111 protein-coding genes and 1 pseudogene (1 of these 112 cut by a window edge) are annotated in these 110,776 nt (G+C 72.4%); 36 read left to right on the top strand and 76 right to left on the bottom strand.

Going from position 1 to position 110,776, the window contains the following annotated elements; translation table 11 throughout:
• Positions 1 to 145: the 3' portion of a hypothetical protein gene (locus tag AB0469_RS05715; protein ID WP_366450061.1), read on the top strand. Its footprint begins 8 nt before the window's first position; the window shows 145 of its 153 coding nt (coding positions 9-153); the start codon falls outside the window, past its left edge; its stop codon occupies positions 143 to 145.
• A gap of 182 nt (positions 146 to 327) precedes the next feature.
• Here AB0469_RS05715 and AB0469_RS05710 read toward each other — a convergent pair whose 3' ends face one another.
• Positions 328 to 1,158, bottom strand: coding sequence for a sugar nucleotide-binding protein (locus AB0469_RS05710; RefSeq protein WP_366450060.1), 831 nt, complete (start codon positions 1,156 to 1,158; stop codon positions 328 to 330).
• A 9-nt stretch (positions 1,159 to 1,167) separates the two neighbouring features.
• Complete coding sequence (locus AB0469_RS05705; RefSeq protein WP_366450059.1) at positions 1,168 to 1,992, bottom strand: class I SAM-dependent methyltransferase; 825 nt, start codon at positions 1,990 to 1,992, stop codon at positions 1,168 to 1,170.
• A 407-nt stretch (positions 1,993 to 2,399) separates the two neighbouring features.
• Here AB0469_RS05705 and AB0469_RS05700 point away from each other — a divergent pair, with 407 nt between their 5' ends.
• The 3 genes from AB0469_RS05700 (at position 2,400) to AB0469_RS05690 (ending at position 4,006) form a co-directional block, all read left to right on the top strand.
• Positions 2,400 to 2,759 (top strand): DUF317 domain-containing protein, encoded by a 360-nt coding sequence (locus AB0469_RS05700; protein WP_366450058.1) that lies wholly within the window; start codon positions 2,400 to 2,402, stop codon positions 2,757 to 2,759.
• Positions 2,760 to 2,914: 155 nt separating this feature from the next.
• On the top strand, positions 2,915 to 3,211 hold the full coding sequence (locus tag AB0469_RS05695) for a hypothetical protein (protein WP_366450236.1): 297 nt from the start codon (positions 2,915 to 2,917) through the stop codon (positions 3,209 to 3,211).
• Positions 3,212 to 3,226: 15 nt separating this feature from the next.
• A complete protein-coding gene (locus AB0469_RS05690; RefSeq protein ID WP_366450235.1) occupies positions 3,227 to 4,006 on the top strand; it encodes a DUF317 domain-containing protein in 780 nt (259 codons plus the stop codon).
• A gap of 168 nt (positions 4,007 to 4,174) precedes the next feature.
• Here the strand turns inward: AB0469_RS05690 and AB0469_RS05685 are convergent, their stop codons facing one another.
• From AB0469_RS05685 to AB0469_RS05645, 9 genes are all read right to left on the bottom strand, one after another.
• Positions 4,175 to 4,849: a hypothetical protein gene (locus AB0469_RS05685; protein WP_366450057.1), complete on the bottom strand. Its 675-nt coding sequence runs from the start codon at positions 4,847 to 4,849 to the stop codon at positions 4,175 to 4,177.
• Between the two features lie 100 nt (positions 4,850 to 4,949).
• Positions 4,950 to 5,381, bottom strand: a complete 432-nt coding sequence (locus AB0469_RS05680; protein WP_366450056.1) for a hypothetical protein — start codon at positions 5,379 to 5,381, stop codon at positions 4,950 to 4,952.
• Positions 5,382 to 5,485: 104 nt separating this feature from the next.
• Positions 5,486 to 7,198, bottom strand: a complete 1,713-nt coding sequence (locus AB0469_RS05675; RefSeq protein ID WP_366450055.1) for a mobilization protein — start codon at positions 7,196 to 7,198, stop codon at positions 5,486 to 5,488.
• Positions 7,199 to 7,212: 14 nt separating this feature from the next.
• Positions 7,213 to 7,542: a plasmid mobilization relaxosome protein MobC gene (gene mobC / locus AB0469_RS05670; protein ID WP_366450054.1), complete on the bottom strand. Its 330-nt coding sequence runs from the start codon at positions 7,540 to 7,542 to the stop codon at positions 7,213 to 7,215.
• Positions 7,543 to 7,980: 438 nt separating this feature from the next.
• Positions 7,981 to 8,172 carry a hypothetical protein gene (locus AB0469_RS05665; protein WP_366450053.1) on the bottom strand — a complete coding sequence of 64 codons (192 nt, stop codon included), beginning with the start codon at positions 8,170 to 8,172 and terminating at the stop codon, positions 7,981 to 7,983.
• Positions 8,169 to 9,161, bottom strand: a complete 993-nt coding sequence (locus AB0469_RS05660) for a DUF2637 domain-containing protein (protein ID WP_366450052.1) — start codon at positions 9,159 to 9,161, stop codon at positions 8,169 to 8,171. The genes AB0469_RS05665 and AB0469_RS05660 overlap by 4 nt, the downstream gene beginning before the upstream one ends.
• An 82-nt stretch (positions 9,162 to 9,243) precedes the next feature.
• A complete protein-coding gene (locus AB0469_RS05655; protein WP_366450051.1) occupies positions 9,244 to 9,891 on the bottom strand; it encodes a WhiB family transcriptional regulator in 648 nt (215 codons plus the stop codon).
• Between the two features lie 115 nt (positions 9,892 to 10,006).
• Positions 10,007 to 10,762, bottom strand: coding sequence for an ATP-binding protein (locus tag AB0469_RS05650; protein ID WP_366450050.1), 756 nt, complete (start codon positions 10,760 to 10,762; stop codon positions 10,007 to 10,009).
• Entirely contained in the window at positions 10,759 to 11,892 is a 1,134-nt protein-coding gene (locus AB0469_RS05645) for a hypothetical protein (protein WP_366450049.1), read from the bottom strand. The genes AB0469_RS05650 and AB0469_RS05645 overlap by 4 nt, the downstream gene beginning before the upstream one ends.
• Before the next feature lie 1,037 nt (positions 11,893 to 12,929).
• Between AB0469_RS05645 and AB0469_RS05640 the strand changes: the two genes are divergently transcribed.
• Positions 12,930 to 14,276, top strand: coding sequence for a helix-turn-helix transcriptional regulator (locus tag AB0469_RS05640; RefSeq protein WP_366450048.1), 1,347 nt, complete (start codon positions 12,930 to 12,932; stop codon positions 14,274 to 14,276).
• A gap of 229 nt (positions 14,277 to 14,505) precedes the next feature.
• Complete coding sequence (locus AB0469_RS05635) at positions 14,506 to 14,931, top strand: thioesterase family protein (protein ID WP_366450047.1); 426 nt, start codon at positions 14,506 to 14,508, stop codon at positions 14,929 to 14,931.
• A 271-nt stretch (positions 14,932 to 15,202) separates the two neighbouring features.
• Here AB0469_RS05635 and AB0469_RS05630 read toward each other — a convergent pair.
• The 35 genes and pseudogenes from AB0469_RS05630 to queC all read right to left on the bottom strand — a co-directional run.
• Positions 15,203 to 15,328: pseudogene (locus tag AB0469_RS05630) on the bottom strand (IS5/IS1182 family transposase); the annotation flags it as partial.
• Positions 15,329 to 15,547: a DUF397 domain-containing protein gene (locus tag AB0469_RS05625; protein WP_366450046.1), complete on the bottom strand. Its 219-nt coding sequence runs from the start codon at positions 15,545 to 15,547 to the stop codon at positions 15,329 to 15,331.
• A gap of 172 nt (positions 15,548 to 15,719) precedes the next feature.
• Positions 15,720 to 16,271, bottom strand: coding sequence for an AAA family ATPase (locus tag AB0469_RS05620; RefSeq protein WP_366450045.1), 552 nt, complete (start codon positions 16,269 to 16,271; stop codon positions 15,720 to 15,722).
• 204 nt (positions 16,272 to 16,475) lie between these two features.
• On the bottom strand, positions 16,476 to 16,604 hold the full coding sequence (locus AB0469_RS05615) for a hypothetical protein (RefSeq protein WP_366450044.1): 129 nt from the start codon (positions 16,602 to 16,604) through the stop codon (positions 16,476 to 16,478).
• Between the two features lie 69 nt (positions 16,605 to 16,673).
• Entirely contained in the window at positions 16,674 to 17,435 is a 762-nt protein-coding gene (locus AB0469_RS05610) for a PIG-L family deacetylase (RefSeq protein WP_366450043.1), read from the bottom strand.
• 93 nt (positions 17,436 to 17,528) lie between these two features.
• On the bottom strand, positions 17,529 to 18,398 hold the full coding sequence (locus tag AB0469_RS05605) for a hypothetical protein (RefSeq protein WP_366450042.1): 870 nt from the start codon (positions 18,396 to 18,398) through the stop codon (positions 17,529 to 17,531).
• A gap of 26 nt (positions 18,399 to 18,424) precedes the next feature.
• Positions 18,425 to 19,384, bottom strand: coding sequence for a hydroxymethylbilane synthase (gene hemC, locus AB0469_RS05600; protein WP_366450041.1), 960 nt, complete (start codon positions 19,382 to 19,384; stop codon positions 18,425 to 18,427).
• Entirely contained in the window at positions 19,384 to 19,962 is a 579-nt protein-coding gene (locus AB0469_RS05595) for an AAA family ATPase (protein ID WP_366450040.1), read from the bottom strand. The genes hemC and AB0469_RS05595 overlap by 1 nt, the downstream gene beginning before the upstream one ends.
• Complete coding sequence (gene fxlM, locus AB0469_RS05590) at positions 19,959 to 22,334, bottom strand: methyltransferase, FxLD system (protein WP_366450038.1); 2,376 nt, start codon at positions 22,332 to 22,334, stop codon at positions 19,959 to 19,961. Before fxlM ends, AB0469_RS05595 begins: the two co-directional genes overlap by 4 nt.
• A 30-nt stretch (positions 22,335 to 22,364) precedes the next feature.
• Positions 22,365 to 23,030: a M15 family metallopeptidase gene (locus AB0469_RS05585; protein WP_366450037.1), complete on the bottom strand. Its 666-nt coding sequence runs from the start codon at positions 23,028 to 23,030 to the stop codon at positions 22,365 to 22,367.
• Complete coding sequence (locus tag AB0469_RS05580; protein WP_366450036.1) at positions 23,031 to 23,534, bottom strand: NUDIX hydrolase; 504 nt, start codon at positions 23,532 to 23,534, stop codon at positions 23,031 to 23,033.
• A complete protein-coding gene (locus AB0469_RS05575) occupies positions 23,531 to 24,010 on the bottom strand; it encodes a GNAT family N-acetyltransferase (protein WP_366450035.1) in 480 nt (159 codons plus the stop codon). Before AB0469_RS05575 ends, AB0469_RS05580 begins: the two co-directional genes overlap by 4 nt.
• Before the next feature lie 29 nt (positions 24,011 to 24,039).
• Positions 24,040 to 25,422, bottom strand: a complete 1,383-nt coding sequence (locus AB0469_RS05570) for an NUDIX domain-containing protein (RefSeq protein WP_366450034.1) — start codon at positions 25,420 to 25,422, stop codon at positions 24,040 to 24,042.
• On the bottom strand, positions 25,419 to 26,228 hold the full coding sequence (locus AB0469_RS05565) for a methyltransferase (RefSeq protein ID WP_366450033.1): 810 nt from the start codon (positions 26,226 to 26,228) through the stop codon (positions 25,419 to 25,421). Before AB0469_RS05565 ends, AB0469_RS05570 begins: the two co-directional genes overlap by 4 nt.
• Positions 26,229 to 26,259: 31 nt before the next feature.
• Positions 26,260 to 26,667, bottom strand: a complete 408-nt coding sequence (locus tag AB0469_RS05560) for a GFA family protein (RefSeq protein ID WP_366450032.1) — start codon at positions 26,665 to 26,667, stop codon at positions 26,260 to 26,262.
• The gene (locus tag AB0469_RS05555) at positions 26,664 to 27,959 is read right to left on the bottom strand and encodes a methyltransferase domain-containing protein (RefSeq protein ID WP_366450031.1); all 1,296 of its coding nucleotides are present in this window, start codon (positions 27,957 to 27,959) and stop codon (positions 26,664 to 26,666) included. Before AB0469_RS05555 ends, AB0469_RS05560 begins: the two co-directional genes overlap by 4 nt.
• 50 nt (positions 27,960 to 28,009) lie before the next feature.
• Entirely contained in the window at positions 28,010 to 29,344 is a 1,335-nt protein-coding gene (locus AB0469_RS05550) for an NUDIX domain-containing protein (protein WP_366450030.1), read from the bottom strand.
• A gap of 494 nt (positions 29,345 to 29,838) precedes the next feature.
• A complete protein-coding gene (locus AB0469_RS05545) occupies positions 29,839 to 30,102 on the bottom strand; it encodes a hypothetical protein (RefSeq protein ID WP_366450029.1) in 264 nt (87 codons plus the stop codon).
• A gap of 242 nt (positions 30,103 to 30,344) precedes the next feature.
• Entirely contained in the window at positions 30,345 to 32,216 is a 1,872-nt protein-coding gene (locus AB0469_RS05540; protein WP_366450234.1) for an ABC transporter ATP-binding protein, read from the bottom strand.
• 568 nt (positions 32,217 to 32,784) lie between these two features.
• Positions 32,785 to 33,735 carry an LD-carboxypeptidase gene (locus tag AB0469_RS05535; protein WP_366450028.1) on the bottom strand — a complete coding sequence of 317 codons (951 nt, stop codon included), beginning with the start codon at positions 33,733 to 33,735 and terminating at the stop codon, positions 32,785 to 32,787.
• A 271-nt stretch (positions 33,736 to 34,006) separates the two neighbouring features.
• Positions 34,007 to 34,639, bottom strand: a complete 633-nt coding sequence (locus AB0469_RS05530; RefSeq protein ID WP_366450027.1) for an HAD family phosphatase — start codon at positions 34,637 to 34,639, stop codon at positions 34,007 to 34,009.
• Entirely contained in the window at positions 34,636 to 35,721 is a 1,086-nt protein-coding gene (locus AB0469_RS05525) for a Gfo/Idh/MocA family oxidoreductase (RefSeq protein ID WP_366450026.1), read from the bottom strand. Before AB0469_RS05525 ends, AB0469_RS05530 begins: the two co-directional genes overlap by 4 nt.
• Positions 35,718 to 36,830, bottom strand: coding sequence for a DegT/DnrJ/EryC1/StrS family aminotransferase (locus tag AB0469_RS05520; RefSeq protein ID WP_366450025.1), 1,113 nt, complete (start codon positions 36,828 to 36,830; stop codon positions 35,718 to 35,720). Before AB0469_RS05520 ends, AB0469_RS05525 begins: the two co-directional genes overlap by 4 nt.
• A gap of 62 nt (positions 36,831 to 36,892) precedes the next feature.
• Positions 36,893 to 37,474 carry a PIG-L family deacetylase gene (locus AB0469_RS05515; RefSeq protein ID WP_366450024.1) on the bottom strand — a complete coding sequence of 194 codons (582 nt, stop codon included), beginning with the start codon at positions 37,472 to 37,474 and terminating at the stop codon, positions 36,893 to 36,895.
• Between the two features lie 26 nt (positions 37,475 to 37,500).
• Entirely contained in the window at positions 37,501 to 38,370 is an 870-nt protein-coding gene (locus tag AB0469_RS05510) for a 5'-3' exonuclease H3TH domain-containing protein (protein WP_366450023.1), read from the bottom strand.
• The gene (locus tag AB0469_RS05505; RefSeq protein WP_366450022.1) at positions 38,370 to 39,509 is read right to left on the bottom strand and encodes a glycosyltransferase family 4 protein; all 1,140 of its coding nucleotides are present in this window, start codon (positions 39,507 to 39,509) and stop codon (positions 38,370 to 38,372) included. The genes AB0469_RS05510 and AB0469_RS05505 overlap by 1 nt, the downstream gene beginning before the upstream one ends.
• A complete protein-coding gene (locus tag AB0469_RS05500; protein ID WP_366450021.1) occupies positions 39,506 to 40,042 on the bottom strand; it encodes a phosphoribosyltransferase family protein in 537 nt (178 codons plus the stop codon). Before AB0469_RS05500 ends, AB0469_RS05505 begins: the two co-directional genes overlap by 4 nt.
• Positions 40,039 to 40,986, bottom strand: coding sequence for a radical SAM protein (locus tag AB0469_RS05495; protein WP_366450020.1), 948 nt, complete (start codon positions 40,984 to 40,986; stop codon positions 40,039 to 40,041). Before AB0469_RS05495 ends, AB0469_RS05500 begins: the two co-directional genes overlap by 4 nt.
• Positions 40,983 to 42,017, bottom strand: a complete 1,035-nt coding sequence (locus tag AB0469_RS05490) for a glycosyltransferase (protein WP_366450019.1) — start codon at positions 42,015 to 42,017, stop codon at positions 40,983 to 40,985. The genes AB0469_RS05495 and AB0469_RS05490 overlap by 4 nt, the downstream gene beginning before the upstream one ends.
• The gene (locus tag AB0469_RS05485; RefSeq protein WP_366450018.1) at positions 42,014 to 42,475 is read right to left on the bottom strand and encodes a hypothetical protein; all 462 of its coding nucleotides are present in this window, start codon (positions 42,473 to 42,475) and stop codon (positions 42,014 to 42,016) included. Before AB0469_RS05485 ends, AB0469_RS05490 begins: the two co-directional genes overlap by 4 nt.
• Positions 42,472 to 43,053 carry an SUMF1/EgtB/PvdO family nonheme iron enzyme gene (locus tag AB0469_RS05480; RefSeq protein ID WP_366450017.1) on the bottom strand — a complete coding sequence of 194 codons (582 nt, stop codon included), beginning with the start codon at positions 43,051 to 43,053 and terminating at the stop codon, positions 42,472 to 42,474. Before AB0469_RS05480 ends, AB0469_RS05485 begins: the two co-directional genes overlap by 4 nt.
• A gap of 5 nt (positions 43,054 to 43,058) precedes the next feature.
• Positions 43,059 to 43,730, bottom strand: coding sequence for a reverse transcriptase domain-containing protein (locus AB0469_RS05475; RefSeq protein WP_366450016.1), 672 nt, complete (start codon positions 43,728 to 43,730; stop codon positions 43,059 to 43,061).
• Between the two features lie 268 nt (positions 43,731 to 43,998).
• A complete protein-coding gene (locus tag AB0469_RS05470; protein WP_366450014.1) occupies positions 43,999 to 44,754 on the bottom strand; it encodes a 7-carboxy-7-deazaguanine synthase QueE in 756 nt (251 codons plus the stop codon).
• A complete protein-coding gene (locus tag AB0469_RS05465) occupies positions 44,751 to 45,146 on the bottom strand; it encodes a 6-carboxytetrahydropterin synthase (RefSeq protein WP_366450013.1) in 396 nt (131 codons plus the stop codon). Before AB0469_RS05465 ends, AB0469_RS05470 begins: the two co-directional genes overlap by 4 nt.
• On the bottom strand, positions 45,143 to 45,853 hold the full coding sequence (gene queC / locus AB0469_RS05460) for a 7-cyano-7-deazaguanine synthase QueC (RefSeq protein ID WP_366450012.1): 711 nt from the start codon (positions 45,851 to 45,853) through the stop codon (positions 45,143 to 45,145). The genes AB0469_RS05465 and queC overlap by 4 nt, the downstream gene beginning before the upstream one ends.
• Positions 45,854 to 46,100: 247 nt before the next feature.
• Between queC and AB0469_RS05455 the strand changes: the two genes are divergently transcribed.
• Entirely contained in the window at positions 46,101 to 47,570 is a 1,470-nt protein-coding gene (locus AB0469_RS05455) for a peptide deformylase (protein WP_366450011.1), read from the top strand.
• A 149-nt stretch (positions 47,571 to 47,719) separates the two neighbouring features.
• Here the strand turns inward: AB0469_RS05455 and AB0469_RS05450 are convergent, their stop codons facing one another.
• The 12 genes from AB0469_RS05450 to AB0469_RS05395 form a co-directional block, all read right to left on the bottom strand.
• Positions 47,720 to 48,466, bottom strand: a complete 747-nt coding sequence (locus AB0469_RS05450; protein ID WP_366450010.1) for a hypothetical protein — start codon at positions 48,464 to 48,466, stop codon at positions 47,720 to 47,722.
• A gap of 185 nt (positions 48,467 to 48,651) precedes the next feature.
• The gene (locus AB0469_RS05445; protein WP_366450009.1) at positions 48,652 to 50,427 is read right to left on the bottom strand and encodes a Scr1 family TA system antitoxin-like transcriptional regulator; all 1,776 of its coding nucleotides are present in this window, start codon (positions 50,425 to 50,427) and stop codon (positions 48,652 to 48,654) included.
• Positions 50,424 to 50,927 carry a hypothetical protein gene (locus AB0469_RS05440; RefSeq protein WP_366450008.1) on the bottom strand — a complete coding sequence of 168 codons (504 nt, stop codon included), beginning with the start codon at positions 50,925 to 50,927 and terminating at the stop codon, positions 50,424 to 50,426. The genes AB0469_RS05445 and AB0469_RS05440 overlap by 4 nt, the downstream gene beginning before the upstream one ends.
• Positions 50,924 to 51,322: a GntR family transcriptional regulator gene (locus AB0469_RS05435; RefSeq protein WP_366450007.1), complete on the bottom strand. Its 399-nt coding sequence runs from the start codon at positions 51,320 to 51,322 to the stop codon at positions 50,924 to 50,926. The genes AB0469_RS05440 and AB0469_RS05435 overlap by 4 nt, the downstream gene beginning before the upstream one ends.
• Before the next feature lie 152 nt (positions 51,323 to 51,474).
• Positions 51,475 to 52,269, bottom strand: a complete 795-nt coding sequence (locus AB0469_RS05430; protein ID WP_366450005.1) for a hypothetical protein — start codon at positions 52,267 to 52,269, stop codon at positions 51,475 to 51,477.
• A gap of 17 nt (positions 52,270 to 52,286) precedes the next feature.
• Positions 52,287 to 52,799 carry a hypothetical protein gene (locus AB0469_RS05425; protein WP_366450004.1) on the bottom strand — a complete coding sequence of 171 codons (513 nt, stop codon included), beginning with the start codon at positions 52,797 to 52,799 and terminating at the stop codon, positions 52,287 to 52,289.
• Between the two features lie 124 nt (positions 52,800 to 52,923).
• Positions 52,924 to 53,823: a hypothetical protein gene (locus AB0469_RS05420; RefSeq protein WP_366450003.1), complete on the bottom strand. Its 900-nt coding sequence runs from the start codon at positions 53,821 to 53,823 to the stop codon at positions 52,924 to 52,926.
• A 161-nt stretch (positions 53,824 to 53,984) separates the two neighbouring features.
• Positions 53,985 to 54,602, bottom strand: coding sequence for a DUF6624 domain-containing protein (locus AB0469_RS05415; RefSeq protein ID WP_366450002.1), 618 nt, complete (start codon positions 54,600 to 54,602; stop codon positions 53,985 to 53,987).
• A gap of 173 nt (positions 54,603 to 54,775) precedes the next feature.
• A complete protein-coding gene (locus AB0469_RS05410; RefSeq protein ID WP_366450001.1) occupies positions 54,776 to 55,558 on the bottom strand; it encodes a hypothetical protein in 783 nt (260 codons plus the stop codon).
• The gene (locus AB0469_RS05405; protein ID WP_366450000.1) at positions 55,555 to 55,755 is read right to left on the bottom strand and encodes a DUF5999 family protein; all 201 of its coding nucleotides are present in this window, start codon (positions 55,753 to 55,755) and stop codon (positions 55,555 to 55,557) included. The genes AB0469_RS05410 and AB0469_RS05405 overlap by 4 nt, the downstream gene beginning before the upstream one ends.
• 127 nt (positions 55,756 to 55,882) lie before the next feature.
• Entirely contained in the window at positions 55,883 to 56,395 is a 513-nt protein-coding gene (locus tag AB0469_RS05400) for a hypothetical protein (protein ID WP_366449999.1), read from the bottom strand.
• Positions 56,392 to 57,174: a TauD/TfdA family dioxygenase gene (locus tag AB0469_RS05395; protein ID WP_366449998.1), complete on the bottom strand. Its 783-nt coding sequence runs from the start codon at positions 57,172 to 57,174 to the stop codon at positions 56,392 to 56,394. The genes AB0469_RS05400 and AB0469_RS05395 overlap by 4 nt, the downstream gene beginning before the upstream one ends.
• Positions 57,175 to 57,342: 168 nt before the next feature.
• Between AB0469_RS05395 and AB0469_RS05390 the strand changes: the two genes are divergently transcribed.
• From AB0469_RS05390 to AB0469_RS05365, 6 genes are all read left to right on the top strand, one after another.
• Complete coding sequence (locus AB0469_RS05390; RefSeq protein WP_366449997.1) at positions 57,343 to 57,798, top strand: NUDIX hydrolase; 456 nt, start codon at positions 57,343 to 57,345, stop codon at positions 57,796 to 57,798.
• 3 nt (positions 57,799 to 57,801) lie between these two features.
• Positions 57,802 to 58,965 (top strand): helix-turn-helix domain-containing protein, encoded by a 1,164-nt coding sequence (locus AB0469_RS05385; RefSeq protein WP_366449996.1) that lies wholly within the window; start codon positions 57,802 to 57,804, stop codon positions 58,963 to 58,965.
• Between the two features lie 252 nt (positions 58,966 to 59,217).
• Positions 59,218 to 60,717 carry a helix-turn-helix transcriptional regulator gene (locus tag AB0469_RS05380; protein WP_366449995.1) on the top strand — a complete coding sequence of 500 codons (1,500 nt, stop codon included), beginning with the start codon at positions 59,218 to 59,220 and terminating at the stop codon, positions 60,715 to 60,717.
• Positions 60,714 to 61,421, top strand: a complete 708-nt coding sequence (locus AB0469_RS05375) for a haloacid dehalogenase-like hydrolase (RefSeq protein ID WP_366449994.1) — start codon at positions 60,714 to 60,716, stop codon at positions 61,419 to 61,421. Before AB0469_RS05380 ends, AB0469_RS05375 begins: the two co-directional genes overlap by 4 nt.
• 836 nt (positions 61,422 to 62,257) lie before the next feature.
• The gene (locus AB0469_RS05370; protein WP_366449993.1) at positions 62,258 to 62,455 is read left to right on the top strand and encodes a helix-turn-helix domain-containing protein; all 198 of its coding nucleotides are present in this window, start codon (positions 62,258 to 62,260) and stop codon (positions 62,453 to 62,455) included.
• On the top strand, positions 62,446 to 63,840 hold the full coding sequence (locus tag AB0469_RS05365; RefSeq protein WP_366449991.1) for an integrase: 1,395 nt from the start codon (positions 62,446 to 62,448) through the stop codon (positions 63,838 to 63,840). Before AB0469_RS05370 ends, AB0469_RS05365 begins: the two co-directional genes overlap by 10 nt.
• 160 nt (positions 63,841 to 64,000) lie before the next feature.
• On the opposite strand, the gene AB0469_RS05360 is transcribed toward AB0469_RS05365, so the two are convergent.
• Positions 64,001 to 65,524 (bottom strand): aldehyde dehydrogenase family protein, encoded by a 1,524-nt coding sequence (locus AB0469_RS05360; RefSeq protein WP_366449989.1) that lies wholly within the window; start codon positions 65,522 to 65,524, stop codon positions 64,001 to 64,003.
• Positions 65,525 to 65,580: 56 nt separating this feature from the next.
• On the bottom strand, positions 65,581 to 66,870 hold the full coding sequence (locus tag AB0469_RS05355; protein WP_366449988.1) for a GAF domain-containing protein: 1,290 nt from the start codon (positions 66,868 to 66,870) through the stop codon (positions 65,581 to 65,583).
• Between the two features lie 319 nt (positions 66,871 to 67,189).
• Between AB0469_RS05355 and AB0469_RS05350 the strand changes: the two genes are divergently transcribed.
• On the top strand, positions 67,190 to 67,372 hold the full coding sequence (locus AB0469_RS05350; RefSeq protein WP_366449986.1) for a hypothetical protein: 183 nt from the start codon (positions 67,190 to 67,192) through the stop codon (positions 67,370 to 67,372).
• 25 nt (positions 67,373 to 67,397) lie between these two features.
• A complete protein-coding gene (locus AB0469_RS05345; protein WP_366449985.1) occupies positions 67,398 to 67,946 on the top strand; it encodes an MOSC domain-containing protein in 549 nt (182 codons plus the stop codon).
• 77 nt (positions 67,947 to 68,023) lie between these two features.
• On the opposite strand, the gene AB0469_RS05340 is transcribed toward AB0469_RS05345, so the two are convergent.
• On the bottom strand, positions 68,024 to 68,494 hold the full coding sequence (locus AB0469_RS05340) for an SAM-dependent methyltransferase (protein ID WP_366449984.1): 471 nt from the start codon (positions 68,492 to 68,494) through the stop codon (positions 68,024 to 68,026).
• Positions 68,495 to 68,548: 54 nt separating this feature from the next.
• Positions 68,549 to 69,337, bottom strand: a complete 789-nt coding sequence (locus tag AB0469_RS05335; RefSeq protein WP_366449983.1) for a hypothetical protein — start codon at positions 69,335 to 69,337, stop codon at positions 68,549 to 68,551.
• A gap of 135 nt (positions 69,338 to 69,472) precedes the next feature.
• Between AB0469_RS05335 and AB0469_RS05330 the strand changes: the two genes are divergently transcribed.
• Positions 69,473 to 70,387, top strand: a complete 915-nt coding sequence (locus tag AB0469_RS05330) for an oxygenase MpaB family protein (RefSeq protein ID WP_366449982.1) — start codon at positions 69,473 to 69,475, stop codon at positions 70,385 to 70,387.
• 61 nt (positions 70,388 to 70,448) lie between these two features.
• Here the strand turns inward: AB0469_RS05330 and AB0469_RS05325 are convergent, their stop codons facing one another.
• Complete coding sequence (locus AB0469_RS05325) at positions 70,449 to 71,066, bottom strand: methyltransferase domain-containing protein (protein WP_366449981.1); 618 nt, start codon at positions 71,064 to 71,066, stop codon at positions 70,449 to 70,451.
• 212 nt (positions 71,067 to 71,278) lie between these two features.
• On the opposite strand from AB0469_RS05325, the gene AB0469_RS05320 reads away from it, so the two are divergent.
• The 7 genes from AB0469_RS05320 to AB0469_RS05290 all read left to right on the top strand — a co-directional run bounded on the left by AB0469_RS05320 (position 71,279) and on the right by AB0469_RS05290 (position 78,154).
• Positions 71,279 to 72,148, top strand: a complete 870-nt coding sequence (locus AB0469_RS05320) for an MHYT domain-containing protein (protein WP_366449980.1) — start codon at positions 71,279 to 71,281, stop codon at positions 72,146 to 72,148.
• Between the two features lie 47 nt (positions 72,149 to 72,195).
• Entirely contained in the window at positions 72,196 to 74,943 is a 2,748-nt protein-coding gene (locus AB0469_RS05315; RefSeq protein WP_366449979.1) for a nitrate- and nitrite sensing domain-containing protein, read from the top strand.
• Positions 74,943 to 75,389: a roadblock/LC7 domain-containing protein gene (locus AB0469_RS05310; RefSeq protein ID WP_366449978.1), complete on the top strand. Its 447-nt coding sequence runs from the start codon at positions 74,943 to 74,945 to the stop codon at positions 75,387 to 75,389. Before AB0469_RS05315 ends, AB0469_RS05310 begins: the two co-directional genes overlap by 1 nt.
• Before the next feature lie 17 nt (positions 75,390 to 75,406).
• Complete coding sequence (locus AB0469_RS05305; protein ID WP_366449977.1) at positions 75,407 to 75,787, top strand: DUF742 domain-containing protein; 381 nt, start codon at positions 75,407 to 75,409, stop codon at positions 75,785 to 75,787.
• On the top strand, positions 75,787 to 76,431 hold the full coding sequence (locus AB0469_RS05300) for an ATP/GTP-binding protein (protein ID WP_366449976.1): 645 nt from the start codon (positions 75,787 to 75,789) through the stop codon (positions 76,429 to 76,431). The genes AB0469_RS05305 and AB0469_RS05300 overlap by 1 nt, the downstream gene beginning before the upstream one ends.
• Before the next feature lie 291 nt (positions 76,432 to 76,722).
• A complete protein-coding gene (locus AB0469_RS05295; RefSeq protein ID WP_042809302.1) occupies positions 76,723 to 77,121 on the top strand; it encodes a roadblock/LC7 domain-containing protein in 399 nt (132 codons plus the stop codon).
• A gap of 172 nt (positions 77,122 to 77,293) precedes the next feature.
• Positions 77,294 to 78,154, top strand: coding sequence for a DUF6397 family protein (locus AB0469_RS05290; protein WP_366449975.1), 861 nt, complete (start codon positions 77,294 to 77,296; stop codon positions 78,152 to 78,154).
• Here AB0469_RS05290 and AB0469_RS05285 read toward each other — a convergent pair.
• From AB0469_RS05285 to AB0469_RS05275, 3 genes are all read right to left on the bottom strand, one after another.
• The gene (locus tag AB0469_RS05285; protein ID WP_366449974.1) at positions 78,118 to 78,519 is read right to left on the bottom strand and encodes a YchJ family metal-binding protein; all 402 of its coding nucleotides are present in this window, start codon (positions 78,517 to 78,519) and stop codon (positions 78,118 to 78,120) included. The genes AB0469_RS05290 and AB0469_RS05285 overlap by 37 nt on opposite strands.
• Before the next feature lie 113 nt (positions 78,520 to 78,632).
• Complete coding sequence (locus AB0469_RS05280) at positions 78,633 to 79,535, bottom strand: acyl-CoA thioesterase II (RefSeq protein ID WP_042809159.1); 903 nt, start codon at positions 79,533 to 79,535, stop codon at positions 78,633 to 78,635.
• Between the two features lie 115 nt (positions 79,536 to 79,650).
• On the bottom strand, positions 79,651 to 82,233 hold the full coding sequence (locus tag AB0469_RS05275) for a DUF3516 domain-containing protein (RefSeq protein ID WP_366449973.1): 2,583 nt from the start codon (positions 82,231 to 82,233) through the stop codon (positions 79,651 to 79,653).
• 84 nt (positions 82,234 to 82,317) lie between these two features.
• On the opposite strand from AB0469_RS05275, the gene AB0469_RS05270 reads away from it, so the two are divergent.
• Complete coding sequence (locus AB0469_RS05270; protein WP_366449972.1) at positions 82,318 to 83,109, top strand: metal-dependent hydrolase; 792 nt, start codon at positions 82,318 to 82,320, stop codon at positions 83,107 to 83,109.
• Positions 83,110 to 83,191: 82 nt separating this feature from the next.
• Here the strand turns inward: AB0469_RS05270 and AB0469_RS05265 are convergent, their stop codons facing one another.
• The 4 genes from AB0469_RS05265 to AB0469_RS05250 form a co-directional block, all read right to left on the bottom strand.
• The gene (locus tag AB0469_RS05265; protein ID WP_366449971.1) at positions 83,192 to 84,973 is read right to left on the bottom strand and encodes an ABC transporter ATP-binding protein; all 1,782 of its coding nucleotides are present in this window, start codon (positions 84,971 to 84,973) and stop codon (positions 83,192 to 83,194) included.
• The gene (locus AB0469_RS05260) at positions 84,970 to 86,808 is read right to left on the bottom strand and encodes an ABC transporter ATP-binding protein (RefSeq protein WP_366449970.1); all 1,839 of its coding nucleotides are present in this window, start codon (positions 86,806 to 86,808) and stop codon (positions 84,970 to 84,972) included. Before AB0469_RS05260 ends, AB0469_RS05265 begins: the two co-directional genes overlap by 4 nt.
• A 180-nt stretch (positions 86,809 to 86,988) precedes the next feature.
• Positions 86,989 to 89,907: an FAD-binding and (Fe-S)-binding domain-containing protein gene (locus tag AB0469_RS05255; protein WP_366449969.1), complete on the bottom strand. Its 2,919-nt coding sequence runs from the start codon at positions 89,905 to 89,907 to the stop codon at positions 86,989 to 86,991.
• A gap of 64 nt (positions 89,908 to 89,971) precedes the next feature.
• On the bottom strand, positions 89,972 to 90,442 hold the full coding sequence (locus tag AB0469_RS05250; RefSeq protein ID WP_366449968.1) for a MarR family transcriptional regulator: 471 nt from the start codon (positions 90,440 to 90,442) through the stop codon (positions 89,972 to 89,974).
• An 87-nt stretch (positions 90,443 to 90,529) separates the two neighbouring features.
• On the opposite strand from AB0469_RS05250, the gene AB0469_RS05245 reads away from it, so the two are divergent.
• The 3 genes from AB0469_RS05245 (at position 90,530) to AB0469_RS05235 (ending at position 94,302) form a co-directional block, all read left to right on the top strand.
• Entirely contained in the window at positions 90,530 to 92,416 is a 1,887-nt protein-coding gene (locus AB0469_RS05245; protein WP_366449967.1) for an ABC transporter ATP-binding protein, read from the top strand.
• 62 nt (positions 92,417 to 92,478) lie between these two features.
• On the top strand, positions 92,479 to 93,405 hold the full coding sequence (mltG, locus tag AB0469_RS05240; protein ID WP_366449966.1) for an endolytic transglycosylase MltG: 927 nt from the start codon (positions 92,479 to 92,481) through the stop codon (positions 93,403 to 93,405).
• Positions 93,406 to 93,474: 69 nt separating this feature from the next.
• Positions 93,475 to 94,302, top strand: coding sequence for a hypothetical protein (locus AB0469_RS05235; RefSeq protein ID WP_366449965.1), 828 nt, complete (start codon positions 93,475 to 93,477; stop codon positions 94,300 to 94,302).
• Here the strand turns inward: AB0469_RS05235 and AB0469_RS05230 are convergent.
• Entirely contained in the window at positions 94,288 to 95,364 is a 1,077-nt protein-coding gene (locus AB0469_RS05230; protein ID WP_366450233.1) for an FAD-dependent oxidoreductase, read from the bottom strand. The two genes, AB0469_RS05235 and AB0469_RS05230, sit on opposite strands and share 15 nt — an antisense overlap.
• 77 nt (positions 95,365 to 95,441) lie before the next feature.
• Positions 95,442 to 96,296 carry a helix-turn-helix domain-containing protein gene (locus AB0469_RS05225; RefSeq protein ID WP_366449964.1) on the bottom strand — a complete coding sequence of 285 codons (855 nt, stop codon included), beginning with the start codon at positions 96,294 to 96,296 and terminating at the stop codon, positions 95,442 to 95,444.
• A gap of 188 nt (positions 96,297 to 96,484) precedes the next feature.
• Here AB0469_RS05225 and AB0469_RS05220 point away from each other — a divergent pair, with 188 nt between their 5' ends.
• Positions 96,485 to 97,858: an MFS transporter gene (locus tag AB0469_RS05220; RefSeq protein WP_366450232.1), complete on the top strand. Its 1,374-nt coding sequence runs from the start codon at positions 96,485 to 96,487 to the stop codon at positions 97,856 to 97,858.
• A gap of 200 nt (positions 97,859 to 98,058) precedes the next feature.
• Here the strand turns inward: AB0469_RS05220 and AB0469_RS05215 are convergent, their stop codons facing one another.
• The gene (locus AB0469_RS05215; RefSeq protein WP_366449963.1) at positions 98,059 to 98,538 is read right to left on the bottom strand and encodes an Lrp/AsnC family transcriptional regulator; all 480 of its coding nucleotides are present in this window, start codon (positions 98,536 to 98,538) and stop codon (positions 98,059 to 98,061) included.
• A gap of 68 nt (positions 98,539 to 98,606) precedes the next feature.
• Between AB0469_RS05215 and AB0469_RS05210 the strand changes: the two genes are divergently transcribed.
• Complete coding sequence (locus tag AB0469_RS05210; RefSeq protein ID WP_366449961.1) at positions 98,607 to 99,992, top strand: deoxyribodipyrimidine photo-lyase; 1,386 nt, start codon at positions 98,607 to 98,609, stop codon at positions 99,990 to 99,992.
• A 9-nt stretch (positions 99,993 to 100,001) separates the two neighbouring features.
• On the opposite strand, the gene AB0469_RS05205 is transcribed toward AB0469_RS05210, so the two are convergent.
• Positions 100,002 to 100,712, bottom strand: a complete 711-nt coding sequence (locus AB0469_RS05205; protein WP_366449960.1) for a YoaK family protein — start codon at positions 100,710 to 100,712, stop codon at positions 100,002 to 100,004.
• Positions 100,713 to 100,793: 81 nt separating this feature from the next.
• Here AB0469_RS05205 and AB0469_RS05200 point away from each other — a divergent pair, with 81 nt between their 5' ends.
• The 3 genes from AB0469_RS05200 (at position 100,794) to AB0469_RS05190 (ending at position 103,768) form a co-directional block, all read left to right on the top strand.
• Complete coding sequence (locus AB0469_RS05200; protein WP_366449959.1) at positions 100,794 to 101,387, top strand: histidine phosphatase family protein; 594 nt, start codon at positions 100,794 to 100,796, stop codon at positions 101,385 to 101,387.
• Between the two features lie 418 nt (positions 101,388 to 101,805).
• Positions 101,806 to 103,326, top strand: a complete 1,521-nt coding sequence (locus tag AB0469_RS05195) for an APC family permease (RefSeq protein ID WP_366449958.1) — start codon at positions 101,806 to 101,808, stop codon at positions 103,324 to 103,326.
• A 10-nt stretch (positions 103,327 to 103,336) separates the two neighbouring features.
• Positions 103,337 to 103,768: a universal stress protein gene (locus AB0469_RS05190; protein WP_366449957.1), complete on the top strand. Its 432-nt coding sequence runs from the start codon at positions 103,337 to 103,339 to the stop codon at positions 103,766 to 103,768.
• Here the strand turns inward: AB0469_RS05190 and AB0469_RS05185 are convergent.
• The gene (locus tag AB0469_RS05185; RefSeq protein ID WP_366449956.1) at positions 103,765 to 105,396 is read right to left on the bottom strand and encodes an FAD-dependent monooxygenase; all 1,632 of its coding nucleotides are present in this window, start codon (positions 105,394 to 105,396) and stop codon (positions 103,765 to 103,767) included. The genes AB0469_RS05190 and AB0469_RS05185 overlap by 4 nt on opposite strands.
• 336 nt (positions 105,397 to 105,732) lie before the next feature.
• On the opposite strand from AB0469_RS05185, the gene AB0469_RS05180 reads away from it, so the two are divergent.
• The 4 genes from AB0469_RS05180 (at position 105,733) to AB0469_RS05165 (ending at position 110,347) form a co-directional block, all read left to right on the top strand.
• Positions 105,733 to 107,238 carry an FUSC family protein gene (locus AB0469_RS05180; RefSeq protein WP_366449955.1) on the top strand — a complete coding sequence of 502 codons (1,506 nt, stop codon included), beginning with the start codon at positions 105,733 to 105,735 and terminating at the stop codon, positions 107,236 to 107,238.
• 46 nt (positions 107,239 to 107,284) lie between these two features.
• Positions 107,285 to 107,860 carry a GNAT family N-acetyltransferase gene (locus tag AB0469_RS05175; RefSeq protein WP_366449954.1) on the top strand — a complete coding sequence of 192 codons (576 nt, stop codon included), beginning with the start codon at positions 107,285 to 107,287 and terminating at the stop codon, positions 107,858 to 107,860.
• Between the two features lie 225 nt (positions 107,861 to 108,085).
• Positions 108,086 to 109,225, top strand: coding sequence for a nitric oxide synthase oxygenase (locus AB0469_RS05170; protein WP_366449953.1), 1,140 nt, complete (start codon positions 108,086 to 108,088; stop codon positions 109,223 to 109,225).
• A 54-nt stretch (positions 109,226 to 109,279) separates the two neighbouring features.
• Positions 109,280 to 110,347, top strand: a complete 1,068-nt coding sequence (locus AB0469_RS05165) for a lactonase family protein (RefSeq protein WP_366449952.1) — start codon at positions 109,280 to 109,282, stop codon at positions 110,345 to 110,347.
• Positions 110,348 to 110,466: 119 nt separating this feature from the next.
• Here the strand turns inward: AB0469_RS05165 and AB0469_RS05160 are convergent.
• Positions 110,467 to 110,776: IS30 family transposase (locus tag AB0469_RS05160; RefSeq protein ID WP_366449951.1), on the bottom strand; the 310-nt coding region annotated here is incomplete at its 5' end.

Below are 110,776 nucleotides of genomic sequence, written 5' to 3'. Positions count from 1 at the left end.
GAATCAGGTAGCGGCGGTGACCGGATTGATCGTTCGTGCCCTCGCGAAGCGGTGGGCCGACGCGAACGGCCTCAGCAGGGAGCAGGGCCTCCTGCTCGCGTGGGCGGCGGGTGCCCTCGCCTCGGTGGCGATCATGCGCGTCTGACTCCGGAGCGGAGCCCGTTGGGCAACGGCCTCCGTAGATACGCCGAAGGCCCCGGGAACCAGACAGGAGTGTCCAGCCAGGTTCCCGGGGCCGGCTGCGTTGTGTCCGAGACACGTAGCCACCCGGGCCTGCCCCCCCCGTGAGCGTTGCTGGCTCGCCCTGGTCGGACGGGGCTGCGGTGTTCAGTCTGTTGGGGCGAGGAACTGGTGGGCGCCGCGCAACGGGGTGCGGAGTTTGGCTTGTGTCGAGCGGCTGTCGAGGCGGACATCGAGGGGCCCGGGAAGGGGGCTGTCGGCCCGCAGACCGGTGGGCAGTCGCGATGCGTCGAGTCCGTCGCGTCGGGCGATGAGGACGCCGAGCTCGTGCCGGCTAACGGCTTGGTTCCCGCCGAGGTGGTGGACTCCGGTCGTGTCCCCTGACGCGAGTTCCAGCAGGGCTGCGGCCAGATCGCGCACGTGGACCGGGCACCGGAAGTCGTCCGTGAAGAGGACGCCTTCGCGGGTACCGGCCGCGAGTTCGTGGACAGTCCGCTCGTGTTCGGACTGTCCGCCGCCGATGATCAGGGAGGTGCGTGCGACAACAGTGTCCGGATTCACGAGGAGTACCCCGGTCTCCGCTGCGGCCTTCGCCGCCCCGTACGGGGTGGTGGGGTCGGGCCGGCACTGTTCGTCGTAGCGCGCACGGCACTTGCCGGAGAAGACGGCGTCGCTGGAGACCTGGATCATCCTGCTTGCGGCCCTAGCCCCAGCGATCGCGAGGCGGACAGGACCCTCGGCTGTAACCGCCCAGTCCGCCCCGCCACTGGCCGTGTTGATGATGACGCGCGGGCTGAGTTCGAGTACCGCCTCTTCGACGCTCCCAGGGTTCCGCAGGTCGAGGTGGTGCCAGGCGACTTCCGGAGTGCTGCCGGGTCTGGTCGAGTAGGTCGCAGCCGTCGGGCGCCCAGCCGATACGGCTTGCCGGACCAGCTCGGTACCCAGGAATCCGGACCCACCCACGATCAGCAGCGTCATGAGCCGACCCTAGACCGGTCGGGGCTGGGTGACGGCGAGAATGTGGGCAGAGGCGTCAATGAGGGCGGCGTGCGGTTCCGCGATGCGCGCCGCGGCGAGGGCCGCTTCGTACATGTCCGTGTCCATGAGGTTGGCGCCGGTGTACTTCTCGATGGCCTTGACTGCCACCCAGCCGGGTCCTTCGATTCCGTAGAGGGTGGGGTCGGTGAGACCGGCGTCCGTGATCTCCGCACGCAGTTCGGTGGAGGTCTGGAAGTAGGCGACGGTGAAGCCGCGCTGTCCGGCGTAGCGGCCCTGGGCCAAGGTGTCGCGGACGCCGTCCTGGATCGCGGACTCGGTGATGCCGGTGGTCGCGATGTAGTCAAGGAGGGGTGAATAGCGGGAGATCGCGGCTGCGGCGATGACTCCACCGGGCCGGGCCACACGGGCAGCTTCGGTCAGCGCGGAGATCCGGTCGTGCTGGTCGTGGAGGTGGTAGAGCGGTCCGAGGAGCAGCACGACGTCATACGTGTCAGCGGTGGCGGCGAGATGGCGGGCGTCGCCCAACTCTGCCGTGACGCCGTCGACGGCGGCTGCCTGGGTGACGTGCTTGGAGACGGGGTCCACGACGTGGACCGTGTAACCGTCCTCGGCGAGCCACCGGGCGTGGGCTCCAGGACCGCCGCCGACATCGAGCACGCGGGCCGGTGCGGGAGGGAGGTGGCGGCGGAGTAACTCGCGGGTGCGCGCGAACTCCAGGGCACCGGTGGCGGTGGCCAGGAGCCGGGCGGCTTCGTTGGACCGGGTGTAGAAGTCGATGATCTCCGGACGCACGGCGGGGACGCTGCTCGTCATCGGAAAGTCCTCCTCGTGATGGGCTGTTGGTGTCCGGCAGGGTAGGGGAGACGGAGAGGTGATCACCTTGAATTTCGGAGCCCTGCGACGGTCCGGCCTCGTCCGTTGTCACCATGGCACCCGGCTCCAAGAGTCAGGCTGCTGCGGTAGCGGGAGCAGCCGGGAGGCTAGGGTGCCGCGCGACTGTCCAAGTGGGCTGTGCCGCTCCGCCTTCACCCCGAGGGATGAAGGGGGACGGCGAAAACATCCGGTCGCGCCATCCGAGATCCCACAGCAGGCTGCGATGGTAGTTCGCCGGTGGCAGACAGGAAAGTTCCTGCAAGGGGTGGTGCGGTGGCGCAGCGCATGTCAACCTAGACGACCTTCCCGAGAATTCGGGATTTCCCCAGGTCAGAGAGGTGATGCTGGTGACCGTGGAGCTGTCGAACGCAGGGTTCCGCACCACGATTGAAAAATTGCGACTGCATAGCTGGCTCTTGGGGCCCGGCCAGCCGACCGAGGTCATCGACTGCTTCCCCGAGGCGAACGGCGACTTCACCCTCATCGTCGACGACCGCGCCGACACCCACATCTCCTCCGCCGACGGCAGGCTCTATCTCGGCTGGTTCCCCGACGGGCGCCCCGGCGCCGAGGGCGAGGGCTGGGTCCTGGCCGTCACCGGCACCGACAAGGTGCCCGGCTACCGTGTTGTCTTCGATCCGCAAACCCCGGCACGTCTCGTGGCCGCTGCCGTTTCCGAGGTGCTCGCCACAGCTCGACGGCTGTAGTGACTACGTCGCCGCCTGGGACAGCGCCTCCCGTCCTTCGGCGGCTACCCATCGCGGCCCGTTCCCGGAGGCCGCGCGGTGCACATCCGCATCCACCGCAGCGCTTTCCACCCGTGAGGAGAACCGTGGCACCCCAACCCACGCCCGGCGCCGAGATGACCGTCGCCGACCTGATCAAACACCTGTCCGCGGTTGACCCCTCTGCCCGGGTCCGGCTCGCGATCAACCCGTTCTTCCCGATGGCCCACAAGATGGGCGCCGTGACCGTAGACCCGGACGAGGACGGGCGACCGATCGTCTATCTCGCCGAGGACGCGGAGGCGGTGCAGTACGGATACCTCCCCAGGCCGGTCGCCGAGGCCCTTACCTGGATGCCTCCGGTCGAGCCGCCCGCCCGTGGACGGCGGCTGCGGGCCGTCTCCGACAATGATGCGAGCAGCGAAACCCCCTGACGACAAGGAGCACTTCTGCCCCCGTCCCCTGATACCTCTCCCTTTCCCGCCTACTGGGTCGCCCCGCGCCATCTCGCCGGTGACGACGGTCTCCTTGCCGATCAGGTCGGCTCCCACCTCGCTGCTGGGGGCTGGACCAGCCTCACCCTCGTCCGGGGCCGGCGTGAGCCTGACGAGTCCGACGATGCACGGCAGGTTCTTCGCAGCACCGTCCTGTACGTCGCTCCGGACGCACTGAGCTGGGCACAGTGGGTGCTGGCCGACGAGCCCATCCTCCTGGGCGACCAGCCGGTGGCATGGACGGTCTCTGCCCGCGCCACCCCCGACAGCCTTCCCCAGTGGAACGCGTATTTCTCCGCCGGCACCCCGCACGAGGCCGTCACCGACTTCCTGCTCGCCCTGGAGGACCGTCCGGATCCCGCCCACGGCTATGCCGGACCTCAGGCGGTGCTCGATGCGCTGGCGGGCGGTGGTTGGGTCCGCGACATCGATACCCCCACCGCCATGTCCGACCCGCGGCTGGCCGCCAGCATGGCCTTCACGACTTTGCCGGACGAGGGCATTCAGGACGGCGATCCGCTCGCCCTCGATGCCGAGGCGGAAGCGGCGGGATGGCAGGCATGGTGCGAACCGAGGATGGGCGCCGGGCTTCTGTGGGCCGCCATGTTCTCCGCTAGCACGCCGCATGATCTCGTTGCGGCCTTCGCCGGTTCCCTGGCCTCGCCCGCACCGGTGCTGCGCCACACCTTGCCGGAGAGCAGCGAGGGCCAGCTCACTGTGCAACCGACTGTCTGATACGCCGACGGCCGGACCCTTTGGGTCCGGCCGTCGGCCTTTTGTATCTCGCTACGGTCATTGATCGATGTGCGACTCCAGCGGACCGTCGCAGTGCCTACCGACGCCCGACGCCCCGCCCGGCCTCAGCACTTGTGCGTGAGTCGGGCGGGGAGACAGACCAAGCGCTCAGCGGGCCGTCGCCTTGGCCAGGGCGGTCTGCCCGTGGACTGTGACTTCCGCCGGACTGCCGGAGACGACCAGGAGCACGGCCCCGTCGCGAATCACGGTCTGCTGGATGACGGTGCGCCGCCCGCCAGCGGCGACGGTGAGGACCAGCCCCCACCGCTCGTCACCGAGACGGGGCACCGGCACCACCTGGGTGCGGATCTCCGCCACGCTGGTGGAGGTGACCAGCTGGTACGACGGGCAGGCGCCCATCGCGGCCATGATCCGCCCGACCCCAGCGGAAAGGTCCTTGGGCGGTGCTGAGTACAGCTCCTCGGTCAGCTGGGTACCGCCGGGGCCGGCGAACACGCGCTTCCCTTGGTTCGGGAACATCGCGTACGGGTTGTCCACGGCGCTGCCCAGCTGATCCAGTTGGGGGCAGCCCTCGACGGACGCCTCGGACGAAGCCGTGGTTGCGGCGGGGCGGGCGGCGTAGCCGGGGCCGAGGTCGTCGGCGGTGAGCAGCCGCTCCGCCAGTTGCTCCGACGGCAGCACTTCGTGGTCAACGCCGACAGGTATGGGCGTCTCCGCTTGCGTCCCGGCGGGCGCGTTGTCGGAGGGCGGGGCGGAACAGCTGGTCAGGGCCCAGAGGGCGAGGCAGGTGGTGGTGAGGATGGCGGAGTGGTGCAGGCGCATACGGGTTCCCTGGGTCGGATGCGAGTGGGCTGACCGTGGCCGCCTCCTCCGAGCGGCAGGGCAGGAATACAGGGGGTCCAGGGGGACGCAGTGCACCGGATCAGTGCTCGAGGGAGCGCAGGCCCTCCTCGAGCGTGCCGAACTTGCCGTTGCTCGGACCGCTGTTGCGGTTGTACCAGGCCACGTCCAGGCGCGGCTCCACGGTCTCGTGGCCGGCGGGGCAGCGCAGCCAGATCCGGCCCTGGGTGCACAGGATGACCCAGTTTCGGTACGCCTGGCACTGCGGGCAGGCGCGGACCTCACCCTCGACGACCAGGGGGCGCCGCCAGGGCATGAACCGGCCGGCCAGCTCGTCGTCGGTGTCCATCCGGAAGTCCGGCGGCAGGAAATCGTCCACGACCGGGGCGGCCGGAGCGGGTTCGGGCGCCGACTGGGCGGGCTCGGGCCACTGCGGCTCCGGGTACGCCAGCCACGGGACGCCCGCCGGCCCCATCTCTCCACGCTCCTGCTTCGCCTTCCTGCGACCGAACACTTGGGCTCCCCTCCCAGAGTTGGCTCCCCGCACACGGCGGCGGGGCATGAAGCGTGCCCCACCGCCCCCATCTGCGGCAACTCACGAATTCCTGAATGCCCCGGTCACCTCCGGCGGCGCTGCGGGCCCTTCGTGGCCGGGTTCCCGGCCTTCTGCGGTGCAGGGTCCGACGGGACAGGTCCGCCGCCGGGCAGAGGCGTCGCCTGGGCGTCGGCCGGCAGGTCCGCCGCGCGGCGCAGCCGCCACACCAGCACATCGGACACAGACTCGGCGCTCGCCAGCTCCCGGCGGGCAGCAGCATCGGCCAGCAGGACGGTGGCGTCGTACCCGGCCGCCTCGGCATCGGCCAGGGTCGCTGCCAGCGCCGCCCACCCGGCTTCCGCCAGGACATGCTCGGCCAACGCCGACGGAAGTGCTTCTCGGACCCGTAGGACTTGGCGGCGCAGCACCGGAAGAGCCAGCGACCGGCCCCGTACGGCGAGCACGCCCATCGGCTGCACGGCGGCGGCCCGGTAGGCCGTGCGCAGGTGCTCGGCGGCCAGCTGGGCGGCGGCGGCCTGCTGGGCGTGTGCCTTCTTCCCGTGCCAGTGCGCGGCCACCGTCACCAGGAAGAACACGGCGTCGATCACCATCGCGGTGGTCGCCCCGTCCTCTCCCCGCCCGAGCGCAGGACCGCTGTAGACGAGGTCACGGGCAGCCTGACGAAGGGCCCGGTCGTGCCCGCGTTCGGCCCGCACGTGGGAGCGGGAGGCCCGCTCGAAGGCGAAGGCGGCCTCTCGCAGTTCGCGCCGGGTGTGTGCGGCCGACGTCTTCGCGAGTGCGTCCAGGACCTCACCGGCAGCCGCGATGTACGCCGCGGCCACCGCGTCGTCCGCCCCGTCCATGACCAGCACCGCCTGCCACAGCGCCGTGCTCGCCCGGCGCCGCGCCGATGCGGGACCCGACGGCACCGCCTGCTCGGCGGCCCGGCTGCCGCTCTGGTGGCCGGACCAGCGCTCCCGGATCCGCGGCAGGGACAGGTCCGGGCCCAACTTCGAGCCGGGGTAGAAGACCGGTTCCCCTTGGGCGTTGACGTCTCCGGGCAGCGCGACCGTGTAACCCAGGAGGTCACCGGACGGTGCGACGCGGGTGCGCACCAGAACGCCCGCGGCGCCCAGGCGGTCGAAGAACTCCTTCTCGCTCTCGGCGCCGGCCACGGCCCGACGGACGGTCTCGCGCAGTTCCTCTCGGGCGGTGCGCTCGCGGCCCTGGCGGGCGGCCTTGTGGCGTTCGGCGCTGGTGGGCCGCTTGGCGGCGGTGCCGTCTCCGGGGTTGAGGCGGCGCAGCCCCAGCTCTTCTTCCAGGCGGCGGGCCTCGGCCTGGACGCGGACAGCGTCGAAGTCGAGGTCCGGGCGGTTGCCGTCCTCACGCACCAGGGTGGCCAGAATGTGGATGTGGTCGTCCGCGTGCCGTACGGCGACCCAGCGGCAGCCGGAGCCCTGGGCAAGGTCGTCGATGCCGGCGGCGGCGACCATGCGACGGGCGACGTCGCCCCATTCTTCGTCGGACAGGGTCCGGTCGGTGGGGCCGTTGCGCACCGACAGGTGCCACACGTGCTTCTTCGGCCGCTCGTCTTCGGTGAGCAGGGCCAGGGGCTGGTCGAGGAGCTGCTGCAGCTGCTTGTACGTGGCCTTGGCGTCGCGGCCGGGGTCGGGGGCGCTGTGATCCCAGGACGCCACCAGGTGCGGGTCGACGTGCTCCTCGGCCTTGCCGGGCCCGTACAGGTAGTACAGAAGGCCGATGGTGCGCTGCCCGCGCTTGTGGATCCTGGGGACCATGGTGGTGTGGAGTCCTAGGTGTGTTCGAGGAGCTGGTCGGTGGCGCCCTGGACGCGGGCGGAGGCGCGGTGGACCGCGTCGAGTACGGAGTCAAGTTGGGCGTCGGGCGGCTGGGCACCGGAGTTGATGGCGCGGGTCAGCTGGTTCAGGTTGTTGCCGATCTGTCCGAGGTGCCGGCGAGCGGCGAACAGCTCGGCGACCACCTCGCGGCGCCCCGCGATCGCGGCGGCGCTGGTCTGCGGGTCGCGCGAGGCACTGAGAGCGGCACGGGCGAAGAAGCCGGCGAGGGTGACGCCGGCGGTCTTGGCGGCGGTCGCGACGAGCGCGAGTTCGTCGTCGCTCATACGGACGCTGCACACGTTGGGGCGCTGACGCCGTTTGTACGTACGACGGCGAGTACGGGCGGCGGAGGCTGACGCGGAGTCGAGCGCGGGCTGTTGGTCTCCTCCTTGCTGCGATCCGCCCTCGGTCGCAGCCTCCTCGTCAGGCGTCCCCCGGCGCCGGACGAGGCCCCGCCCCCCAGGGGCGGGGACCCCTTTGGACACTCCGCCGATGGTGGAGTGTCCAAAGGGATAACTTGCTCCTCCTGGGAGCGAGTTGGTGTCGAAGGAACGGCCGTCATGGCCGGGCGCTTCGGCCGGTTCGTCGGGCTGGTCCCGCTCCCCTTCCGGCGGGTTCTTGGCTGTGGGCATGTGGAATTTGGCCCCTTTCGGGAGGTTAGGTGCGGGAACGGGGCGGCAGCCCGGGCGTTGCTCCGGGCCGCCGTACGGGCAGGGGGCAACTCACGTGCACAGGGGGCAGCGCGAGTAATGGCGGGCGAGCGCCCTGGCCATGTTCTGCTTCACCGCCAGGGCGTGACGTGTGCTCGACTTCGAGGCGTTGCTGCCCGCGTGAAGCGCGGCGTGGTTACGCAGGAAGGTGATGTCGCGTTCGTATCCGGCCTTCAGGTCGGTGAACCGATTGCACGTCTTCATCGGCGGGTGGCTCCTTCGGAGGATGTGGTGGAGGTGGTGGCGGCACGCAGCGAGGTCAGGACGGGACCGATGTGCTCGTTGCCGAGGGGGATTCCGCGGGCACGCATGATGCTCCGCAGCTGTGCCCTGGTGATCTGCTCGTTCCCCTCGGCCGCCAGGACCGCAGGGACGTCCGGGAGGACCAGCTCGACAACCTCGGCCTCGGACAGGCGACGCGGCCCGGTCCGGCGGTCCGACCGTCCGGTGTGCACCCTGGCCCGGACGCTTCCGGGGCGGAGCGGTCCGGTCCTGGTCCGATTCGGTCCGGGTTTCGGGCCGGGGTGGGGCGGTCCGGTGGGGGTGTCGGTCCGGTCCGGGTTGGGTCCGGTCCGGGTTTCCGTACGGTCCGGGTGTTCGGCGGTCCGGCTTGGGTCCGGGGTCGGTCCGGGTTTCGGGCCGGGGTGGGGCGGTCCGGTGGGGGTGTCGGTCCGGTCCGGGTTGGGTCCGGTCCGGGTTTCCGTACGGTCCGGGTGTTCGGCGGTCCCGCTCGGTCCCGACCCGGTCCGGGTATCGGTCCGACTGTTCTGGACCGGCCTGGCGACGCGCTGCTGGATCTGCCGCATCAGGACACCGAAGGCCAGCATTGCGCCGGTCGGTGGGACCGCCGCGACCAGGTAGTCCAGGAGCGGGACCGGACCGGTCGTGGTGCCGTTCACGCCGGCCACGTTCAGGGCGATCGAGCCGAGTGATCCGACAGCGGTCAGTCCGACCGCCCACCAGTCCGTCACTCGGCGAAGTCCGGCCCGCAGCATGAGGAGTTCGCCGGCCACGATGAACATGTCCAGCGTGGCGGGCCAGGCCCACTGTCGGATGGGCGAGCTGTTCAGTCCGTGTCGCCCTGCGACTTCGGCGAGGTGGGCGTAGGAGAGCCAGAATCCGGCGCCGGTCAGGACGATGATCACTGACCCGGCAGCGATCAGGGCGTATCGGTCGGCGGTCTCCTCGGTCAAAGGCTCCCTTTCTCCGGACTCGCTGGAGGATGTGGTGTGTGTCCGCCGGTGGTGGACCGGGCGGGAGATAGCGTCGGGCAGTTCAGGCCGCCTTCTTCAGGGCATTGATCAGTTCGTGCGTCTGGGCCTGGCGGGGCACCTGGCAGAACGTTTCCTCGGGGTCGGTCTCGCTGCTGGCCTCCTTGCCCTGGTCCGGGGCGCCGACTTCTTCGCTGTCCGCGGCCGGGACCTTCCAGTACCGGTCGCGGTCGGCCACCGCGTGGCGGGCCTCGCGCAGGAGGTCGCGGGCGTGGTCGAGGTCGACCGCAAGGGCGTAGGCCAGCCGCGACGCGCTCCATCCACGTACGTGTGCGGCTCGGGTGACGGCATCGCGTTCAGCAGCGGAGAGATGGACATCCCGGCCCATGAGGGCGGCGCGGACCCGCTGGTAGTCGAGTCGCTTGGCGACCTTGGCACGCCAGGGCTTCCGTTCCGCCTCGGTCAGCCCGCCCCACAGGCCCCACCGGATGTCGTTGTCCAGGGCGTGGCTGAAGCAAGCCTGCCGGACGGGGCAAGCGCCGCACAGGGTCTTGGCCTCGGCGATGGCGGTGTGGGCCCGCGGAGCGGGGAAGAACAGCCGGTCGGCTTCGGCAGGGTCGAGGTCGCGGCAGTTCCTTTGGTCGTGCCACGAGATGTCGGCGATGCCGCGCAGGTCGGGGACGGGCTGGGTGTTGGTGGTGATGTGGCGCATGGGATTGGATCTCCAGGACATGCCAGGCAGCACGGCGAGAGGGTGTGGCAGGCGGCGGCGGGTGCCGGCGGACCGGCTCGCGGGCCGGGCGGTGGAAGATGGTGGGCGCGGCGGGTCAGGCGGCGCGGAAGCGGCGGTCGGGTCCGTCGAGGTGGACCGGGGTGCACATGCCGGACAGGCGGCTCAGCACGCGGTCGCCGACCTTGTCCCGCAGCACCGGCTGGCCGGAGGCCATCCCGGGCATGTGGACCGGCGGCAGGTTCGAGGTGATGATCGTCGGCAGGTGGTTCTGCGCACGCCAGTTCAGCAAGCGGAAGGTGATCTCCTCGGTCCACTCGCTGGTCTTGGCAGCGCCGAGGTCGTCCAGGAGCAGCAGCGGGATCCGCACGATCCGGCGCAGCAGGTACTCCGGATCGAGGCCCCCGCGGGACCGCATCTCCCCGTACAGGTCGGCGGCGGTCGTGGCCTGCCACTGCACCCCGCACCCGGCGGCGGTCAGAGCGCGGATGGCGGCGTACGCCTGGTGCGTCTTTCCGGCGCCGGTCGAGCCCCACAGCAGCAGGCTGCGGCCGTGGGTGATCTCCCGCTGGCCAGGTTTACCCCAGTGCGGAAGCAGCGGGCTTGCCGCAGCACCGACGGCGCTGGCGGCGATGGCGCGGACCCACTCTGCTACTGCGGGGTGCTCAACCTGGGCCTCGCGGTAGTCGCGAGGGATGCGCAGCTGAGCGGCCTCCAGAGCGGGGATCGCTCTCGGGGTGTCCGCGACGGGGGCGGTGGGGTCGATGCCGCGCTCGGCAAGCTTGCGCCGCATCCAGGCCATCGCAGCGTTGTCCGCGGGAGCCTGAGGGTCGGCGAGGCTGGTGCGGTTCACAGGGCGACTCCGAAGGTGCCGGTCGGCTCGGTGGGGTTGAAGTACGGCGTGTAGGCGGGGGAGGCGCTGGCCCAGAGCCCCGCGCCGGAGGCGGAGGACGGGCTCGAGCTCGACGACGGCCCGGCGTTGAGGAGTTCGTTGACCAGGCTCGGTAGGACGCTGGGGTTCAGCCCCTTGGTGCGCAGCCGCTCCAGCGCCGGCCTCAGGACGTCGGGGCCGTAGCCCTCGTCCAGCAGCGAGCGGATCTCTTTGCCCAGGTGCCCGAGGAATTTCTTCGGCGGACGCCCTCCGGGGCAGCCGCGTAGGTACTCGGCCATCAAGACCTTCGCCGACCACTCGCGTGCCTCGGCCGCATCCAGCGCTGTCTCCGAGGAGGAGCCGTGCGTGGGCGCCTCGCGCCCCCTACGGGAAGATCCAGGATCCAAGATCCTAGATCCAGACCGTGAACCCTCAGTGAATGTGGCGCCCGTCACGCCGTCCGCTTGGGTTGCGGCGCCCTGACCTGCGGATTCCCTTGCAGGGCTCGCGAGGGGCGGGTGCTGGGGCATTGTGGCCGCGGTCTCACCCTCCTGGATGGGAGTGGCGCGCGTCACAGCGGGCGTGGATTCGGGCGAACCGGACAGAACGATTCGCGTGAGTGCTCCGTGAGGGGCTGCGGAGTCGCCTCCAGCGGCGGCGTTGACGGGCGCCTTGGGGGCCTCAGGGGCCGATTGCTGGGGGCTGGCCGCCGTATGGGGGTGGGTGTGGCACTGGGGGCGGTCGCACTCGCCGCACGCCTTCGCCGCCTCGTGGGCCGGGCAGCGGGGCAGCCGGGACTCCGAAGCGCGGTTGATCTTCTGGTGTCGGTCCCAGGTCACGATGTGCAGCCAGGACTTGCCGTCGCAGCCGGTGTACCGGCACACCAGGCCGGCTGCGGCCAGCTGCTCTAGGTCCTGGGCGACGTGGGCGGGGGTGTGCTCCGGGCGCAGCGCCCACAGACGCCCGGCGATGATGGCCGGGTGGTCGCGGAACCGGCCGGAGTCGTCCGCCTGGGTCAGCAGCCCGAAGAACGTGAGCACCGCGGTGACATCGACGGCGGCAAGGTCCTCGGATTCGAAAGCCTCCGGCTTGATGGTGCGAATGCGGGCCATCAGACCTCACCCCCGCGCCAGAGGCCCGAAACGGGCGGGTGAGCGGCGTTCGCTGCACAGTCCGCGGCAGCGGCCCGAGGGTCCGGCCTTTCGCGCAGGGGCGTGCCCATGCAAAACTCTCCCTGAGTGATGCCGCAGCCGGTGTGCCCCGTAGGAAGGGCCGGCGCGGTGATGACGGGTCTCTCCGGCCGTTGCCTCGGCTGGAGATAGGACTCTTCGCGTCCGGCGCCCGGGAGTTGCCTCTCCCGGGCGCCGATTGCTTTTACGGACTAGCCGCTCGGTGCGTCCTGCATGCGTTCCTTTCGCCGGTCACCGGGTTGCCTCCCGGTGGGGGACGACGAACATACGCAGACGCCCGCGCAAGATCCAGACCTGGCTCTACAGACCGTGAAAGGTTGTATGTGCCACACATTTCACCGAAGGGTCCGGGCGTGCAGGTGTGAGCCGTCGTGCGGCGATGCCGTCTAGGCGTACCCCCGGTACGCCGAAAAGGATCTTCAAAAGGGCCCCCGCGTTCATGAACCGGCAGGCTGTCGCTCTGTACCGGCTGGTCAGGTCTGGATTTAAGCCCGCAGGCAAAGCCTTCGTCAACGGCATCTCAAAGGCGATTCCACGCGCGTAGATGGATGTGCGGGATGTGCGGAGGCTGGGCGGGGGTGCGCGTAACACCCTATGCCTGTAAGGGGTATTGGGGGGCCGGGTGCAACTTGCCGGGGTTGGCCGCCGGTGGCGTGAATGACCATTCGCCCCCTTGCAAGGAAAACCGGCAAGGATTTGCCGCTTTCTCGATCATGGGAAACTGCAAGTGAGGGAATGTCTAGATTCGTCACGGAAGGCGGCCGGGGGTCGACGGTCATGGTTGCACGTTTAACTAAGCGACCTGTGGTCGAGGCCACAAATTGTGGAAAGTGTTCGACGTCGTCGTATCGTCTTTGTGGGAGACGTCTGGCCGGGGGGCCTGCATTCGTGCAGCCCCTCTTTTTCATGCCCTCGACCGGACGCTGCCCTGGAGACTGCGGAGACAAAGGAAGAGCCTCATGGTTGCTCAGGGGATAGTCCCCTTCGGCGATGACCACGCCGAGAACAAGGGCGCACACGGCGGAGAGATCGCCGGCCAGTTCATGGGGTTCGGCGGCTGGCTGAAGCGATGGCGCCAGGCGGCGGGGATCACCCAAGCCCCGGTGGCCAAGGCCCTCGGCATGGGGGTCCGGACCTACCGCAACGTGGAGAAGGGGGCTGTTCCGCCCCGGTTCACCAAGCCTCAGTGCGAGGCGCTCGCGGATCTGCTTGGACTCGACAAGAGCGAGCGCCACGCCCTGCTCCTCTACAACATCGGCACCACGCTCGACGGCGACCCGCAGATCGACGCCAGTCCGGAGCTGCGCCGGGCACTTCGCCTGCTGATCGACAGGCAGATGCCCTCGCCCACGTACCTCACCGACCGCAACTGGAACATCCTCGCCTACAACGCGGCGATGGCCGAGTGGTGGCCCTGGGTCATGGAGCCGCGAGCCAATCTCATGCGCTGGGCCCTGACGAACCCCGAGGCGCGCACCCAGTACCACGAATGGGAGATGCACGCCGCGGCCTACGTCCGTCTGCTGAAGTTCGCCCAGGCCACTCACAAGGACAACGCCGAGCTCGTAGACCTGATTGCAGAGGTGCGCCAGAACCCGGACGTCGAGCGGATCTGGCGGACCGAGGCCGACCTGGAGGCCGACCGGGACGGTCACGTTTTCCGGATGATCATCCCTGCCCTGGGCTGGGAGACCATCGAAGTCGTCTCCCACGTCCTGTACCCGGCGTCCATGCCCCACTGCCGATTCGTAGTGATCACCTGGGTCGAGACCGAGTCCTCGGACGACGAGACCGACGCCCTGGGAGGCAAGCGCAACGCATGGGCCCATGCCGAGCCCAGCACGCCCACCCCGCAGCCCTCCGCCCAGGCCGAAGCCGATGCCGCCCGCCGCCGCGCGGCCCGTGCGCTCACCGCTCGCCTGGTCGTCGACAGCGCGAACGAGGCCGCAGCACTCGCCGGCCCCGACGGCATCTCGCTTCCCGCGCTGAGCGCGCTGGCCGGCCCGGAGTGCCAGCTCACCCTGTCGCCCAAGAACCACTTCGTGGTCTGGGCCATCCAGGAAGTGCCTGGAGAGTGGGGCATCACGCAGCTGGGGGCCGGAGCCGTAATCGACCGCATCCACCAGCCGATCGTCGACCCCCAGGCACGAGCGGAGCTGAAGCTGCTCCTGCGCGCCTCGCTGCCGAACTCCGTCCAAGCGGCGTCCAGCCGACTCAGTGAGCAGCTGCCCCAGGCGGACCTCCGTGCCACCCTCCTTCGCGAGATCTTCAACGACCTCCAGGCGGGCGAGGACCTGGCCCGCTAGCTGGTGTGGCTAGCCAGTTGACCGAAGCAAGTCACTTAATGTCACGACCGGTGCTGTTTCCGTCTGGGGGCTGGGAGGTCGAGGCGTGGTCGTCCGGATGACACGGAGCGTCCGGACGACCGATCCCAGCAGCCCCCGGGCCTTCGTCGACGGGGGATGCGCCAGTCCCTCCGTGGATCGGCCGGGCGCCTCGATGGTGCCGCAGATCCCACAACCCTCAGGAGCCGCTGTGTCTCGACACATCTACCACTGCCCCGTTCGCTGGTCGGACCTCGACGCGAACGGACACCTCAACTCCAGCCGCTACGGGGTCCTGCTGGAAGAGACCCGCATGCGCATGTTCAGCATGCTGGTACCCAAAGACCCCGCCGAGCGCCTGGCCCGCAACTTCCTCCTGCGCGAGCAGACCATTCGCTACAAGCACCCGCTCGAGACCTGGGAGACCCCGGTCCGCATCGAAGCCTGGGTGACCGACGTCAAGCGGGTCTCCCTGACCTTCCACTTTGAGGTTAAGGACGACGAGCGCGTCTACGCCACCGCGACCTCCGTCGTGGCCGGCTACGACTCCATCCGGGGCGGCATCCGCCGCTTTGAGCAGGACGAACTCGACGTGTTCAACAGCTATGCCGACAGCGCCCAAAGCGCCGACAGCTGAAACATCAGCGAGGCAGCGGGCTTCATCGATCCTTTGCTTCGGGCGCTGTTGCCCGCATCTCCTTTGGGTGTGGTGCCACTTGTAGGGATGGTCGATCATTCTTGACGGCGAGCAGTCCCAGGGTGGTGCGTCCGGCGAAGCCGTGCCACAGCAGCGGATGTTGGTCGCCGCCCGGTCGATTTCGTGCTGAGCAAGCGGCCAGCACGGGCCAGTGCGACCAGCCGTCGGGTGCCCAGTGGATGAAGGGCGTGCTGATGGCCCATTCGGCGGTGTTCCGCTTCCTGTATCGCTCCTCGTCGAAGCCCGGTGGCCGCCCTCCGCGTGAGCCTATGCGCAGACGGGCGGCCCGACTGTCCGTCTTCTCCGGGCTCGCGTGCTGGATGCCCCGCCTGCGTAACTACAGGCGCAGATTGGTGGTGAACACACACCAAGCTGCCGAGCCGAAGCGGATCACGGGATGGGCCGGCTCCGCCTTGCGCTTCGAGTCGCGGATGAGAACGTCGCGGCCCTCCTCCGGCTGTGCGCAGGCCTCGAGGCAGGTTCCACCGCCTTCACCGCTGTACGAGGATTTCGTCCATACGTCCGTGGGGAGACCGGTGCCCCTGGTGGCGCTCATGGTGATCAGGCCTCTCGTGGGAGTTTCCGATGAACTTCGGGGCTTCGTCGGCAGGTAGCGTGCCCTGGGGCAGGAATTCGAAGCGGCGCTCCTGCCGGTGGAGCATTTCACGGGGTTCTACGCCGAACGTGGGGTACGCATGGGCTGACCGGCAGCTGCGTGAGGCCCGAAGTCATCGAGCTCGGATGAAGGCGATGATCTCTGGGGTCCCCGGTTGGTAGCCGTTAGACGTGTCGACCAGCAGCGTGGGCGCGTCGAGGGAGATGTCTGTGAACTGTTCCGGCACATAGGTGCCGGCGGCGATGTCGGCGAGAAGCTGCCGGTCGCTGTGCGCTGCCCGATGCCGGTCAGAGTCCGCGCGTTCGGTCATCCGCTCGACGATGGCTGGAGTGGGGGCGGTGCAGCGGATGATGCGAAGGTTGGCGATCTTGGCGAGCGGTACGAGTCCGGGTCGCCAGAGTCGGTCCTGGTAGGCGGCCTCGGCGACGACGGTGACGCCGGCCTGGACGAGCATGCTGAGTGTGTCGAAGAAGGCTTGCATGACGGGGATGTTGAGGTCGTCGCCGCCAAGCTGGCCGATTCCCGTGCTCATGAGCATGCCCTGCTTGATCTCGTCACGGACGATCGCCGGGCAGCCGAGCTCGTCGGCGAGGCCGTGCGCGAGGGTGGTCTTGCCGGTGCCGGGTGGACCGCTGATCACCACGAGGGTCGGTTGGGCTGGCATTCGCTGATCTCCCGAAGGTGTGAGCCGGTACTTTCGCCCGATTAGGCGAGGGATCGTGCCGGGGCCTGGACGAGCTGGAGGGCTATCGGGCCGCAGGCCCGGTTTCTCGTACGTGCAGGGCCTGTCTCCCTGGCGCAGACACCGGCTTGGGGGAAAACAGCCTCGATGGTGGTGCCCTGATGACCTGGAACCGTCGGCCAGCGGTCACAGCCAGTTCGGGCCGATGATCTCCTCGCCCTCGCCTCGAGGCACCTCGAACCGGGCGAAGAAGTCGTCCAGTGCCGATGCGGTCACCCGAAGGGCGTTCGGGTCCTCGCGCTGGTTGCGTTCCACGAGCCGCCGGAGTAGCTCCTCCCGGCGGACCGGGAAGTACAGCAGGCGCCACCGCGCGCCAGCCTCCTCTCAGGCTGTCAGTTCTGGCAGGTCTCTGTGTGTGGAAACGAGGTCGCGGCGGATGAAGTGCTCGGTACCGAGAACTGCCTCCCGCTCCGATGCCGATAGCCCGTTCAAGAGGGCCGGGAGTGAGCGGCTTCGTGCCGTCTCCGATCGGTGTGCGCGGATGGCGGCCCACTTGCGGTCCATCCATGGGCGGACGTCCACGGCCGCAGTGACCAGATCGTCCGGGACCGTGTGGAGGCGCTTGCCGACACCTGCGACTAGACCGGCCAGGCCGGAGCTGGCGGACTCCGGGTGCGTGGAGAGGTACAGGGCTCTGGGCTGCCAGGGAGGCCCGGCCTGAGGGAAGACGCCCGGGATGCCGGCCGCGTGGGCGGCGAGCAGAGCGACGCGGTGGGTGTGGATGTGGTCGGGGTGCCCGGAGGAGCCGTGTGCGTCGTGGGTGACGATCAGGTCGGGCCGAAACTCTCGTACATGGGCCACCAGACGCTCCACGGTCTCGTCCAGCGGGGAGTCGACGAACGAGGGCTGTCCGGGGGCGGAGTCGGGGACGCGGAGGTCGGCGTACCCGAGCATGCGGGGCTTTCCCGCGCAGAGGTGCGTCAGGGCGTCGGCGAGTTCGGCGGCGCGGTGGCTGTCCGCGGCCCAGGTGGCCGTGACGACGGCGGTCCGGGCGCCGGCCGCCGCGTGCTTGGCGAGGACGCCCCCGGCAACGAGGGACTCGTCGTCGGGGTGGGCGTAGACCGCGAGGATGCTGGGAGCGGACACGGGGGCTCCGTTCTGTGAGCAAGGGGACTGGGCCCGCGGTGCGGCGGCCGGGTCGGTGGGTCGCGGGGCTGTGCGGGGGTGTCGGCGGGGCGCTTACTTTCCGCTGTTCGTGTCGTCAGGCCGGGGTGAGTGGTGCGGGACGGTTCTGCCGGTGAGGTGTTCGACGTGCCGGACGAGGCAGGGCGCGAGGTCGGGGTGTCCGCCGCGGGCGGTGACCTGGAGGAGTTGGGCGAGGGCGACCAGCTCCCCGACCCTGCCGACCGGGGTGTCGAGGAGGTGGCGGAACGTGCGGCGGATCCTGGTGGCCGTGGCGGGCGCGCGCAGTGAGTAGGCGTGGAGCAGGCCCGCGTCGAACCCCGTGGGGACCAGGCCCCAGCCCTCCCAGTCGAGGATCACCAGGGGCGCTGCCGTGAGGTTGCCCCAGTGCAGGTCGCCGTGGCCGGTGGTCCACACGACGGTCTCGGGGCAGGGGATGCCGAGGAAACGGGTGAAGTTGCGGTCGATCCACTGCTGCCGCACGGCCTGCCTGCCGGTCGGTACGGCGGCGGTGGTCGTCAGCGCGGACAGCAGGTCGCTCCACCACGTGCCCGGCAACTGCGCCTCGGTCCGCAGGACGGGTCCGCCTGCCTGGAGGGCGGGCAGGGGCACGTACTCGGACAGTTCGGCCCGGTACGCGGTGTCGTCGGCCGTCCACTCGGTGACGCCGTGGAGGCGCGGCCGGGGAACGGACCGTGGCAGGGCGGCGTCCGCGGTGGCGGTGCCGTCCCAGAGGTGGCCACCGCGTTTGTCAACCGGTGTGCTGACCAGGCGCAGCCACCACCGGTCGGCGCGGCGGCCCAGGGTGCGGCCCTGCCAACCCCACGCTTCGGGTCCTGCCGGGGTCACGGAGAATGTTTGGGCGGCGGAGTCGTGCGCCCGGCGCATGCGTTCCTGGTCGGCCCGGGCCTGTGGCGGGGCGAACACAGGTCCTTCGGGTGCGGCCGATCCGGTCATGAGGGTGTTCCAAGGAGGCGTGCGGCTCCGGCGGCGAGGAGCCGCTGCCCAGCGGCCTGCCCGACAGCTGCGGCCTCGGCTGCGGGTCCGGTGGTGGCGGCGCGCAGCGGGGTGCCGCCGGCTGGATCCAGGACGACGGCGTGCACGGTGACCATGCCGGCTGAGGTGTCGAGGCTGGCGTGGGCGGAGGCGGCGGTGAGGCAGCCGCCGTGCAGGGTGGCGAGTGCGGCCCGTTCGGCGTCGAGCAGGATGCGGGTGGGGGCATGGGTGAGCGGGGCGAGCAGTGCCCCAGTGGTGGGGTCGTCGGCCCGGTGCTCGATGATCACGATGCCCGCGCCCGCTGCGGGTAGCCAGAGGGCGGGGTCAAGGATCTCGGAGGCCCGGTGCTCCAGGCCGAGGCGGCGCAGGCCGGCCAGGGCGGCGATCATGACGTCCGCGCCGAGCGTTCCCTCGTCGAGGGCGCGGAGCCGGCTGTCGGCGTTGCCGCGGATCGGTACCGGAATGAGCGTCGGGTGGAGGGCTTTGAGGAGGGCTGACCGGCGGGGTGCGCTGGTTCCCACCCTGGTGCCGGGCGGCAGCTGCGCGAGAGCGGCCGCGGGGCGGCCGGTGGGGAGGACGAGGGCGTCGCGGGTGTCCTCGCGGGGCAGGACTGCTCCGACGGTGATGCCAGGGGAGCGGTCGTGTGGGCCGGGTACGTCCTTGGCGCACGCGATGGTGGCCTGGACGCGTCCGTCGAGGAGGTGTCGGTCGGCGTTGCGGGTGAAGGCCCCTTTGCCGCCGATCGCCGAGAGCGGGCCGCGGTGCCGGTCGCCCTCGGAGACGATCTCGATGATGTCGAGGCCCGCCTGCGGGTACCGGGCCCGGAAGGCGCCGGCGAAGCGGCCGGTCTGTTCCATGGCCATGGGGCTGGGCCGGGTTCCCAGGCGGAGGTTGGTGAGGGTGGTGGCGCTGGTCATCAGGGTCGGGCTCCATCGGCGGTGGTGAGGCGGGCGGGCGAGAGATGGGTGAGGGCGGTCTGGAGGACCGCGTCCGCCGACAGGGTGCTGGTGTCGATGACGCGGCCGTCGGCATGCATCCACGCGGCAGCGGCAGCGGCGTAGTCGGGTGCCCGGCGCCGCCGGTACGCGCGGACGGCCTCGTTGCCGGCCTTGTCACCGGGGAACTCCTCGCTCGAGTCGATCCGGGCGCCCAGCTCGTTCGGACCGGCGTGGAGGACGAGATGGACGAGGCCGGGCGACGAGCGCAGGGGTGCGAACATCTCGGCGGCGTATGCGGGATTGAGCACGGTCATGGGCACGATGACGTGGCCGCCCGTGTGGGCGGCGATCTCGCCGATGTAGGCCGTGGCCAGGCGCCGCCAGGCCGGGTAGTCCTGATAGTCGCGGAGCCTGCCGGGGTGCCCGCTGAGGGTGCGGCGCAGCAGGTCGCCGATGTCCTCCGGGTCGGCGACCACCGAGCCGGGCAGTGCCTGGTGCAGGCCAGCGGCCAGGGTGCTTTTCCCGCTGCCGAAGGCCCCGTTGGTCCAGATGATCACTGCTCGTCCGACCTCTCTGGCGCGGTGGTCTGTCCAACGCTGCAGTCATCGGCCCCGTCACGGCCGGGCCAGGTGACCACGATGCGGCAGTCGGTCTTCTCGACGACGTGCCCGGCGGGGAGGGCCGAGTCGGGGGTGCCTGCGGGCATCACCGTCAGCCGGGGCGTGGCCCGGCCCCGCAGCTCCTGGTCCCAGGCGAGAACCGCAGCAGCCAGGGTGTCTGCGGCGGCCTTGCCGTCCGGCCCGAAGCCCTGGACCCCGAACTCCCAAGTGGATGTGCCGTTGGGCTCGTCGTGCTCACGCCGCTCCGTCATCAGGCAGGCCAGCGAGCGCCCCAGGATGATGGCCTCGGCCCCCGACCGCTTCGGCAGCCGCACGGGGCCCGGCCGGTCCGGATCCCCCTCCATCCGGCAGAACCCGCTCAGGGACGTGGCCAGCCACAGCTGGAGGTCTTCGAACGACTCGTCGCCGTGCACGGTCGCTCCGGTCCACAGCTCCGGTCCGCCCTCGGCCAGGGCGCGGTCCAGGCCGTCGAGTGGGGCGGGCGGGGTGTCCTCCCAGCGGATGCCGTAGCCGGTGTCCCCGATCGGGGCCGGGGTCTCGTCCCACCGGCCGGCTCCCTGCATGGGGACGAACCCGCATGGGCTGATCGCCGTGGACACCAGCACCGGGCCTTGCTTGCGGAGCCCGACGGCCCGGGTGAACCCGCCGATCCGCAGGGGCACCACCAGGTGCCCGCCTTCCGCGAGCTGGTGTGTCCACCGCCACGGCACGTCGTTCGAGGCGACGGTGACGAGGATGGCGTCGAAGCCGTTCTCCGGGATGAGGTGTCCGGGGCCGCCATGGGTGCCGTCGCCCAGGATGGCCCGGACCCGGTCCGCGTACCCGGTCTCGGCCAGGAACCGTTCCGTACGGGCGTGTACGTAGGGGTCGATCTCCACGCACACCACAGAACCGGCCGGGCCGACGAGTTCGGCAATCAGGGACGCGTTGTATCCGCCGCCCCCGATCTCCAGGACGTTGTCGCCCGGCCGGAGGCCCGCGCGGCGCAGCATGACTGCCTGCATCTCCGGCTGGGACACGGAACTCATCGACCGCCCGGTGTCCTCGTCGAACACGGTGGCCACAGCCTCATTGACGTACGCGCGGGCGAGAGGCTGCTCGGGCAGGAAGGCGTGCCGGGGCACGACCGTGAACGCCCTCTGCAGTTCCGGGGTGTCGGTCCACCCGGCTTCCGTGAGGTCGAGGACCAGCTGCTCACGCATGCGGACCGCGGCAGCCGGTTCGGCGAACTTCAGCGCCACGTCCCCGGCGGGCCGGGGCGTGTGATGCGCCGGCGGGACGCCGGGCAGGAGCCCGGGCCACACGTTGTTCAGTGCCTGGGCGGACGCCGTGAACAGCGGCTGGGGCAGGTGCCGGACGGCGGAAGGAGTGTGCCACTCCCACCGGGTGATCAGCTCGGGTTCGCGGACGGTCGGCTCGCCGGTGTAGTCGGTGATGCGGGCGATCCCGGTGATCCGGGTGAAGCCGTGCGTGGAGTCGCAGAGCGTGCCCAGCAGGAGCACCGATTCCGGCCGGGCCTGCAGGCCTGCCTCCTCGGCGAGTTCGCGTACAGCGGTGGCCTCGAATGCCTCGCCCGGCTCCACCTTTCCGGCGGGGAGTTCCCACACGGCGCGGGAGGGATTCCAGCCGAGGAGTACCTGCCCGTGCTCGTTGGTGACGACGACGGCGACACCGGCCATGGCGGCTGGCTTCGGGGTCCGCTTCTCGCTGTAGGTGACGGGGTCGGTCTTGGGCCCGCGCAGCAGCAGGACGGTGGAGCCGTCGGCGTCGAAGCGGCCGGTGTGCTGCCAGCCGTCGGCGAGGAGGTCGATCTCGGCGTTGTCCAGGCAGATCCCGCGGAGCTCTTCCGGGTGCCGGTCGGCGTGCGGGGTGATCACGCACAGTGTGCCGTCTTCGTCGAGGAGGGTGGCGAGTTCGGCGACCGTGCGGGTGCGGTCGGGCAGGTGGGCCAGGGCCCGGCGCATGGTGATCAGCCGGTAGCGTCCGGTCCCGTCCGCGGCGAGGGAGGAGAGATCCCCGCCTGTGAGGTCGAGCCGGTGGCAGACGACCCCGTCGGTCGAGGCCGCGGCGGCCCGTTCGACGGCGGCCTGGGCCCAGTCCACGGCGTCGACCTGGTACCCGGCCGCGGCTAGGAACCGGGCTAGCTCGCCGGTCCCGCAGGCCACTTCCAGGGCCCTGGACCCCTGGGTGCCTTCGGGTAGGGCCAGGTGCTCGGTGAGGATGGTCTTCTCGGTGTCGGTCAGGGGGCTGAAGTCGCGGCCGGCCTCGTAGTGGGCGTGCCAGTCCTGTGCGGTATGGGTGGTGCTCATGCGGTGCGTGCTCCCTCTGGGGCGGGTGGCTCAGCGGCGGTTGATGGGGTGCTGGGAGGCGGGTCCGTAGAGGGCTGCAGGTTGGCTGGTCATCAGGGCCCAATAGCGGTCGCCAAAGGACCAGTGCCACCACTCCGTGCCGTAGTTGACGAGTCCGGCGGCCGTGAGCGCACGGCTGAGGGCGGAGCGGTGCAGCCGGGCCTGGTGGGAGAGCCCGTCGGCCAGGGTGTAGCAGGCGCCCGCGCTCTCTTCCGGGCTGGCGTTGACGCGGGTGCCCATGTCCAGTTCGGTGCCGTCCGCGGTGACGAGGGTCAGGTCGACGGCCGCGCCGGCGCTGTGCGGGGCGATCTCCGGCGGTGACACGTACCGGCTCGCCTTCGCCCTCAGCTCCTCCGCCGGCCAGTCGGCGTGGGCCGCGCGGAGCTCAGCCGCGTACTCCTCGAAGTACCGCTGCTGGAGGGCCGGGGGCCGGAAGCCTTCGACGACGAGGAAGCGCAGGCCGTCGGGCAGCAGCGACTGGGCGTGCAGCAACCGGTCGAGGACACCGGAGCGGAGGTGCGCGAACGCGTACGCGGGATCGGCACGGCGGTCATCGAGAAGGAGTTGGCCGTCGGCGCGGACATCGACGAGGGGCTCGCCGTTCTCCACGACCGGGATCGCGGCAACCCGCGGGTCGGACATCAGGACGACGCTCATTCAGACCTCCCAGTCCCAGGTATCGAAGTACGCCGGGACCCCGGATTGGCGGGCGGCCATCACGGCCTGGAGCCGGGCGTGGTCCCGTCCTGGCATCAGCTCCTGCCACTCGGGCACCGTCAGGGCCCGGACCTGGTCGTGCTCGTCCGGGTCGAGCACGATCCCGGCCAGCTTCCCGGGAGGCAGCCGTCCGCCGTCGAAGACGAACCCGACCGTGGCCAGCGGCCAGTCCTTTCCCGGCAGCCCGAACACCGTCGCCAGGAGCTTCGGCGGTCCCGCCAGGTGGATCCCGGTCTCCTCCCCGCATTCACGCACTGCGGTCTCCCACGGACGCTCGCCGGCCTCCGCGATGCCGCCCGGCCACTGCCACGGGTGGGTGCTGGAGTACGTGGCGCGCAGCTGGACGGGCCGGTCATCCTCGTCGGTGAAGAACACGGCCCCGAAGACCGTGGCGTGCGGAAGGGTCGCGGCGAACTCCTCCGGAGGGAGCCACTTCCTGCTCACGATCCGCTCCCGTCAGCCGGGGAGGGGAAGCGGGTCATGCGCATCAGCGCCGGGTCGGCGGCGAAGCCGAGCTGCTCGTAAAGCGGGCCGGACCCTTCGCTGGCGTACAGCTCGTAGAGGGTGACACCGTCACTTTCCAGGTGGTCGAGGAGCGCGGCGAGGGCCGCCTTGGCATAGCCATTGCGCCGGTGGTCCGGGTCGGTGGCGACCGCGTGGATCCGTACGGCCAGGCCCTTGGGGTACTTCGGGGCGGGCAGGACGGCGTGGACCAGGCCCAGGGCGCACGTGGCGAGCCCGCCGGCGAGGGAGTCGACGACGTACGCCCGGGCGTCGCCTCCGTCCTGGAGGCGTAAGGCGAGCTGGTCGGCGCACGTGGCGAGCCAGCTGTCGTCGAGCGGTTCGCTGAGGATGTTGTCCGAGCGCAGGCGTGCGATCTCTGCGGCGTCGGCCGAGGTGGCCAGGCGGGGTTCGGGCACGGGGATTCCTTCCTGTTGAGGGGCCGGGGTCAGGGGTGGTGGATGGTGTGGAGACGGCGCAGGGTGCGAAGGCCGCGTTCGGTGACTTCGGGGTCGCCGTGGCTGGTGCCGTAGGCGATGCCTGAGACGGCGTCGAAGGCGGCTTCGCAGTCCAGGCGGAGCTCCTCGGCGGGGGTCAGGCGCCTGCCGTAGCCGTCGAGGAACGCGGCACGGAGATCCGGTCGGCCGGTCCAGGTATCGCTCAGCCGCACCATGTCCCTGGTCGCGGTGTTGTACTCGGAACGCTCGAAGTCGAACAGCAGCGGTTCGCCGTCGGTGCCGAGCAGGACATTGCGGTACTGCAGGTCCCCGTGCGTAGGCACGAGCGACGGAAGCGGCAGCCCGGCGTACGTGCCGGCCAGGGCAAGGACCAAGTCTTCGTCCCCGTTCACCAGGTATGGCCGAGCGCCCTCCAGGTGACGCTTGATCTTGTCGGCGGCCGTCACAGAGGCGGCGGGCCGCTCGGGTGCGCTGCGGTGCAGGGCGCTGGTGAGACGACCCAGGCCGTGCTGGATGCGCGCCTCGTCGGCCGGGTCAAGGACCATGCCGTGCAGCGGGCGCCCGGACAGTGCGGTGACGACGACGGCCTGCGCCTCGGCATCGGCCGAGACCAGACGGGGAGCCCGTGGCCCCAGCGCCGGCACCCACGACCGGTACGCGGCCACCTCCCGGCCGTGGAACTTCGGCCCGCGGTGCCGTTTCAGGTACCAGGTGCCGCCGCCGGGCCCGGTGAGCTTCCACACCCGGCTGCCGGTCCGGACCCAGGACACCTCCGATGCGTGCGCGATCCGGCCGATGGCCCGCTCGGCGAACACCCGCAGCCGGTACGGCAGCTCCACCTCGCCGACGGGCGGTCCGGACAGGAGCCGGGTGCGGTCGGCACCGTCAGGGCCGTACTCGATGGCGTCGCCCGGCTGCTGGAAGTGCACGGCGGCCGGCAGGCCCGCGCGGTAGGCGTCCAGACCGGCCCGGCAGTACGCCACCATCGGATCGGGCAGGGCGTCCAGCGGGTACCAGTCCATGCCGTCACACCGGTCCGGCTCCATGATCCGAGGCCGCCCCGACCACCGTCGCACCTCGAAGAAGACACCGAGACGGGAGCGGGAGCCCACGGGCGGGCGGTGGTGGACGGTGACCGCCGCGGTCACGTCCTGCGCCTCGATGAGTACGCCCGTCTCCTCGCGGGCCTCGCGGATCACGGCGTCGACCATGTCCTCGTCGGGGTCGAGGTGTCCGGACGGGAGGTGCCACAGGCCCGACGCGTACACCGGTCCTGCGCGGCGGGACAACAGCACCGCCGGGCCACTTTCACGGTTGCAGCGCAGGATCAGGTGGACGTCGACCGGAACGGTGTGCCGGGCCCCGCCGCTCACCGAGATACCCCCGGGCGGCGGGCGAGCAGCACGGTGAACACGCCGTCCTCGCGCAGGACTCCGTTCTGCTTCGCGTGCCGGAGGAGGAGGTCCTCTGCCTGTTCCTCGAATCCGCTGTGGTCGGTGAAGAGGTCGGGCCGGGCGAAGCTGGTGGACCGCAGGTAGCCCAGGACGCTGCGGGGTGTCCAGGCACGGGTGAAGGGGATGCGGTGCTCGGTGATGTCGCTGAATGGGGAGTCGGCGAGGTCGTCTTCGTAGCGGCGGCCGGGCTCGCGATAGGTGCCGGTGGTGCCTGCACGGCGATCTTCTCCCAGATGGGACTGAATCAGGGCCTTGAGGGCGACGGTCCACTCCGCCTCGTGTGTCCACAGGCTGCCGTCGCCCATGATCGCGACGACGGCGTGCGGGGCGGCCACCCGGTCGGCCATGGCCAGCACCGCGGGGCGGTCCATCCAGTGGAACGCCCGGCAGCAGGTGACCAGATCCGCCTGGTAGCCGGGTTGGGCCGGGGTGAACTTCTCGGCCGGGACGGCGTGCACCGTGGCGGTGCGCTCGCCCAGGTGCGGTCGGAGCTCGTCGAGTGCGGTGCGGAGCATGCCCTCGTCCTGGTCCACGAGGTCCAGGTGGGCCGCGGGAGGCAGGGCAGGGAACATGGACAGGGCGACCTGTCCGGTGCCGGCGCCGAGGTCCAGCAGTCTGGGCGCTTGCGCCCCGGCCAGTTCCTGGGCCAGGAGCTCGACGACCTGGTCGGGTAGTCGGGGGCGGTAGCGGGCGTAGTGGTGTTCCACCGAGTCGAACAGGGACACGGGTCTCCGATCTCGTGGTGCGGGCGCGGGGTCAGGTGCGGGCGCGGGTGTCGGGGACCTGGGGCAGCCAGGGCACGGCGTGCTCGCGGAAGCTCTGGTTGACCGGGACCAGGTCGGGCGGGTTGCCGAGCGCGGAGAGGGTGACCGCGATGCTGGAGGCGTCGTCGTCGAGGGCGCAGACCTGGCTGCCGCAGGACGGGCAGAAGCCGCGCCTGGAGTCCGGCCACGTGTAATGCCACGACGGCTCTCCGCTGCTCCATGCCAGGCCGTCGAGGGGGAAGGACACCCACGACATCATCGGTGCTCCCGACAGCCTCTGGCAGTCGCGGCAACTGCAGGTGTGGGGGTAGTCGGGCTCCCCGGACACCGTGAACTGGATCGTGCCGCACTGGCAGGAGCCGGACCGAGGCGCGGTGGCGGCAGGGGTGGGCGAGTTCATCGGCTCGTCTCCTTCGGTGACAGTCCGGGTTCGGTGGCCTGAGGCGGGACGGCCGTCGCCGGGTTCGACGCGCCGGGCAGCGGCCAGGACAGCTCGGTCGATCCGGTGCCAGCGCTGACCCACTGGGTTCCGCCCGGTTCGAGGTGCAGCCGGTACGAGGACGGGCATCCGGCGGCCTGCCAGCGAGTGGCGGTGTCCTGGATTTCAGACCAGATGTCGCGTGGCCCGCAGACCGTGACAGCCCAGGTGGCGGCGGTGTCCGGGCGGGCGGTGACCCAGGAGCCGCAGTCGGGCGCCCCGATGACCAGGTGGTCGGCGGCCCAGTTCCGTACGAGGCCGGGATGCAGGTGGTCCAAGGCCAGCCACATCCCGCGCGCCTCGTCCGACGGCGGACCCGTGCGCGTGGTCACGGTGCTGCCGCCATCCGTGGCATCGATCCGTTCCCGCAAGCGGGAGTTGAGGAAGATCTGCCTCCAGCCGTGACCGGCCCGGTGCCCGAGCGCCACTGCCTCCAAGCGGGCCTGAGCTCGCCCGGCCGTGGTCTTCGTGACGATGGCCAGGCCCGGCCAGGACGGTGAGGACGTTGACAGGGTCGCCAGTGCGAGCCCGCTGGCGGCCAGCTGTTGCGGCCAGGCCTCCGGCACCCGGGTCACGGCGTAGGACACGAAGATCCGGTCGTAGCCGGCCCCTGGGGACCATCCGTCCTGGCCTTCACCCGTCACGACCGTCGGCCGGTGACCGAGCTCAGCGAGCCGTTCGCGGGCCGCGGCGGTGACGTGCTCGTCCCTGTCCATGGTGACCACCCCGGCTTCCCCCGCGATCCGGCACGCCACTGCCGCGGTCACCCCCGCCCCGGTCCCGATGTCCAGGACCCGCTGGCCCGGGCGCAGGTCGAGGTGCTGGAGGCGGGCGACGGTCATGCCGACCGTGCTGGACATCGCCGTCATCGACCCGCCCGACCGCGGGCCCGGCACCCGGCCCAGGATCGGCTCGCCGTCATGCTGGATCAGCACGCTCTCCCCGCCGTACAGCAGCCCGAGCAGCTCCTCCCGGTCCGCGGGCACGCACCAGTCGAGCAGGTCCCAGCGCGGGGTCTCGTCCGGCTTGCTGCGCCGCACGTAGGCCTGCGGCATCAGAACCTCCCGCCGCACCGCGAGGAAGGCGTCCCGGACCGGGCCCGGACGGAGGTGGCCGGCGGCTTCCAGCCCGGCGACCATCTCCGCCCGCGCCGCCTTCGTTTCCTCGTCGGGGGAGGCGTCGGTCCGGGCGGGCGGCACGAGGGGATCGAGCACGTACGACTCCTGGGGTCGGGGTGAAGGACGGCGGGCGAGGTGCAGGGCGGTCATGTCCAGCCGAGTTCGGTGTAGGGACGGCCGGCGCGAATGCCTTCGATCGCGGCCCGGGTGTAGGCGACGATCGGCTCGGGGAGGGCGTCGGCCGGCCACCAGTCCCAGGAGACGCAACGGTCCGGCTCCAAGACCTCCGGCGTCCCCGTCCAGTGCCGCGCACGGAAGACGAACCCGATCCGGGGCTGCGCGCCGGGCTCATCCACCATGTGCACCACGTGCGCCAACTCGACGTCCTGCGGATCGATGAGCAGGCCGGCCTCCTCCTCCGCCTCCCGCACCAGGCAGGCCACAGCAGACTCCTGCTCGCAGTGACCGGCCAGGAAGTGATGGTTACCGCCGGCGTACGCGGAGTCGGGGTGCCGCAGGCCGAGCAGGACCCGGCCGTCGCGCTCCAGGTAGAGGTGGACGCCGACGATATGCGGGACGCTGGTGCTGCCCGCCTTCGGGCGGTCCGGCCCGAGGGCCTCGCGCTGGGCCGCCTTGGTATGTCCGGAGTGCTCGGCGTGCCGCCGTACGAGGTCCAGGGTGGAGGGGCTCAGCCTCAGGCGCTCCATGGCGTCGGAGTGGAACCAGGCCAGCATCACGCCCTCGGTGAGCGGCAGGCCGGCGGGGTCGCCGCTCCACTGGGCGGTGAACACCTGCACCGGCACGGTCAGGCCGTCGGTGCCGGTGGCGAGCTCGACGGCGAACGGCTCCACGACGCCCGGCTCGAGGCCGGCTTCCTCCCGCAGTTCACGGCGGACGGTGTCTTCGAGCGAGGTGTCGCCCGGCTCGCGGCCTCCGCCGAGCAGCGCCCAGGCCCCGGGCTCCCAGATACCGGGGAGGTCATCGCGCAGGTGCAGCAGGTAGCTGCCGTGCCCGTCGTGGATCAACGCCGAGGCGTTGACCGGCTCGATGCGGCCGTCGAGTCCGGAGGCACAGAGCTTCTCCCGCAGCTGCGGGGCCGTGACCTCGTCGAAGGCGCGCCACTCGGCGGCCGAGACCTCCTCCGGCTGCACGGTGACCTTGACGTCCCTGTCCACCAGCTGGAAGACGAAGCGAAAGTCCCAGTGCTGGTGCGCGCCTTCGCCCTTGACCGGGTTGACGTCGATGTCGAACACGTCGATGTCGAAGGGCAGGGCACCGTAGGCGGCGGTGGCACACAGGGCGCCGGGCGGGATGCCGGCCTCCTCGTGGACCTCGCGCAGCGCCGTCTCCAGCAGCGAGCGATCCCCTGGCTCGACGTGCCCGCCCGGTGCCAGCAGCAGCCCGAAGACGTTGTGGTGGACGAGCAGGACACGTCGGGCGGGGTCGACGACGACCGCGCTGCATGTGATGTGCCCCGGCATGGTCGACCGGCTCGTGGGCTCGGCGTAATCGTCCAGCAGCCGCAACAGAGCTTCCAGTAGCGGCGCTTCAGCCGGGTGCCGTTCTAGATACGCGGTGACGACGTCCTGAATGTGGGCTCGGGTGGGCGGCAAGGCGACCTCGCAGTTCGGTGACGCGGACGAATACGGGATGTATGAACGGGCGGTACCGGGCCTCGGCCTCGGTGAACTCTCCTCACCGGCGCCCGGATGTGAGCCGACGTCCGGATGCCCCCCTTGTGAGAGTGGTTGCCCATAGCCGTCCGCGGTGCTGTGGCGGCAGGGAGCTCGGAATCTGCGGACGGCATGGTGGTGCGAGGTTCGGGCACCGCGAGAGCGGTGGAGTCCTTTGGGTCATCCGGCTCGGGCGGCGGGTTGGGCATGTGCTGCAGCGCACGCAAGGGCGAGAGCGCCAGGATCACGAGCGGTACGACCAGCAGGCAGGCGCCGACGGCCAGAGCAGGCCGTACTCCGGCTCAGGTGCCGAGGCCTCCGGCCATCAGCGCCCCCAGTGGCCGGGCGCCGGAAGTCAGGCAGGTGCTGACGGCCTGTATGCGGGCCTGCATGCGGTGCCCGGTGATGATCTGCCGTATGGATCGCTGGGTGGTGCCGGCGGCTGCGGCGCAGGTCAGCTGCAGGAAGCGGGCGGAGCCGATGGTGATCTCCCAGCCGAGACTGGGGGAGGCCAGCGGCAGCGGGAGCTGGGTGAGCGGGGTGAGGGCGAGCGCCCCGAGCATCATCGGCCCGGGTCCGCATTGTCGTGTGAGGGCCGGGGCGGCGAAGGCGCCTGCTGCCGCCCCCAGGGCGCCGATTAGCGTTTCGTACGGTCACGGCCCGTCCGATGCGCTGCTCCGCCCACCTCTTCAACTCGGCGGGAAGGATATTCGGTTCGCTCACGCCCCGCCTCCCGCAGCCCGGCGCCGGGCGGCCATGGCCACCGTTTGGCGGCTGTGGTGCTTGGCCGTGGTCTGGGTTGCGGCCGTCATGCCGTGTCCCCGGCGGGCAGAGAGTCGTGAGTCCCGTCGGGCTGGGTCGGGATCGTGGCGTCGAATGCGGCAGCCTGCACCAGGTAAGCCTCGCGGAAGTCACCGGTCCCGGTTGTCGGGTCCATCAGTTCCGCGAAGCTGCCTGACTCCGCGACGCGGCCGTTCTTGAGGACGTGGATGAGGTCGGCGTGGCGTACGGAGTGCAGGCGGTGGGTGATGAGCACGATGGTCTGCCCTGTGGTCGCGGCGAGCGTCCTGATCTGGTCGAAGACTCGCTGCTCGGCAACCGCGTCCAGGGCGCTGGTGGGTTCGTCCACGATCAGGATCTCTGCCTTGCGGTACTTGGCGCGGGCGATGCCGATGCGCTGCCACTGGCCGCCGGAGATCTGGTGGCCGCCGCGGTAGCCGCGGGCCAGGAGGGTGCCGAGCCCGCGGGGCAGGTCGTCGAGGACCTGGTCGGCTCCGGAGAAGCCGGCGGCCTCCTCGACCGCCCGGTCGTCGATGGCCTGGCCGGGCTGACCGATGCCGACGTTCACGCGGAACGTGAAGGGCCAGTGGTAGAAGTCCTGCGACATCAGGGCGACCCGCCCGAAGACCTGGTCGCGGTCGGCGGTACGCGCGTCGACGCCGTTCCACCGGATGGTGCCGCTGCCCTCGTCCGGCAGGTACAGGCCTGCCAGCAGCTTGACCAGGGTGGACTTCCCGGAACCGTTCTCACCCACCAGAGCGATGATCTTCCCCGCGGGGAAGGAGAGGCTGACGTCGCGCAGGGTGGGTTCAGGCTCGCTCCCGCCGCTGCCGGGGTAGGTGAAGGTGACCTTCTCGAAGCGGACCTCCCGCAGCCGCTCGGGCAGCGGGTCCCCGCCCACGGGGATGGCCCGGGCCCGCGCTTCCCGGCACAGGTGCTCGAAGTCGGCGACGAACAGGCTCTCTTGGTGCAGTTCCGTGACCTGGAGCACCAGCGTGTCCAGGCTGGCGGCGCCGGTGCGGATGGCAAGGACGGCTGTGCCGGCGACCCCAAGTTCCATAGCCCCGCTCCACAGCAGAGCGCCCAGCGCGCCGTAGGTGAGTAGCGCGGCAATCCCGCCGGCGCCGTCGGCGGCGAGTCCGATCCGTGCGGCCCGGCGAGCCAGCCGGGTCTGCTCGCGTTCGCTGGTCTCTGCCATAGTCCGGAAGTGCCCCAGCAGGAAGGGCCCGACCCCGTGGACGCGGACCTCCGCGGCCGCTTCCTTCTGGGTCAGCAGCTGGCCGAGGAGGTGCCCGGCGCGGGCGTGTTGGACGAAGGCGTGGAAGGAGATGTACCGCTGGCGGGAGATCATCAGCGAGCTCCACGCGCTCGGCAGCGTCATCAGGACCAGGAGCGGCAGCAGCACCGGGTGCAGGACGGTAAGCACACCGGCCGCGGCGACCAGGGATACTGCGGCGTTGAGGGTGTTGGTGCAGTAACGGATCATCCGCCGGGCCGAGTCCGCGCCGTACCGGGCGGCGTCCAGGAGCCGGTGGAACTCGTCGTCCTCGATCGCCGATAGCTCCGTACGGTGCACCAGGCCGAGGTACTGCTCGGTCGCCACCCGCTGCACCTTCGGCTCTAGCGCCCCCGTCGCCGCCGTCGAGGCCGAGCGCAACAGCGAGCCGAGGAACGCCGTGACCGCCACTAAGGTCAGCGCAGGCACTGCCTGGGTGAGACGTTGGTTGGTGCTGCCGGCCGCTAGGACGTGCCCGAGTACGCTGTTGACGGCGACCAGGCCGACCGCCTGCGTGATGCCGCGCCCTGCCTCGGAGGCCAGGACCACGCGCAGGGCCCGGGCATCGGCCAGATGCGCCAGCCGCAGGCCGGTTCCCGCCAGCCGGGGGAGCTGGCGCGCCATCGTCCACAGCCCGAGCTTGAGCCAGGCTCCCTCGTGCTGGTCCCAGCCGACGTCGTAGGCGAGTTCACCACCGAAGAGGAGCCGCTCGGAGTCCGACACCCCCGCGGCGCCGGATCCGCTTGTCGATTCCTTGCTCACGCGGCCCTCCCGGTATCCGGTCGTGTGTCGCGGCCGAGGGAAGAGGTGGCGTCAACGCGAGGCCTGCGGGGCAGGCGCGAGCACGCGGCAGGCCGGGGATGTTCGATTGTCGCGGCGATGTCGAGTCGGTTCGGCACGGTATTCACAGGTTCCTCCGGATGGGCGCACGGCTGGTACTGGTGCTCTAAGAACGGCTCCCGATCGGGTGCGTCACGGCCGAATCGGGGGCGGATGGTGAACGGATGTTCTGATCCGGCCCGGCAGGCTTGGCAGGCCTGTGGTGGCGGTGTTGAAACTCGCTCGAACAGGTTCGTGTCACTCCGACGGGGGATTGCGAGGCCTTGGCGCGGTCGCCGGCCTGGCCCTCTGCAGGCATGACGGGATGGGCAGCGGCGGTGTGTGCAGCTGCCCTGTGGGGTGGGATGAAGGCTCAGGCGGTGGCTTCCTCTGTCCATGCCGTCGTGACGGTAAGTGGGTACTGCTCGGGCCGCGGGTCCAGGCGGATGGTGGCGCCGACCGGGAGGGTGTACTTGAGGGGGGTGTGGCCGTAGGGCAGGCCATGGGCGAGCGGCCAGTCGTAGCCGTCGGCGAGGTCCTGGACCATCTCGGTGAAGGTGACGCCGGCGCTGGGCTCGCAGGCGACCGGCTCGCCTGTCACCAGGCCGGCGATCTCGTCGAAGACACCGCAGTCCCTGAAGTGGGTGAGTGCCTGGTCGAGGGCTTCGGTGGTCTTGAAGGCGTCCTCGACGGCGAGGATCGCGCCGTCCCACCTTGGCTCCCAGGGCGTGCCGAGCAGGCAGCGCAGGGAGGACAGGCACCCGGCGATCAGAGTGCCCTCGGCGGTGCCGGTGCGGCTCCAGGTCAGGGGCGCGTCGATACGTGCGGCGGACGGACGGCCCGAGAGCATCGCGGTGAAGTGCTCGACGGTCGCGGCCGGGGCGTCCTCGGCGGCAAAGTCCCACATCACCGAGGGGCCGTGGAAGGTGACCAGCCCGGTGCGGGTGGTGATCGCGTTCAGCAGCAGGCTCGGGTCGCTGACCCCGATGATCGCCTTCGGATGGCGGTAGATCAGCTTGAGGTCCAGGCCGGACAGCAGCCGGTTGGAGCTCTTGCCGCCGCCGGCGAACACCATGGCGCTGATGCTGTCGTCGGTGATCAGGGAGTGGAAGTCCTCCGCCAGGCTCGTGGTGTCGCCGGCGCGGTACCCGGCCCGGTTGGTCGCGTGCGGGGCGACGACGGGCTCGAACCCGAGGCTGGTGAGAGCCTCGATGCCGCGGTCGAAGATGGCGGGGTTCGCGGCGGGCTCGGCCGCGGAGACGGTGACGATGCCGATCCGGTCGCCCTTGACCACGGGGCCGGGCAGCAGCGGTGCGGTGCGCAAGACGGGCAGCTCCTTTAGTGAGGTGCGGCGCCGGGGAAGGAAGGGGGGCACTTCCCCGGCGCACGGCCTGACGGTAGAGGGGGTTTCTGGGCGGTCGCCTGGCTCGTTCACAGGGTCGGCGAGGTGTAGTAGTCGAACCACCAGGCAAGGCTGAGCCTGGAGATTGCGGCCCCGGCGGCGAGTTCCGCTAGGTCTTGTTGAGGGATGTCGTCCAGGCCATGAAGGCCGAAATGCCTATACCGGCTCAGCGCCGAACCGGACACGGAGCCGGTCAACCGGCGGCGGGCAGTTTCAGCAGGCGCCGGAGCTCGCCGACGGTGTGTTCGGGGTTGGTGGCGTGGATGGTGGTCATGCCCAGGTCCTGGGCAGGGGCCAGGTTGGCGGCGCTGTCATCGACGAAGATGCATCGGGCGGCCGGCAGTCCGAGCTGGTCGAGGGTGAGTTGGTAGATCTCGGGTTCCGGCTTGCGCATGCGGTGATGCTCCGAGAGGACGACGACATCATGGTTCGCGTCGAGGTCCCAGGGGGCGTACGGGTTGAACGGGGCCAGGCCCATGCTGTTCGACAGAATGGCCGTCTTCAGTCCGGCTTCGCGTATCTGCCGGGCGGCGTCGACGACGCGCTTCTCAGGGGACAGCGTTGCCAGGGCTCGGCCCATGAGGTTGGCCCCGTCGATGCCGAGCAGCGCGGCGATTCCCTCATTCCATTCGCTCTGGGTGATGTCTCCGCGTTCGAGCTGGGCGTAGAGGGCGCGGCCGGCCGGGTTGAAGGCGACGGTGTCTCGGTAGGCGTACTTGGGCAGTCCGATCTCAGCGGCGAAGGCGATGGCGGTGTCGTCCATCGGGCAGGTCAGGACGCCGCCGAAGTCGAAGATGACGGCCTGGAAGGCAGATTGGGGGTTCATTGTGACGGCTCCTGTGCCTTGCGGAGGGGCTGCTGCGGCTGCCGGGGAAGGGTCCGCGGCGTGGCGGCCTCGAGGATGGCGTGGGCGAGGTGAGCGGTGCGTGCGGCCCGATCGGCGGGGCACAGCGGGGGTTTGGCGTTGCGGAGGGCGTGGGCGAGGTTGATCACCCCGGCGCCGCGCGAAGGCGGTGTGTCCGCTGCGGCTTGGGGAAGGGTGCGCCAGGCGCGTTCCCCGTACGGGGTGAACTGGACTTCACCGTCGTGGAAGTTGGGATCGGGCAGCAGCAGAGTGCCTGCTGTGCCCTGGATCTCGATGTGCGGGGCCCGGGTGGCGGCCGCGTCTAAGCTTGCGGTGAGCGTGATGGGGATGCCGCTGGTTTCGGCTTCCAGCAGGGCCACGAGGTGAGTGGGAGCCTGGGCCGTGAAGTGCTTGCCTGTGGCCGGCCCGGAGCGGATGGTGCGAACAGGCCGGGTCCGGGCGATGGCGGAGTGGACGCGCAGGCGCCCGAAGAGCAGGTCGAGGGCGGCGAGGTAGTAGGGGCCCATGTCGCCGAGCGGGCCGGCGCCGTGGGCGTAGAAGGGCTCGGGCGCGGGGTGCCAGCGCTCCGGGCCGGTACTGAGCAGGGTCGCGGTGGCGGACAGCGGGGATCCGACGATGCCCTCGGCCAGGGCGTGCGCGGCGGTTCGCAGAGCCGGGCCCAGCACCGTGTCGGGGGCGACGGCGAGCAGGGTGCCGGCGGTGGCTGCCTCGTGGACGACGCGGTCGGCATCGGCCGGATCCAGGGCGAGGGGTTTCTCGCACCAGATGGCCGGGATGCGCGCGGCGATGGCGTCGGAGACGACCGTGGCGTGCGTGTGGGGTGGGGTGAGGATGACCGCCAGGTCGGTGAAGGCCGGGTCGAGCAGCTGAGCGGCGGGGAGCGCGGTCAGATGGTGGCGGTCGGCGAAGGCGGCGGCGCGCTCGGAGTCGAGGTCGGCGCAGGCGACGACCTCGATGCCGGGGGCTGAGGCAAGGGTGGTGGCGTACTCCTCGGCAACCATGCCGCAGCCGAGGAGCACGGCGCGCACAGGTATCGCGGTCATGCCCGTGCCCCCAGAGCCTGCTGGACGTGGCCGACGAGGTTGTGCGCCCACGGTTTGCGGGCATCGGCGGGCAGGTGCGGGACCTGGACGTCGAGGTAGGTGCGGTGATCGCTCACGGTGTGGTCGGGCTGAACCGGCCAGGCCTGGGCGGTGTGGAGGTCGCCGGGGCCCGGCCACCAGGCCCGGTAGCCGCCGTGGAAGAGCTGGTCGGAGAGGCGGGAGGCGGTGGTCTCATCGGGCAGGCGCAGCCCGATGATCGATCCGTTGCCGACGGGGCCGGTGGAATCGGGCACCAGGCGGATACCGGGCAGCGTCGCCAGCTCGGCGTGGCACTGCTGCTGCAGGTCGCGTAGGTCGGCGCTCAGGGTGGGCAGGTGGTCGAGCTGCGGGAGGGCGAGGCCGGCGGCCAGTTCGGTCATGCGGGCCTTGGACCGCCAGACCGTGCGCGGGGTCCGTTGGCGGGTGTCTCCCGCTATGGCCCGCATCAGGGCCATCGTCTCGTCGTCGTCGCCGACGACGAGGCCGCCTTCGCCGCTGGCGATGAGCTTCATCGAGTGGGTGGAGAACGTCGCGAGCGTCCCCCACGCTCCGGCGGGACGGCCCTCGACGTCGACGCCCCAGGCCTGCGCGCAGTCCTCGATCAGGGGGATGCCGCGCTCGCGGAGTCGTGCGGCGATCTCCGGGGTGCCGGGGGCGGGCCGGCCGCGCAGGTGAACGAGGACGACGGCGGCGGTGGCCGGGCCGAGAAGCGGTTCGATCACCTGCCAGCTGGGAGTGAGGGTGTCGGTGGCGGGAGCGACGCGGACCGTGGCACCGAGCATGTCGGCCGCCGCGCCGACGGAGACCCAGCCGAGCTCAGGAATGATCACTTCCTGTCCGGGGCGGATTTCGAGACCGCGCATGGCCATGCGAAGCGCGGAGGACCCGGAGTCGACGGCGAGGGCGTGGCGCCGGCGGGTGAGGCCGGCGACCCGCTCTTCGAGCCGGGGGATGAGGGCGCCGCCGAACGTGGCGATCTCGCCGGTCAGTATTCCGTCGCCGACGAGATGGTTCTGGGCGTCGGCGGTCAGCAGGCTGTACTGGTACACGGGTTGGGCGGTTGCGGGCACGAGGAGCATCCCTTCCTGAGGATGGGTGATGTCGCGCGGAACGAGCCGAGTGGGTGGCGGGGTCAGAGGCGGGCGGCGGCCGGGAGCCGGCCGAGTATCGGCAGCGGCTGGAAGGCTTCTGCCCGGGCGGTGCCGATGCGGCCGCCCCACAGCGCGCCGAGGTTCTCCGCCATGGGGCCGAAGTGGTCGGTGATGGGCTGGGAGGCGTGCTGGGCCAGGGCCCGCATCTTCTGGTCGAACGTGTCGCTGGTGTCGACGATCGCCGATGCCGTGACGGGACCGTTGAGGGTGAGCGAGTTGTAGGTGTCGCAGGTGTAGAGGCGCCGGGGGTGTCCGGTGGCGATGACCGCCTCGGGCAGCCCTTCGAGGACGGCGGCGGCTGCGGCCCGATGGTCGGGGTGGACGTCGTCGACGGGGTGGGTGATGAGGATCTCGGGGCGGTGGCGTGTGATGAGCTCGCCCACCGCGGCAGCGTCCAGGGACGGCAGGAGGATGACCTGCGTGCCGAGCACTTTCGCTGCCGCGTGCGCCTCGGCGTCACGGATCGGATCGTGGGCCTTGACGGCGACGACCACCTTGGAGGTGCGTGCGTGCAGGGCGAGAGTGCCGCCGGCCCACAGTTCCGCGTCGTCGGGGTGGGCCATCACGGCTAAGACGGACCCGGCCCCCATCACCACAGCCCCAGCTTCTCGACGACATCCGCGGGCTTGGGCAGGGTGGGGCTGGGCAGACCGGTGGGCTGCCATCCGGTGGCGACGTCGTGCCGCATCCGGCTCAGCTGCCGCCACCGCAGAACGTCCGCCCACTGACGGACGATGGCCTCGCCCTTCGCGCCGGAGAGCCGACCGGAGTCCCGCAGGGAGTCGAGAGTGATCCCGCCGGCCAGCAGGGCGGCAGCCGTCTTCGCACCCACACCCTTTACACCGGGGATGTTGTCCGAGACGTCACCGGTCAGGGCACGGTAGTCGGGCCACTGCGCCGGAGTAACCCCGTAGCGGTCGACGACCTCGACGTCCGTGATGATCCGCTTTGACGCCTTGCGGGAGCGGTTGATGATCCGTACCCGCTCCCCGTCCAGGAGCTGGTAGTAGTCCTGGTCGGCGGACATGATCCGCACCGGACGGTCAATGTGTGCGCGGGTGAGGGTGGCGATGACGTCGTCAGCCTCGGCGTCGTCGATCTCGACCCACGCGATGCCGTAGCCGTCCAGGGCCTCCCTCATGGGGGCGAGGAACTGCAACGGTTCCAGCGCCGCAGGCGTCTCCTCACGGTTGGCCTTGTATCCGGCGTCGGCGTCCTTGCGGCCGGCGCTTCCCCGCTCGCCGTCCAGGACCACACAGACTTCCACCGGCCCGACGTCGAGGTCGTCGCGGATGCTGGCGCGCAGCAGCGCGAAGAAGGCGAACAGGCCGGTGAGGTTCCGGGACTTGTCGAGGGAGAAGACCGGCGAGGGAAACCCGAAGTGGCCGCGCCACAGAAGGTTGAAGCCGTCGACGAGCAGGAGAGGAGCCGGGGGCACAAGACGGGCAGCAGTACCCATCACGACACCGCCTTCACAAGGAGTTGGGCGACTCGGACAGGCCTGTAGTCCTGCGACAGGTGGTACATGGCCTCTGACGTTCGCCCGTACGTTACCGGATCGGCGAGGACGCCTTGGACCAGACGCAGCAGCGCCTCGGGGCCGTGTCGCGGGTCGGCTAGCAGCGGCGGGAGCGTCGGGTCGGGGCCGTGGTCCAGGAGGGCGGGCAGGTTGCCGACCTGGTGGGCGACGACGGGGGTTCCGACGCTCATGGCTTCCAGTGCGACCAGGCCGAACGTCTCTTTCAGGGAGGGCACGATCACCACGGACGCGCCAGCCAGCCAACCGGGTACCTCCTGCCAGGGCAGGCCCGTGGTCGTCAGGTTGACGCGCGGCGCCGCGTCGGCGGCGCGGCGGCACCGTTCGAGGAGCGACCGCTGGGCGCCGGGAGTCTCCTCGAATCCGGCGGACGCGAGCACCACCTCCAGGCCCTGGACGGGAGCATGGTCGGCGGCGGCCTCCAGGAGGGGCAGCACTCCCTTTTCCGGGCCGAGCCGGGCCAGCACCCGCACCGGGTTTCCCGCACACGCACGCCGGACTGCTGCCGGTTGCGGATCGGGGTTCTGGAGCAGGGCGTTGGGGACGACCTTCCAGGATGCGGAGGGCCAGCCCGCGGCCGCGGCCTCGTCGCGGACGTAGGCGGAGGGAACGATGACAGCATCGGCCCGCTGGAGGGCCGGCCGCATGTCGACGCGGTGGGGCAGGACGTGGGCCGCCAGGACGCACCGGTAGCGGACCGGCAGGGCGGGGGCGATGCGGCCGAGTCCCCACAGGGCGTCGGTGAACACGATCGTGTCGGCCTGGTGGCGTTCGGCGATGTCGCACAGCCGGCGGATGGTCTTGTCCTGGCGTGCGGTGACGGCCGCGCGCAGGGTGTCGTCGTCACAGGGGAAGACCACGCCGAGGTCAAGGTCTTCGACGGCGACGCCCGCAAGGGCGGGGGCGGCCGGCTGGGGGGCGGCGGTGGCGATGACGGCGCGGTGCCCGGCCTCGGCCAGACCGGCCGCCAAGGCGGCTGTGGCCCGTTCGATGCCGGCCGGGGCATCGGGCCGCCAGGATGCCAGGACCAGGACGAAGCCCCGCGGGGCGCGAGTGCTCATGTGCTGGTGACCTCCGGAGCGGGAAGGGGGACAAGGCTGATGCCGGCGGGCGGCTGCTCCCAGGGGAAGACGACCCAGTCGTCGACGGCGTGAGCCGACCAGTTGGGCCGCTGGCCGGAGCCGGTGTTGGTGCACACCGCGAGGGTCTCCATCGCGCATCCGGGCTCGAGGCGGGGCGTAAGGGCCCGGGCGACAGCGGTGAAGGTGGCACCGGTGCCGCAGATGTCGTCCACGAGCAGGATCCGCCCCCCGAGCCTGTCGGCGAGGGGAGCGTCCAGGTGGACCGAGACCTGACCGGTGGCCTGGGTGCGCAGCGCATCGCTCGGGTTGTGGCGGGCCGTGACGCGATACACCGGCGCACCCAGACGGGCGGCCAGACCGGCGGCGGGCCACACCCCTCCTCCGGCGATACCGACGACGAGGTCGACGGAACCCTGGCTGGTCACGGCGGCTGCCAGGGCGTCGAGGCTGGCTTCCAGGGCGGGCTCGGACATCAGGAAGGGGCCGGAGCCGCTGAAGACTCTGCCGGTCACGGGGTGCTCCCTTCGAGGGCGGGAAGGTGAAGGTCGCCCGGCACCCGCAGGTCGCTCAGCGCGGCGATCCGCTGGGCGCCGTCGGTGTTGCGCCACACCTTGCCGTCGGCGCGGACGACGGTGAAGTGGTCGGCGATCTCGCGGGTCCGCAGCCGCACGGTGACCTCGCCGCGGGGGCGCAGCGCATCGAGCAAGGCGGTGGCCTCGGCGTCGCTGAGCATCTCCTCACGCAGGGCCGCGCCTTCGCCGATCGGGAGCATCTGCAGGTAGGTCACCCCCGTCGCGCCCAGTGTTCCGGCGAGGTCGGCGACGGCCTGCATGCCGGCCGCGTTGGACCGCATGAGCGTGTAGTGGATCTGGACCGGCAGGCCGCAGTGGACGGCCGCGCGAATCCCCTTGCAGGCCCGCTCGAAACTGCCGTCGCCGCGGATGCGGTCGTGGGAGCCGGCCGACGGCCCGTCCAGGCTCACCCGGATGGCGTCGAACGCGCCGACGAGCTCGCTGGCACGGCGGGCCAGGTGCCAGCCGTTGGTGGTGCAGCTGGATGTCCCACCGCCCCCACGCAACGCACGGCCCAGGTCCGCGAGGTCGGGAAGCAGCAGCGGCTCGCCCCCCGAGATGTCCAGTCCGAGCGCACCGCAGCCGGCGAGAATCCCGGCGATCCGGGCCCGGTGGCCGCGGCGCAGCTCGGCCACGCTCTTGTCGTCCAGGCACTGCGGGCACACGAGGTTGCAGCGCACGATCGGCGACCAGCACACGTTCAGCGGCACCCGCGTGGCGAGTTCACGCTGGTATACGGCGGGCCATGACCGTACCTGGGCGTCGTCGAGGAAACAGCGTCCCGGCGGCAGGCTCTGCGGGGCCCTGCGGGTCAGTTCGGCCGCCGGGTCGTACACCAGGTGTATGCCGGCCTCCGTGCGGGAGGCGAAAGCCCTGACCGTCATCGCGTGGTCACCTGCGCGTCCTTCAGGAGCACGTCCGTGCGCTGGCCGAAGGAGGCCTGTCGCCCGGACGGTACGGGGGCCTGCAGCAGCTGCCGGTAGTAGGCCAGGGTCTTGGACCAGCCGGCGAGCTTGGTCTGCCACTGCTCTTCGGCGTCCGGCGGATCGAGGTGGTAGCCGACTGTCTGCCGCAACGGGGCGACCAGGCATCCGGCGGCGATCAGCGCGGCCCCCAGATGGGTGTCCTCCATGCCCCAGCCGATCCGGCCGAACGTCTCGTCGAACCCGCCGACCTCTAGCACCGCCTCGCGCGGCACGCACAGCGCGGCGGTGACCACGGTGCGGGCCAGGTCCCAGTCCAGGTAGAACGCGCCGTAGCCGAGCTGCTGGAAGTCCTCGGTGTCGTCGAGGGGGCTGCCGGTCACGGGCCCGTCGAGAACGCGGCCGGAGTAGAGCTGGCGGCCGCCGCTGCTTCGCCAGGTGACCCGGTGGTCCGTGGCCAGGTTCGCGGGATGCGCCGGAACGTGCGGGCCGCCTTCGGCCCGCAGGCTGTAGGGGACGTTGTGCCGGAAGCCGGTCAGGACGAGCTGGTCCTGGGCGCGGGCCGCGAAGTCCGCGAGGGCGTGGGGCGGCATCACCATGTCGGCGTCGAGGTAGACGATGGTCTTGGAAGACGCCAGGCGGGTGCCGGCGTTGCGGGCCGCGGCCGCGCCGGACGGGGCGGGCAGGCGGATGAGGGTGTCCACGGCCGGGTGGACCGCGGCGATGTGGGCCGTGTCGTCGCTCGACCCGTCGTCGACGACGATCACCTCCACCGCGCCGTTGGTGTCCTGGGCGGCAAGGGCGTCCAGACAGGGCCCTATCGCGTGGCCGGTGTTGCGCGCCGGGATGACCACCGTGACCGGCCGGCCCTGCGCGAGGTGGGCTGCGGTGGGGGCGTGCCAGGCCACTCGCGTACGGGTCTCGAACGCGGTGCGTACCGCCTGGTGGTCGTTGGGGCGAAGCGCGAGGGCCTCGGCCAGGGTGTGGGTCACGGCCAGTTCCATTCGTCGAGTACGGCGGCGGTGTCGTCCCAGCCGCGGGGGTCGGTGATCCAGCGGATGCGCGGGCGGTCCGGATCGGCCAGGACATCCGCCATCAGCGACAGGTAGGCGGGCTCGGCCGTCACCAGCAGCAGCGCCTGCCCCGATCGCCCGTCCAGGCGACGCCGCAGCACGGTGCGCACCTGCGGCCGCAGGGCGCGCGCCCGTTCCTCTGTCAGGACGTGGTCGTAGGGCAGCAGCGGCTGGCTCGCTCCGATCAGCCCGTGTCGGGCGGACAGGAACATCACCCGCCCCAGCAGTTCGTCATGGCCGGCCAGGCGGGCACAAAGGGCTGGGGCGATCCCGCCCTGATACAGCTCGAGGGCGGGCAGCGGCAGCGAGGTGGATGCCTTGCTGCGGGAGCAGCCGGCGATCACGAAGGTGTCGGCCAGCGGGCCGGAGCCGCTCATGCCTCTCTCACCACCCGGAACCCGATCCCCGCAGAGGCGAGCTCGCCGGGGGCGGCGTTGAGGAAGGTGCAGCGGGCGTAGAGGGCGGGCGAAGCGTAGGAGGCTCCCCGCACCACGTACCCGTCACCGAGGACGGAGCTGGAGGTCCACTCCCAGGTGTTGCCGGCCATGTCGAGGAGGCCGTCGGGGGTCGCCCCGGCAAGGTAGGCGCCGACCGGGGTGGGCGCGCCGGGCCCGCCGAGGAGGTTGGCACGGCTGGTGTCCGGCTCGGTGTCGCCCCAGGGGTAGCGGCGGGTCTCGGGGCCGGCGGCGGCCCATTCCCATTCCACCGAGCGCGGCAGCCGGCCGCCCAGGGCCCGGGCGATGGCGGCAGCCTCGTCGTAGGTCAGGCCGGTGGCCGGCAGCTGGCAGGAGCCGGCGCCGAGCTGGGCGCGCGTCAGCGGCGTCCGGGTCCACTGCAGGGCCCGCACCTTGATGGGGCGCCCCTTGTCGCCGAAGCGGCAGATCCCGGCGGGGACAGTGATCCACTGGACGGTCTCGGCCGCCCAGTGTCCGGCGAGGGCGTGAGGTGTGGTCATGGGCGTCATCCCGCGATGAGGAAGAGGTCTTCGGCGTTCGCCGACGAACGGATGCGGGACTTGCCCTCGTGGGGGGCGAGCCCGACTCCGGCCAGCGCGGCGGTCAGGGCCTGGCGGGCCTCCTCCGCCTCCTCACCGGTGCGGGTGAACAGGCAGTAGTTGTCGGCGAACCGCACCGTCGGCCACTGGCCCAGTGCGGCGTCCGCGCGCGACAGACGCAGGTTGATCAGCATCGGGCTCAGGCCGCAGCCCGGTGCGATCGGATGCGGCAGCACCGACAGGGCGGTCCGGACACGGTCCAGGAACGTGCCGTCGTGGATGTCCGCGGCGAGCCAGTCGATCACCTGCTCGGTCTCCGCTCCGGCAGAGGCCTGGCGGACATCGACGTCCACCACCCAGGTCCGGCCCGCGTCCAGGTGCCCGGCGGCCTGCCGCAGCGAGGTCAGCCGGTTGCGGCCCGGCCGGAACCCCGATACCCACGGGGCGAACACCGCCGCCTCCAGGACCGGCTCGATCGCCCGGCGCATCGCCCGGTGGACGATCCGCTCCGCCACCGTCGGGATCACCGTCTCGATCCGCTTGCCCGTATACGCGATCACATGCGAGGACCGGGGCGGCCGAGGCTGCCAGGTCCCCTCACGCAGCTGCGCGGCGAGCTCCTCCAGCCGATCACTCATCCCGACCCGGAAGCCGGCCCAGGTCTGTCCGTCGGAGCCCGGAGCCGAAGCCCGACGCATACAGGCACGCGCCGCCCGCCTCAGATGGACCGGCTCGATCAGGAACGGCATCAGCGAATGGCTGGACAACGCACGGGAGTTGAGCGCTACAGTGGTCCCAGCCTGAGTGGCAGGAACGATCCCGTTCTCCCCCTGGTGGCCGCTTCCACACACGCGCGGCCGGGAAGAGCTGGAACGACGGCCCCACTCAGGTTTCGTGTTTTCCCGGTCACCGGCCACGCTCGTCCTCCCACAGCAGTACGTGCAGCCGCGGCGACAGGTGCCAGCCCCGCTCCAAGGCCTCCTGGGCGATCTTCCGCATCCCCTCCAGCACCGTCTCGCTGGCGTTCCCCTCGGGCATCACCCACACCTCGGACAAGCGCAGCCCCTCCACCAGTGCGGCCGCCTCGTCGAAGTCGTCCGGTCCGCTGATCACGAACTTGAACCGGGCCCGACCGCTGGCCTCCAGCGCCTTCAGCGCCGCCGGCAGGATCCGGGCGGATGCCCGGCCACCGGCCGAGGACAGCTTCGGGGACACGTTGAACCCCGCCACCGCCTCCACCAGCGCGCCGTCCGGGATGAGCGTGCCGTTCGTCTCGATCTCCACATCCCGGCCGGCCGCGTGCAGGGCGCGGACCAGACTGGCCAGCCCCGGGGCCTGGAGCAACGGCTCCCCTCCGGTGACCACGACCAGCCGGGTCGGGTACGACAGCACCCAGGCCACCAGGTCGTCCACGCTCTCGCGGCGGGCGACCTTTCGGGGGTCGTAGGTCTTGAAGTCCCACGTCTCCGGTGTGTCGCAGGCCCAGCGCGCGTCCGGGCCCCGCCCGCAGGACAGGTTGCAGCGGCTGAGCCGTATGAACAGGGCCTGTCGCCCGGTGGACGGCCCCTCGCCCTGGAACGTCGGCCCGAACGTCTCGGCGACGAGTAACCCGCGCTCGTCCACCGCGTCCTGCCCGAGCAGGTGCAGCACGGAGGCGCTCACGGCCGCACCACCGTGAACCGGGCCCAGGACGTCGGGGACTCTGACACCCGCACGCTCACCAGCCGCCCCTCGAGGCCCGGCTCCAGGTGCTCCACGATCCACTCGGCGAGCAGACGCGCCAGGTTCTCCGAGGTCGGTTCGGCGTCCATCACCTTGTTGAGGTTGCGGTGGTCGAAGTTCTCGTCCAGGTGCCGCTTGAACGGGCCGAAGTTCCCGAAGTCGGTCACGAACCCCGGACCGGTCAGTACCTCGGCCGTCCACTCGATCTCCACCGTGTAGGTGTGACCGTGCTCGCGCCGGCACTTGTGCCCCTCGGGCAGGCTCAGCAGACGGTGCGCGGCATGGAAGGACCAGCTCTTGCCGATCACGGTCGTTCCCGTCAGCGCGCTCACCGGGCCACCTCCGCGCCCAGCACCTCGGCGTAGACGGTCGGGTCCGCGAGGCCGGCCAGGGAGAAGGCCTCGCGGCGCTCCACGCAGGTCCCGCAGGTGCCGCAGTGGACGTCGCCGCCCTTGTAGCAGGACCAGGTCAGGCCGAACGGCACGGCCAGCTCGTCGCCGCGGCGGGCGATGTCGGCCTTCGTCAGGTGCAGGAACGGCGCCAGGACCTGGAAGCCGGGGTCGATGAAGCCCTCGTTGCCCGCACGGATGCACGCGGCGACCTTCTCGAAGAAGGCCGGCCGGCAGTCGGGGTAGATCTCGTGGTCCCCGGCGTGAGCTCCGAAGGCGACGGCGTCGGCCTCGCGGGCGACGGCGACCGAGGCCGCGATGTTCAGCATCACGGCGTTGCGGTTCGGGACGACGGTGGCCCTCATCGACTGCGCCGTGTAGTGGCCGTCCGGCACGGGCACGGAGGTGTCGGTCAGGGCCGACCCGTGGAGCAGGCGCCCGAAGTTGGCGAGGTCGACGATCTCGTGCGTGGCGCTGAGCCGCTCGGCGATCAGGGCGGCGAACTCGACCTCCTTGACGTGGCGCTGCCCGTAGTCGAACGAGAGCAGGGTGAGCGCGCTGCCCTGCTGGGCGAGTTCGTACGCGGTCACGGTGCTGTCCATGCCGCCTGATGCGATGAGCACCGCGTGGCGCGGCGCGGTTCCGGTCATCTCCTGAATGCCTTTCGCGTTCCCCGGCTCGCAGGCCGGGAAGTGGAGTGAGTCCGGGCTCATGGGGCCCGGTGTGAGAATTCGGAAGAGCGTGTGCGGCCGTGCGGGTGGAGGGCGGCGGACGCGGAGCCGACGCTCGCGTCCGCGGCCGCCGCCTGGCTTCAGTAGGCCCGCAGCGGGCAGGATGAGACACCGGTGAGCGAGACTCACTCACGGCAGGCATCAACTCCGGCTGAGGGGAAGGCTGATGGACGGTACGCGGGGGGCGTCGTTCGCGGTGGAGGTCAAGCGATTCCGGACCGTTCGCGGACTGTCGAAGGCCGCTCTGGCCCGACGGCTGTCGGTGGATCCCTCGTACGTGAGCCACCTTGAGGGAGGCCGTGAGCGTGGGTCCTCCCAGCTCGCCCGCCGCCTCGACACCGTCCTCGACGCCGGCGGAGCAGTCTGGCGGGCCTGGCAGGACGACCCCGGCGGAACAAGCCCCCGAGCCGAGAAGCCCGAAAGCCCGGCCGCCGCCCTCCTCGTCCTGGAGGACGACGCCGCCCTGGCCTTCGACGGAACCACCTACCACCTGCGCATGCGGCGCCGGCTGCACAACACCGGGACCGAACCCGTCACCCGCTACCTGGCCCGCATCGCCGTCGACCGTTATCCCGGCGAACCCGAACGGTCCAACGCCCTCTACCGAAGTCGCCCCTTGACCTTCGACGAGCTGCAGCTCACCGCCCACTGCGGCGACGAACCGATGACCTGGACCGTCAAGCACGACCGCGACGCGTTCAAAGAGGTCTGGCTCGAGTTCGCCAACGCCCGGACCCGGTTCCCCCTGTACCCCGGGCAGGAAACCGAGATCACCTACACCTATAGCGTCAGCGAAGCCTTGTGGGGCCGATGGTTTCAGCGCGCCGTACGCCTGCCCACCCGCCAGCTGAGTGTCAGCCTCGCCTTCCCCGCCACACTCCAGCCCACGGTATGGGGCACCGAATCCTCCCTGACCGCGACCTTCGCGCCCCTGCGGACCCCGGCGGAAAGGATCGAGGACGAAGGTACGGCCGTCTTCACCTGGACCACCCTGGACCCGCCACTGCACGCGCGGTTCCGTCTGGAGTGGCACCTGAAGTCCGACACACCCGAACAGCCAGAAGAGAGCGCGCCCGTGCCCACCCCCAGCACCCTCATGACCCAGGCCGGCATCGTCCAGGAAGGCGACCCCGTCCTGACTACCCCCGCCCGGCCCTTCGACCTCCCCGCCGAGGCAGACCAGGCGAACGCCGCCGTACGGGCCCTGCTGGAAGGCGTCGAACGGGTACGGGTTCTCCACACCTTCGGCAAGGGCATGGGCCTGGCCGCCCCGCAGGTCAACATCGCACGCGCCGCCGCCGTGGTCATCCCGCCGGCGGCAGATGCCCAGCCCATCGTCCTGCTCAACCCCTCCGTCGCCGAAGCCTCCACGGAGATGGACCGGCAGTACGAGGGATGCCTCAGCTTCTTCGACGTCCGCGGCCTCGTACCACGCCCGCTGAGCGTCGTCATCGCCCACACCGACATCGACGGCACACCCCGCCTGACCCGCTTCGAACACGGCCTGGCACGCCTCGTGCTCCACGAGGTCGACCACCTGCAGGGACTGCTGTACCGAGACCGGATGGATCCAGGGACGGACCCCATCACGGTCGACGAATACCGCGGTACCGGAAAAAACTGGACCTACTCGTAGGCTGCGGCGGTTGCGGGCAGGCGTGGGCACGGCATCTCCAAACGTGAGGGAGCATGGGCGGTGACCTTGGACTTCGAAGAGCTGAGTTGAACCTGGCCCACATCCGAAGCCGGGCTGGGAACCTTCGTGCACTCCTCGACAGCGGTACTTCAGATGCGCAGCCGGGGGTGCACGCTGGATCCGGCCGCGGGGGACTGCGTCACGGCGGGGGTTTGAGAGCGGGCGGCCCGCCACAGCGACAACAGGGCGCTGGAGGCACCGGACTTCGCGATGTATCCACGGAGCAGGGGGACGAGTTCCTTAGTGCATTCGCCGTCGTCGTCCCACGCCACCAGCGGGTCGAGGCGATCCCGAGCCCACTGCCCGTCCCGCTCGACGAAGTACCAGTGCGTGACGAGTTCCTCGCCAGTACAGGCCACGACCCACCGGTTCCCCACGCGGCCGGCGCAGATGTCCCACTCGTTCGCGCTGTCGGCGGCGATCTCCCGGTCGCGCTGTGCGCGTACGGTGCCGGGGATGCCTGCGTCCGCCTGGACGACCTCGACGGTCGGCGGACAGGAGGGCAGTTCGCAAACGGCAGTGGTGTAGGCCGTGAGGCCTGCGAAGAGTGGGTGCGGCTGACCGTTGAGGGTCAGTGTCGGCTGCCATTGCGTCTTCCACTTGCCGCTTGGCTTCCGCGACCAGGACAGTACGAGTTCCCAGCTGCCGACCTTGTGCCGCAGCTGGAGTCGGCCGCTGTGAGGCTTCTCGAGCGTCGGTGCGATGCCGGTGGCATCCGTAAAGCGGTCAGCGACGTACCTGATGTAGGGCGGGGCGAACGGTACGTCAGCGGCGGGGATTATGGCCCTGCCCCTCCCGGGGCCGCTTGAAGCTGATGACTGTCCGTGGTTCGGCATGGAGGTACCTCGATGGATCGCGGAGCTGTTGGGCGTGTCGAGAAGGGCGGGGCTGCAGCGCCCGCGGCCGCGCGAAGCGGCGCTGTGGCAGTGCGTGCGCAAGGTGGCGGTCCGCTGGTAGCCGACGTTCGCGTTCGGAGATATCTGCCGCGGGGGGCGATCCCAGGGACCCCAGACGGGGCCCATCATGGGGTTCGGCCATGGGCCCACCAGGGCTTCACCCCGGAGTGCAGCCGCGCACGGGCTCCGTTCAGGATGGCGCGGCTCTCCTCTTGGGACACGGAGTTCTCGATCGCACGGTCCAGCATCAGTCGGCGTCGTTCTCCTGGGCCGAGCCCGGTGTAGGTGAAGCCGTTCTCTCGCCACAGGGTGCTGTCTGCGGTCAGCGTGTACTCGGTGAGGTCGCTGAGGGGCATGGCGAAGGGACTGTCCAGGGCGAGCACACGGACGGTGATGTGGGGAAGCGTGTCGAGGTGGAGCAGGTAGCTGAGCTGGTCGGCGATGACCTGAGGGTTTCCTCGGCCGCGGTCCAGGGCGGCTTCGTCGAGTACGAGATCCCAGGTGCAGGTGCTGCTGTCTTCGGCTCGGGGCGCCATGACGGGCGGCATCAGGCCGTCGGGCGCTCCGACGGGATCAGCGAGGTCGGTGATCGGGGCCAGGGCCGCGTACGCGAGGGTCTGGAAAGGGTCGGGGATCCGATTGAGAGCGAAGGCCCTGACGCTGGTGGCCGCGCGCTGTGCGGACCAGGCCCGGTCGACGTTTCCCGCAAGGGTGTCGGCGAAGATCCCCCGGATCGAGAACGGGCCGGGATCCTGCAGGAGACGTTCCACCACCGCCTGCTGTGGCCGGCTGCGCAGGCCTAACTGGTCGAAGAGTCGGTGGAATCTGATGGAGGCGGCCATGCGGGTGCTGCCGGCTTCCCAGCACTCGACGGCGAGAGGAGTGGTGACCAGGTCGCGGGCCAGAGCCTCACGTGAGATACCGCGGCTCTCACGCAGAGCGCGCATGTATGTCCCGGCTAGCAACAGACCAGGGGAGCGGTCCGGCTCCCGCCGTAGAAGGACTTCGACGGTGACGGGGGGAGGCGCTGCCGTTTTGGGCGCGGTGATCGCGGCGTAGGCGTGCGAGCCACCTGCCCGCTCCGTGGGGGCGGTCGCCATCTGGCTACGGGGACTTTGCGGCCGGTCAGCGACCCACCGACCCGTCGGCCGGACACCAGGTTCCAGGAGGCTCCACGGCCCCAGGAGCTCGCGAACGTGGTCCAGCGTCCGAGGCCGGAAGACGATACCGGCCCTCCTGTATTGGTCGACCACGAGGGTCGTGGCCTTCGGTGCCTCGTCAGGGCTGGCGTGAGTAACCGATACGGCGCTCCCGGCGGGAAGGAGGTCGTACAGGGAACGCATGACGGCGGCCGCTTCGTCGTCGCCGATCCACGGCAAGACCTCGTGGAGGATCACCGCGATCGGCTGGCCGAGGTCCAAGAGGTCGACAAGCCCGTCCAGAAGGCCCGGAAGGTCACGGGCATCGGCCTGCAGGGCCCGTGTCCCCTCAGGCTCGGCTAGCCAGGCCTTCGCATGTCCGAACACGAAGGGGTCGGAGTCGGTATAGACAACCCGGACGTCCTCGCGGACGGAGCGGACGATGCTGTACGCGGTCGGCGCGTCGACGTTCCTGATCCGTCGCTCCGGGGGGTATCCGCAGCCGAGGTCGATGAATTGCCCGATCCCGAGTTCCCCTCCGAGAACCGAACAGGCTGTTACCAGGTGGCCGGCATTGATCTCCGCCGCTCCCTTCAGCCAGGGGGCCCGCCTTAGCAGACGGTCGGCGAGCTGCTGGTCGTGGTGGTAGGAGTTGCGTCCGCCGGTCAGGCAGTCGTAGACGCGGGCAGGCGAGGGCCGAAGCAGCGGGTTCGGTGCGGTGGCGTCTAGCTGGGAGGCGTTGTCGGTAGGGAGGTCAGTCACGATGGGAGCCCTTCGTGCGGGTCGCGGTGCGCGGGGTTGCTTCCGTCGTCGCCAGCGGATGTGGCGATGGTCATCGCGATCGCCTCCGCGAGGGCAGGAGGGTCCATCAGCTGTCCGCTGCCGTCGGGCGCGTTCTTCCAGTACCGGTCCTTCGAGGCCGGGCGGCCCGGCTGGGGACACCTCAGAACCTTCGTTTGATCGCGGCCAGTCAGCAGGACGCCGCCGGGGATAGCCCGTCCGTCGACCAGCCAGGTCGGCACCAGGACCGACCAGGCGTGCGGCTGGGCGAGGACCGGCCCGGTCGGGATGGACCGCGCTTCCAGATAGCGGATGGCTCTGGCCGCGCTGCCGGCCGGCACCCGCACGACGTGGAAGACCCGGCCGATGGGGATGGGGGCGGGCTTACCGTCCGGCGGCCAGGGGCTACGGCCGAGGGTGCGGCGGGGGAGGGCGGCGACCTTCGCGAGCCATGCCGCGCCACTGGTCAGTGCAGTGGTCAACGGGTTCCCCTCACGGTCTGCGGCGTAGCGGCGCTCAGGCCGGTCGGGACGGGGCGGACGTAGATGCCGGGCCCGTACGGCCCGTTCGGTCGGCTGTGCAGGAGACCAGCGCGGATGAGCGGCCGGCACGCGCGCCGCACCTGGTCGGCGGACACCCGAAAGTGCAGCGCGAGGAGCTGGAGTGCCAGGGGCTGCCCAGGCCGGTACCCGCCGGATGCGATACGGCGCCGGATCAGGTCGGCGATGCCCGTGTCGGCCGGGTGCGGCTGCTGCGGTCCGAGGACGAGCACGCCCCGGGGCGGGATCAGGGCGACGGCGCCTCGGTCGTGGAGCTGCTGAAGCGCGGTCTGGACGTGCTTGTGGCTGAGGGAGAGGAGGCTCGCGAGGTGGTTCACGCTCTCCTTCTCTGTCGCCGGCTGGCCGAGCATGAGCTGGTCCGGGGGGCAGTGGGCGGCCAGATGACGGCGGACCGCCAAGGTGGCCGCGGCCTGCGGGCGCGGTAAGGATCGGGGCCCGGGCTGGGTCATGGATGTGGCCTTCTCGTGAGTCAAGGACGGGGTGGTGTGGCGGACTGGTGTGGCGTGCCGCTCAGGTGGTTCTGCCGTTCGGGCAGGGGCGGGATTGCCGGTGCCCTGCCGAGGGCACGCAGATGGGCAGTGAGCTCACGGTCGACGGACACGTGGTTGAGGCGGCGGACCATCTGGGTCGCCACCATCCCGCCGAGAGCCGGGGTTTCGTACGCCGCCATCCCCGGGCCCGCCACCTGGAGGCCGCTCGGAACGAGCCGGTACGTCAACCCGTGCACGCCGTACAGCACCGGGCGGCGCACCCACAGGGCGACGCATCGCCTCATGCGAGGACAGCCTGCGGCAGAAGCGTCCGCGCACCGCAGACACACCGGCGGTGTCGCCTCCCTCACACCCTCCATGTCCAGGCCGGACGGCATCTTGGGACCGTCGGGCAGGACGAAGAGGAAGCCGCCGTCGCGGTGACGCGCCGGGGCCCCCGCGCACACCTGGCACAGGAGCTCGCGCATGAGGTGGCGTTGACGGTAGTAGTGCGGGAGGGCGTTCTTCACCGTTCCGCCGCCCGTGGGGTCGCTGGTGATCCTCGCCCACAGCCCTCCCTCGGTGTCCCGGTCCTCCTCCCGCTCGTCGGCGTAGCCGAGGATGCCGTCCGGCCGCAGCAGCAGCCGCGCGTGCTGAGGGCGCTCGGTGCTGCGCCGCGAGATGAACGGCCACCGCGGTGTGCCGAGTCCGGCCGTCCGGGCGGTCAGAGCGTCCACCTTGGCGCTGCCCGGGTGGGGGGATCGCGGCGCGAGTATCGATGTCGGGGTGGTCATGGCGAGCCTCCGATCATCTACGCGGCGCGGGAGCGGGATCGTCTGGCGCGGGTGGTGGCGGCCGTGGCCGCCTGCCCGGCGAGGGCTCGGGCGAGCGCCACGGGGCTGGTGGAGCCTTCTCCGGGCGGAACGATCCAGTGGACGTCCGGTCCGGTGCGCGTGGCCGTGGGAGGTATGGAGATGAAGCGGCCGGCGGGCATGACCCGCGTGCCGGCCACTGACCACGACGCCGGATCGATGGCCGTCGTGCGCAGGAGCCAGTACCAGACTCCGCTGTAGGCGCTGGCGAGCACGGGCCCCTCGGCGCCGAGGCGCGCGTGGGCGGCGGCCGCCGGGCCGGCGGGTACTCGGATCGCGTGGAAGTCGGTGCCGCACACCCCTTGGTAGGTCGCGGCCAGGCAGGGCTCCCAGGCCTCCGTGGGCGCGTGCGTCCAGCTGGTCACCAGGGTCGGCGACAGCCCGCCGCCGTGGGACGCGCCCGGGCTTCGTCGGGCCTGCGGCCGGTATCGCTCGTAAGAGGCGTACGCCATGATTCCTCCAGGAACTGCAGCCGCTGCATGGGCAGGTCAGGGACGTCGGTGCGCGAAGAGAAGAACAGGGGTCTCAGGACCGGAGCCAGGCTGCGGGCGACGTCGGGGAAGCCCTGCAGCCCTCTCACTGCGAAGCTCCGCCGGGCGTGTGCTGGCCGACGGGCTGGTGGCGGTGTTGCATCACCCACGCCAGCCCGCCGCTGGTGGTTCGGACCTGGCTGAGCCACCAGCGCAGCTCTTCCAGCTCGCGGACCACCGCCCGGTCGGTGACCGGCATCTCCAGCACGGTCAGGCGCCAGGTTGCCGCGTAGGAACCGGCCCACCCGGTAAGCCAGTCGAGGATCTCGCGCCGGCCTTCTCCCCCTATCCGCAGCCGCTCCAGGCGCAGTGCTGGCTTCTCCTTGGCCACCCCGGGCCAGCTGGTGCCCGATGGCGCGGGCTTCAAGCGCATGGTGAACGCAGCGGTCAGACGGCCTTCAGCCAGCAGCAGCCGGCCCGAGGCCTGGGACCTTGGCCGTGTGTAGTCCTCCGGCCGACCCGCAGCCTCCACGTGCCGCAAAAACCCAGCCAGCGCCGTGTGGTCCTCGGCCCGGGCCGGCAGTACCTCGAACACGCCGCTCGCCGGCGGGACCGCGTCCGCGGTCACCATCGCGGCCAGCTTCGGCAGCGCGCGCGGTAAGCGAACGTCCACCTGCTGAACCTGGTGGTCAGCCGCGCTCGTTTCGCTCCGGTGCACAGTCTCTCCACGGGCTCGCGCCTGTGCCAGGGGACAGTCGATGCGGACGTGAATCTCACGGATCCCGGCCGGCCTACAGGACGACCAATGGGTGAGCCAGGCCGTCAGCAGCTCGCGCGGGCACTCGTCCTCCCGCTTCGGGTCTCCCAGGAGACCTTCGACCAGGAGGCGGCCGATCGCGTCGGCCCCGAGCCGAACCTCCGCGTGCGCGGCGGCCACAATCCAGTTGGACGAGGCGTCGCTGAGGACCCAGATCCCTGACAACCCGTCCGGCTCGTCGGCGTCCATGGCGTCTGTCCTGACCGTCAGGGCTTCAGCGACCCGGCATCCCGACAGGTCTGGGCAGGCACGCCGGTGCTTCATGATCAACCCCCGCAGCACATGCACGTCCTGGCTGCTCGCGGGCCGGACACGGAATGGGGCTCCCGAAGCGGACTGATGCCTGCTGGTCAGCACGGGCCCTCCGAGCGAAGCGTTGCCAGGGGCTGGGCCGACGCCGGAAGGTACAGGCCGCTATCCGTCGGCATCCCCGGCAGGGGCTCCAGGCCGCACGCCACCCTCAGGCCGTTGACGGCCGCCTGGTCTCGCACGGGAAACGGTCGCCCTGTGACCGGGTGGATCTGCGTGCCGTATACCTGCCGCAGTCCGGTGCGGACCGAATAGACGTCATCGACGACGGCGAAGTGCACGAGCTGGCAGTCCTGTCCGAAGACCGCCTCGAGAAGCAGGTTCCGGTACACGCGAAGGAGGGACAGGTCCGGGCAGGAGCGGGCGATGACGACCGCGGCCGTGGCCGCCTCGTGCCCGTATACGGTCACCGTGGGCCAGCCGTACGCGGTGATGATCGCCCGGAGGGCCGCCTGGTGTCGTTCCCGCACCTTGGCGAGATCCGCCCGCCGGTTCCCGGCCGTGGGGAGGGCGAGTGCATGCTCGCCTGCCGTCCGTTCGGCCCGTGCCATACGCCGCAGGCGGCCACTGATACGCGTCCGCTCGCGTGCTGAGGGCACGCGGCCTCCGGCTGCTGCCTCAGAACCGGGCACGCCCGGGGCCGGCAGGTGGTGGGACATGGTCACTCCGTCGATCAACAGGAACTGGTGGTGGGCCTGTCTGGGCCCCTGGGGGTATCTACGCGTCGAGTAGTGCGAGCGGGAGCGGCTGCGGACGACCTTGGTCAGGCGATCGATCCCGCCCAGGCCGGCCAGTGCCACCGCACCCGGTTGGCGCCGCGGCGGCGCGGGGGTCAGACGGCGCGGTACGCGGGTCTGCGGTCGGCTACCTCGCTGCCGTCCGTGAGGATGAGCCGCACACCCAGAGCGCTCAGCCACAGTTCGATCCCCTCCCGCGACCGGTGCCCCACGGCTTCGAAGGGCCGCTCCGGCACCAGGTGCGTCATGGACGGGGACACCAGCATGTGGATCCGACGGGCCTCGATGAGCGCCTCAACCTCACGGAACCCGCTGCGCTCATCTGCATGCAGCCCGGGAACGTCGCAGTGGTAGCCGGCGACATAGGCACTGGAGCGGGAGACGGCGTTCTCCAGGGCCGTGAACACCGGCACGGGCGAGACGCTGGCCGGCACCACCGCGTACGCCACCGCAACCGCGCTGCGATTGAGGTGGCGCATCGCGGTGTGCATGACGTTCGCCAGCGTGGACAGGTAGCCGTCGGAGGGCTGCGCCACATCACGAGGCCGGGACTCCAGCCACCCCTCCGTCAGCGCGATCACACGGTCCGTCTCCTGAGACGCCGGCAGCGCGATGAGCCATCCGAGGACCTCCGCGAGGTGCTCGGTCAGCATCTCCAGGCGCTGCACCCGGCGGGCACCTTCACCCTCGATGTCCAGGCGCCGTAACCCGGCCAGGACGGAGTCGAGCAGGTCCCGGTCGGCGAAGTCCGTGCGCTCGTGGGGCGCGGAGACCTTCAGGCTGACATCCCTGCTCTGCGCGGGGTGGCTGCGTGTGTCGAGGACGTCCGCCGGTCCCCGGCGTGCGCTTCGAGACCGGCGGTGGCGACCGGCGGTCATGCCGCGTTCACCAGGGTGGGCAACGGCCGGTGGGGAGCGACGACCTGGCCGCTGGGCAGGAGCAGCCCGGTGTCGTCGAAGAGCACCACGCCGTTGCAGAGCCGAACCCAGCCCTGATCCTCGTGAGGATCAACGGGGGCTGCGCTCGCCCCATCGGGGGCCTCGGCGCTCGGACATGGAATCCTGTGCTGGCACATGACAGACGTCCTTCCATACGGCAGAGATCTTGTAGTTGCGGCTGACTGGCCTCGCGACCGGGAGCGCGGCTGCGATTACTGCCGGGGACAGTCGTGCCTCGGCGCCGCGAAATCCGCTCGCCCCCGGTCACGTCGCGCTGATGGGCATGGCCCGTTTCAGGGCCCCCGACAGTACGGAGCCCTGCAGGAGGGGCACCGGCTCCGCCGCTGCGATGGACCAGGGCCACGTGTCCCAGCGGGACCCGCAGGCCGGGGGCAACGTGATGCGGTCCCCGGACCCGGAGGCCACACGTACCCCAGTGAAGGAGGAGAGGACCCCAGCCGTTCCCGGACGGACCAGGAAGACGACCGATCCGTCCTCCTGGACGATGGACGGGACCGTCGCCAAGTCCACGATCCGGTCGACCTGCACGAGCGCGTCACGCCCGAGCTCGGCGGCGACGATCACCGCGTCGAAAGCGGAGCAGGTCGTGCGCAGAGGCGATGCCGGGCCTTCATCCAACATGGCGAGCGCGCGCTCGGGCGAGGTGAGCCGGTCTCGCACGATTAGGGTCCAGCCAAGGAGCCGGCCGTATGCGTCGATCATGGCTCGCCAGTCGCGGTTGGTGGGCGGCCAGGTCGTGGAGGGCGTCTGCATCATCGCGCCACTCCTGGCTGGCCAGTCGGCAGTGCGGTGGCGAAGCCACGCAGCATGGGCCTGAGGGGGCTGCCGAGCGCCCGGAGGCAGACCCGGTTCCCGTCGAAGGCCGTGCGGGCGTGGAGGAACCGCTCGTTGTCGATCACGTAGCCCTCCCCGGCCCTCAAATCGAAGCGCTGCTGGACGGCGCCGATGACCTGCCTCAGCTGCGGCAGGAACGGCTTGACGAGCGGGCTGAACTGCGCCAGCTCGTCCTGGCGCAGACGCAGCGTGACGCGGCCGTCCGGATGCGGCGTGAAGATCGACGACGGATGCCCGCCCCCGTCGCCGTAGAACGCCGTTCTCGGCCGGGACATCGCCTCCAGGGCCTCCAGCGCGGTCGCGGCCAGGTGAGCGTGCACGGCCCGGCCGTCGCTGAGCCGGACCGCACCACCAGAAGGTGCCGGCTGGAGACAGACCAGCAGCATCAGCCGAGGCGGGGCCGAGATGCCCGAACGTTCGGTGTGCGGCAGCAGCTCACCGGTTCCAAATCCGCCGAGCCCAGGCCGCTGCGCCCGGACGCCGATGTTGCGCAGGGTGGTCAGTCCGTCCGAGTCACTGTCGCGGTGGGGCTCCAACACCATGAGCCGGGCGGCGAAATCCAGGACCCGGGTCCGGGTCGTCAGACCCGAGACCAGCGCCATACCTGCCGCGGCCACTTCCTCCGCCACCGCCTGCGCGTTGGGCAGACCGGACGGCTCCGGGCGGGGCCGTCCGAAGCGGGTGAGCGACATGGTCGTCATCGACTTGCTCCTCACGTGATGGGCAGTGACCTCAGGCTGGATACGGCGGCGGCCGACGGTAAAGCGACAATCTGTCGACCCGGACAATCCGGTCAGACCGGCAACGGAAAGCCTCGGGGCTGCTACCGTCCGAACGGCCAGCCGCTCAGACTGCTGTGGGGATGCGTGATGCACTACAAACCGTCGCTGTGGCCCGTGTCCATCAAGGGCGTCGCCCTCGATCGCGAACATCGGGTCCTGCTCCTGCGCAACGAACGCGACGAGTGGGAGCTGCCCGGAGGCCGCCTGGAAATCGGTCCGGCCGGCGGTGGATCCTCCGCTCCCGACAGCAGCCCCGCCCAGACCCTGGAGCGAGAGCTCGCGGAGGAGACCGGCTGGCGCGTCACGACAGGGCCGCAGCTGGAGACCGGAACCTGGATCTACCAACCGATCCCCGGTCGCCGCGTGCTGATCCTCACCTACGGATGCATCGTCCACACGCCCGACCAGAAGCCCGTCCTCAGCCACGAACACAAGGAACTCGGCCTCTTCCACCGCGACGAGGTGCCCGAACTGACCATGCCCGACGGCTACAAGCGCGCCATCAACGCCTGGTACGACCAGCTCGCACAACCAGTCGGGTAAGCCATGGCCAACGGATCGCCCGGGCGCTCCGGGCGCCTGCTGTCCTGGCACTGGGCCACCCCTGAGGGCCAGACCGTCCTGGCCACCCGCGACCTCGCCGCCATCCTGCGCTACTACCGCCAAGTCCATGGCGAGAGCCAGACAGCCACCGGTGAGCGTCTCGGCTACGACAAGACCTACGTCTCGGCCCTCGAACTGGGCAAGCGGCATCTCACCGACGTAGGAAGCCTTCGACACGTCGCCGAGCAGCTGTCCCTGCCCGCGCACGTCCTGGGAGTCACCGACCTGGCCGACACCGACCACCGCGCGATGCTCCAGTTCGGGCAGTCCACCGTTCGGCTCGCCGAGATCGCACGCCAGAGCGGTCACGCGGCTGAAGCCGTCGCCGAACTCTGGCCGCTCGTAGCCCGCCTTGAGGCCCGTACCCGCGACGGGCACACCGAGCGCGACGTACTTCGCCTTCTGGCCGAAGCGCGTTTCGGCCTTGGCACAGCGCTCGGCAATGTCCTCCCGGAGGAGCGCCTCGCCACGGCCGCCCACTGGACCGCGAAGAGCCTTGAGGTAGCCCGGCTGTTCGACGATCCCGCTCTGTCCACGACCGCCTTGCGCATGCACGGAAACGAACTGCGCAAGGCCGGCCTGGCCGGGGCGGCCGTAAGCCGCCTCACCCACGCCGCCGCCGTGGCGCCGAGCCAGACCGAGCGGGCCGCGGTCCTCCCGCTCCTCGCCCGCGCCGCAGGCGCACTGGGCCATCGCACCCTCTTCGACCGCACGGTGCGCGAGGCCGGACGGCTCCTGGACAGCGTCGAGCACACCAGCCTCGTCAACCCCGTCGCACTCCACGAGATCCACCTTCGAGGCCTGATCAGCACAGGACGGGCTCGAGAGGCCATAAGACTTGCTGAGGGACCCGCGCCCTCTCCCACGACCAGCGTCGCACCCCAGTGGCGCGTTATCGAACTCATCACCACCGGCCGGGTCCGTCTCCTCGCCGGTGACCGGCACGGGGCCACCGAGCTGCTCGAGACGGCCGTACAGCAAGCGCGAGCGCAGCGCCTGCCACACCAGCTCCAACGGGTCTTGCGAGCCGGGGGTGAGGCACTGCCCCAGGTAACCCGTGCGGCCACTCGGGCACTGGAGGAACTTCGTACGGAGATGGCCGCCTGAGCCCACCAGAGATCTACACAGCACGATCTTCCCGGAGCGCCTGGAGCCCGATCTGCTGCCTCGCACTGGACTCCTCCTCCCGACGGCTGGCTAAGCACCCGAGTGGTTGTGGGTGCCTCAGCGGTGAGAAGAGTCTGTGGGCCCCCAAGATCAGAAGCCCTCGCTGTCGCGATATCGCTGCTGCGATATCGATCAGCACATAGCCTGTGCAGGAGGCCCATCCCCCACGGAACCGGACACCGGGAAGGCAACGTGAACTCGCCGCAACGCGTCTGCCGTCAGTGCGGTCACGCACTGAGCCAGTACAACCCCGACAACCGCTGCGCCTCTTGCTCGCGGGCCAGTGCCACATCTCAGGTGCCCGACCGGGCATGGCGCGACGAGGAAGTCCAACGTGCCCTTTCCACCTGGGATTTCGGCATGCTCCTCAAGGTGGTCCGTCGCCGCGCCGGCCTTTCTCAGAAGACGATCCAAACCCTGACCGGCCTGACGCAGAGCTTCATCTCGGACCTTGAGAACGGCAACCGACAACTCGGCGGACGCGATTCGATCATCGACCTGCTGACCGGTCTCGGGCTGCCCGCCGACCTCCGACCGCTCCTCCTCGCCCCCCTGGCGCGAGCCGATACACAGCGTCGCTCAGAGACCTCCGACCCGTCCCTCCCGTGGACCACGGCTCGTATGGTGGCGTCACTGGAGACGGCTGTCGGAGGCGCCATGAACACGTTCACCCGCCGGAGTGCGATCGCGGCTCTGAGCGGCGCCGGGCTCGGGCAGTTCCTGCTCCAGTCGGCCATCGCACCGACCGAAGCCATCGCAGCCACCTCGCACGACGGAATCCGAGTATCAACCCCGCTCCTCAACTCCTTGCAGGCCACCACTGATGCCCTCCGCATGGCCGATGCCAGCCAGGGCAGTGGCAAACTCGCCGCGACCGCGCGTACGCACCTCACGGTCCTGCTCCGGATGCTGAAAGACGGCACCTTCGACGAGGCAACCGGTCGGCGCCTCGCCGCCGTCACCGCGGACACAGCCATCCAGGCCGGCTGGTACCTCTTTGACAGCGGCGCCCACGCCGCCGCCCAAGACCTCCTCCGCGGCGCGCTGCGCGCGGCACACGCCTCCGGCGACCCGAGGCTGCGCGCCGGCGCCCTTTCCTTCCTGGCCATCCACAGCTACAGCGTCGGTGACCCCCGCGACGCGGTCACCGCCGCCCGCGTCGCCCGTCAAGGCATCGCCGGTCAGGACAGCCCATCTCTTCACGCCATGCTGCTCACCCGGCAGGCTCGCGGCCACGCTCGCCTTCGCGAGGACCGCCAGGCCCGGGCCGCTCTTGAGGAAGCCGAAGCCCTGTGCGCTGCGGGGGCTGGTGAGGATGACCCTCACTGGCTGTACTGGATCAACCGAGGCGAAATCCGAGGCCAGGCTGGCAGCTGCTACCTCGATCTCGGGCACCCCGCTGAGGCGGCGCAGGCGTTCGCCGCCGCCCGCGGAGAACTGGGAGCTGATGACATCCGTACCCGAGCCCAGTTCCTCTCCCGCGCGGCAACCGCGCAAATGCGCGCTGGCGATGCCGACGCCGGATGCGCCATCGGCCACGAAGTCCTCAGCCTCGTCACCGGGGTCCAGTCCGCTCGCCTGGACGAGAACCTCGGCTCCATGCTCGCCGAGCTGCGACGCTTCGGCTCGGCACCTGCAGCAGCCGAGCTCCACGAGCGTGGACTGGCCGTCATGAAGGATCGAGCCGCGTGAAACTTGTACTTTGGGACATCGACCGCACCCTCGTCTACACCGGCAACATCGATCGTCAGGTCTACCGAGAGGCGTTCACCGCTGTCGTCGGACGACCACCGGAAGCCCTGCCAGCCAAGGGCACGGGCGTCACCATGCCACTGGCAGTACGCGAGTTGCTGTTGTCCAACCACGTTTCGGCAGACCGCATTGACACACTGGCGGACAGCATCATCGAGCAGCTACCCCAGCGACTGAATGCCCATCGAGACCTCATCGCGCGTGAGGGCGCCGTCCTGCCAGGCGCCCGCGAGGCTCTCGCAGCAGTACACGACAATGACTTGCTGCTCCCATCGGTGGTGACAGGCAACCTTCGCAGGAGCGCGCGGGTGAAGCTGTTGGCGCTGAACCTGGCCCAGTATCTCGACATGGATGTCGGTGCGTACGCGTCTGACGATGCTCACAGGCCGTCCCTGGTCCGAATTGCCCAGGAGCGAGCGGCGTCGGCATACGGATACGTTTTCAATCGGACCAACACCATCATCATCGGTGACTCGCTACAGGACGTGATCACCGGGCAGCAGGGGGGCGCACAGGTTATCGGCGTCGCATCGGGCACCACGTCCGCTGAACGCCTCATGGCCGCAGGCGCCGACCGTGTGCTTCCCGACCTGACCGATACCGATCAGCTGCTGCAGCTTCTCACCCACCACACCACGCAGTGACCGAGCCGGCGTCACGGAGAGCCAGCTGAACGCTCGATCTGGCGCCGGTGGCGCGACGCGAGGCCGGGCGCCGACCCGTGCCCGCATCTGGGCATCACGAAGACGACTGAGGCTCGATTCGCCCACGGCAGACGACAACGATGCCCAAAGGACTGGAACCTTCCGTTGGGGCATGTCAACGTACAACGTCCCTAGTCAGACGGGTGGCGGGGTGATCTGAGGCCTACGTCGAACCCGAGACTGCCCGAGGAGGATGTCTGTCTGTGAACCTGCTCAGCCTGCTCCGTTTCACTGCCCGCTCTCTTCGCCACCGCAGCCCAGACGGACGGTGGCAAGTGTGCCCTGGCTACCGCCCTCTGTCTCTGTGTGCGATGCCGGCCTCGTTGTGGAAGACAGCACCAGCGCGGCTTCCGGCGTGATCAGAGGGTCGTTGCCTACATAGGCGTGCCCCCAAGGCAACGGGGCGTAGTGCCTTCCAGGCTATGGGTCTTTACAACCGCAAGGCAGGGTTCGGACTGGCCGACTTGCCAAGCAGGCCCTGGTGTCCTGCGCGGACCGGGATGCTGTGGTGCCGAGGTACTCCATCTCCGGCCGACACCGATACTCGCAGCGCGCAATATAGCGGGCGATCCCCGGTTTCCGAAACCGGGGATTGTCCGGACCATTTCCTTCGTTCGCGTGTCGCTGTGCTTGGCGGTGGGGCGATGCGAACACAACAGTCCACTCGCTGCACGGGCGGGGAAAGCGGACATTGCACGGCCATGTGGTTGTTCGTGCGGGTTGTCCACTAGTCCCACTTGTGTGGCCATGTCGTGAGTTTGTGTGAGGAGAAGGAAGTGGCTCGACCGCCTGCCTTGAAGCTTGCGGAGGTCTTGGCGGAAATCCGCATGAGTCCGTCAGCGTTTTATCGGATGCGTGCTCGCGGGAATGCGCCCCGTATGGTCAAACTTCCAAATGGTGAACTCAGGTGCCGTCGATCGGACCTGGACGCCTGGTGGGAGGCTTGTGAAAGGGATTCGGACACTTGGGGCTGAGTTACAACGTTCGCTTCTGGGACATACGCGAGCGTCCGGATCGGCGCAAGCCATTCATGGTGCGATGGACGGTCAGCGGGCTCGAAAAGTCCGAGTCGTTCATGACTTTCGGCCTTGCCGAGAGTCGACGTTCCAAGTTGATGACGGCAGCCCGAGAAGGCGAAGCCTTTGACGACGAGTCGGGACTGCCGGCGTCGGAGCTGCGGGCCCTGCGGCAGAAGACGACATGGTACGACCTCGTACATGAGTACCTTGACCAGAGGTGGGCGCGAACACCTGGCAACACGCGTCGAACCCTCGCAGACGCGTTTGCCACCGTCACTCCAGCCCTGGTTCGTCCAGGATCGGCCTATCCGGAGCCACGAGTGCTGCGGAGGGCGCTGTACTCCTACGCGTTCAACAAGAAGGCCTGGGAGCAGGAGCCGCCCGAGGAATGGAAGAAGGCGCTCGATTGGGTCAAGAGGAATTCCCTGCCCCTTGGTTCCCTTAATGACGCCGCGGTCATGCGTCGAGCGTTGGATGCGCTGTGCCTCAAGCTGGACGGCAAGCCTGCGGCTGCCAAGACCACGCGCAGGAAGAGGTCGGCGTTCAGCGAAGTACTCAACATGGCGGTGGAGAATGGATACTTCGTTGACAATCCCCTTGCGGGGATCAGGTGGAACCCTCCGTCGGTCGAGGACGAGGTCGACCCGGCCTCCGTCCCAAACCCGCTCCAGGTTGCTCGCCTGCTGTCTGCGGTGAGCCAGCAACGGGGCCGTGGCCCCCATCTCGAGGTCTTTTTCGGCTGCATGTACTTCGCGGCGATGCGACCGGCCGAGGTGATCCATCTTCGTCTCGAACAGTGCCACCTGCCCGAGACCGGTTGGGGCATGCTCAACCTGACGGGCGGCGTTGTCACCGCGGGTAAGGACTGGACTGATGATGGCGAGGTCTACGAAGTCCACTCGCTCAAGCGCCGTGCCGCGACGGCGACCCGACCTGTACCCATCCCGCCACAGTTCGTTCGCGTCCTGCGTGCCCACGTCGAGCGCTTCGGGACCGCCCCGGACGGGCGCCTGTTCCAGAACCAGGCAGGCAACTACGTGGAGGCGGCGGCGTACGGCACCACGTGGTCGAGGGCGCGGGAGTACGTCCTGACCCGCACGGAGCTCGCGGCGGGCCTGGCGAAGCGGCCCTACGACCTTCGGCATGCTGGGATCTCGTTCTGGCTCCACTCGGGAGTCGACCCTGCTGAATGTGCGCGGCGGGCCGGTCACAGCATCCATGTCCTGTTCAAGTACTACGCCAAGTTCCTGGACGGCGTGCAGGAGCAGGCCAACCGTCTCATCGAGCAGTCCATGGAAGAGTGGGACCGCGTCAGCCAGGGTGCTCCACCCACCCGGTGAGCACGGTTTGGTCCGTGACTGGTCCGGAACAGCCGGTCTGGGGTGGGACACGGGCGGGAGGAACTGGGAGGAACAGTAAAATTCGATGTCCGCGTCGAGTGGATCACCTCCACGGCGCCTGACGGGCGAAAGCCCAGGTCAGGCGCCATTTTTCGTGCTCCTAGAAGAAGCCGAGCTTCTTCGGCGAGTACGAGACGAGGAGATTCTTGGTCTGCTGGTAGTGCTCCAGCATCATCTTGTGGGTCTCGCGGCCGATGCCCGACTGCTTGTAGCCGCCGAACGCCGCATGTGCCGGGTAGGCGTGGTAGCAGTTCGTCCAGACGCGGCCCGCCTGGATCGCGCGGCCCGCGCGGTACGCCGTGTTGACGTCGCGGGTCCAGACGCCCGCGCCGAGGCCGTACGCCGTGTCGTTGGCGATGCGGACCGCGTCGTCGAAGTCCTCGAACGAGGTCACCGACACCACCGGGCCGAAGATCTCCTCCTGGAAGATCCGCATCCGGTTGTCTCCCTCGAAGACGGTCGGCTGGACGTAGAAGCCGCCCGCCAGTTCCCCGCCGTGGTCGATGCGGCCGCCGCCCGTGAGGATCTTCGCGCCCTCCCGCTGGCCGATCTCCACGTACGAGAGGACCTTCTTCAGCTGCTCCTCGGAGGCCTGCGCGCCGATCATCGTGTCCGTGTCCAGCGGGTGGCCCGGCACGATCAGTTCCGTGCGGGCGACCGCCGCGTCCAGGAAGTCGCCGTAGCGGCCGCGCTCGATCAGCGCGCGCGAGGGGCTGGTGCACACCTCGCCCTGGTTCAGCGCGAACATCGTGAAGCCCTCCAGGGCCTTGTCGCGCAGGTCGTCGTCCTTCGTCCAGATGTCGTCGAAGAAGAGGTTCGGGCTCTTCCCGCCGAGTTCCAGCGTGACCGGCTTCAGGTGCTCCGCCGCGTACTGCAGGATCAGCCGGCCCGTCGCCGTCTCCCCGGTGAAGGCCACCTTCGCCACGCGCGGGCTCGACGCCAGCGGCTTGCCGGCCTCCTCGCCGAAGCCGTTGACGATGTTCACCACCCCGGGGGGAAGGAGGTCCGCCACCAGGCCGAGCCAGTAGTGGACGGAGGCCGGGGTCTGCTCGGCCGGCTTGAGGACCACCGCGTTGCCGGCGGCCAGGGCCGGGGCCAGCTTCCACACCGCCATCAGGATCGGGAAGTTCCACGGGATGATCTGCCCGACCACGCCCAGCGGCTCGTGGAAGTGGTAGGCGACCGTGTCGTCGTCCAGCTGGCTGAGCGACCCCTCCTGCGCGCGCAGCGCCCCCGCGAAGTAGCGGAACTGGTCGACGGCGAGCGGGAGGTCGGCGGCGAGGGTCTCCCGGACGGGCTTGCCGTTCTCCCAGGTCTCCGCGACCGCCAGGGCCTCCAGGTTCTGCTCCATCCGGTCCGCGATGCGCAGCAGGATGCCCGCGCGTTCCGTGACCGACGTACGGCCCCAGGCCGGGGCCGCCGCGTGCGCCGCGTCCAGGGCCCGCTCGACGTCCTCCGCCGTGCCCCGGGCGACCTCCGTGAAGGGCTGTCCGGTGACGGGGGAGGGGTTCTCGAAGTACCGGCCGCGGGCGGGCGCGACGTACGCGCCGCCGATGTAGTGGTCGTAGCGGGACGCGTACGCCATCAGGGCGCCCTCGGTTCCGGGCGCAGCGTATCGGGCCATGGTGGTCCTCCCCTTGCCGGGCGCCGGCCGCCGTCGGACAGCGCTCGGGAGGGAGGCTAGGAGCGGGCAGGTTGCGGGAACGTTGCACGCCCCGCGCCCAGCTCCTCGTCGAGGGAGCGTACGCGGGCCAGCGCGGCCGGCCGGTCCCGCGGCGGCAGCGCCGCGGCCAGGGCCCGCCACACGGCCGGATCCTCGGCACCCCACGGGCTGCACACCCAGTCGGACAGCAGCCCCACGTCCGCCCGCGCGATCACCGCCGCCCGTGCCTGGTCCTCGATCCGGCGCCGGAGCCGGACGATGCCGGGGGCGGAGGAGGACGGCAGCAGCGGGCCCGGGTAGCGGGTGAGGGCGGCCGAGACCGCGCCCGCCGCCAGGTGCCGGGTCACGGCCGCGAAATCGGCCTCCAGCGGGACGGCCGTGCGGTACGGGCGCGAGAGCAGGTTCCCGGCGCCCAGCAGGGCGCGCAGCCGGGACATCTCCGCCCGCAGCGTCACCGCCGCCACCGACTCGTCCTCGTACAGGGCGTAGGCCAGCTCCTCCCCGGACAGCCCCTCGGGATGCTGCGCGAGGAGGGTCAGGATCTCGCTGTGCCGCCGGCCCGGCCTGATCCGGCGCCCGCCGAGCACGAGCAGCGCCTCGTCGCGGCCGAGCACGCCGAGGGTGTCGGGGGCGGCCGCGTCCGGCTCCGGCGCCAGCAGCGCCAGCTGGGCCTCGGCGGCCCGGGCCACCGCCTGCACGAAGGCGAGCGAGTGCGGATGGGCCAGCCCGTCGCCGCCGGTGATGTCCACCGCGCCCAGCACCCGGCCGGTGCGCGGGTCCCGGACCGGGGCCGCCGCGCAGGTCCAGGGGTGCACCCGGCGGCTGAAGTGCTCGGCTCCGAAGACCTGGACGGGTTCCCCCAGCGCGACCGCCGTACCGGGGGCGTTGGTTCCCATCGCCGTCTCCGCCCAGCGCGAACCCGGTACGAAGCCCAGCTCCTCGGCCCGCCCCAGGGTGGCGGGCTCGCCCTCGACCCACAGCAGCCCGCCCCGCGCGTCGCACACCGCCAGCAGATGGGCCCCGTGCGCGGCGAACGCCCCCACCAGGTCCCGGAACAGCGGCATCACCCGGGCCAGCGGATGCCGCTCCCGGTACGCCAGCAGCTCCGGCTCCGGCCGCTCCAGGCGGGGCGCGCACTCGGGGCTGACCCGGGCCCGCGCGCAGCGCCGCCAGGACTTCGCGATCACCGCCCGGACCGGCGGCTCGACCCGCCCGTCCCGGGTGAAGGCCTCGTGCGCCCGCCGCAGGACGCGCGTGCGCTCGACGGGATCGGCCCCGCCCGGCAGCGCCGGCGACGGATCGCCCATGTCACCCTCCCCAGGGACCGTGGAGCCGCGGTGCGCGGAGGGCCCCATCGTGGGGCGGGGCCGGGACCCCGGCAAGCGCCGCGTCGGCCAGTTCTCGCCGAAACCAGGCCGGTCCGCGCCGAGACCAGGCCGGTCCGCGCCGGAGCCGGGCCGGTGCGCGCCGGAGCCCGCCGCGACGCCGCAGCGGGCGCCGCAGGGGATGGCCTCCTCGCCGGCCTCGCCGGTCACCTCGCGCGGGATGCGGTGGCGTGGCCGGGAACGTACCGTCGCCGTGGCGCGTTGTGCGGGTAGTGGGCGACGCAGGAGGAGGTGTCCGCAGATGTCGAAGAGCGGGAAGACCGCGGCCGTCGCGATCGCGGCGGCGGTCGTGCTGTTCTGGCTGTTCGGGTTCTGGGCCGCGCTGGCGGTCCTGATCGGGGTCCCGGTGCTGGCCTACCTCCTCCTGGACCCCGCCCAGAGACGCCGGGTGCGGGGCCTGTCGAGAAAGCAGCTCGGCCGCTGAGGGCGGCCAAGGGGGGAGCAGTCACATGAACACCACCGCACGGGTCGCGGCGGTCAGCAGCAACGGCGTCTACTCGTTCACGAAGCCGAACCGGGAGAGCATCACCCTGCTCGCCGGCCTCGGTGTCGAGGGCGACGTGCACGCCGGGGTCACGGTCAGGCACCGCTCGCGCGTGGCGCAGGACCCGACGCAGCCCAACCTGCGCCAGGTCCACCTGATCCACCGGGAGCTCTTCGACGAGGTCGCCGAGGCCGGTTTCAGCGTCGCGCCCGGCCAGCTCGGGGAGAACGTCACCACCGAGGGGATCGACCTGCTCGCCCTGCCCACCGGCACCCTGCTGGGCATCGGGGCGGAGGCGGTCGTGGAGGTGACGGGCCTGCGCAACCCGTGCCCGCAGATCAACGCCTTCCAGGACGGACTGCTCAAGCAGGTCGTCGGCCGGGACCAGGAGGGCCGGCTGGTCCGCAGGGCCGGCATCATGGGCGTGGTCCAGCAGGGCGGCACGGTCCGCCCCGGTGACGCCATCTCGGTCACCCTCCCGCCCGCGCCGCACGTACCGCTCGAACGGGTCTGAGCGGTGCGCGGGCGCGCGCCCGGCCGGAGGCGGCTCTCCCCGACTCCGGCGGTCCGGGCCGCCCGGGCGGCGCCGGCTCAGTAGTAGTCGCGCATCAGGGCCGACGCCCACTCCGGCTGGCGGACCTCGCCGCGGGGCCCGAACTCCCGCATGTACGGCTTGATGTCGAGCACCGGGGTGCCGTCCACCGCGTCCAGGCCCTCCACGTGCACGTCCAGGCCGTCGACCTTCACCACCCGGCAGGGGGAGACGCCGAGCCGGTTGGGCCGGTTCTTGCCGCGCTGCGCGAAGATGCCGACCAGCGGCCAGTCCCGGTTCCCCCGCGGATGCTGGGCGCCCGTCTTGACCGCGTCCGCCGGGACCCGGTCGAAGTGGTAGACGACCTCGAGGTGCGAGAAGTCCTCCAGCCCGTAGAGGGCCTCCGGCCCGAACCGTCCGGCGTCCAGCCGGATCACGGCCCGCTCCGGTCCCCAGTCGTCGTCCACGACCTCGGCCCGGCCGCCCACGACCACGCCCACCGGTTCCACGTCCACCGGTTCCACGTCCATCGGGTCCACCCTCACCACTCCCCGTTCCCCGTCCATCGTTCCCCGGATCCGTCCTCAGGCCGGCCGCACGGCCGCCCGGTCCAGCGCCGCCAGCAGGACGGACAGCCCGGGCAGCCCGTCCAGCCCCTCGCGGGGCACCGCCAGCACCCCGCCCGGCTCCTCGTCCAGCAGGACGAAGGCCGCGTCGCCGGTCCGGGCCACCAGCGACCAGCCGGGCCCGTCCGCCCGGAAGGTCCGTACGCCCTCACCCGCGAAGGCCGACCGGACCCGCCCCGGCGGGGGCGCCTGCCGGGCGTAGTCCACAGCCTCCCGCAGCGCCCGCGCCAGCCCCGGGTGCGCCGCGGCCGCCGCCCCGCCGTCCTCCGCCTCGCGCCCGCTCCAGTCCGCCCACTCCCGGGCGATCTGGTCCGCGCCCAGCCTCCGCTGCACCGGCCCCCAGGCATCCGCCGACGGCGGCGCCAGCGGTACCCGTCCGGTGCCGTCCGCGCCCCGCTCCGGGTCGTGCGGCGCCGGGATGCCGGGCGTCGACACCGTCAGCTCCAGCGGCCAGCCCGCCAGCGAGAGCACGACCGTCCGCTCGTCGGGCGACAGGTCGTACTCCATGCCGCAGTCCCAGGAGGCGATGGCGGCGGCCACCAGGGAGACGTCGTCCACGACGACCGTCCAGCGGGCGCCCTCCTCGTCCTGGCCGAGCACCAGCCCGTACCCCTCGGCGGCCGGCGCCACGCCCAGCAGCGCGCAGGCCTCCGGGAAGTCGTCGCCGAGCAGTGCCGGGAACTGCGTGGGGGTCAGCAGCACGGCGCTCAGCACGTACAGCGAGCCCCCGCCCTCCTCGTCCGACACGTGGCCTCCCGATCGCAGTCTCGTCGGCGCACCCTAACCAGCGGGTAACTCGCACGTCGAGACCCGGCGGGCGGCGATTTTCAAGCCTGCTACCTGCACGTAGAGTTGACCACCCGCCACAGAGAAGGGAGACCGGTGCAGCGTTACGACCGGCTGAAGGAGATCCTCCGGCTCGACCCCGACAAGGACTTCCTCGCCATCTACCGGCTCACCGCCACCTACGAGTTCCCCTGGGACTTCACCCGCGCCCTGGAACTCGCCCTCTTCCGCACCTACGCCGTCCCGAGCATCGGCAGCCTGCTCGCCGAGACGGCCGAGTTCACCGAGCGCCCCCAGAAGCGCTACGACGACACCGCGCTGCTGCTCGACGCGGTCGTGGAGCACGGCTTCGACCACGACACGGCGCGCACCGCGATCCGCCGCGTCAACCAGATGCACCGCAGCTACGACATCTCCGACGACGACATGCGCTACGTCCTGTGCACCTTCGTGGTGATCCCCTCGCGCTGGATCGAGGCCTACGGCTGGCGCCCGCTGACCCACCACGAGCGCCGAGCCTGCGCCAACTACTACGCGACGCTCGGCAAGCACCTGGGCATCAAGGACGTCCCCGGCTCCTACGAGGAGTTCGAGACGACCCTGGACGCCTACGAGGAGGCCCACTTCGGCTGGGACGAGGGGGGCCGCGGGGTCGCCGACGCCACCCTCGGCCTGATGGCCTCCTGGTATCCGGCGCCCCTCGCCCCCGCCGTGCTCCGCGCGAGCCGCGCCCTCCTCGACGAGCCGCTGCTGGACGCCTTCCGCTACGAGCGCCCGCACCCCGCCCTCAGCCGCCTGGTCCGGGGAGCCCTGCGGCTGCGCGGCCGGGCGGTACGGCTGCTGCCGCCGCGGAAGGCGCCGCACTACGCGCGCCAGAACCCGGAGATCAAGGGCTACCCCGACGGCTACGACGTGGGCGAGCTCGGCACCTTCCCGGTGCCCGGGGCGAGCGGTTGCCCCGTGCCCCATCCGCGCCGCCCGGCCGGAGCGGAGGCCCAGCCCCCGGCGTAGCCCCCGGGGGTCCGGCGGGGACCCCGGTGCGCGGGCCGGCGCGCAGGGGCGGGAGCCCGCCTCAGGCGCCGCGTACGGCCAGGACCAGGAAGCGGGCGTCCTCGTCGGCGTACGAGGTCATCCGCCAGCCGGAACCGGACAGCAGCGGGCCGAGGTTGTGCTCGGCCCGCAGGTCGTCGGGGGTGAGCTCGCGGCCGTGGCGCGCGGCGAGCGCCGCTCGCCCGATCGGGTGAAACAGTGCGAGCCGGCCACCGGCGCGGACCACGCGGGCGAGCTCCCGCAGGTTCGCCGCCGGCTCGGGAAGGTGCGCGATCAGCCCCGCCGCGAACACCGCGTCCAGGGCCCCGTCGCGCAGCGGCAGCCGGGCCACGTCCGCGCACAGCAGCGTCCCGTCCGCCCCGCGTCCCGCCCGCCGGGCGGCGGCCAGCATCCGCTCGGTGAGGTCCGCGCCGAGCACGGTCCCGGAGGGGCCGACGGCGGCGCGCAGCGGGGTCAGCGCCCGCCCGGTCCCGCAGCCCGCGTCGAGCACCCGGTCGCCGGGCCCGACGCCGAGCTCGGCGACGGCCGTCGCGAAGGCGGGGCCGTCCTCCGGGAACTTCTCGTCCCAGGCGTCCGCACGCGCCCCGAAGAACTCCTGTACGCGCGCCCGGTCCTCGCTCCTGCGGTTCACCGTGTCCATGCACCCATGATTCCCCACCCGGTGCCCGGTCCGGCGCCCCGGGGGCCCGTGCGGCCCCGCGGGCGGCTCACATGGGGTCCCTGCGCACCGTGTGCAAGGTGGCACGTGGTGTGATCGCAGACGAACGGAGCTCTGTCATATTCCAGCAGTTCCAGCGGCTTTCGAAATGCGCCCCTTGTTCGTGCCCTCACCCGGACTAGCGTCCCGTGGCCATGGGACACCTGGACCACGCCGCCTATGGCTGGCTGACACCCGTGCTGTCGTACGTGATGGCATCGACCGGCGCCGCCCTGGGGCTGCGCTGCACCGTCCGCGCGCTCGCCGCGACGGGCGCCTCCCGCCGCAACTGGCTGCTCACCGCGGCCTCCGCCATCGGCACCGGCATCTGGACGATGCACTTCATCGCCATGCTCGGCTTCCACGTCACCGGCACCGAGATCCACTTCAACGTGCCGCTGACCCTGCTGAGCCTGCTCGGCGCCGTGCTCGTCGTCGGCGCCGGGGTCTTCGCCGTCGGCTACGGCAAGGACCGCGGCCGCTCCCTGGTCCTCGGCGGCCTCACCACCGGCCTCGGCGTGGCGAGCATGCACTACCTCGGCATGGCGGCCCTGCGCCTGCACGGCCGGATCGTCTACGACCCGCTCACCGTCGGGCTGTCCGTCGCCATCGCCGTCGTCGCCGCGACCGCCGCGCTGTGGGCCGCCCTCAACATCAGCTCGCCGCTGGCCGTGGCCGTCGCCTCCCTCGTCATGGGCGGGGCCGTCAGCAGCATGCACTACACCGGGATGATGGCCGTCGCCGTCCGCGTGGCCCCCTCGGACCAGGCCCTTCCGGGGGCCACCGCGGTGCAGTTCGTCTTCCCGCTCGCGGTCGGGCTCGGCTCGTACCTCTTCATCACCGCCGCCTTCGTCGCGCTGTCCCCGACGGCGGACGAGTGGGCGGCGTCGGACTCCGCCTCCGCCGCGGCCTCCGCATCCGCGTCCCCGAACGCGGCGGCGCCCGCGTTCCCGTCCGCTCCGGCCCCGGCCCCGGCGCCGCCCTCCGCCCGGCGCCCGGTGGAGCGCGCCGCCCCCTCCCGCTGACCACCCCCGCGCCCCGTCCAGACGTACCTCCCCGGAACGAGGAGTCCATGCGCAGACCCCGCACCAGACCGGAACCAGCGGCGCCGCGGCCGCCCGCGCCCCCGGTGCGCGGCCGCCGCGCCCACGCCGGTCCCCCCGCCGAGGAGGGGGACGGGCCCGGGTTCCCCGGCGGCGGCGCCGGCACGGGCGACGGGGGTCCGGCGCGGCCGGCGGTCCGGCTGCGGCCCGCCACCGTGCGCGCCAAGGTCGTCTCGCTGCTGATGGTCCCGGTGGTCTCCCTGCTCGCCCTCTGGGGCTTCGCCACCGTCGGCGCCGCCCAGGACGTGGCCCGCCTCGACCGCCTCCGGCAGGTCGACGCCGGGATGCGCACGCCCGTGGCCGCCGCCCTCACCGAGCTCCAGGCCGAGCGCCGGGCCGCCGTCCGCTTCCTGGCCGACCCCGCCTCCGGCCAGGCGTCCGCCCTCGAACAGCAGGCCCGGCGCACCGACGCGGCCGTGGGGCGGTTGCGCCTCGGCGACCGCCACACCGTCGCCGACTCCGGCGACTACCGCGCCGACGTCGTCGTCCGCCTCCGCTCCTTCGTCGCCGACGCCGAGGCGCTCGGCTCCGCCCGCAAGGACGTCGCGGCCCGCCGGGCCACCCCGGACGGGGCCTACGAGACGTACACCCGCGTGGCCGAATCCGCCCTCGCCGTCGAGGGAGCCCTGTCCGGCGGCCGGGACGCCGAACCCGGACCGGACGCGCGCGTCCTGCTGGAGTTCGCCCGGGCCGCCGAACTGCTCTCCCGGGAGGACGCCCTGCTCGCCCTGCCGGGCCCCCGCAACGCCGACGCGCAGCGCCGTCTGACCGGCACGGTGGAGTCCCGCCGTGCGCTGACGGCGGCCAGCGCGGGGGACCTGCCCCCCGGCCAGCGGGCGGTCTGGCGGGCCGTGGCGGTCAGCGCCGCCTACACGGAGCTGACCGCCGCCGAGGACAAGGCCCTGACGGCGCCGGCCGCCACCGCTGCTTCCGCGAGCGCGGGTTCCGGGGGCTCCGCGGGCTCCGGGGGTTCCGCCGGCTCCGCGGTGAAGGAGCCGCGCGGCACGCCCCCGGGGTGGGACGGCGCGTACACGAGCGTCAGCAGCTCGATGCGCGAGATCCGGGAAGCCGCGCACGCCGAGACCGCCCGGCGCGCCGATCCGCTCGCCGGGACCGCCCTCAGCCCGGCCGGCGCCGCCGTGCTGCTGGGCCTGGCCGCCGTCGCCGTGTCCCTCGTCATCTCCGTCCGCATCGGCCGCTTCCTGGTCGTGGAGCTGGTGACGCTGCGCAACTCCGCCCTGGAGATCGCCCACCGCAAGCTCCCGGACGCCATGGACCGGATCCGGGCCGGCCGGGCCGACGAGATCGACATCGAGGCCGAGGCCCCGTCCGGCCCGCCCGCCGAGGACGAGATCACCCAGGTGGGCGAGGCCCTGTCCACCGTCCACCGGGCCGCCCTCAGCGCCGCGGTCGAGCGGGCCGAACTCGCGAGCGGGGTCAGCGGGGTCTTCGTCAACCTCGCCCGCCGCAGCCAGGTCCTGGTCCACAAGCAGCTCACCCTGCTGGACTCGATGGAGCGCCGGGCCGACGACCCGGGCGAGCTCGGCGACCTCTTCCGGCTCGACCACCTCACCACCCGGATGCGCCGTCACGCCGAGAGCCTGATCATCCTGTCCGGTGCGGCCCCCGGCAGGGCCTGGCGGATGCCGGTGCCGCTGACGAACGTCGTGCGCGCGGCCGTCTCCGAGATCGAGGACTATCCGCGCGTCGAGGTGCGCGGGCTCGCCGAGACCCCGGTCGCGGGGGGACCGGTCGCCGACCTCACCCACCTCCTCGCTGAACTGATCGAGAACGCCGCCCAGTTCTCCCCGCCGCACACCAAGGTCCGGGTCAGCGGTGAGCCCGTCGGCGCCGGCTACGTGCTGGAGGTCGAGGACCGCGGGCTCGGCATGGGCCGCGAGGCCCTCGCCGAGGCGAACCGGCGGATCGAGCAGTCCGAGGACCTCGACCTCTTCGACAGCGACCGCCTGGGGCTCTTCGTCGTCAGCCGGCTCTCCGCCCGCCACGGCATCCGGGTGCACCTGCGCCCCTCGCCGTACGGGGGCACCACCGCGGTGGTGCTGCTGCCGCTCGCCCTCCTCCAGGGCGCCATCGAGGCCCCGCAGGCCGCCGTGGCGGAGCCTGCGGCGGCGTACGGCGCGGCCGACGGCGAGCGGCCGGAGCCGCTGCGGGCCGCGGACGTTGGGGAGACCGCGGGCGGCGCCCCGGCCCCCGGCCCGGGCCGCCGCCCGCAGGCCGCCGCCGCCGTCCCCGCGGCCCCTGCCGCCCCCGAGCCGTCCGCGCCGGACCCGGGCCCCGTCCCCGCGGCCGGGCCCGGCGCGCGCCCCGTACCCGCCCCCAGGGATCCGGCACCCGCCCCGGTGGCGCCCCTGCGGCCGTGCGCCCCCGGTGGCGCGGGCATCCGTACCGCCGCGGCGTCCGTCGCGCCCGCGTCGCCGGAGGCGGCACCCCCCGCCGCACCGGCCGGCGCACCCCGCGCCATCCCGCTCCCCGCCGTCCCCGCGGCCGAACTGCCGCGCCGGGTGCGCCAGGCCAGCCTGGTCCCGCAGCTGCGCGAGGCCCCCGCCGTGCCGCCCCCGGCCTGGGAAGGGACTCCCGCCGGGCCTCCGGGCCGGAGCCCGGAGCAGGTGCGGGACCGGATGGCGGCCTACCGGGCCGGATGGGCGCGCGGCTCCCGGGACGACTCCCCCCCTGCAGGCAGCGAAGGAGAAGTGTGATGACCGAACACCACAGGGCCGCGCTCGGCGGCGTCCGCCGGACGAGCGGGCCGGACTGGCTGCTCGACGAACTGGTGATGCGGGTCCGGGAGGTGCGGCACGCGGTGGTCCTGTCCAACGACGGGCTCGCGGTCGGCTCCTCCAGCGGGCTGAGCCGGGAGGACGCCGAGCACCTGGCCGCCGTGGCCTCCGGGTTCCACAGCCTCGCCAAGGGCGCGGGCCGGCACTTCCGCGCGGGGGACGTGCGCCAGACGATGGTGGAGATGGACGAGGGGTTCCTCTTCGTCGCGGCCGCGGGGGACGGTTCCTGCCTGGCGGTCCTCAGTACGGCCGGCGCGGACGTAGGCCTGATCGCGTACGAGATGGCCCGGCTGGTCAAACGGGTCGGCGAGCACCTCTACACCCCGCCCCGGTACGCGGTCCACCACCCGCCGGCCGCCGGGTGAGAGCGAAGGCCCGGCCCGTGGACGGCCGGTGGTACGACGCCGACGCGGGCCCGCTCGTCCGCCCGTACGCCATGACCGGAGGGCGGACGAAGCCGGGGCCGCACGGGGTCCGCTTCGACCTGATCGCCCTGGTCGTGGTCGACGCGGCGGCGGGCGGGGCGGGGGAGGCGGCGCTGCTGGGCCCCGAACACCGGGCCCTGCTGGGGCTCTGCCGGTCCGAGACCCAGTCGGTCGCGGAGCTCGCCGCCGAGGCCGATCTCCCGGTGGGCGTGGTGCGGGTGCTGCTGGGGGACCTGCTGGAGGCGGGGCAGGTGAAGGTCAGCCGTCCGGTGGCGCCCGCCCGGCTGCCGGAGCTGCGGATTCTGCGGGAAGTCATCGAGGGATTGCGAGCGCTGTGATGGGACTGCACGACGACGGAGCCACGGGGACGGGGGGCTCGGCGGGGGACGCCGATCTGGCCGCGCTCGCGCTGAAGATCCTCGTGGCGGGCGGGTTCGGGGTGGGCAAGACCACGCTGGTCGGCGCGGTCAGCGAGATCCGTCCGCTGCGGACGGAGGAACTGCTGAGCGAGGCGGGCGAGCTGGTCGACGACACCGGCGGGGTGGAACGGAAGTCCACGACCACGGTGGCCATGGACTTCGGGCGGATCACCATCCGCTCCGGGCTGTCGCTGTACCTGTTCGGCACACCGGGCCAGGACCGCTTCTGGTTCCTGTGGGACGAGCTGGCGCAGGGCGCGCTCGGGGCGGTGGTGCTCGCCGACACCCGGCGGCTGGAGGACTGCTTTCCGGCGGTGGACTACTTCGAGCACCGGCGGATCCCCTTCGTGGTCGCCGTCAACTGTTTCGCCGACGCCCGGAGCTACGGGGCGAACGAGGTGTCGCGGGCGCTGGACCTGGAGCAGGGGACGCCGGTGGTCCTGTGCGACGCGCGGGACAAGGACTCGGGCAAGGAGGTGCTGATCCGGCTGGTCGAGTACGCGGGGCGGGTGCACACCGCCCGGCTGCTGGAGGCCGTTGGACCGCAGGCCGGTTCCGTGTGAAGGGCCGGATTCCGCCTCTTGACGGTGTCTGCGGCGGTGGTGCACGCGCAGCGGCCGCCGCCGGGAACGGACCGGGTGGGAGCGGTGGGAGGGCTTCCGTCCCCGCGGGGCGCGGACGGCCTTCCGGCGCGGGCGGAGCGCGGGACGGACGCCCGCCATTCCTCTTGAGTCATCTTCCGTGCCATGCGTCCATCCTCCTTGCCGGAAAGCCCCTGGTGGGGAAGGCTTGCGGCACGACCACGCGGGGAGGGGCGCGGCCACGTCGGCCGGGTCAACGGGGAGGGGCTGGAAATGGCACTGGACAAGCAGCTCGACTGGTTGCTGGACGATCTGACGCGCAGGGTCCCGCAGGTGCGCCACGCGGTCGTCCTGTCGAACGACGGACTGGTGACGGCGGCGAGCGCGGGCCTGGCACGGGAGGACGCCGAGCACCTCGCCGCCGTCGCGGCCGGGCTGCAGAGCCTGGCGAAGGGCTCCGGACGACACTTCAGGGCGGGTGAGGTGCGCCAGACGATGGTCGAGTACGACGAGGGCTTCCTCTTCGTGGTGGCGGCAGGTTCGGGCAGCAGCCTGTGCGCCCTGAGCGCCGCCGAGGCGGACATCGTGCAGGTCGCGTACGAGATGACGCTGCTGGTCAACCGGGTGGGGGAACACCTGGGTGTCGCGGAGCGGCGGATCACCGGGGGCTGAGCGCACGGCGCTCGGGGGAGTCCGCGGAGCGGGCCGGGTCCGCCGCTCCGGCGGGGAACCGGCAGGGTCCGGGGAGTTGTCCACAGGCCGGGCGCGATGTCGTAGCTCTCGGTTACGGTCTTCACACAGAGTGATCGCCAGGGGTGGTCGCCAGGTATGGGGGAGGACCGTGATGAAGCTGGACATGGAGGAGCGCGCGCCCCTCGGGACGACCCAGGAGGCGGACGCGGGGTCGAAGGCGGACGCGCGGCCGGAGGCGGACGCGCGGCCGGAGGCCCTGCTCGGCGGGGTCCGGGCCGCGGCGGAACTGGGCCTGAGGCGGAGTGAGTTCGCCCGGGCCGTCCAGCTCGGGCTGGTGCGCCAGGGGCCCCGTGCGGCGGGCGTCGCCGCCCGGTTCACCCGGGCCGAGCTGGAGCGGGTCAAGGCGGCGCGGGGATTCCCGGAGGCACTGCGCGCCCAGGTCGAGACGGTGGCCGGCGCGGACCACGCGGCCCGGGTGCTGGGCACCGGGCCGACCCGGTTCACCCGGCTCGCCCGCTGCGGGCACCTGGGCCCCGTCGGCTACCGGGTCAACCGCTACCGGGCCCTGGTCTGGCTCTATCTGGCGGCGGAGCTGAGGGAGTTCGCCGCCCGGGAGCCGGGGCTGCTGCGGGGCGCCGCGCCCCCGGGGGACCGGGAGCTGTGGGCGGCCCGGGCGGACCTGCGCCCGCTCAAGTGGCGGGAACGGCACGTGGGGCTGCTGCTGAGACGGACCGCCGACCCGTGGGAGCGGGCCGCCGTGGTGGCCTCCGTGCTCCCGGACGAGGAGGTGCTGGCCGCCGTGCCCGACCCGGCCGAGCGGATCGTGCTCGCTGCCCTCGCACCACCCCCGCCCTACGGCCACCCGCAGGTCCCGGCGGCCGCGGCGGTGGCCCGCCCGCTCCTGCTGGCGCAGCGGCCGCAGGAGGTCGACCGGTACCGCGCCAGGCTGGACTCGGCCCTGGCAGGGGCGCGGGATCAGTCGAACTCGACGGGGGAGAGGGGGCCGACGTAGACCCACGCGCCGCCCTCCCGGGAGAAGGCGCTGTTCTCGTGGAGCGATCCCGTGTGCCCGCCCTCGCGGTAGTGCGCGCGGAACTCCACCGACCCCTCGGTCTCGAAGATCCCGCCGCGCTCGGTCGCGAGGACCTCCAGCCGCTCCCAGCGCTGGTCCGGATCGAGGTCGAGCCGGCCCGGGCGGGTCGAGGAATGCCAGGACCGCATCAGGTAGGCGGTGTCGCCGACCGCGAAGGCGCTGAAGCGCGAGCGCATCAGCAGCTCGGCGGTGGGAGCCTGCTGCGCCCCCGAGTGGAAGCGGCCGCAGCAGGCCGGATAGGCGGCGGGCAGCCCGCAGGGGCAGGGGAGGACCGGGGTGGACATGGAAGGGCTCAGTTCTTCGGGACGGGAGGGGCGACGGAAGGAACGACGGGGGCGGCAGGCCGGATGGACCGGCCGGGGCGGACCGGCGGGGCCGGGTCGGCCGGCGGCCCGCTCTACTGCGGGGACACGGCCGGAACCGCCTTCTCCGCCGGGTAGGGGCGGAACAGCCCCTCCTGGACCACGGAGACCAGCAGCCTGCCCTCCAGGTCGTAGATGCGTCCGCGGGCCAGGCCCCGGCCGCCGTGGGCGATGGGGGACTCCTGGTCGTACAGGAACCACTCGTCCGCCCGGAACGGCCGGTGGAACCACATGGCGTGGTCCAGGGAGGCCATGTCGAAACCGCGCATGCCCCACAGCGGCTCCACGGGGATGCGCACGGCGTCGAGGAGGGTCATGTCGCTGGCGTAGGTGAGGGCGCAGGTGTGCACGAGCGGGTCGTCGCCCAGCGGGCCGACCGCGCGCATCCACACCGCGCTGCGCGGATCGGCGTCCTTGAGCTCCTCGGGGGTCCAGCGGAGCCGGTCCACGTACCGGATGTCGAAGGGCTGGCGGCGGGCCATCCGCTCCAGAGCCTCGGGCAGCGCGCCCAGGTGCTCGCGGATCTCGTCCACGACCTTCGGGAGCTCGTCCGGATGGGGGAAGTCGAGGCGGGGAGGCAGCTGGTGCTCGATGCTGCCCTCCTCCGGGTGATGGAAGGAGGCGGTCAGGTTGAAGATGGTCTTGCCCTGCTGGACGGCGGTGACCCGGCGCGTGGTGAAGGAGCGCCCGTCGCGGACCCGTTCCACCTGGTACACGATCGGGACCCCGGGGATCCCCGGGCGCAGGAAGTACGCGTGGAGGGAGTGGACCGGGCGGTCGCTCTCGGTGGTCCGGCCGGCCGCCACCAGGGCCTGGCCGGCGACCTGTCCGCCGAACACGCGCTGGAGGGACTCCTGGGGGCTGGCCCCCCGGAAGATGTTGACCTCGATCTGCTCCAGGTCGAGCAGGTCGACCAGTCTCTCGGCGGGGTTCGTCATCACGGGCTCTCCACTGTCGGGTCCGGCGGGTCCGGCGGGTCCGGTGGCCCGGGCGGGTCCGCCCGGGCCGGTGCCTTGTGTATCGGGGATCCCCCCGGACGCGGTCCGGGGGAGGTCAGAGCGCGCCGAGCTCGCCCACCGAGGTGACCCGGACCACGGCCCGGCCCTCCTCGTCGGACGCGGCGAGGTCGACCTCGGCGCTGATGCCCCAGCCATGGTCGCCGTTGGGGTCGGCGAAGGTCTGGCGGACGCGCCACAGGCCGTGCGCCGGGTCCTCCTCGATCTGCAGCAGCTTGGGGCCGCGGGCGTCGGGGCCGGTGCCGAGGTCGTCGTACTCGTCCCAGTACGCGTCCATGGCCTCGCCCCAGGCGTCGGCGTCCCAGCCGGACTCGGCGTCGAGCTCGCCCAGCTGGTCGACGTGGTCCAGGGCGGCCAGCTCGACCCGGCGGAACATCGCGTTGCGGACCAGCACGCGGAAGGCGCGGGCGTTGGCCGTGACCGGCTTGACCTGGTCGGCCTTCTCCTGGGCCTGCTCGGCCGTCTCCACCTCCGGGTTCGCCAGCTGCTCCCACTCGTCGAGCAGGCTGGAGTCGACCTGGCGGACCAGCTCGCCCAGCCAGGCGATCAGGTCCTCGAGGTCCTCGGACTTCAGGTCGTCGGGGATGGTGTGGTCGAGGGCCTTGTAGGCGCTCGCCAGGTAGCGGAGCACGATGCCCTCGGTGCGGGCCAGCTCGTAGAAGGAGGTGAACTCGGTGAAGGTCATCGCCCGCTCGTACATGTCGCGGATGATCGACTTCGGGGAGACGGGGTGGTCGCGGACCCACGGGTGGCTCTTGCTGTACACGTCGTAGGCGTGCACCAGCAGCTCTTCCAGGGGCTTGGGATAGGTGACCTCCTGGAGGCGCTCCATCCGCTCCTCGTACTCGATCCCGTCGGCCTTCATCGCGCCGACCGCGATGCCCCGCTCCTTGTTCTGCTGGGCGGCCAGGATCTGGCGCGGGTCGTCCAGCGTGGACTCGACGACGGAGACCATGTCCAGCGCGTAGGACGGGGACTCCGGGTCCAGCAGGTCGAAGGAGGCCAGTGCGAAGGTGGACAGCGGCTGGTTCAGCGCGAAGTCCTGCTGGAGGTCGACGGTGAGCCGGATGGTGCGGCCCTCGGCGTCCGGGGTGTCGAGCTTCTCGACCACGCCGCCGTCCAGCAGGGAGCGGTAGATCGCGATGGCCCGGCGGATGTGCCGCAGCTGCGCCTTGCGCGGCTCGTGGTTGTCCTCCAGGAGGCTGCGCATCGCCTGGAAGGCGTCGCCGGGCCGGGCGATGACCGACAGCAGCATGATGTTGGTGACCTTGAAGCGGGAGGTCAGCGGCTCGGGGTCGGCGGCGATCAGCTTCTCGAAGGTGGTGTCCGACCAGGCGACGAATCCCTCGGGAGCCTTCTTGCGCACCACCTTGCGGCGCTTCTTGGGGTCGTCGCCCGCCTTCGCGAGGGCCTTCTCGTTCTCGATGACGTGCTCGGGCGCCTGGGCGACCACGAAGCCGGCCGTGTCGAAGCCCGCGCGGCCCGCACGGCCCGCGATCTGGTGGAACTCGCGGGCGCGCAGCGTGCGGACGCGGTTGCCGTCGTACTTGGTGAGCGCGGTGAACAGCACCGTGCGGATCGGGACGTTGACGCCCACGCCGAGGGTGTCCGTACCGCAGATGACCTTCAGCAGGCCGGCCTGGGCCAGCTTCTCGACCAGCCGCCGGTACTTGGGCAGCATGCCCGCGTGGTGCACGCCGATCCCGTGGCGGACGTAGCGGGAGAGGTTCTGGCCGAACTTCGTGGTGAAGCGGAAGTTGCCGATCAGCTCGGCGATCTTGTCCTTCTCCTCGCGGGTGCACATGTTGATGCTCATCAGCGACTGCGCCCGCTCGACCGCCTGGGCCTGGGTGAAGTGCACGATGTAGACCGGCGCCTGCCGGGTCTCCAGCAGCTCGGTGATGGTGTCGGTGATCGGCGTGGTCACGTACTCGTACGAGAGCGGGACGGGCCGGGTCGCGGAGCGGACCACCGAGGTCGGCCGGCCGGTGCGCCGGGTCAGGTCCTCCTCGAACCGCTTCACGTCGCCGAGCGTCGCCGACATCAGGACGAACTGCGCCTGCGGCAGTTCCAGCAGCGGGATCTGCCAGGCCCAGCCGCGGTCCGGCTCCGCGTAGAAGTGGAACTCGTCCATCACGACCTGGCCGATGTCGGCGTACTTGCCGTCGCGCAGGGCGATGGAGGCCAGCACCTCGGCGGTGCAGCAGATCACCGGGGCGTCGGCGTTCACGGAGGCGTCGCCGGTCAGCATGCCGACGTTCTCGGTGCCGAAGAGCTTGCACAGGTCGAAGAACTTCTCCGATACCAGCGCCTTGATCGGAGCGGTGTAGAAGGTGACCTTGTCCTGGGCCAGCGCGGTGAAGTGCGCGCCCGCCGCCACGAGGCTCTTGCCCGAGCCGGTCGGGGTCGACAGGATGACGTTCGCGCCGGAGACGACCTCGATCAGCGCCTCCTCCTGCGCCGGGTACAGGGTGATGCCCTGGTCCTCCGCCCACGAGGAGAAAGCCTCGAAGAGGGCGTCGGGGTCGGCGGTCGGCGGGAGCTGATCAATGAGGGTCACGCCCCCATCTTGCCTGGCTTCCCGCCGGAAGAGGGAACCGGCGGACGGAAAGAAGATCATCGCAGGTACGCTGGGCCGTCGAGGCGGCCCGACCGAAGACGTCGACGGGGCCCCACCACGACAGGACCGGGGCGGGAAACGAGCATGATGGGTCCGGCGCACTCACTGTCCGGGGCGGCGGCCTGGCTGGGGGTGGGCGCCGCGACCGCGGCCTTCGGCCACCCGATGCCCTGGCCCGTCCTCGTCGTCGGCGCCCTGATCTGCGCCGGAGCGGCACTCGCCCCCGACCTCGACCACAAGTCGGCGACGATCTCCCGCGCCTTCGGGCCGCTGTCCCGGGGCCTGTGCGAGGTGGTCGACAAGATCTCGTACGCCGTCTACAAGGCCACCCGCGCGCCGCGCGACGCCCGCCGCAGCGGCGGCCACCGCACGCTGACCCACACCTGGCTGTGGGCGGTCCTCATAGGCGCCGGCTCCTCCGCCGTCGCGGTGGGCTTCGACCGCTGGGGCGTCCTCGTGCTCCTCTTCGTCCACCTGGTGCTGGCCGTCGAAGGCCTGCTCTGGCGGGCGGCGCGGATGTCCAGCGACGTCCTGGTCTGGCTGCTCGGCGCGACCAGCGCCTGGATCCTGGCCGGGGTCCTCGACGAACCGGGCAACGGCGCCGGCTGGCTGTTCAGCGGCCCGGGGCAGGAGTACCTCTGGCTCGGCCTGCCGATCCTGCTCGGCGCCCTCGTCCACGACATCGGCGACGCCCTGACCGTCTCCGGCTGCCCGATCCTCTGGCCCCTGCCGATCAAGGGGAAGCGCTGGTACCCGGTCGGCCCGCCCAAGGCGCTGCGCTTCCGCGCCGGCAGCTGGGTGGAGCTCAAGGTCCTCATGCCGGTGTTCATGCTCCTGGGCGGCGTCGGCGGGGCGTCGGCCCTGGGTTTCATCTGACCGCCTGACCGCCTGACCGCGGCGCCGTCCGGAGGCCCGCCGCGCCGGGCGGGAGGGCCCGCCCGGCACGGCGGGCTGCCGGTCACCCGTGCCAGGACCGCCACAGGGCCGCGTACGCCCCGTCGGCCGCCACCAGCTCGTCGTGCGAGCCGAGTTCGCTGATCCGGCCGCCCTCGACCACCGCGATCACGTCCGCGTCGTGCGCCGTGTGCAGCCGGTGGGCGATCGCGATGACCGTACGGCCGTCCAGTACCCGCGCCAGCGACCGCTCCAGGTGCCGGGCCGCCCGCGGATCCAGCAGCGAGGTCGCCTCGTCCAGCACCAGCGTGTGCGGGTCGGCCAGCACCAGCCGGGCCAGCGCGATCTGCTGCGCCTGCGCCGGGGTCAGCGCGCTGCCGCCCGAACCCACCTCCGTGTCCAGCCCCGCGTCCAGCGCCCGCGCCCAGCCGTCGGCGTCCACCGCGCCCAGTGCCGCCCACAGTTCGGCGTCCTCGGCGCCCGTCCGGGCCAGCCGCAGGTTGTCCCGCAGCGAGCCCACGAACACGTGGTGCTCCTGGTTCACCAGCGCCACGTGCTCGCGCACCCGCTCCGCGGGCATCCGCGAGAGCCGCGCCCCGCCCAGGGTGACCTCCCCGGTCCGCGGCGCGTAGATCCCCGCCAGCAGCCGGCCCAGGGTGGACTTGCCCGCGCCCGAGGGGCCGACCAGCGCCATCCGGGTGCCCGGCGGAACCGACATCGACACCCGGTGCAGGACGTCCACGCCCTCCCGGTAGCCGAACCGGACCTCGTCCGCCCGGACGTCCCGGCCCTCCGGGGCCACCGCGCGGTCACCCGCCGCCGGCTCGATCTCGCGGACCCCCACCAGCCGGGCCAGCGACACCTGTGCGATCTGGAGCTCGTCGTACCAGCGCAGGACCAGGCCGATCGGGTCGACCATCATCTGTGCCAGCAGTGCGCCCGTGGTCAGCTGGCCCACCGACATCCAGCCGCGCAGCACGCAGTACCCGCCGATCAGCAGCACCGCGCCGAGGATCGTCACATAGGTGGCGTTGACGACGGGGAAGAGCACCGTCCGCAGGAACAGCGTGTACCGCTCCCAGGCCGTCCACTCCCTGATCCGCCGCTCCGACAGCGCGATCCGGCGCCCGCCCAGGCGGTGCGCCTCTACCGTCCGCCCCGCGTCCACCGTCTCCGTCAGCACCGCCGCGACCGCCGCGTACCCGGCGGCCTCCGAGCGGTACGCCGAGGGGGCCCGCCGGAAGTACCAGCGGCAGCCGACGACCAGGATCGGGAGCGCCACCAGTGCGGCCAGCGCCAGCTGCGGCGCGGTGACCGCGAGCGCGCCGTACAGCAGACCCGCCCAGACCACGCCGATGGCCAGCTGCGGGACCGCCTCGCGCATCGCGTTCGCCAGCCGGTCGACGTCGGTGGTGATCCGTGACAGCAGGTCGCCGGTGCCGGCCCGCTCCAGGACCCCCGGCGGCAGGCCGACCGACCGCACCAGGAAGTCCTCGCGCAGGTCGGCCAGCATCTCCTCGCCGAGCACCGCCCCGCGCAGCCGGACCAGCCGCACGAAGCAGGTCTGGATCGCGAGCGCCACCGCGAACAGCAGCGCCACGCGCCCCAGATGGAGCTCGCGCGCCCCCGCCGAGAGCTCGTCCACCACCCGCCCCAGCAGGTACGGGCCCACCATGGAGGCGACCACCGCGACCGCGTTGACCGCCACCAGCGCCGCGAAGGCCCGCCGGTGCCGCCGCAGCAGGCCGCGCACGTAGCCCCGTACGGTCGCCGACGTGCCCACGGGCAGCGTCGCGGCCGTCTCGGGGGCCGCCGGATCGTGCTCCGGCGGTGCCACGCCGATCATGCTGATTCCTCGATTCCCGTGAGTTCCCCGGTGACGTCCCCGGCGGGGCCGCCGATCCGCCCCTGTTCCCCGTCCAGCTCCCGGGTGACGACCGCCCGGTAGCGGCCCTCGGCCCGCAGCAGCTCGCGGTGGGTGCCCGCCGCCACCGCCCGGCCCCCGTGCACCAGGACGACCCGGTCGGCGCGGTCCAGCAGCAGCGGCGAGGACGCCAGCACCACGGTGGTGCGCCCGGCGCGCAGCGCGGCGACCCCGTCGGCGATCCGCGCCTCGGTGTGCGCGTCGACCGCCGAGGTCGGTTCGTCCAGCACCAGCACCTCCGGGTCGGTGACCAGCGAACGGGCCAGCGCGAGCCGCTGGCGCTGCCCGCCCGACAGGGACCGGCCGCGCTCGGTGATCCGGGCGTCCATGGCGTCGTCCACCCCGTCGGGGGCCGCCTGGAGCAGGGCGTCCAGGACGTCCCCGCACTGCGCCGCCGCCAGCGCCGCCGGGGGCGGGACGGCGCCCGACGCCGGTACGTCGAACAGCTCGCGCAGGGTCCCGGACAGCAGCACCGGGTCCTTGTCCTGGACGAGGACCAGCCCGCGCGCCACGTCCAGCGCGAGCCCGTCCAGCGCGACCCCGCCGAGCAGCGCCGACGGCGGGGCCCCGTCCCCGTCCCCGGGGTGCACGGCGTGCCCGCCCAGGCGCTCCGCGAGCCGGCCCGCCAGGTCCGGGTCCCCGCACACGACGGCCGTGAACCGCCCTGCCGGTGCCAGCACCCCCGTCGCGGGGTCGTACAGGTCCCCGCCCGGTGCCGGAGCCTGCGCCGGCGGCGCGGCGGCGGGATCCGCCCCGTCGTCCGTACGCGTCAGCGACAGCACCCGGGCCGCCCGCTGGGCGGAGGGCCGCGAGAAGGAGTAGGACATCGCGATCTCCTCGAAGTGCCGCAAGGGGTACAGCATCGTGGCCACCGCGCTGAAGGCGGCGACCAGTTCGCCGACCGCCAGCCGGCCGTCCAGGACGAGCACGGAGCCGTACCAGACCACCGCGACCATCAGGGCGCCCGGGAGCAGCACCTGGACCGCGGCGATCAGCGCCCACATCCGGGCGCTGCGCACCGCGGCCCTGCGGACCTCCTGCGAGGCCTCGCGGTAGCGGTCGAGGAAGAGCTCCTCGCCGCCGATGCCGCGCAGCACCCGCAGGCCCGCCACGGTGTCGGAGGCCAGCTCGGTGGCCCTGCCCGCCTTCTCGCGCTGGACGTCGGCCCGCCGCGTGGCGCGCGGCAGCAGCGGCAGCACGGACAGCGCGAGGAACGGGACGCCCGCCGCCACGACCACGCCGATCGCGGGCGCGTAGAACAGCAGCCCGACGCAGATCGCGACGACCGCGAAGGCGGCGGCGAGGAAGCGGGAGACCGCCTCGACGAACCAGCCGATCTTCTCCACGTCCCCCGTGGACACGGCCACGACTTCCCCCGCCGCGACCCGGCGGGTCAGGGCGGAGCCCAGCTCGGCGGTCTTGCGGGCGAGCAGCTGCTGCACGCGGGCGGCGGCGGTGATCCAGTTGGTGACGGCGGTGCGGTGGAGCATGGCGTCGCCGACGGCGATGGCCGTGCCGACGAGCAGGAGGAGCCCGCCGACCAGCAGCAGCCGCCCTCCGTCGCGGTCGACGGCCGCCGCGACGCCCAGGCCCACCGCGTACGGCAGCCCGGCGATGCCGCAGAAGTGCACCAGCCCCCAGGCCAGGCTGCGGGCCTGCCCGCCGAGCTGGCCCCGGCCCAGCCACCACAGGAAACGCGGGCCCGAGCGGGCGTCCGGCACCCCGGGATCCGGATACGGAAGGTCGCTGATCTGCATGACGCCCCATCACGGCTCGGTAAGTGCAAACCACGCAAGGTTCGCCTTCCGGTCGCGGGCCGGGCAATCGAATTTCCGGCGGGGAGCGCCGCCCGGCGCACGCCGTGCACGCCCGGGGGCGTGCACGGCGCGGGGGCGTGAGCGGGGCGCGCGCCGTGGTGGGGAGCCGCGCGCCGCGGCTCAGGGCCGTGTGGCGCGCTCCAGTGCGAGCAGGACCGAGGCGTAGGGGTGCCCGGTGGCCCGTTCCATGCCCACCTCGCACATCCGGTTCGCCGACAGGTACGCGTCGAAGGGCCGTGCGGCCACCTCCGCCGCCTCCCGCCGCGTCGCCGAGGCCGTCAGTTCCGGGTGCAGCATGCCCCGGTCGCCCGCGAAGGCGCAGCAGCCCGCGCCGTCCGGAACCACCACCTCGTCCGCGCAGGCCCCGGCCAGCGTGCGCAGCTGCTCCTCGTCGCCCAGGTGCCGCATCGAGCACGTGGGGTGCAGGACCGCCGACCCGACGGTGCGCCGGACCTCCAGGTGCGGCAGGAGCTCCTCGGCCGCCCAGACGACCGAGTCCACGATGCGCAGCTCCGCGTGCAGGGCCCGGTCGTCCTCGCTCAGGTGGGGGACCACCTCCCGGGACAGGCCCAGGGCGCAGGAGGAGGCGTCGACCACCAGCGGGAGCCGGCCGCCCGCGGTCCAGCCCCAGGCGGCGGCCACGATCCGGCCGGCCATCAGCCGGTTGCCGGCCTCGTACCCCTTGGAGTGCCAGATCGTCGCGCAGCAGGTGCCGCGCACGTTCCGGGGGATCCAGACCGGCCTGCCCGCCCGCTCCGCGAGGGTCACCACCGCCTCCGGCAGCGAGGGGCCGGAGCGGTCGCCGGGGCCGCCGAAGATCCGGTTGACGCAGGCCGGGTAGTACACGGCGGCCGCGCCCACCCGCCGGGTCGGGGGCAGCCGCCGCGCCGCCCCGGGCATCCCCGGCGCCCACTGCGGCACCAGGTCGGGGCGCACCGCCTCGCGCACCACCCGGGTGACGGCGGCCGGCAGCCGGTGCCCGGCCCGGTCGGCGGCGGCCACGGCCAGCCGCGCGGCCGCCTCCACGCTACGGAACCGCTCGGCGGCCAGGGCGGCGGCGCGCTCCTCGCGCGGACCGTGCCGCCGGTGGCGGAAGTGCCGCATCAGCGCGCCCGTGTCGATGCCGACGGGGCAGGCGGGCCCGCAGAGGGAGTCGCCCGCGCAGGTGTCGACGGCGTCGTGGCCGTAGGCGTCGAGCAGCCCGTCGAGGACCGGGGAGCCGGGCGGCTGGCGCATCATCTCGCGGCGCAGCACGATCCGCTGGCGCGGAGTGGTCGTCAGGTCCCCGCTGGGGCAGGCCGGTTCGCAGAACCCGCACTCGATGCAGGGGTCGGCGAGCGCCTCCACCCGGGGGATCGTCTTCAGGCCGCGCAGGTGGGCCCGCGGATCGCGGTCGAGGAGGATGCGCGGGGCGAGGACGCCCTCCGGGTCGATCAGGCGCTTGGTGCGCCACATGAACCCGGTGGCCCGGGGCCCCCATTCCAGCTCCAGGAAGGGGGCCATGTTGCGGCCGGTGGAGTGCTCGGCCTTCAGGGAGCCGTCGAACCGCTCCACCGTGAGCCGGCAGAAGGCCTCCATGAAGGCCGCGTACCGGTCGACGTCCTCGGGCCGGGCGGCGTCGAAGGCCAGCAGGAAGTGCAGGTTGCCGTGGGCCGCGTGCCCGGCGACGGCCGCGTCGAAGCCGTGCTCCGCCTGGAGGGCCAGGAGCGCCCCGCAGGCCTCGGCGAGCCGCGAGGGCGGTACGGCGAAGTCCTCGGTGATCAGGGTGGTCCCCGGGGGCCGGGCCCCGCCGACGGCGGTGACGAAGGCCTTGCGGGCCTTCCAGTAGCCGGCGATGACGGCCGGGTCGCGGGTGAAGGCGTTGGTGACCGAGGGGACCGGCGCGACCAGCTCCAGCGAGGGCAGGACGGCGGCCGCCCGGCGTTCGTACTCCGCGCGCCCGGCGGCGTCCGGGGCGCGGAACTCCACCAGCAGCGCGGCGGTGTCCCGGGGCAGCCCGGCCCAGTCGGAGGGCACCCCGGCGACGCTGACCGAGGCGCGCAGGGTGTTGCCGTCCATCAGTTCCACGGCGAGGGCTCCGGCCGCGTTGAACAGCGGGACCGCGGCGGCCGCAGCGGTCAGGGAGGGGAAGAAGAGCAGCGCGCTGGAGAGTTCGCGGTCGAGGGGGAGGGTGTCGAGGACGACCTCGGCGATGAAGACCAGGGTGCCCTCGGAGCCGACCGCCAGGCCGCGCAGGATCTCGACGGGTGTGGTGCCGTCCAGGTAGGCGTCGAGCCGGTAGCCGGTGGTGTTCTTGATCTCGTACTTGGCCCGGATCCGGGCGACGAGGGCCGGGTCGGCCTCGATCTCCCGCTTGATCTCCATCAGCCCCCTGCACAGGGCCGGCTCGGCGCGGGCCAGTTCCTCGTCGGCGAGGGGGTCGGCCGTGTCCACCACGGTCCCGGTCGGCAGGACGAGGGTGAGGGAGGACAGCGTGCGGTAGGCGTTCCGCGTGGTGCCGGCCGTCATGCCGGAGGAGTTGTTGGCGACGACCCCGCCCAGGGTGCAGGCGACGGCGCTGGCCGGGTCGGGGCCCAGGACCCGGCCGTGGCGGGCGAGGGCGGCGTTGGCGCGGAAGACGGTGGTGCCGGGCCGGATCCGGGCGCGGCGCCCCGCGTCCAGGACCTCGACGCCCCGCCAGTGGCGGCGTACGTCGACCAGGATGTCCTCGCCCTGCGCCTGGCCGTTCAGCGAGGTGCCGGCGGCGCGGAAGACCACCTCGCGCTGCCGGCCGCGGGCGTAGGAGAGGACCGCGGAGACGTCGTCGACGTCCTCGGCGACCACCACCACCTGCGGGACGAACCGGTACGGGGAGGCGTCGGTGGCGTAGCGGACCAGGTCGGAGACCCGCCACAGCACCTTCTCGGCGCCGAGCAGGGCGGTCAGCTCCTCGCGCAGGGTCCGCGGGGTGCCGGCGGCCGTCCGGTCGGGGACCCGGTCGGGGGCGGGGGCGCCGGGGCGCGGGCGCAGGGCTCCCGGCTTCGGTTCGAGCAGCGGCATGTGCGGTCCCTTGTCCGTGCGGACGCCCGGCCCCGCCGCCCGCGGCGCCCTCCGGGGGACCGTTTCAGCAGCGGCGCTCCGCCGGGACGTCCGCGAGCGCGTCGAGCAGGCCGCCGAGCACCTCGCGCTGTCCGGCGGTCAACGGAGCCAGGATCTCCTCTGCCGCGTCGGTCCGCGCGTTGCGCAGTCGCCGCAGCGTGGCGCGACCGGTCTCGGTGAGCTCGATGCGGATCACGCGCCGGTTCGCGGGGTCGGGTGCGCGGCGCACGCAGTCGGCCGCCTCCAGACCGTCGACGAGGGTGGTCACGGCGCGGGGCACGACCTCCAGGCGCGCGGCCAGGTCGGCCATGCGGGGCGGCGGGCCGTCCCCGTAGTGCGCCACGATCCGCAGCAGCCGGCCCTGGGCCGGGGTGATCCCGAGCGGCTCCATGTGGCGCTTCTGGATGCGGTGGAGCCGGCGCGTGAGGCGCAGCAGCTGCTCGGCGAGGACGCCGTCGGTCGAATCGCGGGTGTCGGTCTCGGAACCGGTGCTCATACTGGGAACAGTAGCAGGACAGGATTCATTGTGAGTATAGGTAACAATGAGCTAGGCTCATTCGGAGTCCCCGGCGGAAGGAGGCCCATGCACAGCGAAGAGCCGAAGTGGACCCCATCGAACGTAGCCCTCGACCCCAGCCGCCCGGCCCCTGCCGACCGGCCGCGCGAGCTGCGCCGCATCCTCGGCCTGTTCCGCCCCTACCGCGGGCGCCTCGCCGTCGTCGGCGCACTGGTCGGCGCGTCCTCGCTGGTCGGCGTCGCCTCGCCGTTCCTGCTCAAGGAGATCCTGGACGTCGCGATCCCCCAGGGCCGTACCGGGCTGCTCAGCCTGCTGGCGCTCGGCATGATCCTGACGGCGGTCGTGACCAGCGTGTTCGGCGTGCTCCAGACGCTCATCTCCACCACGGTCGGCCAGCGCGTCATGCACGACCTGCGCACCGCCGTCTACGCCCAGCTCCAGCGGATGCCGCTGGCCTTCTTCACCCGGACCCGGACCGGCGAGGTCCAGTCCCGCATAGCCAACGACATCGGCGGCATGCAGGCGACGGTCACCTCGACCGCGACCTCGCTGGTGTCGAACCTGACCGCCGTCGTCGCCTCCGTCGTCGCGATGCTCGCGCTCGACTGGCGGCTCACCCTCGTCTCCCTGCTCCTGCTGCCCGTCTTCGTGTGGATCAGCCGCCGCGTCGGGCGCGAGCGCAAGAAGATCACCACGAAGCGGCAGAAGCAGATGGCCGCCATGGCCGCCACGGTCACCGAGTCGCTGTCGGTCAGCGGCATCCTGCTCGGCCGCACCATGGGCCGCTCCGAGTCCCTCACCGCCGCCTTCGCCGAGGAGTCGGAGAAGCTGGTGGACCTCGAAGTGCGCTCCAGCATGGCCGGGCGCTGGCGGATGTCCACCATCGGCATCGTGATGGCGGCGATGCCCGCCATGATCTACTGGGCCGCCGGCATCGCCCTGCGGACCGGCGCCCCCACGCTCTCCGTCGGCACCCTCGTCGCCTTCGTCACCCTCCAGCAGGGGCTGTTCCGGCCGGCCGTGAGCCTGCTGTCGACCGGGGTGCAGATCCAGACCTCGCTCGCCCTCTTCGCCCGGATCTTCGAGTACCTCGACCTGCCGGTGGACATCACCGAGCGCGAGGAGCCGGTCCGGCTGGGCCGCGCCAAGGGCGAGGTCCGCCTGGAGGACGTGCACTTCGCGTACGAGGCCAAGGCCGGGCCCACCCTCACCGGCATCGACATCACGGTCCCGGCGGGCGGCTCCCTGGCCGTGGTCGGGCCGACCGGATCCGGCAAGAGCACCCTCAGCTACCTGGTGCCCCGCCTCTACGACGTGACCGGCGGAAAGGTCGTCCTCGACGGAGTGGACGTGCGCGACCTGGACTTCGACTCGCTGGCCCGCTCCGTAGGCGTGGTCTCCCAGGAGACCTACCTCTTCCACGCCTCGGTCGCCGACAACCTGCGCTTCGCCAAGCCCGACGCCACCGACGAGGAGATCGCCGAGGCGGCCCGCGCGGCGCAGATCCACGAGCACATCGAGTCCCTGCCCGACGGGTACGACACCCTGGTCGGCGAGCGCGGCTACCGCTTCTCGGGGGGCGAGAAGCAGCGCCTGGCCATCGCGCGCACCATCCTGCGCGACCCGCCGGTGCTCATCCTGGACGAGGCCACCAGCGCCCTCGACACCCGCACCGAGCACGCCGTGCAGCGGGCCATCGACAACCTCTCGCGGGGCCGCACCACCATCACCATCGCGCACCGCCTCTCCACCATCCGGGACGCCGACCAGATCGTCGTCCTGGACGCCGGCCGCATCGCCGAACGCGGTACGCACGAGGAGCTGCTGGGGGCCGGTGGCCGCTATGCCGCGCTGGTGCGCCGGGACCGCGACGCCGCGCACACGCCCCAGAAGGGGCGGGCGCCCGAGCGGGGGCGGGACGCGGACGCCGCACCGGCTCCGGTGAACGTGTGATGGTATGACCGCAGCGGGGTGTGATGCCGGGAACCTCACGGTATGAGCGCTAGCGTGCCGGTATGCCTCACGCGTACCAGCCGCCGCAGCACCGCTCCCGGCTCACCCGCCGAGGCCGTCTGCTGCTCCTGTTCACCGCACTGCTCGGGATCGGGTTCGGGGCGGCGGTCCTCGCCCCCCAGCTGTCCCGTACGCAGGCGCCCGAGGAACCGCGCCGCCTGCTGATCCCCGAGGGATGGCGCGCCCCGCAGGTCTACGCCGCCATCGACAAGGAGCTCCGGCTCCCCGCGGGCGCCACCGCATCGGCCGTGGCCACGGCCGGCCTGCCGCTGCCCGCCGAGGCGAGGGGCAACCCGGAGGGCTACCTGTTCCCGGCTACGTACCCGGTGACCTCGAAGTCCACCCCGGCCACCCTGCTCGCCGCCATGGTGCGGACGGCGAACCAGAAGCTCGCCACCAAGGCCGTCGCCGACGGCGGCCGGGCCCACGGCATGACCCCGTACCAGACGGCCACCCTCGCCAGCATCATCGAGGCGGAGGCCGACAACCCGGCGGACATGGGCAAGGTCGCCCGGGTGGTGCACAACCGGCTCGCCCGGTCGATGCCCCTCCAGATGGACTCCACCCTCAACTACGCGCTGAACCGCACCACCGTGGACACCCGGCTCGCGGACACCCGGATCGACCACCCCTTCAACACCTACGAGCGCCAGGGCCTGCCGCCCACCCCCATCGACAGCCCCGGCCTCCAGGCCATGGCGGCCGCGGTCGCGCCGACCCCGGGCGACTGGCTGTTCTTCGTCACGGTGAAGCCCGGCGACACCCGCTTCTCCGCCACCTACGAGGAACACCGCAAGCACGTGGCGGAGTTCAACCGGCTGCGCGCGGCGGCCACCGGCACACCCGCCGCCACGGCCCCCGGCCGCCCGGCCCGCGCCCAGGCCGGCCCCCCGGCCCGGCCCGCCAGCCCGGCCTCACCCCCGAAATGAGAGGCGGCCCCGCCACCGCCCGCCTGCGATCGGCCCCGGTCCGGGATGCGGGAAGAGCGGGGGCGGCCGGTGCGATGGCCATGGAGCGCGCGCAAGCGCCGTGGACCCGGCACCACCGGGGAGCCCCGGCCGCCGGAGGCCGCGGCCGAGGACGGGGCCGGGGACTGGGGGGACTGGCTGGCACGCTCGCCCGAAGGCGCCGAGCTGGCCGCCTGGTGGCACGGCGAGCGCGAGCTCACCGCCCGCTTCGGCGCGGACCACTACCGCGCACACCTCGCGGCACTCCTGTCCCGGGCCGCGCCCCGCGACGTCGCCGCCATGGGCCTGGGCTGCTCCCGGCGCGTGGACCGGCCCTGCCGCGCCCCCGGCGTCTGCGGCCGCGACCCGGAACCCGCCGCCGGGACCCGCCTGCGCTCCGGACCGGTCCCCGGGGCCTGCAGCCGGTTCATCGACTGCTGGACCCCGCACGAGGTCCGCGTCCACTTCACCCCCGACGACCGCCACCGGGCGGTGCTCCTGCTCCGCGGCGGCCCCGACGAGGCCCTGCTGTGGGTGGACGGCACGCCCGTCGGCGAGGGGGAGCGGCTGGACAACGGCGGTCACTGGGCGGACGACCGCTTCTACGTGATCCGCATCGGCGGCCCCGCCGACCACCCGGCGCAGGGGCTCGGGGACTTCGGGGACTGGCTGTACCGGATCGTCTCGCTCCTGGTCTACGACGCCGAGCGCGCCCTCGCGCACGTGCTCGTCCCCCGCCCCGAAGAGCACTGGACGGATCCGGTCGTCCGGACCGGCGACGGCACCGTCCGGGTGTACGCGAGCGCGGACGCCGAGCAGTCCGGTACGGCCGACCGGTGCTTCCCCGTCGGAGGTCCGGCCGGCTCACGCCAGGGTTGACACCGCCGGACCCCGGGCCAGCAGGCGGCGGATCTCCCGGACGGCGGCCCCGCCCGCCCGGTTGGCGCCGACGGTCGACGCCGAGGGCCCGTAGCCGACCAGGTGGACCCGCTCGTCGCGCACCGCCCGCGTGCCCTCGATCCGGATCCCGCCGCCCGGCTCGCGCAGCCGCAGCGGGGCCAGGTGGTCGACGGCGGGCCGGAAGCCGGTGGCCCACAGGATCACGTCGGCCTCCACGCGCCGCCCGTCGGCCCAGGCGGCCCCGGACGGGGTGATCCGGTCGAAGACCGGCAGCCGGTCCAGCACCCCCGACTCCAGCCCCGCCCGGACGGCCGCGTTGAGCGGCAGCCCGGTCACACTGACCACGCTCCGCGGGGGCAGGCCCCGGCGCACCCGCTCCTCCACCAGCGCCACCGCCGCCCGGCCCTCGGCCTCGCCGAAATCCCCGTCGCGGAACACGGGCGGCCTGCGGGTGACCCAGGTGGTCGCCGCCGCCACCTCGGAGATCTCCAGCAGGTGCTGCACCGCCGAGGTGCCCCCGCCCACCACGATCACCCGGGCTCCGGCGAACTCCCCGGGTCCCGGGTAGCCCGCGGTGTGCAGCTGGCGTCCCCGGAACAGCTCCTGCCCCGGGTAGCGCGGCCAGAACGGCCGGTCCCAGGTCCCGGTGGCGTTGACGAGGGCGCGGGCCGACCAGTTCCCGGCCGGCGACGCGACCAGCAGCCGCCCGCCCCCGCCCTCGCGCACGGCCGTCACGTCCACGGGCCGCCGCACGTGCAGCCCGAACCGCTCCTCGTACGTCGCGAAGTACTCCCCGATCACCTCGGACGACGGCCGCAGCGGATCGGCGCCGGTCAGCTCCATCCCGGGCAGGGAGTGCATCCCGTGCACCCGGCCGTAGGTGAGCGAGGGCCACCGGAACTGCCAGGCCCCGCCCGGGCGGGGGGAGTGGTCGAGCACCACGTGCCCGATGCCGGCCCGGGCCAGGTGGTAGGCGCTGGAGAGTCCCGCCTGCCCGGCCCCCACGACCACCACGTCCACGTCCACCGCGTCCCGCACCATTTCGTTCACGGTTCTACCAACTCGCGGGGTGTGCGGGATCTTCCCCCCGGGGAGAGCGGACCGGATCCGCCCCGGCCTCAGGCCGCGGCCGGCGCCAGGGAGCGGAGTTCCTCCAGGCGCAGGCGGGTCTCCTCGTCCAGCGGGACGAAGGTCGTCAGGCGGGGGCCCGCCGCCGGGCCCAGCCACAGGCTGGTGTGCTCCAGGCGGAGCAGGCCCACGTGGGCGTTGCGGATGTACTTCCTGTTGCTGCCCAGCCCGACCACCTCGTGCCGCGCCCAGATCTCGCGGAACTCCGGCGAGGCCGCCTCCAGACGGGCCAGGAGGGCCTTCCAGGCGGGTTCGGCCAGGTGGCCGGCCATCGAGGCGCGGAACTTGGCCGCCATCAGCCGGTTGACGTCCGGCATGTCGGCGAGGGACGCCTGCCAGTCGGCGTTGGTGAAGGCCAGCCACATGCAGTTGCGGTCCTCGCGCGGCAGCCGGTCCAGGTCGCACAGGAGCCGCCCGTACGTGGAGTTGTACGCGAGGATGTCGTACCGGCTGTTCTGCACGCACGCCGGGATCGGGTCCAGCTGGTCGAGCATGGCCCGCAGTGCCGGGGTCACGCTCGGGCACCGGGTGTCCGGCGCCGGGTCGACGCCGCCCGCCAGGGCGAACAGGTGCGCGCGCTCGGTGGAGTCCAGCAGCAGGGCGCGCGCGAGGGCGTCCAGCACCTGCGGGGAGACCTGGATCTCCCGGGCCTGCTCCAGCCAGGTGTACCAGGTGACGCCGACGGCCGAGAGCTGGGCGACCTCCTCGCGGCGCAGCCCGGGCGTGCGCCTGCGGCGGCCGCGGGCCAGCCCGACCTGCTCGGGGGTGATCCGCTCGCGGCGGCTGCGCAGGAAGTCGGCCAGCTCGTGCCGGCGCAGGTCGCTCGGTGGGGCCACAGTGGTCATGGGTCCAGCCTGCCGCATCGCGCAGCCGGTTTCCAGGTACTGCCGGTACCAGGATAAGGAGACTCTGGTACCAGGCTCAGCGGTGGAGGATCGTCTCTTGCGTGACCGAAACGACCGTACGCACGCCACCCCTTCCGTCCGCCCCCGCCCCCGCCTCCGACCCGGCCCCGGCCGGCGGGTCCGGGGGTATCTCGCCGCTCGGGCTGTTCACCGTGCTGCTGGGCGCGGCCCTGCCGCTCATCGACTTCTTCATCGTCAACGTGGCGCTGCCCGCCATCGACAGCGACCTCGCCGCCGGTCCGGCCATGCTGGAGCTGGTCGTCGGCGGCTACGGGGTCGCCTACTCGGTGCTGCTGGTGCTGGGCGGCCGCCTCGGTGACACGGCCGGCCGGCGCCGGCTGTTCCTCGTCGGCATGGCGGCCTTCGGGGCCACCTCCCTCGCCTGCGGCCTGGCCCCCACCGCCTGGACCCTGGTCGGGGCGCGGGTGGCCCAGGGCGCCGCGGCGGCGCTGATGCTGCCGCAGGTGCTGGCCACCATCCAGGCCACCACCCGGGGGCCGCGCCGGGCCCGCGCGATGAGCCTGTACGGGGCCACCGCCGGACTGTCGATGGTCGCCGGGCAGATCCTCGGCGGGGTGCTGGTGGCCGCCGACGTGGCCGGCTCCGGCTGGCGGTCGGTGTTCCTGGTGAACGTGCCGGTGGTGCTGCTCGGGCTGGTGCTCGCCGTCCGGGCCGTCCCGGAGACCCGCTCCGAGCGCCCGGCGTCGGTCGACGTCCCCGGCACCCTGCTGCTGGGCCTCACGCTCGTGTCCCTGCTGCTGCCGCTGACGGAGGGCCGGGCGGCCGGGTGGCCGCTGTGGACCTGGCTCTCGCTGGCCGTCTCCCCGCTCGCCGCCGCGGCCTTCTACCTGACCGAGCGCCGCGCCGACCGCCTCGGGCGCACCCCGCTGGTACCGCCGAGCCTGCTGCGGCTGGTGTCGCTGCGGCGCGGGCTGGTGATGCTGCTGCCGTTCTCGATCGGCTTCAGCGGCTTCATGTTCGTCGTCGCCGTCGCGCTCCAGCAGGGGCTGCGGATGGGCCCGGTGTCGGCGGGGCTCGCCCTGGTGCCGATGGCCCTGGCCTTCTTCGCCGCCTCGCTCGCCGGGCCCCGGCTCGTCGGGCGCTTCGGCAGCCGGGTCGTCACCGCCGGCGGGATCGTCCAGGCGGCCGGCATCGGCCTGCTGCTGGTGACCGTCTGGCGCGGCTGGCCTGACCTGGGGCTCGCGGCCCTCGCCCCCGGCGTGGCCGTCGCGGGCCTGGGGCAGGGCCTCCAACTGCCGGTGCTCATGCGGCTGATGCTCTCGGACGTGCCGGCGGACCGGGCCGGGGTGGGCGGCGGGGTCATGGTGACCACGCAGCAGTCCTCGCTCGCCCTGGGCGTGGCGACCGTCGGCAGCCTCTTCCTCGCGCTGGCCGCGGGGTCCGGGATGCGGGACGCCCTCGCCGTGACCCTCCTCGTGCAGCTCGGGCTGATCGCCCTGACGGTCCTGCTCAGCCTGCGCCTGCCGCGCGTCATGGGCTGAGCCCCGGGCTGCGGCCCCGCTCACCGGGTCCCGGGCGGGTCCGGCCGATCCTCGGCGGAGGCCGCCGCGGTCGGCACGGCGGCCGGCCCGGTACCTTCCGGCACGGCGTCGACCGCCTCCGGGGAGGATCGGGAGGCCATCCGTCGTGCCCGCCCCGCCCGGGCCCGCCCCGCCGGTCGTGCCGGTTCCGGGCCGACCCGTCAGGGGGTGCGGGCCGCCCGTCCCACCGCTTCGACCAGCGGCAGCAGCCGGTGCGCGACCCGTTCCCGCAGCGCCACCTCGGTCCGGGTGCGGACCACCCCCGGAAGCCGGATCAACCGCTGGATCACGTCCTCCAGATGGGCGTTGTCCCGGGCGGCCACCCGCGTCAGCAGGTCCCCGCCGCCGGTGATCGAGAAGGCCTCGATGATCTCCGGCACGGCGGCCAGGGCGTCGCCCACGTCGTCCAGGTGCCCCTGGGTGACCTCGATGTGCACGAAGGCGAGCACCGGGTGCCCCAGCGCGGCCGGGGAGAGCACGGGGCCGCTGCCGGTGATCACCCCCGTGCGCTCCAGCCGGTCCAGCCGGGCCTGGAGGGTCCCGCGCGCCACGCCGAGGATCCGGGCGTACTCGCGGACACTGGTGCGCGGCTGCTCGATCAGCAGACGCAGGATCCGGGTGTCGAGCTCGTCCACCGCCATGACAGGAATGTACCAATGGTCCTGCAAGCCCGGATCGCCCATGCATCGGACGGGGGGAGACCAGCTCCGTGAAGACCGCCGTGGTCCTGTTCACCGGCGACCTGCGCCTGCACGACCACCCGCCGCTGCGGGCCGCCCTCGCCTCCTGCGACCGGGTGGTGCCGCTCTTCGTCCGCGACCGGGCCGTCGAGCGCGCCGGCTTCGCCGTGCCGAACCGGACGGCCTTCCTCGCCGACTGCCTGGCCGACCTCGACACCGGACTGCGCGAGCGCGGCGGCCGCCTCGTCCTGCGCTCCGGCGACGTGGTCGAGGAGGTCTGCGCCCTCGCCCGGGAGGCCGACGCCTGCGAGGTCCACCTCGCCGCCGGCGTCAGCGGCTACGCCCAGGCCCGAGAACGGCGCCTGCGCACCGCCCTGGGGGAGCAGGGCGCCGGCCTCCACGCGCACGAAGCGGTCGTGACGGCGGTCGCCCCCGGCGCGGTGCTCCCCAGCGGCCCGGGCTCCGACCACTTCGCCGTCTTCACCCCGTACCTGCGCCGCTGGAGCGAGCTGCCGACGCGCAGGGCGGGCGCCGCCCCGCGCGTCGTCCGCGTCCCGGACGGCATCGGGTCCGAGGACCCGCCCCGCCGCTCCGCCGTCACCGGGACCTCCCCGGGCCTGGCGCGCGGCGGGGAGGCGGAAGCCCGCCGGCTGCTGACCCGCTGGCTGCGCTCCGGCATCGCCGCGTACGAGGACGCCCACGACGACCTCGCCGCCGACGCCACCTCCCGCCTCTCCCCGCACCTGCACTTCGGCACCCTCTCGCCCGTCGAGGCCGTGCAGCGCGCCCGCGCCGCCGGCGGCCCCGGCGCCGAGGCCTTCGTCCGGCAGCTGTGCTGGCGCGACTTCCACCACCAGGTCCTCGCCGCCCGCCCCTCGGCCGCGGCCGAGGACTACCGCGCCCGGCACGACCACTGGCGCACCGGCCGCCACGCCGAGGAGGAGGTCCAGGCCTGGAAGGACGGCCGCACCGGCTACCCGGTCGTCGACGCGGCCATGCGCCAGCTGCGCCACGAGGGCTGGATGCACAACCGGGGCAGGCTGATCGCCGCCAGTTTCCTCGCCAAGACGCTCTACGCCGACTGGCGCACCGGAGCCCGGCACTTCCTCGACCTCCTCGTCGACGGGGACCTCGCCAACAACCAGCTCAACTGGCAGTGGGTGGCCGGCACCGGCACCGACACCCGCCCCAACCGGGTCCTCAACCCCGTCCGCCAGGGCCTGAGGTACGACCCCGAGGGCCGCTACGTCCACCGCTGGGTCCCCGAACTGGCCGCCCTGCCCGCGCCCCGCGTCCACGAACCCTGGCGGCTGCCCGCCGAGGAGCGGGCCCGGTACGACTACCCCGAGCCGGTGGTGGACCTCTCCGAGGCACAGGCCCGCTTCCGCGCGGGACGGCCGGGCGCCACGCGTTAGGCCACCGGGTCAGCAGCACCCGAGACCGCGCACGGCCGGCTGCCTCACGTACGTCAGGGCCACCCCCAGCACCACGGCGGCCGCGGGCAGCAGCAGCCAGTTCACCGGGCACCCGGCCCGCACCAGCAGCGCCCCCGTCAGCCCGCCCGCGAACATGGAGGCCACCGCCCGCGCCCGCCGCCCCCACGCCCCCGTCCCGTACCCGAAGGCGCTGTCGCGCCCGAGCGCCGACCCGCCGAGCAGGGCCGTCATGGAGCGGGTGACCAGGGTGGTCGGCACCCCGGGCAGGTTGACCCGCATGCTCGTGACGTTGCGGAATCCCATCGCCACCGCCAGGGCGGACGCCGTCATCAGGTGCCGGGCCGTCGGCGCCCCGTACCGCGGCGCCAGTCCCCAGCCGATGGCCGCCGCCACGGTGATCAGCGCCGCCTCGACGGACAGCCCGAGCACGAACCAGGACCGCCCCCGGGCCTGCGCCGCCCCCTCCAGCCGGGCCGCGCACACCGCCCCCGCCGAGAACGACAGCAGGGACACCCCGGAGGCCAGCGCGGGCAGGTGCCCCTCATGGGCCAGCCCGAACGACAGGAACAGCACGTTGCCCGTCTGCATGGCGGTGAACACCGGCCCCAGGGCCAGCAGGCTGACCGCCTCGATCAGCCCGGTCACCCAGGTCAGCACCAGCAGCAGGAGGGTCAGCCGCCCGCACGCACGCACGTCCATGACGCCCGACAGTGACACGCCCGCCCCGCTCCACCGGTCCGACATGCCGGGCACGAGCACCCACCCCGTAGGGTCCGGGACATGAGTGATCTTCTGCTGGTGAGGCACGGCGAGACGGCGTGGAGCGCCAACGGGCGGCACACCGGGCTCACCGATGTCCCGCTGACCGCCCGCGGGGCCGACGAGGCCCTCTCGCTGGCCCCCTACTTCCGCGACCGGCACCCCGCACTGGTGCTGACCAGCCCGCTGAGCCGGGCCGTCGCCACGGCCGAACTCGCCGGGCTCACCGGCGGGATCCCCGACCCCGACCTCCACGAGTGGGACTACGGCGGCTACGAGGGCGTCACCACCGCCGACATCCGGCGGACCCGGCCCGACTGGTCGCTGTGGACCGACGGCGTCCCGCCGGGCGACGCCCGGCACCCGGGCGAGGACGCCGAGCAGGTCGGCGCCCGCGCGGACCGGGTCCTGGCCCGGGCCGGCGAGGTGCTCGGCGCCGACGGGGGCGACGTCGTACTCGTCGCCCACGGCCACTTCCTGCGCGTCCTGACCGCCCGCTACCTCGGCCTGCCCCCGACGCACGGCCGGCTCTTCCTGCTGCGCACCGGCACCGTCAGCGTGCTCTCCACGGAGCACGGCCTCCCGGTCGTGGCGGGCTGGAACACCCGCCCCTGAGGCCCCACCCGGCCGTCCTCACCCGGCACCGCGGCCCAGGCAGCGCCCGGCACAGCGCGTCCAGGGCCGCCGCGAAGGCGTGCCCGGACGGGATGCCGCAGCCCGGCACCGGCCCGTCCCGCGGCGGCACGGCGCTCTCCGGGTGCCGGTACGGCCGCAGCGCCTCCGGCGCCGGGCCCTGCCGGCGGACCGCGCGCAGGGCCGCCTCCCCGGTACCCGGCGGGAGCTCCGGCACCGCGTGCAGCCCGGCCGCGATCCCGCCGATCCCGATGTGCGGCGCACCGGCCGCGCTCCGCGCCGCCGGCAGGTCCCGGCACCGCGCAGCCCCGGCCCGGCCCCCCGCCGGGGCGTCGGACGACGCCACCCGGACGACCCGTGCCGCCTCGCGCGCCACCGCCCCCCGCGTGACCATGCGTACATGGACCAGGGCGACCGCGGCCGACCGGAGGGCAGCCTCCCCGACGCCGCCTCCGGCGAGGACACCCTCGAGGCCAACGCGATCGGCTTCCTCGACGCGCTCGTCATCGGCCTGAACTCGACCTCGCCCGCCTACTCCCTGGCCGCCGTCATCGGCCCGATCGTTGCCCTCGTCGGGATCTACGCCCCGGGCGTGATGCTGGCCTCCTTCGTGCCGATGCTGCTCATCGCCGCCGCCTTCTACTACCTCAACAAGGTCGACCAGGACTGCGGCACCACCTTCTCGTGGGTGAGCCGCGCCATGGGCCCCTGGGCGGGCTGGCTCGGCGGCTGGGCCATCACCATGACCGGCGTCCTCGTCATCGGCTCCCTCGCCGACGTCGCCGTCCACTTCGGGCTGCTCGCCGCCGGCCTCGACGGCCTGGCCGCCGACACCCTGGTCCGCCAGACCCTCGCCGTCGTGGTGATCCTCGCGATGACCGCGATGTGCGTCATCGGCACCGAGGTGTCGGCGCACTTCCAGGACATCCTCATCCTCGCCCAGGTCCTCTTCCTCCTGGTCTTCGCCGTCGTCGCCCTCTACCGGGTCTACGCCGGCACCAGCACCCTCGACGCGGTCCACCCGTCCGTCACCTGGCTCAACCCCTTCGGCGCCGGCGGCGCCGCGCTCACCGGCGGCCTGCTGCTCGGCGTGTTCATCTACTGGGGCTGGGAGTCCGCCGTCAACCTCACCGAGGAGGTCGAGGACTCCGCCACCGCGCCCGGCAAGGCCGGCATCTGGTCCACCCTGATCCTGCTCGTCACCTACCTGGCCGTCGGCTTCGCCATCGTCGCCTACGCCGGGACCGCCTTCCTCGCCGAGAACGCCGGGGAGGAGGAGGCGATCTTCGCCGTCCTCGCGCACGAGGTGATGGGCGGCTGGGACTGGATGGTGCTCCTCGCCGTCTGCACCTCCGCCCTCGCCTCCACCCAGACCACGATCATCCCGGCCTCCCGCACCGCACTGTCCATGGCCCGCCGGCACGCCCTGCCCCCGCACCTCGCCCACATCCACCACCGCTTCCACACCCCCGACGTCAGCACCTGGTGGGTGGCCGCCATCGCCATCGGCTGGTACCTCGCCGTCAACCAGATCAGCGAGAACGCCCTGCTCGACTCCCTCACCGCGCTCTCGCTGCTCATCGCCTTCTACTACGCGCTCACCGGCGTGGCCTGCGCCGTCTACTACCGCCGCCACCTTCTGGCGAACGTGCACAACTTCGTGCTGATCGGCCTCGGCCCGCTGCTCGGCGCCGCGCTGCTGGCCTGGCTGCTCGTGGAGTCCATCGGGGACATGTCCGACCCGGGGAACTCGGCCAGCGGGGTCTCCTGGTTCGGCCTCGGCCCGCCCCTGGTGATCGGGATCGGCATCGCGGCCGTCGGCGTGCTCCTCATGTGCTTCTGGAGGGTCCGCGACGGCAGGTTCTGGCAGGAGCGCCGGGGCGTGGTCGACCCGGCCCTCGTCCGCGGCCGGAGGAACTGAGGAGGTCCGGATGTCCGTGGTCCTCGGGTACGACGAGTCCCCCGGCGCGGAGCGCGCCCTGCGCGTCGCGCTGGAGGTGGCCTCCGCCTTCGGGGAACCGCTGGTCCTCGTCTACGGGGCAGCCGCGCCCGGTGCCGCGGGGGAGGAGTACCGCGCCCACCGCGAGGCCGTCCTCCAGGCGGGCCGCAGCGCGCTCGCGCGGGCCGTCGAGGCCGCCGACGAGGCCGGGGTCCCCTCGACCGTCGAGGTCATGGACGACCGGCCGGCCCAGGCCCTGCTCGCCGCCGCCGAACAGCACCGCGCCCGGGTCATCATCGTCGGCACCTGGGGTGACAGCCCGATCCGCGGCGCCCTGCTCGGCTCGACCCCGCACAAGCTCCTGCACCTCTCCCCGGTCCCGGTCCTGTGCGTCCCGACCGAACCGGCCAGGGACACCGCCTAGGAGAAGACCCCCGCGAGGTAGCCGGCCAGCCCCTCGGCGGTCGGCGGGCACAGCCGCGCCCCCAGGTAGCCGTCCGGGCGCACCACGAAGGCGGTCGGCTCCCGCACCCCGTAGCGCAGGGCGAACTCGCCCCGCGCGTCGCGGTACACGGGCAGTTCCGTGGCCCCGGCGGGCGCGGTCCCGCCCTCGGTGAGGACCGCGTACGCCGTGAGCCGCCCCGCCGGCGACCCGCCCGTCAGTGCGGCGAGTCCGGGGACGTACGCGTCCCACGCGCCGTCGGTGTACACCAGCAGCACGTGCTCGCGGTCCCTCAGCAGGTCGTGGAGCCGCAGCGGATAGGCGGGGACCTCCCCGGCCAGCCCGCCGCAGTCGGGCGCCCGGTCGCCGGGCCCCGGTCCGGTACCGCCGGCCTCCCCCGGGAGGGGGCCGCGGACGACCGGGCTGCCGCGGTAGCCGACCAGCAGCTGGGCCTCCCGCAGCAGCGCGTCCGTCTTCCCGTCGGCCGCCCCGAGGGTCCGGCGGGCGTGGCGCACGGTCCGGCCGACCACCTCCTCGCCGACCGGCCGCCGCTCGGCGTCGTAGCTGGCCAGCAGCCCCGGGTGTGCGCGGCCGCCGACGGCGAGGGCCAGCTTCCAGGCCAGGTTCCAGGCGTCCTGGATGCCCGTGTTCATCCCCTGCGCGCCGGTCGGCGGATGGATGTGCGCCGCGTCCCCGGCGACGAAGACCCGCCCGTCGCCGTAGCGGTCCACGATCCGGTGGCTGATCCGGAACACAGAGGACCAGCGCATCGCGGAGGCCGTCACCGGCCGGGGCGCCATCCGGTCCAGCACGGCCTGGACGTCCGACAGGGCGGGGGCCCGGGACCCCTCCAGCCCGTGCGCCACCGCGTCGCCCGCCGCCGGCGCGGCGGCCGCGGAGAGTTCCGGCGGTACCGGCATGGACATCCGGTAGCGCCCCGGCCCGGGCAGCGGGATGCAGACCAGCAGGTCGTCGATCCGCCCGCCGGCGTCGTGGTGCACCGCCCGGACGGCGTACCCGTACGGGAGGTCCCAGCCGACCTCCACGTCGGCCAGCATGTACTCCTCGGGGAAGGCCCCGCCCCCGAAGGCCAGCCCCAGCCCCTTGCGGACGGTGCTGTGCGCCCCGTCACACCCCACCAGGTACCGGGTCCGCAGCTCCTCGCCGCCGTCGGGTCCCGTCAACAGGACAGTCACCCCGTCGTCGTCCTGCGTGAAGGACACCAGCTCCGTGTCCCGCTCGATCCGGGTCCCGAAGCGGGCCAGGAAGGCCTCCAGGATCCGCTCCGTCTCGTACTGCGGCAGCGCGGCGAACCCGTACGGCACCTCCGGCGGCAGCGCCATCCGCACCGGCTCCCGCTCCTCGCCGTCGACGTAGACCAGCTGCCCGCGCAGCGGGACCGCCACCTCCAGCGCGTCCGCGATGAGGCCCATCCGGTCCCACAGCTCCAGCGTGCGCGGCTGGACGCCCACGGCCTTCGCGTACGGCAGCCGGCCCGGCAGCCGGTCCACGATCCGGCAGGACACCCCCCGCCGGCGCAGCTCCACCGCCGCCGTCAGCCCCACCGGGCCCGCGCCCGCGACGAGCACGTCCGCCGCTCCGCCGCTCATGCGTCCATCGTGGCCACCGGCGCCGGAGCCCCGCCACCCGGCACGTCCCGGGACCGATGCGGACGACCCGGCCACCGGCGGTCCGTTGGCCCGCCCGTGGCCGGAAACGCACCCCGGGAGCAGGGCCAACGGCCCAGCGGGGGGAGCCCGCCTTGAGCCAATGCCCCTGCGGATGCTTATCTGTGTCGTATCCATGTACTTTCGGCGCCGCGCAGCGCCGGCCGGCAACGACGCCGGACCGGAGCGCGGCGCCTTCGCCGTGCCCGTACGCCGCCCACCACCCCCGGGCGGACGCCGGCACGGCGCGCACCACTCCGAGGGGGGCGGCACACCGCCATGAAGAGGATGTTCACGGCTCCGGATCCGGGGCGCACCAGACTCAGGAACTCGACGCGCGCGGTGATCGGCACCGGCCTCGCCGTCGCCACGGCCGAACTGGCGGGGCTCTCGCTCACGGCCTCCATCACCGGCGGGCTGGCGGCCCTGCTCGCGCTGTTCACCGTCCTCGACGCGGACGTCCGCGCCCAGCGGGTGACCACCGCCCTGCTGCCCGTCGCCGGCTTCCCCGTCCTGGTCCTGGCCACCTCCCTGCACAGCATGCCGCCCGTGCGCGACGCGGCCTGGCTCGCCGTCGTCTTCGCCGGGGTCTACGCCCGCCGGTGGGGGCCGCGCGGGCACGCCCTCGGCATCTTCGCCTTCATGATGTTCTTCGTCACCCAGTTCCTGCACGCCCGGCCCGCCCAGCTGCCCGAGCTGTTCGCCGCCGTCGCCCTGGCGCTGCTGTCGGCCGGGGCCGTCCGGTTCGTGCTGTGGCCCATCGAGCGCCGCACGCCCCCGGCCGCCGCCCCGCCGCCGCTGCCGGGCACCGGCCTCGCCCGGCCCACCACCCGCCAGGCCTTCCAGGCCACCGCCGCCTGCGCCTTCGCCCTCGGCGTCGGCCAGTTCCTGTCCGAGGACCGCTGGTACTGGGCCGTCGGCACCGCCTGGTGGATCTTCGTCAACACCGCCTCGCGCGGCGAGACCCTGGTCCGCGGCTTCCGCCGGGTCCTGGGCACCGTCGTGGGCATCGCGGCCGGCCTGCTGATCGCCGTACCCCTGCACGGCGCCCCCGCGCCCACCGCCGCCCTGGTCGCCGTCTGCGTGTTCGGCATCTTCTACACGGCCGCCCCCTCGTACTCCTGGATGATGTTCTTCGTCACCGTCATGGCCGGGCTGCTCTACGGGCTCCTCGGCGTGCTCCACCCAGGGCTGCTGCTCCTGCGCTTCGAGGAGACCGCCGCCGGCGCGCTCGGCGCGGCCCTCGGCGTCACCCTGATCCTTCCGGTCACCACGCACGCCGCCAACGACGCCTGGATCCAGCGCGCCCTGCACTGCGTCCGGGCCTCCACCGCGGCCTCCCTCGACCGCCTCGCCGGCGACCCCGACGCCGACCCCGCCCCGCACGCCGCCGAACTGGAGCTGCTCCTGGCCCGGGTCCGGATGGCGCTCGCACCGCTGGTCCACCCGCTGAGCCCGCTGCGCGCCCGCAAGGCCCGTGCCCGCCAGGTCCTGGCCCTGCTCGACGACTGCGCCCGCGAGGTGCGCGGGCTCGTCTCCGTCGCCGCCGACCCCCAGGCCTCCCACGACGCCCGGCTCGCCGCCGCCTGCTGGCGGGTCGAGGCCGCCGTGGAGGCGCTCACCGCCCCGCAGGGCACGGCGGAGGGCGCCGCCCCCGCCACCCCGGCCGGCCCCGCGGGAGCCGAGCCGGCCCTGGCGCACCTGCACGGCCTCGAAACGGCCCTGGCCGCCCTCGCCACCCCGCTGCGCACCGACCCCCGCGACCCGCTGGTCGTCACGGCCTGACGGCAAGCGCCCCCGCGCGGGTCGGGGCGCCGGTACGGTCGGGGACATGACCACCCCAGGCGCCCCGACCGTCGCGTTCCGTACCGCCCGCCCCGGGGACCGGGCGGCCATCGAGGCCCTCGACGGCTCCTTCCGCACCCCGACCGTCTTCGAGGTCGACCGCTCCGAGGGCGGGTTCGCCCTGCGCGAGGTGCCGGTGGACCCGCCGCTCCACAAGGTCTTCCCGCCGGGGGACCCCGAGGAGCCGGGCGGGTCCGGCGCCGAGGGGGAGGGAGGGGACGGGCACGCCCGGACCTTCGTCGCCCTCGACGGCGACGTCCTGTGCGGGTTCGCCGCCGTCCGCTACGCCCCCTGGAACCGGCGCCTGACCGTCGAGGACATCGAGGTCGCGCCGGCCCACCGGGGCCGCGGCATCGGCCGGGCCCTGATGGACCTCGCGGCCGGCTTCGCCCGCGAACGGGGCGCCGCTCACCTGTGGCTGGAGGTCAGCTCGGTCAACGCGCCCGCCGTGCACGCCTACCGGCGGATGGGCTTCACCCTCTGCGGCCTGGACACCGCCCTCTACGACGGCACACCGGCGGCGGGGGAGCAGGCGCTGTTCATGAGCCGCCCCTGCGGCTGACCCGGCCCACCCGCCGGCCGGCGCCCCGACTCCCGGAATTCCGGGGATGGTACGGCACCCCACCGCCCCACCGCAGGCCAATGGTTGAAGATCACCCGGACGGGTGTTCCGCCGGCGCCAGGGGTCCGGCGCTGACCTGCGGCATGTACAACGGGTGATTGTTCACTGCACATTCATCCGGCACGTACAGGGTGGATCTGTCCGGACAGGGGGTAACCGCCCGGAATGGAAATTCTGCAGAAGCACTCGAGCGACGCTCAGGTGTGGGAGGAAGCCGAGGAGTTCATCCGGCTCTTCCACCGGGAGAATCCGCAGGCCGGTGATCCGCGCGCCCGGCTCGCCGCCGTACGGGCCGAGCTCGCGGAGACCGGCACCTACCGCCACACCCCCGAGGAGCTGGTCCACGGGGCCCGGGTGGCCTGGCGCAACAGCAACCGCTGCATAGGCCGGCTCTACTGGAACTCGCTGCGGGTCCGCGACCGCCGCGGGCTGACCGACGCCGAGGACATCGCCGCCGAGTGCTTCGAGCACCTGCGGGAGGCCACCAACGGCGGCCGGGTCCGGCCCACGATCACGGTCTTCGCCCCGGACGCCCCGGGCCGGCCGGGCCCGCTGATCTGGAGCGAGCAGCTCGTGCGCTACGCCGGCTACGGGGACCACCCGTCGATAACCGTCGGCGACGCCCGCAACAGACCGCTCACCGAGGCCCTGCTGCGCCTCGGCTGGGCCGGCGGCCCGGGCACCCCCTTCGACCTCCTGCCCCTGGTGGTCCAGGGCGTCGACGACAAGCCCCGCTGGTTCGACACCCCCGCCGACGCCGTGCTGGAGGTGCCGATCCGCCACCCCGACGAGCGGGACGACTGGTCGGACTGGGGGCTGCGCTGGCACGCCGTTCCGGCCATCTCCAACATGTGCCTGGAGGTCGGCGGCATCCACTACACGGCCGCCCCCTTCAACGGCTGGTACATGGGCACCGAGATCGGGGCCCGCAACCTCGCCGACACCGACCGCTACCACCTCCTCCCGGCCGTCGCCCGCAGGCTCGGCCTGGACGTCTCCAGCGACCGCTCGCTCTGGAAGGACCGGGCCCTGGTCGAGCTCAACCGGGCCGTGCTGGACTCCTTCGACCGGGCCGGGGTCACCATCGCCGACCACCACACCGAGTCCCGCCGGTTCCTCTCCCACCTGGAGCGCGAGGAGAGCAAGGGCCGCCCGGTGGGCGCGGACTGGTCCTGGATCGTCCCGCCCATCTCCGGCGCCGCCACCCCCGTCTTCCACCGGACCTACGAGGACCGGCCGAGCGCGACCGCGTACGTGCACCACGAGGGCGCTCAGGAACGGGCCCGGGGACGGGACTTGGTCTAGACCTTCTGTTACGGTCGGCTCGGAACGGATCCGGGACGGCGGAGAGGGGCACCGGTGGACGGCGCGCACAGCACGGACCACGGCGGCGGACACCGGGCCTACATCGGCTCGTTCACCTCGGGGGGCGGCCGCGGTGTCATCACCGCGGCCGTGGATCCGGCCACGGGGGCGCTGACCCCGCTCTCGGCGGAGGGCTCCCTGCCGGACCCCTCGTACCTCGCGCTCGACCGGGGCGCGGGTGTGCTCTACGCGGTCAGCGAGGCCGACCGGGGTGCGGCGGGAGCCTTCCGCCCCACCGCCGCGGGGCTCGCCCCGTTCGGCGCTCCCGTCGCGGTCGGCGGCGCGGGCCCCACCCACCTCTGCCTGGCCGGGGGCAGGCTGCTCACCGCCAACTACGCCTCCGGCAGCGTCAGCAGCCTGCCGCTCGCCGCCGACGGCGGGGTCTCGGCGCCCGCCGCGGTCCTGGCGTACGAGGGCTCCGGTCCCGACGCCGACCGGCAGACGGGCCCGCACCCCCACCAGGTGCTGCCCGACCCCTCCGGCCGCTGGGTGCTCGCCGTGGACCTCGGCACCGACGAGGTGCGGGTCCTCGCGCCCGGCCCGGCCGGCGGCGGGCCGCGCGTCCACGCCGTGGCCTCGCTGCGCGCCGGGACGGGTCCGCGCCACCTCGCCTTCCACCCGTCGGGCGCGGTGGTCTACGTCCTGCACGAGCTGGAGCCGCTGCTGACCGTCTGCCGCTGGAACGCGGACCCGGGCCTGCTCGACCCGGTCGCGGAGGTCCCGGTCGCCCCAGCGGGCGGCCTGGACGGCGTACGGGCCCATCCCTCGGCGATCATCGTCTCGTCCGACGGCCGTTTCGTCTGGGCGGCGGTCCGCGGGACCGACACCCTGGTCACGTTCTCGCTCGCCGGCGGCCCCGAGGAGCCGCGGGCCACGAGCACCGTCGGCTGTGGCGGCCGGTGGCCGCGCGACCTCGCCGCGGACCCGGCGGGGCGCCGCCTGTACGCGGCCAACGAGCGCTCGGGGGACGTCACCTGGTTCGACGTGGACCCCCGGACCGGCCGCCCGGTCCGGGCGGGCTCCATGCCCGCGCCGGCGGCCTCCTGCGTGGTCCTCGGCTGAACTCCGCCGCCGTCCGCGGCGGCTCCGGAGGCGGGCCGGACCGGGCGCCGGTACGACGAAGAGGGCCCGCCCGGAAGCGGGCGGTTTCTAGGGGTCGTTGCAACACGTGGTCGGTTTGATCAGGCCGCGAGGAGTTTATGCAGGCGCTCGGCTGGGGTTTCCCAGTCGAGCGTTTTGCGTGGGCGGCCGTTGAGCTGGGCCGCGACGGCGTCGAGGTGGTCGCGGGTGTGGGCCGAGAGGTCGGTGCCCTTGGGGAAGTACTGCCGCAGCAGTCCGTTGGTGTTCTCGTTGGAGCCGCGCTGCCAGGGACTGGCGGGGTCGCAGAAGTAGACGGGGACGTCGGTGGCGATGGTGAAGGAGCGGTGCGAGGCCATCTCCGAGCCCTGGTCCCAGGTCAGGGACCGCTTGAGGTGGGAGGGCAGGGTCTGG

It is taken from the genome of Streptomyces sp. NPDC093801 (assembly GCF_040701585.1).
In the GTDB taxonomy this organism is placed as follows: Bacteria; Actinomycetota; Actinomycetes; order Streptomycetales; family Streptomycetaceae; genus Streptomyces.
Note: the sequence above shows the minus strand (reverse complement) of the source record. Positions and strands in the feature narration are given on the sequence as shown.

What these genes read in the sequence shown, in the direction of transcription:
- AB0469_RS05685 (WP_366450057.1), bottom strand. Translation starts at nt 4,849, where the DNA reads ATGCGCCTGCACCACTCCGCCATCCTCACCACCACCTGCCTCGCCCTC.
- AB0469_RS05190 (WP_366449957.1), top strand. Translation starts at nt 103,337, where the DNA reads ATGTCCGTGGTCCTCGGGTACGACGAGTCCCCCGGCGCGGAGCGCGCC.
- AB0469_RS05205 (WP_366449960.1), bottom strand. Translation starts at nt 100,712, where the DNA reads ATGGACGTGCGTGCGTGCGGGCGGCTGACCCTCCTGCTGCTGGTGCTG.
- AB0469_RS05530 (WP_366450027.1), bottom strand. Translation starts at nt 34,639, where the DNA reads ATGAACCCCCAATCTGCCTTCCAGGCCGTCATCTTCGACTTCGGCGGC.
- hemC (WP_366450041.1), bottom strand. Translation starts at nt 19,384, where the DNA reads ATGACCAGCGCCACCACCCTCACCAACCTCCGCCTGGGAACCCGGCCC.
- AB0469_RS05350 (WP_366449986.1), top strand. Translation starts at nt 67,190, where the DNA reads ATGTCGAAGAGCGGGAAGACCGCGGCCGTCGCGATCGCGGCGGCGGTC.
- AB0469_RS05560 (WP_366450032.1), bottom strand. Translation starts at nt 26,667, where the DNA reads ATGAACTCGCCCACCCCTGCCGCCACCGCGCCTCGGTCCGGCTCCTGC.
- AB0469_RS05550 (WP_366450030.1), bottom strand. Translation starts at nt 29,344, where the DNA reads ATGCCGGGGCACATCACATGCAGCGCGGTCGTCGTCGACCCCGCCCGA.
- AB0469_RS05285 (WP_366449974.1), bottom strand. Translation starts at nt 78,519, where the DNA reads ATGTCCACCCCGGTCCTCCCCTGCCCCTGCGGGCTGCCCGCCGCCTAT.
- AB0469_RS05340 (WP_366449984.1), bottom strand. Translation starts at nt 68,494, where the DNA reads ATGGACGTGGAACCGGTGGACGTGGAACCGGTGGGCGTGGTCGTGGGC.
- AB0469_RS05450 (WP_366450010.1), bottom strand. Translation starts at nt 48,466, where the DNA reads ATGCCGAACCACGGACAGTCATCAGCTTCAAGCGGCCCCGGGAGGGGC.
- AB0469_RS05455 (WP_366450011.1), top strand. Translation starts at nt 46,101, where the DNA reads ATGGACGGTACGCGGGGGGCGTCGTTCGCGGTGGAGGTCAAGCGATTC.
- AB0469_RS05250 (WP_366449968.1), bottom strand. Translation starts at nt 90,442, where the DNA reads ATGAGCACCGGTTCCGAGACCGACACCCGCGATTCGACCGACGGCGTC.
- AB0469_RS05430 (WP_366450005.1), bottom strand. Translation starts at nt 52,269, where the DNA reads ATGACCACCCCGACATCGATACTCGCGCCGCGATCCCCCCACCCGGGC.
- AB0469_RS05390 (WP_366449997.1), top strand. Translation starts at nt 57,343, where the DNA reads ATGCACTACAAACCGTCGCTGTGGCCCGTGTCCATCAAGGGCGTCGCC.
- fxlM (WP_366450038.1), bottom strand. Translation starts at nt 22,334, where the DNA reads ATGAGCACCACCCATACCGCACAGGACTGGCACGCCCACTACGAGGCC.
- AB0469_RS05225 (WP_366449964.1), bottom strand. Translation starts at nt 96,296, where the DNA reads ATGACCACTGTGGCCCCACCGAGCGACCTGCGCCGGCACGAGCTGGCC.
- AB0469_RS05215 (WP_366449963.1), bottom strand. Translation starts at nt 98,538, where the DNA reads ATGGCGGTGGACGAGCTCGACACCCGGATCCTGCGTCTGCTGATCGAG.
- AB0469_RS05480 (WP_366450017.1), bottom strand. Translation starts at nt 43,053, where the DNA reads ATGACCACACCTCACGCCCTCGCCGGACACTGGGCGGCCGAGACCGTC.
- AB0469_RS05385 (WP_366449996.1), top strand. Translation starts at nt 57,802, where the DNA reads ATGGCCAACGGATCGCCCGGGCGCTCCGGGCGCCTGCTGTCCTGGCAC.
- AB0469_RS05420 (WP_366450003.1), bottom strand. Translation starts at nt 53,823, where the DNA reads ATGGACGCCGACGAGCCGGACGGGTTGTCAGGGATCTGGGTCCTCAGC.
- AB0469_RS05345 (WP_366449985.1), top strand. Translation starts at nt 67,398, where the DNA reads ATGAACACCACCGCACGGGTCGCGGCGGTCAGCAGCAACGGCGTCTAC.
- AB0469_RS05315 (WP_366449979.1), top strand. Translation starts at nt 72,196, where the DNA reads ATGCGCAGACCCCGCACCAGACCGGAACCAGCGGCGCCGCGGCCGCCC.
- mobC (WP_366450054.1), bottom strand. Translation starts at nt 7,542, where the DNA reads ATGAGCGACGACGAACTCGCGCTCGTCGCGACCGCCGCCAAGACCGCC.
- AB0469_RS05360 (WP_366449989.1), bottom strand. Translation starts at nt 65,524, where the DNA reads ATGGCCCGATACGCTGCGCCCGGAACCGAGGGCGCCCTGATGGCGTAC.
- AB0469_RS05170 (WP_366449953.1), top strand. Translation starts at nt 108,086, where the DNA reads ATGGAAATTCTGCAGAAGCACTCGAGCGACGCTCAGGTGTGGGAGGAA.
- AB0469_RS05300 (WP_366449976.1), top strand. Translation starts at nt 75,787, where the DNA reads ATGGGACTGCACGACGACGGAGCCACGGGGACGGGGGGCTCGGCGGGG.
- AB0469_RS05395 (WP_366449998.1), bottom strand. Translation starts at nt 57,174, where the DNA reads ATGACGACCATGTCGCTCACCCGCTTCGGACGGCCCCGCCCGGAGCCG.
- AB0469_RS05260 (WP_366449970.1), bottom strand. Translation starts at nt 86,808, where the DNA reads ATGCAGATCAGCGACCTTCCGTATCCGGATCCCGGGGTGCCGGACGCC.
- AB0469_RS05290 (WP_366449975.1), top strand. Translation starts at nt 77,294, where the DNA reads ATGAAGCTGGACATGGAGGAGCGCGCGCCCCTCGGGACGACCCAGGAG.
- AB0469_RS05515 (WP_366450024.1), bottom strand. Translation starts at nt 37,474, where the DNA reads ATGGCCCACCCCGACGACGCGGAACTGTGGGCCGGCGGCACTCTCGCC.
- AB0469_RS05320 (WP_366449980.1), top strand. Translation starts at nt 71,279, where the DNA reads ATGGGACACCTGGACCACGCCGCCTATGGCTGGCTGACACCCGTGCTG.
- AB0469_RS05230 (WP_366450233.1), bottom strand. Translation starts at nt 95,364, where the DNA reads ATGGTGCGGGACGCGGTGGACGTGGACGTGGTGGTCGTGGGGGCCGGG.
- AB0469_RS05410 (WP_366450001.1), bottom strand. Translation starts at nt 55,558, where the DNA reads ATGACCGCCGGTCGCCACCGCCGGTCTCGAAGCGCACGCCGGGGACCG.
- AB0469_RS05620 (WP_366450045.1), bottom strand. Translation starts at nt 16,271, where the DNA reads ATGCCAGCCCAACCGACCCTCGTGGTGATCAGCGGTCCACCCGGCACC.
- AB0469_RS05355 (WP_366449988.1), bottom strand. Translation starts at nt 66,870, where the DNA reads ATGGGCGATCCGTCGCCGGCGCTGCCGGGCGGGGCCGATCCCGTCGAG.
- AB0469_RS05525 (WP_366450026.1), bottom strand. Translation starts at nt 35,721, where the DNA reads ATGACCGCGATACCTGTGCGCGCCGTGCTCCTCGGCTGCGGCATGGTT.
- queC (WP_366450012.1), bottom strand. Translation starts at nt 45,853, where the DNA reads ATGACCGGAACCGCGCCGCGCCACGCGGTGCTCATCGCATCAGGCGGC.
- AB0469_RS05295 (WP_042809302.1), top strand. Translation starts at nt 76,723, where the DNA reads ATGGCACTGGACAAGCAGCTCGACTGGTTGCTGGACGATCTGACGCGC.
- AB0469_RS05325 (WP_366449981.1), bottom strand. Translation starts at nt 71,066, where the DNA reads ATGGACACGGTGAACCGCAGGAGCGAGGACCGGGCGCGCGTACAGGAG.
- AB0469_RS05695 (WP_366450236.1), top strand. Translation starts at nt 2,915, where the DNA reads ATGACCGTCGCCGACCTGATCAAACACCTGTCCGCGGTTGACCCCTCT.
- AB0469_RS05245 (WP_366449967.1), top strand. Translation starts at nt 90,530, where the DNA reads ATGCACAGCGAAGAGCCGAAGTGGACCCCATCGAACGTAGCCCTCGAC.
- AB0469_RS05475 (WP_366450016.1), bottom strand. Translation starts at nt 43,730, where the DNA reads ATGAGTGATCGGCTGGAGGAGCTCGCCGCGCAGCTGCGTGAGGGGACC.
- AB0469_RS05195 (WP_366449958.1), top strand. Translation starts at nt 101,806, where the DNA reads ATGGACCAGGGCGACCGCGGCCGACCGGAGGGCAGCCTCCCCGACGCC.
- AB0469_RS05255 (WP_366449969.1), bottom strand. Translation starts at nt 89,907, where the DNA reads ATGCCGCTGCTCGAACCGAAGCCGGGAGCCCTGCGCCCGCGCCCCGGC.
- AB0469_RS05505 (WP_366450022.1), bottom strand. Translation starts at nt 39,509, where the DNA reads ATGAGCACTCGCGCCCCGCGGGGCTTCGTCCTGGTCCTGGCATCCTGG.
- AB0469_RS05425 (WP_366450004.1), bottom strand. Translation starts at nt 52,799, where the DNA reads ATGGCGTACGCCTCTTACGAGCGATACCGGCCGCAGGCCCGACGAAGC.
- AB0469_RS05540 (WP_366450234.1), bottom strand. Translation starts at nt 32,216, where the DNA reads ATGGCGCGCCAGCTCCCCCGGCTGGCGGGAACCGGCCTGCGGCTGGCG.
- AB0469_RS05415 (WP_366450002.1), bottom strand. Translation starts at nt 54,602, where the DNA reads ATGTCCCACCACCTGCCGGCCCCGGGCGTGCCCGGTTCTGAGGCAGCA.
- AB0469_RS05485 (WP_366450018.1), bottom strand. Translation starts at nt 42,475, where the DNA reads ATGAGCGGCTCCGGCCCGCTGGCCGACACCTTCGTGATCGCCGGCTGC.
- AB0469_RS05280 (WP_042809159.1), bottom strand. Translation starts at nt 79,535, where the DNA reads ATGACGAACCCCGCCGAGAGACTGGTCGACCTGCTCGACCTGGAGCAG.
- AB0469_RS05665 (WP_366450053.1), bottom strand. Translation starts at nt 8,172, where the DNA reads ATGAAGACGTGCAATCGGTTCACCGACCTGAAGGCCGGATACGAACGC.
- AB0469_RS05640 (WP_366450048.1), top strand. Translation starts at nt 12,930, where the DNA reads ATGGTTGCTCAGGGGATAGTCCCCTTCGGCGATGACCACGCCGAGAAC.
- AB0469_RS05275 (WP_366449973.1), bottom strand. Translation starts at nt 82,233, where the DNA reads ATGATCTTCTTTCCGTCCGCCGGTTCCCTCTTCCGGCGGGAAGCCAGG.
- AB0469_RS05180 (WP_366449955.1), top strand. Translation starts at nt 105,733, where the DNA reads ATGAAGAGGATGTTCACGGCTCCGGATCCGGGGCGCACCAGACTCAGG.
- AB0469_RS05310 (WP_366449978.1), top strand. Translation starts at nt 74,943, where the DNA reads ATGACCGAACACCACAGGGCCGCGCTCGGCGGCGTCCGCCGGACGAGC.
- mltG (WP_366449966.1), top strand. Translation starts at nt 92,479, where the DNA reads ATGCCTCACGCGTACCAGCCGCCGCAGCACCGCTCCCGGCTCACCCGC.
- AB0469_RS05200 (WP_366449959.1), top strand. Translation starts at nt 100,794, where the DNA reads ATGAGTGATCTTCTGCTGGTGAGGCACGGCGAGACGGCGTGGAGCGCC.
- AB0469_RS05405 (WP_366450000.1), bottom strand. Translation starts at nt 55,755, where the DNA reads ATGTGCCAGCACAGGATTCCATGTCCGAGCGCCGAGGCCCCCGATGGG.
- AB0469_RS05545 (WP_366450029.1), bottom strand. Translation starts at nt 30,102, where the DNA reads ATGATGCTCGGGGCGCTCGCCCTCACCCCGCTCACCCAGCTCCCGCTG.
- AB0469_RS05400 (WP_366449999.1), bottom strand. Translation starts at nt 56,395, where the DNA reads ATGATGCAGACGCCCTCCACGACCTGGCCGCCCACCAACCGCGACTGG.
- AB0469_RS05185 (WP_366449956.1), bottom strand. Translation starts at nt 105,396, where the DNA reads ATGAGCGGCGGAGCGGCGGACGTGCTCGTCGCGGGCGCGGGCCCGGTG.
- AB0469_RS05270 (WP_366449972.1), top strand. Translation starts at nt 82,318, where the DNA reads ATGATGGGTCCGGCGCACTCACTGTCCGGGGCGGCGGCCTGGCTGGGG.
- AB0469_RS05585 (WP_366450037.1), bottom strand. Translation starts at nt 23,030, where the DNA reads ATGAGCGTCGTCCTGATGTCCGACCCGCGGGTTGCCGCGATCCCGGTC.
- AB0469_RS05265 (WP_366449971.1), bottom strand. Translation starts at nt 84,973, where the DNA reads ATGATCGGCGTGGCACCGCCGGAGCACGATCCGGCGGCCCCCGAGACG.
- AB0469_RS05705 (WP_366450059.1), bottom strand. Translation starts at nt 1,992, where the DNA reads ATGACGAGCAGCGTCCCCGCCGTGCGTCCGGAGATCATCGACTTCTAC.
- AB0469_RS05655 (WP_366450051.1), bottom strand. Translation starts at nt 9,891, where the DNA reads ATGCGCCACATCACCACCAACACCCAGCCCGTCCCCGACCTGCGCGGC.
- AB0469_RS05625 (WP_366450046.1), bottom strand. Translation starts at nt 15,547, where the DNA reads ATGAGCGCCACCAGGGGCACCGGTCTCCCCACGGACGTATGGACGAAA.
- AB0469_RS05710 (WP_366450060.1), bottom strand. Translation starts at nt 1,158, where the DNA reads ATGACGCTGCTGATCGTGGGTGGGTCCGGATTCCTGGGTACCGAGCTG.
- AB0469_RS05495 (WP_366450020.1), bottom strand. Translation starts at nt 40,986, where the DNA reads ATGACGGTCAGGGCTTTCGCCTCCCGCACGGAGGCCGGCATACACCTG.
- AB0469_RS05175 (WP_366449954.1), top strand. Translation starts at nt 107,285, where the DNA reads ATGACCACCCCAGGCGCCCCGACCGTCGCGTTCCGTACCGCCCGCCCC.
- AB0469_RS05645 (WP_366450049.1), bottom strand. Translation starts at nt 11,892, where the DNA reads ATGGCCCGCATTCGCACCATCAAGCCGGAGGCTTTCGAATCCGAGGAC.
- AB0469_RS05675 (WP_366450055.1), bottom strand. Translation starts at nt 7,198, where the DNA reads ATGGTCCCCAGGATCCACAAGCGCGGGCAGCGCACCATCGGCCTTCTG.
- AB0469_RS05510 (WP_366450023.1), bottom strand. Translation starts at nt 38,370, where the DNA reads ATGGGTACTGCTGCCCGTCTTGTGCCCCCGGCTCCTCTCCTGCTCGTC.